At 43.0% G+C, this 115343-nt stretch carries 114 protein-coding genes, 3 tRNA genes, 6 pseudogenes and 1 riboswitch (1 of these 124 cut by a window edge); of the genes and pseudogenes, 48 read left to right on the top strand and 75 right to left on the bottom strand.

All coding sequences use genetic code 11. The features are described from left to right. Positions 1-1164, bottom strand: the 5' portion of a protein-coding gene (locus tag M5J74_RS13255; protein ID WP_015154561.1) for a response regulator. Its footprint begins 27 nt before the window's first position; 1164 of the gene's 1191 nt are visible here — the first part of the coding sequence; the start codon lies at positions 1162-1164; its stop codon lies beyond the left edge, outside the window. A gap of 224 nt (positions 1165-1388) precedes the next feature. Between M5J74_RS13255 and M5J74_RS13245 the strand changes: the two are divergent. From M5J74_RS13245 to M5J74_RS13230, 4 genes and pseudogenes are all read left to right on the top strand, one after another. After that, positions 1389-4426 (top strand): annotated as a pseudogene (locus M5J74_RS13245) (UPF0182 family protein). Between the two features lie 213 nt (positions 4427-4639). Then, the gene (locus M5J74_RS13240) at positions 4640-5389 is read left to right on the top strand and encodes a hypothetical protein (RefSeq protein ID WP_106219010.1); all 750 of its coding nucleotides are present in this window, start codon (positions 4640-4642) and stop codon (positions 5387-5389) included. After that, positions 5386-6093, top strand: coding sequence for an OmpA family protein (locus tag M5J74_RS13235; protein WP_250016929.1), 708 nt, complete (start codon positions 5386-5388; stop codon positions 6091-6093). The genes M5J74_RS13240 and M5J74_RS13235 overlap by 4 nt, the downstream gene beginning before the upstream one ends. A gap of 8 nt (positions 6094-6101) precedes the next feature. After that, positions 6102-6299 (top strand): hypothetical protein, encoded by a 198-nt coding sequence (locus tag M5J74_RS13230; RefSeq protein ID WP_250016928.1) that lies wholly within the window; start codon positions 6102-6104, stop codon positions 6297-6299. On the opposite strand, the gene moaC is transcribed toward M5J74_RS13230, so the two are convergent. Further along, entirely contained in the window at positions 6275-6781 is a 507-nt protein-coding gene (gene moaC, locus M5J74_RS13225; protein WP_250016927.1) for a cyclic pyranopterin monophosphate synthase MoaC, read from the bottom strand. The two genes, M5J74_RS13230 and moaC, sit on opposite strands and share 25 nt — an antisense overlap. A 36-nt stretch (positions 6782-6817) precedes the next feature. Between moaC and M5J74_RS13220 the strand changes: the two genes are divergently transcribed. Next, positions 6818-6891 (top strand) — tRNA-Arg (locus M5J74_RS13220). Positions 6892-6933: 42 nt separating this feature from the next. Here the strand turns inward: M5J74_RS13220 and M5J74_RS13215 are convergent. From M5J74_RS13215 to M5J74_RS13200, 4 genes are all read right to left on the bottom strand, one after another. Then, the gene (locus tag M5J74_RS13215; RefSeq protein ID WP_250016926.1) at positions 6934-8160 is read right to left on the bottom strand and encodes an MFS transporter; all 1227 of its coding nucleotides are present in this window, start codon (positions 8158-8160) and stop codon (positions 6934-6936) included. 76 nt (positions 8161-8236) lie between these two features. Next, positions 8237-9241, bottom strand: a complete 1005-nt coding sequence (locus M5J74_RS13210) for a glycosyltransferase family 2 protein (RefSeq protein WP_250016925.1) — start codon at positions 9239-9241, stop codon at positions 8237-8239. Positions 9242-9342: 101 nt separating this feature from the next. Next, a complete protein-coding gene (locus tag M5J74_RS13205; protein ID WP_015154554.1) occupies positions 9343-10053 on the bottom strand; it encodes a C40 family peptidase in 711 nt (236 codons plus the stop codon). 54 nt (positions 10054-10107) lie between these two features. Next, the gene (locus tag M5J74_RS13200) at positions 10108-10341 is read right to left on the bottom strand and encodes a hypothetical protein (protein WP_250016924.1); all 234 of its coding nucleotides are present in this window, start codon (positions 10339-10341) and stop codon (positions 10108-10110) included. Between M5J74_RS13200 and M5J74_RS13195 the strand changes: the two genes are divergently transcribed. The 3 genes from M5J74_RS13195 (at position 10322) to M5J74_RS32690 (ending at position 12122) form a co-directional block, all read left to right on the top strand. Next, on the top strand, positions 10322-11275 hold the full coding sequence (locus tag M5J74_RS13195; RefSeq protein ID WP_250016923.1) for a serine hydrolase: 954 nt from the start codon (positions 10322-10324) through the stop codon (positions 11273-11275). The two genes, M5J74_RS13200 and M5J74_RS13195, sit on opposite strands and share 20 nt — an antisense overlap. Positions 11276-11430: 155 nt before the next feature. Further along, positions 11431-11868: a hypothetical protein gene (locus M5J74_RS13190; RefSeq protein WP_250016922.1), complete on the top strand. Its 438-nt coding sequence runs from the start codon at positions 11431-11433 to the stop codon at positions 11866-11868. Between the two features lie 122 nt (positions 11869-11990). Beyond that, positions 11991-12122, top strand: a complete 132-nt coding sequence (locus tag M5J74_RS32690; RefSeq protein WP_256498784.1) for a hypothetical protein — start codon at positions 11991-11993, stop codon at positions 12120-12122. Between the two features lie 75 nt (positions 12123-12197). On the opposite strand, the gene M5J74_RS13185 is transcribed toward M5J74_RS32690, so the two are convergent. Further along, positions 12198-13532 (bottom strand): ABC transporter substrate-binding protein, encoded by a 1335-nt coding sequence (locus M5J74_RS13185; RefSeq protein WP_371934035.1) that lies wholly within the window; start codon positions 13530-13532, stop codon positions 12198-12200. A 113-nt stretch (positions 13533-13645) separates the two neighbouring features. Here M5J74_RS13185 and M5J74_RS13180 point away from each other — a divergent pair, with 113 nt between their 5' ends. Beyond that, positions 13646-13795 carry a hypothetical protein gene (locus tag M5J74_RS13180; RefSeq protein ID WP_181245551.1) on the top strand — a complete coding sequence of 50 codons (150 nt, stop codon included), beginning with the start codon at positions 13646-13648 and terminating at the stop codon, positions 13793-13795. A 10-nt stretch (positions 13796-13805) separates the two neighbouring features. On the opposite strand, the gene M5J74_RS13175 is transcribed toward M5J74_RS13180, so the two are convergent. Then, positions 13806-13897: transfer RNA gene (locus M5J74_RS13175), tRNA-Ser, on the bottom strand. A 59-nt stretch (positions 13898-13956) separates the two neighbouring features. Here M5J74_RS13175 and M5J74_RS13170 point away from each other — a divergent pair. The 3 genes from M5J74_RS13170 to M5J74_RS13160 all read left to right on the top strand — a co-directional run bounded on the left by M5J74_RS13170 (position 13957) and on the right by M5J74_RS13160 (position 16235). After that, the gene (locus tag M5J74_RS13170) at positions 13957-14394 is read left to right on the top strand and encodes an NUDIX hydrolase (RefSeq protein WP_015154550.1); all 438 of its coding nucleotides are present in this window, start codon (positions 13957-13959) and stop codon (positions 14392-14394) included. 155 nt (positions 14395-14549) lie between these two features. After that, a complete protein-coding gene (locus M5J74_RS13165) occupies positions 14550-14945 on the top strand; it encodes a RidA family protein (protein ID WP_250016920.1) in 396 nt (131 codons plus the stop codon). A 408-nt stretch (positions 14946-15353) separates the two neighbouring features. Further along, complete coding sequence (locus M5J74_RS13160) at positions 15354-16235, top strand: DUF2382 domain-containing protein (RefSeq protein WP_015154548.1); 882 nt, start codon at positions 15354-15356, stop codon at positions 16233-16235. 327 nt (positions 16236-16562) lie between these two features. On the opposite strand, the gene pqqE is transcribed toward M5J74_RS13160, so the two are convergent. From pqqE to pqqA, 3 genes are read right to left on the bottom strand one after another with little or no spacing between them, the layout of a single operon-like run. Beyond that, a complete protein-coding gene (gene pqqE, locus M5J74_RS13155; protein ID WP_015154547.1) occupies positions 16563-17699 on the bottom strand; it encodes a pyrroloquinoline quinone biosynthesis protein PqqE in 1137 nt (378 codons plus the stop codon). 27 nt (positions 17700-17726) lie between these two features. Further along, complete coding sequence (gene pqqD, locus M5J74_RS13150) at positions 17727-18005, bottom strand: pyrroloquinoline quinone biosynthesis peptide chaperone PqqD (RefSeq protein WP_015154546.1); 279 nt, start codon at positions 18003-18005, stop codon at positions 17727-17729. A 58-nt stretch (positions 18006-18063) separates the two neighbouring features. Further along, on the bottom strand, positions 18064-18270 hold the full coding sequence (pqqA, locus tag M5J74_RS13145; protein WP_015154545.1) for a pyrroloquinoline quinone precursor peptide PqqA: 207 nt from the start codon (positions 18268-18270) through the stop codon (positions 18064-18066). A 406-nt stretch (positions 18271-18676) separates the two neighbouring features. Between pqqA and M5J74_RS13140 the strand changes: the two are divergent. The 14 genes and pseudogenes from M5J74_RS13140 to M5J74_RS13085 all read left to right on the top strand — a co-directional run. Then, a pseudogene (locus tag M5J74_RS13140) lies at positions 18677-18895 on the top strand (IS1 family transposase); the annotation flags it as partial. A 56-nt stretch (positions 18896-18951) separates the two neighbouring features. Beyond that, a riboswitch (Fluoride riboswitch) is annotated at positions 18952-19034 on the top strand. A gap of 91 nt (positions 19035-19125) precedes the next feature. After that, a complete protein-coding gene (locus tag M5J74_RS13135; protein ID WP_015154544.1) occupies positions 19126-20757 on the top strand; it encodes a cation:proton antiporter in 1632 nt (543 codons plus the stop codon). Positions 20758-21459: 702 nt separating this feature from the next. Continuing rightward, on the top strand, positions 21460-22221 hold the full coding sequence (locus tag M5J74_RS13130) for a hypothetical protein (protein ID WP_250016919.1): 762 nt from the start codon (positions 21460-21462) through the stop codon (positions 22219-22221). Between the two features lie 73 nt (positions 22222-22294). Further along, positions 22295-22417: a hypothetical protein gene (locus M5J74_RS32685; RefSeq protein ID WP_256498783.1), complete on the top strand. Its 123-nt coding sequence runs from the start codon at positions 22295-22297 to the stop codon at positions 22415-22417. Between the two features lie 31 nt (positions 22418-22448). Continuing rightward, complete coding sequence (locus M5J74_RS32680; RefSeq protein WP_256498782.1) at positions 22449-22577, top strand: hypothetical protein; 129 nt, start codon at positions 22449-22451, stop codon at positions 22575-22577. A gap of 6 nt (positions 22578-22583) precedes the next feature. After that, positions 22584-23069, top strand: a pseudogene (locus M5J74_RS13125) (cyclopropane-fatty-acyl-phospholipid synthase family protein); the annotation flags it as partial. A gap of 46 nt (positions 23070-23115) precedes the next feature. Then, entirely contained in the window at positions 23116-23763 is a 648-nt protein-coding gene (locus M5J74_RS13120) for a fasciclin domain-containing protein (protein ID WP_106218396.1), read from the top strand. A gap of 586 nt (positions 23764-24349) precedes the next feature. Beyond that, positions 24350-24559 carry an NblA/ycf18 family protein gene (locus M5J74_RS13115; RefSeq protein ID WP_041463080.1) on the top strand — a complete coding sequence of 70 codons (210 nt, stop codon included), beginning with the start codon at positions 24350-24352 and terminating at the stop codon, positions 24557-24559. Between the two features lie 52 nt (positions 24560-24611). Beyond that, positions 24612-24791, top strand: coding sequence for a chlorophyll a/b-binding protein (locus M5J74_RS13110; protein WP_015154540.1), 180 nt, complete (start codon positions 24612-24614; stop codon positions 24789-24791). Positions 24792-25421: 630 nt separating this feature from the next. Next, positions 25422-25907 carry an allophycocyanin subunit alpha apoprotein gene (locus M5J74_RS13105; RefSeq protein WP_015154539.1) on the top strand — a complete coding sequence of 162 codons (486 nt, stop codon included), beginning with the start codon at positions 25422-25424 and terminating at the stop codon, positions 25905-25907. Positions 25908-26054: 147 nt separating this feature from the next. Further along, positions 26055-26360 (top strand): P-II family nitrogen regulator, encoded by a 306-nt coding sequence (locus tag M5J74_RS13100; RefSeq protein WP_015154538.1) that lies wholly within the window; start codon positions 26055-26057, stop codon positions 26358-26360. Between the two features lie 202 nt (positions 26361-26562). Next, on the top strand, positions 26563-26832 hold the full coding sequence (locus M5J74_RS13095) for an RNA-binding protein (protein WP_015154537.1): 270 nt from the start codon (positions 26563-26565) through the stop codon (positions 26830-26832). Between the two features lie 782 nt (positions 26833-27614). Continuing rightward, the gene (locus M5J74_RS13090; protein WP_250016917.1) at positions 27615-28457 is read left to right on the top strand and encodes a fatty acid desaturase; all 843 of its coding nucleotides are present in this window, start codon (positions 27615-27617) and stop codon (positions 28455-28457) included. Positions 28458-28709: 252 nt separating this feature from the next. Beyond that, positions 28710-30296 carry a B12-binding domain-containing radical SAM protein gene (locus M5J74_RS13085; RefSeq protein WP_250016916.1) on the top strand — a complete coding sequence of 529 codons (1587 nt, stop codon included), beginning with the start codon at positions 28710-28712 and terminating at the stop codon, positions 30294-30296. A gap of 12 nt (positions 30297-30308) precedes the next feature. Here M5J74_RS13085 and M5J74_RS13080 read toward each other — a convergent pair whose 3' ends face one another. The 3 genes from M5J74_RS13080 to M5J74_RS13070 form a co-directional block, all read right to left on the bottom strand. Further along, a complete protein-coding gene (locus M5J74_RS13080; RefSeq protein WP_181245506.1) occupies positions 30309-30734 on the bottom strand; it encodes a hypothetical protein in 426 nt (141 codons plus the stop codon). A gap of 24 nt (positions 30735-30758) precedes the next feature. Beyond that, positions 30759-30938 (bottom strand): NblA/ycf18 family protein, encoded by a 180-nt coding sequence (locus tag M5J74_RS13075; protein ID WP_015154532.1) that lies wholly within the window; start codon positions 30936-30938, stop codon positions 30759-30761. A 113-nt stretch (positions 30939-31051) separates the two neighbouring features. Beyond that, positions 31052-31231 (bottom strand): hypothetical protein, encoded by a 180-nt coding sequence (locus tag M5J74_RS13070; protein WP_015154531.1) that lies wholly within the window; start codon positions 31229-31231, stop codon positions 31052-31054. 425 nt (positions 31232-31656) lie between these two features. On the opposite strand from M5J74_RS13070, the gene M5J74_RS13065 reads away from it, so the two are divergent. Beyond that, complete coding sequence (locus M5J74_RS13065) at positions 31657-31953, top strand: RNA-binding protein (RefSeq protein WP_015154530.1); 297 nt, start codon at positions 31657-31659, stop codon at positions 31951-31953. Between the two features lie 130 nt (positions 31954-32083). Further along, positions 32084-32272, top strand: coding sequence for a 30S ribosomal protein S21 (gene rpsU, locus M5J74_RS13060; RefSeq protein WP_015154529.1), 189 nt, complete (start codon positions 32084-32086; stop codon positions 32270-32272). A gap of 264 nt (positions 32273-32536) precedes the next feature. Here rpsU and M5J74_RS13055 read toward each other — a convergent pair whose 3' ends face one another. The 6 genes from M5J74_RS13055 to M5J74_RS13030 form a co-directional block, all read right to left on the bottom strand. Then, positions 32537-33271 (bottom strand): DUF1269 domain-containing protein, encoded by a 735-nt coding sequence (locus M5J74_RS13055; RefSeq protein ID WP_250016915.1) that lies wholly within the window; start codon positions 33269-33271, stop codon positions 32537-32539. Between the two features lie 35 nt (positions 33272-33306). Next, a complete protein-coding gene (locus M5J74_RS13050) occupies positions 33307-36441 on the bottom strand; it encodes an MFS transporter (RefSeq protein ID WP_250016913.1) in 3135 nt (1044 codons plus the stop codon). 381 nt (positions 36442-36822) lie between these two features. After that, a complete protein-coding gene (locus M5J74_RS13045; protein WP_106217067.1) occupies positions 36823-37818 on the bottom strand; it encodes a hypothetical protein in 996 nt (331 codons plus the stop codon). 33 nt (positions 37819-37851) lie between these two features. Next, a complete protein-coding gene (locus tag M5J74_RS13040; RefSeq protein WP_015154525.1) occupies positions 37852-38370 on the bottom strand; it encodes a hypothetical protein in 519 nt (172 codons plus the stop codon). A 60-nt stretch (positions 38371-38430) separates the two neighbouring features. Then, positions 38431-38868 carry a hypothetical protein gene (locus tag M5J74_RS13035; RefSeq protein ID WP_015154524.1) on the bottom strand — a complete coding sequence of 146 codons (438 nt, stop codon included), beginning with the start codon at positions 38866-38868 and terminating at the stop codon, positions 38431-38433. 299 nt (positions 38869-39167) lie between these two features. Continuing rightward, positions 39168-40049: a DUF2382 domain-containing protein gene (locus tag M5J74_RS13030; RefSeq protein ID WP_250016912.1), complete on the bottom strand. Its 882-nt coding sequence runs from the start codon at positions 40047-40049 to the stop codon at positions 39168-39170. A gap of 900 nt (positions 40050-40949) precedes the next feature. On the opposite strand from M5J74_RS13030, the gene M5J74_RS13025 reads away from it, so the two are divergent. After that, complete coding sequence (locus tag M5J74_RS13025; RefSeq protein WP_250016911.1) at positions 40950-42425, top strand: helix-turn-helix transcriptional regulator; 1476 nt, start codon at positions 40950-40952, stop codon at positions 42423-42425. A 54-nt stretch (positions 42426-42479) separates the two neighbouring features. Here M5J74_RS13025 and M5J74_RS13020 read toward each other — a convergent pair whose 3' ends face one another. Further along, complete coding sequence (locus M5J74_RS13020; RefSeq protein WP_015154521.1) at positions 42480-42824, bottom strand: PadR family transcriptional regulator; 345 nt, start codon at positions 42822-42824, stop codon at positions 42480-42482. Positions 42825-43689: 865 nt separating this feature from the next. On the opposite strand from M5J74_RS13020, the gene M5J74_RS13015 reads away from it, so the two are divergent. The 3 genes from M5J74_RS13015 (at position 43690) to M5J74_RS13005 (ending at position 47911) form a co-directional block, all read left to right on the top strand. Beyond that, the gene (locus M5J74_RS13015; RefSeq protein ID WP_015154519.1) at positions 43690-44859 is read left to right on the top strand and encodes a glycosyltransferase; all 1170 of its coding nucleotides are present in this window, start codon (positions 43690-43692) and stop codon (positions 44857-44859) included. An 86-nt stretch (positions 44860-44945) separates the two neighbouring features. Continuing rightward, the gene (locus M5J74_RS13010; protein WP_250016910.1) at positions 44946-46250 is read left to right on the top strand and encodes a glycosyltransferase; all 1305 of its coding nucleotides are present in this window, start codon (positions 44946-44948) and stop codon (positions 46248-46250) included. A 380-nt stretch (positions 46251-46630) separates the two neighbouring features. Next, on the top strand, positions 46631-47911 hold the full coding sequence (locus M5J74_RS13005) for a tetratricopeptide repeat protein (RefSeq protein WP_250016908.1): 1281 nt from the start codon (positions 46631-46633) through the stop codon (positions 47909-47911). Between the two features lie 13 nt (positions 47912-47924). On the opposite strand, the gene M5J74_RS13000 is transcribed toward M5J74_RS13005, so the two are convergent. The 21 genes from M5J74_RS13000 to hepC form a co-directional block, all read right to left on the bottom strand. Beyond that, positions 47925-49004 (bottom strand): glycosyltransferase, encoded by a 1080-nt coding sequence (locus M5J74_RS13000; protein WP_250016907.1) that lies wholly within the window; start codon positions 49002-49004, stop codon positions 47925-47927. 7 nt (positions 49005-49011) lie between these two features. Next, positions 49012-49860, bottom strand: a complete 849-nt coding sequence (locus tag M5J74_RS12995) for a glycosyltransferase family 2 protein (RefSeq protein ID WP_015154515.1) — start codon at positions 49858-49860, stop codon at positions 49012-49014. Between the two features lie 76 nt (positions 49861-49936). Beyond that, the gene (locus tag M5J74_RS12990) at positions 49937-51088 is read right to left on the bottom strand and encodes a hypothetical protein (protein WP_015154514.1); all 1152 of its coding nucleotides are present in this window, start codon (positions 51086-51088) and stop codon (positions 49937-49939) included. An 80-nt stretch (positions 51089-51168) separates the two neighbouring features. Continuing rightward, positions 51169-52350, bottom strand: a complete 1182-nt coding sequence (locus M5J74_RS12985; protein ID WP_250016906.1) for a polysialyltransferase family glycosyltransferase — start codon at positions 52348-52350, stop codon at positions 51169-51171. Between the two features lie 35 nt (positions 52351-52385). After that, positions 52386-52919, bottom strand: a complete 534-nt coding sequence (locus tag M5J74_RS12980; protein WP_015154512.1) for an HAD family hydrolase — start codon at positions 52917-52919, stop codon at positions 52386-52388. Then, positions 52906-53757 carry a 3-deoxy-8-phosphooctulonate synthase gene (kdsA, locus tag M5J74_RS12975; protein ID WP_015154511.1) on the bottom strand — a complete coding sequence of 284 codons (852 nt, stop codon included), beginning with the start codon at positions 53755-53757 and terminating at the stop codon, positions 52906-52908. The genes M5J74_RS12980 and kdsA overlap by 14 nt, the downstream gene beginning before the upstream one ends. Before the next feature lie 391 nt (positions 53758-54148). Continuing rightward, positions 54149-55120 carry a glycosyltransferase family 8 protein gene (locus M5J74_RS12970; protein WP_015154510.1) on the bottom strand — a complete coding sequence of 324 codons (972 nt, stop codon included), beginning with the start codon at positions 55118-55120 and terminating at the stop codon, positions 54149-54151. A gap of 59 nt (positions 55121-55179) precedes the next feature. Next, complete coding sequence (locus tag M5J74_RS12965) at positions 55180-56670, bottom strand: glycosyltransferase (RefSeq protein ID WP_250016905.1); 1491 nt, start codon at positions 56668-56670, stop codon at positions 55180-55182. Between the two features lie 99 nt (positions 56671-56769). After that, positions 56770-57546, bottom strand: a complete 777-nt coding sequence (gene kdsB, locus M5J74_RS12960) for a 3-deoxy-manno-octulosonate cytidylyltransferase (RefSeq protein ID WP_015154508.1) — start codon at positions 57544-57546, stop codon at positions 56770-56772. 36 nt (positions 57547-57582) lie between these two features. Further along, positions 57583-58575, bottom strand: coding sequence for an SIS domain-containing protein (locus tag M5J74_RS12955; protein WP_015154507.1), 993 nt, complete (start codon positions 58573-58575; stop codon positions 57583-57585). Between the two features lie 66 nt (positions 58576-58641). Continuing rightward, positions 58642-59508 carry a glycosyltransferase gene (locus M5J74_RS12950; protein ID WP_250016904.1) on the bottom strand — a complete coding sequence of 289 codons (867 nt, stop codon included), beginning with the start codon at positions 59506-59508 and terminating at the stop codon, positions 58642-58644. A gap of 202 nt (positions 59509-59710) precedes the next feature. Next, positions 59711-60553, bottom strand: coding sequence for a hypothetical protein (locus tag M5J74_RS12945; protein ID WP_127023908.1), 843 nt, complete (start codon positions 60551-60553; stop codon positions 59711-59713). Between the two features lie 165 nt (positions 60554-60718). After that, positions 60719-61777: a bifunctional 2-polyprenyl-6-hydroxyphenol methylase/3-demethylubiquinol 3-O-methyltransferase UbiG gene (locus tag M5J74_RS12940; RefSeq protein ID WP_250016903.1), complete on the bottom strand. Its 1059-nt coding sequence runs from the start codon at positions 61775-61777 to the stop codon at positions 60719-60721. Continuing rightward, positions 61774-62790: a methylenetetrahydrofolate reductase gene (locus M5J74_RS12935; protein ID WP_250016901.1), complete on the bottom strand. Its 1017-nt coding sequence runs from the start codon at positions 62788-62790 to the stop codon at positions 61774-61776. The genes M5J74_RS12940 and M5J74_RS12935 overlap by 4 nt, the downstream gene beginning before the upstream one ends. After that, complete coding sequence (gene metK, locus M5J74_RS12930; RefSeq protein ID WP_106217078.1) at positions 62787-64028, bottom strand: methionine adenosyltransferase; 1242 nt, start codon at positions 64026-64028, stop codon at positions 62787-62789. The genes M5J74_RS12935 and metK overlap by 4 nt, the downstream gene beginning before the upstream one ends. A gap of 207 nt (positions 64029-64235) precedes the next feature. Continuing rightward, complete coding sequence (gene rfbB, locus M5J74_RS12925) at positions 64236-65372, bottom strand: dTDP-glucose 4,6-dehydratase (protein WP_250016899.1); 1137 nt, start codon at positions 65370-65372, stop codon at positions 64236-64238. Between the two features lie 85 nt (positions 65373-65457). Beyond that, positions 65458-66357 (bottom strand): glycosyltransferase, encoded by a 900-nt coding sequence (locus tag M5J74_RS12920; protein ID WP_015154500.1) that lies wholly within the window; start codon positions 66355-66357, stop codon positions 65458-65460. A 186-nt stretch (positions 66358-66543) separates the two neighbouring features. After that, positions 66544-68346, bottom strand: coding sequence for a heterocyst formation ABC transporter subunit HepA (hepA, locus tag M5J74_RS12915; protein ID WP_084739210.1), 1803 nt, complete (start codon positions 68344-68346; stop codon positions 66544-66546). Positions 68347-68728: 382 nt separating this feature from the next. Next, positions 68729-70003 carry a glycosyltransferase family 4 protein gene (locus M5J74_RS12910; RefSeq protein WP_250016898.1) on the bottom strand — a complete coding sequence of 425 codons (1275 nt, stop codon included), beginning with the start codon at positions 70001-70003 and terminating at the stop codon, positions 68729-68731. A gap of 251 nt (positions 70004-70254) precedes the next feature. Beyond that, positions 70255-70530, bottom strand: a complete 276-nt coding sequence (locus M5J74_RS12905) for a hypothetical protein (protein WP_015154497.1) — start codon at positions 70528-70530, stop codon at positions 70255-70257. Positions 70531-70781: 251 nt separating this feature from the next. Then, the gene (gene hepC, locus M5J74_RS12900) at positions 70782-71612 is read right to left on the bottom strand and encodes a heterocyst development glycosyltransferase HepC (protein ID WP_015154496.1); all 831 of its coding nucleotides are present in this window, start codon (positions 71610-71612) and stop codon (positions 70782-70784) included. Positions 71613-72735: 1123 nt separating this feature from the next. Between hepC and M5J74_RS12895 the strand changes: the two genes are divergently transcribed. Beyond that, a complete protein-coding gene (locus M5J74_RS12895; RefSeq protein ID WP_015154495.1) occupies positions 72736-73092 on the top strand; it encodes a PleD family two-component system response regulator in 357 nt (118 codons plus the stop codon). 74 nt (positions 73093-73166) lie between these two features. On the opposite strand, the gene M5J74_RS12890 is transcribed toward M5J74_RS12895, so the two are convergent. The 3 genes from M5J74_RS12890 to M5J74_RS12880 form a co-directional block, all read right to left on the bottom strand. Next, positions 73167-75047: a right-handed parallel beta-helix repeat-containing protein gene (locus M5J74_RS12890; protein WP_250016897.1), complete on the bottom strand. Its 1881-nt coding sequence runs from the start codon at positions 75045-75047 to the stop codon at positions 73167-73169. 461 nt (positions 75048-75508) lie between these two features. After that, a complete protein-coding gene (locus M5J74_RS12885) occupies positions 75509-76429 on the bottom strand; it encodes a hypothetical protein (RefSeq protein ID WP_127023917.1) in 921 nt (306 codons plus the stop codon). Between the two features lie 247 nt (positions 76430-76676). After that, a complete protein-coding gene (locus M5J74_RS12880) occupies positions 76677-77708 on the bottom strand; it encodes a GDP-mannose 4,6-dehydratase (RefSeq protein ID WP_015154492.1) in 1032 nt (343 codons plus the stop codon). Between the two features lie 526 nt (positions 77709-78234). On the opposite strand from M5J74_RS12880, the gene M5J74_RS12875 reads away from it, so the two are divergent. Beyond that, positions 78235-79476 carry a glycosyltransferase family 4 protein gene (locus tag M5J74_RS12875; protein ID WP_015154491.1) on the top strand — a complete coding sequence of 414 codons (1242 nt, stop codon included), beginning with the start codon at positions 78235-78237 and terminating at the stop codon, positions 79474-79476. A 58-nt stretch (positions 79477-79534) separates the two neighbouring features. On the opposite strand, the gene M5J74_RS12870 is transcribed toward M5J74_RS12875, so the two are convergent. From M5J74_RS12870 to M5J74_RS12855, 4 genes are read right to left on the bottom strand one after another with little or no spacing between them, the layout of a single operon-like run. Continuing rightward, complete coding sequence (locus M5J74_RS12870) at positions 79535-80383, bottom strand: hypothetical protein (RefSeq protein ID WP_250016896.1); 849 nt, start codon at positions 80381-80383, stop codon at positions 79535-79537. 14 nt (positions 80384-80397) lie between these two features. Continuing rightward, positions 80398-80919 carry an alpha-amylase family glycosyl hydrolase gene (locus M5J74_RS12865; RefSeq protein WP_250016895.1) on the bottom strand — a complete coding sequence of 174 codons (522 nt, stop codon included), beginning with the start codon at positions 80917-80919 and terminating at the stop codon, positions 80398-80400. 24 nt (positions 80920-80943) lie between these two features. After that, positions 80944-81264: a hypothetical protein gene (locus M5J74_RS12860; protein WP_250016893.1), complete on the bottom strand. Its 321-nt coding sequence runs from the start codon at positions 81262-81264 to the stop codon at positions 80944-80946. Next, positions 81261-81410 carry a hypothetical protein gene (locus tag M5J74_RS12855; protein ID WP_250016892.1) on the bottom strand — a complete coding sequence of 50 codons (150 nt, stop codon included), beginning with the start codon at positions 81408-81410 and terminating at the stop codon, positions 81261-81263. The genes M5J74_RS12860 and M5J74_RS12855 overlap by 4 nt, the downstream gene beginning before the upstream one ends. A 121-nt stretch (positions 81411-81531) precedes the next feature. On the opposite strand from M5J74_RS12855, the gene M5J74_RS12850 reads away from it, so the two are divergent. Beyond that, positions 81532-81705, top strand: coding sequence for a hypothetical protein (locus M5J74_RS12850; protein WP_250016891.1), 174 nt, complete (start codon positions 81532-81534; stop codon positions 81703-81705). Between the two features lie 245 nt (positions 81706-81950). Here M5J74_RS12850 and M5J74_RS12845 read toward each other — a convergent pair whose 3' ends face one another. Further along, positions 81951-83450 (bottom strand): S10 family peptidase, encoded by a 1500-nt coding sequence (locus M5J74_RS12845; protein ID WP_371934034.1) that lies wholly within the window; start codon positions 83448-83450, stop codon positions 81951-81953. 84 nt (positions 83451-83534) lie between these two features. Here M5J74_RS12845 and M5J74_RS12840 point away from each other — a divergent pair, with 84 nt between their 5' ends. Further along, a complete protein-coding gene (locus tag M5J74_RS12840) occupies positions 83535-84875 on the top strand; it encodes a cytochrome P450 (RefSeq protein WP_250016889.1) in 1341 nt (446 codons plus the stop codon). A 2-nt stretch (positions 84876-84877) separates the two neighbouring features. Here the strand turns inward: M5J74_RS12840 and M5J74_RS12835 are convergent, their stop codons facing one another. After that, positions 84878-85078 carry a hypothetical protein gene (locus tag M5J74_RS12835; protein ID WP_250016888.1) on the bottom strand — a complete coding sequence of 67 codons (201 nt, stop codon included), beginning with the start codon at positions 85076-85078 and terminating at the stop codon, positions 84878-84880. Positions 85079-85081: 3 nt separating this feature from the next. Here M5J74_RS12835 and M5J74_RS33425 point away from each other — a divergent pair. Then, positions 85082-85388, top strand: a pseudogene (locus M5J74_RS33425) (DUF1579 family protein); the annotation flags it as partial. A gap of 494 nt (positions 85389-85882) precedes the next feature. Here the strand turns inward: M5J74_RS33425 and M5J74_RS12825 are convergent. The 4 genes and pseudogenes from M5J74_RS12825 to M5J74_RS33420 form a co-directional block, all read right to left on the bottom strand. Then, a complete protein-coding gene (locus M5J74_RS12825; protein WP_250016885.1) occupies positions 85883-87010 on the bottom strand; it encodes a PepSY domain-containing protein in 1128 nt (375 codons plus the stop codon). 73 nt (positions 87011-87083) lie between these two features. Then, the gene (locus M5J74_RS12820) at positions 87084-89648 is read right to left on the bottom strand and encodes a TonB-dependent receptor domain-containing protein (protein WP_015154482.1); all 2565 of its coding nucleotides are present in this window, start codon (positions 89646-89648) and stop codon (positions 87084-87086) included. 144 nt (positions 89649-89792) lie between these two features. Next, positions 89793-90761, bottom strand: a complete 969-nt coding sequence (locus M5J74_RS12815; protein WP_250016884.1) for an AraC family transcriptional regulator — start codon at positions 90759-90761, stop codon at positions 89793-89795. Positions 90762-90906: 145 nt separating this feature from the next. Then, positions 90907-91275, bottom strand: a pseudogene (locus tag M5J74_RS33420) (ABC transporter ATP-binding protein); the annotation flags it as partial. A gap of 138 nt (positions 91276-91413) precedes the next feature. On the opposite strand from M5J74_RS33420, the gene M5J74_RS12800 reads away from it, so the two are divergent. After that, positions 91414-91614: a hypothetical protein gene (locus tag M5J74_RS12800; protein WP_051033224.1), complete on the top strand. Its 201-nt coding sequence runs from the start codon at positions 91414-91416 to the stop codon at positions 91612-91614. 784 nt (positions 91615-92398) lie between these two features. On the opposite strand, the gene M5J74_RS33415 is transcribed toward M5J74_RS12800, so the two are convergent. From M5J74_RS33415 to M5J74_RS12780, 5 genes are all read right to left on the bottom strand, one after another. Next, positions 92399-92872: an Arm DNA-binding domain-containing protein gene (locus M5J74_RS33415; RefSeq protein ID WP_181245374.1), complete on the bottom strand. Its 474-nt coding sequence runs from the start codon at positions 92870-92872 to the stop codon at positions 92399-92401. A 160-nt stretch (positions 92873-93032) separates the two neighbouring features. Then, a tRNA-Pro gene (locus M5J74_RS12795) sits at positions 93033-93106 on the bottom strand. A 46-nt stretch (positions 93107-93152) separates the two neighbouring features. Beyond that, the gene (locus tag M5J74_RS12790; protein ID WP_015154480.1) at positions 93153-93515 is read right to left on the bottom strand and encodes a DUF1818 family protein; all 363 of its coding nucleotides are present in this window, start codon (positions 93513-93515) and stop codon (positions 93153-93155) included. Between the two features lie 19 nt (positions 93516-93534). Beyond that, positions 93535-94059 carry a sterol desaturase family protein gene (locus M5J74_RS12785; RefSeq protein ID WP_199755567.1) on the bottom strand — a complete coding sequence of 175 codons (525 nt, stop codon included), beginning with the start codon at positions 94057-94059 and terminating at the stop codon, positions 93535-93537. 103 nt (positions 94060-94162) lie between these two features. Then, a complete protein-coding gene (locus M5J74_RS12780) occupies positions 94163-95164 on the bottom strand; it encodes an energy transducer TonB (RefSeq protein WP_250016882.1) in 1002 nt (333 codons plus the stop codon). Between M5J74_RS12780 and M5J74_RS32675 the strand changes: the two genes are divergently transcribed. Further along, positions 95163-95294 (top strand): hypothetical protein, encoded by a 132-nt coding sequence (locus M5J74_RS32675; RefSeq protein ID WP_256498781.1) that lies wholly within the window; start codon positions 95163-95165, stop codon positions 95292-95294. The genes M5J74_RS12780 and M5J74_RS32675 overlap by 2 nt on opposite strands. On the opposite strand, the gene M5J74_RS12775 is transcribed toward M5J74_RS32675, so the two are convergent. The 3 genes from M5J74_RS12775 to M5J74_RS12765 form a co-directional block, all read right to left on the bottom strand. Beyond that, positions 95276-96346 (bottom strand): LOG family protein, encoded by a 1071-nt coding sequence (locus M5J74_RS12775; RefSeq protein WP_106545717.1) that lies wholly within the window; start codon positions 96344-96346, stop codon positions 95276-95278. The two genes, M5J74_RS32675 and M5J74_RS12775, sit on opposite strands and share 19 nt — an antisense overlap. 190 nt (positions 96347-96536) lie before the next feature. After that, entirely contained in the window at positions 96537-96860 is a 324-nt protein-coding gene (gene trxA, locus M5J74_RS12770; RefSeq protein WP_015154477.1) for a thioredoxin, read from the bottom strand. A 387-nt stretch (positions 96861-97247) separates the two neighbouring features. Then, positions 97248-98411, bottom strand: coding sequence for a GuaB3 family IMP dehydrogenase-related protein (locus M5J74_RS12765; RefSeq protein ID WP_015154476.1), 1164 nt, complete (start codon positions 98409-98411; stop codon positions 97248-97250). 544 nt (positions 98412-98955) lie between these two features. Here M5J74_RS12765 and M5J74_RS12760 point away from each other — a divergent pair. Then, positions 98956-101520 carry an endonuclease MutS2 gene (locus M5J74_RS12760; protein ID WP_371934033.1) on the top strand — a complete coding sequence of 855 codons (2565 nt, stop codon included), beginning with the start codon at positions 98956-98958 and terminating at the stop codon, positions 101518-101520. A 159-nt stretch (positions 101521-101679) separates the two neighbouring features. After that, positions 101680-102279, top strand: coding sequence for a DUF3038 domain-containing protein (locus M5J74_RS12755; protein ID WP_015154474.1), 600 nt, complete (start codon positions 101680-101682; stop codon positions 102277-102279). 80 nt (positions 102280-102359) lie between these two features. Here the strand turns inward: M5J74_RS12755 and M5J74_RS32670 are convergent, their stop codons facing one another. Further along, a complete protein-coding gene (locus tag M5J74_RS32670; RefSeq protein WP_256498780.1) occupies positions 102360-102485 on the bottom strand; it encodes a hypothetical protein in 126 nt (41 codons plus the stop codon). Positions 102486-102529: 44 nt separating this feature from the next. On the opposite strand from M5J74_RS32670, the gene M5J74_RS12750 reads away from it, so the two are divergent. Continuing rightward, positions 102530-104047: a DUF4335 domain-containing protein gene (locus M5J74_RS12750; protein ID WP_250016880.1), complete on the top strand. Its 1518-nt coding sequence runs from the start codon at positions 102530-102532 to the stop codon at positions 104045-104047. Positions 104048-104168: 121 nt separating this feature from the next. Here M5J74_RS12750 and M5J74_RS12745 read toward each other — a convergent pair whose 3' ends face one another. Genes M5J74_RS12745 through M5J74_RS12735 form a run of 3 tightly spaced genes read right to left on the bottom strand, consistent with a single transcriptional unit; the run spans position 104169 to position 105278 of the window. Continuing rightward, positions 104169-104630, bottom strand: a complete 462-nt coding sequence (locus M5J74_RS12745; protein ID WP_106170474.1) for a ferredoxin — start codon at positions 104628-104630, stop codon at positions 104169-104171. Beyond that, complete coding sequence (locus M5J74_RS12740) at positions 104630-105016, bottom strand: DUF1257 domain-containing protein (RefSeq protein WP_015154470.1); 387 nt, start codon at positions 105014-105016, stop codon at positions 104630-104632. Before M5J74_RS12740 ends, M5J74_RS12745 begins: the two co-directional genes overlap by 1 nt. A gap of 52 nt (positions 105017-105068) precedes the next feature. Next, positions 105069-105278: a DUF2997 domain-containing protein gene (locus tag M5J74_RS12735; RefSeq protein ID WP_039716585.1), complete on the bottom strand. Its 210-nt coding sequence runs from the start codon at positions 105276-105278 to the stop codon at positions 105069-105071. Between the two features lie 420 nt (positions 105279-105698). On the opposite strand from M5J74_RS12735, the gene bioA reads away from it, so the two are divergent. The 3 genes from bioA to M5J74_RS12720 all read left to right on the top strand — a co-directional run bounded on the left by bioA (position 105699) and on the right by M5J74_RS12720 (position 108726). Continuing rightward, a complete protein-coding gene (gene bioA / locus M5J74_RS12730; protein ID WP_250016879.1) occupies positions 105699-106979 on the top strand; it encodes an adenosylmethionine--8-amino-7-oxononanoate transaminase in 1281 nt (426 codons plus the stop codon). 144 nt (positions 106980-107123) lie between these two features. After that, positions 107124-108110: a biotin synthase BioB gene (bioB, locus tag M5J74_RS12725; RefSeq protein ID WP_250016877.1), complete on the top strand. Its 987-nt coding sequence runs from the start codon at positions 107124-107126 to the stop codon at positions 108108-108110. A gap of 76 nt (positions 108111-108186) precedes the next feature. Beyond that, positions 108187-108726, top strand: a complete 540-nt coding sequence (locus tag M5J74_RS12720) for a GNAT family N-acetyltransferase (protein ID WP_250016876.1) — start codon at positions 108187-108189, stop codon at positions 108724-108726. Positions 108727-108781: 55 nt separating this feature from the next. On the opposite strand, the gene rppA is transcribed toward M5J74_RS12720, so the two are convergent. Next, entirely contained in the window at positions 108782-109471 is a 690-nt protein-coding gene (rppA, locus tag M5J74_RS12715) for a two-component system response regulator RppA (RefSeq protein WP_250016875.1), read from the bottom strand. Between the two features lie 197 nt (positions 109472-109668). Between rppA and hisG the strand changes: the two genes are divergently transcribed. Further along, on the top strand, positions 109669-110313 hold the full coding sequence (gene hisG, locus M5J74_RS12710; RefSeq protein WP_015154464.1) for an ATP phosphoribosyltransferase: 645 nt from the start codon (positions 109669-109671) through the stop codon (positions 110311-110313). Between the two features lie 73 nt (positions 110314-110386). On the opposite strand, the gene M5J74_RS12705 is transcribed toward hisG, so the two are convergent. The 5 genes from M5J74_RS12705 to M5J74_RS12685 form a co-directional block, all read right to left on the bottom strand. Beyond that, the gene (locus tag M5J74_RS12705; protein ID WP_015154463.1) at positions 110387-111079 is read right to left on the bottom strand and encodes an ABC transporter permease; all 693 of its coding nucleotides are present in this window, start codon (positions 111077-111079) and stop codon (positions 110387-110389) included. Then, entirely contained in the window at positions 111076-111858 is a 783-nt protein-coding gene (locus tag M5J74_RS12700) for an ATP-binding cassette domain-containing protein (protein ID WP_250016874.1), read from the bottom strand. Before M5J74_RS12700 ends, M5J74_RS12705 begins: the two co-directional genes overlap by 4 nt. 129 nt (positions 111859-111987) lie before the next feature. Then, positions 111988-112449 (bottom strand): TspO/MBR family protein, encoded by a 462-nt coding sequence (locus M5J74_RS12695; RefSeq protein WP_250016873.1) that lies wholly within the window; start codon positions 112447-112449, stop codon positions 111988-111990. Positions 112450-112540: 91 nt separating this feature from the next. Continuing rightward, positions 112541-113014 carry a TspO/MBR family protein gene (locus M5J74_RS12690; protein ID WP_106545708.1) on the bottom strand — a complete coding sequence of 158 codons (474 nt, stop codon included), beginning with the start codon at positions 113012-113014 and terminating at the stop codon, positions 112541-112543. 207 nt (positions 113015-113221) lie between these two features. Further along, entirely contained in the window at positions 113222-113956 is a 735-nt protein-coding gene (locus M5J74_RS12685) for a glutathione peroxidase (RefSeq protein ID WP_015154459.1), read from the bottom strand. A 158-nt stretch (positions 113957-114114) separates the two neighbouring features. Here M5J74_RS12685 and M5J74_RS33410 point away from each other — a divergent pair. Then, positions 114115-114270, top strand: a pseudogene (locus tag M5J74_RS33410) (SAM-dependent methyltransferase); the annotation flags it as partial. 65 nt (positions 114271-114335) lie between these two features. Here M5J74_RS33410 and M5J74_RS12675 read toward each other — a convergent pair. Then, positions 114336-114863: a GAF domain-containing protein gene (locus M5J74_RS12675; protein WP_106166397.1), complete on the bottom strand. Its 528-nt coding sequence runs from the start codon at positions 114861-114863 to the stop codon at positions 114336-114338. 82 nt (positions 114864-114945) lie between these two features. Here M5J74_RS12675 and M5J74_RS12670 point away from each other — a divergent pair, with 82 nt between their 5' ends. Then, entirely contained in the window at positions 114946-115161 is a 216-nt protein-coding gene (locus M5J74_RS12670; RefSeq protein ID WP_250016872.1) for a hypothetical protein, read from the top strand. Here the strand turns inward: M5J74_RS12670 and M5J74_RS12665 are convergent. Beyond that, positions 115149-115304: a hypothetical protein gene (locus M5J74_RS12665; protein ID WP_199755570.1), complete on the bottom strand. Its 156-nt coding sequence runs from the start codon at positions 115302-115304 to the stop codon at positions 115149-115151. The two genes, M5J74_RS12670 and M5J74_RS12665, sit on opposite strands and share 13 nt — an antisense overlap. Positions 115305-115343 lie beyond the last annotated feature (39 nt).

The following is a 115343-nucleotide window of genomic DNA, read 5'->3' as shown; positions in this document are numbered from 1 at the left end:
GGCTATTTCAAATAACATTTGCCGCAAATCTGTGCGAAATGTTGGGACTTCGGCAGGGGTACGGGGCTTAGCTAAAAACTTGCAATTTGCCCACTGCGCCCGCCATTGGTTGGAAACAGATTTTTCAGCTGTCAGTAACACCAGAGGCAGGGATGCTAGTTGGGGTTGTCGTCGGATTTGCTTAATCAGGTCGAATCCAGAAGCTCCTGGCATATTGATATCGAGAAAAATTGCTAAGGGTTGAGATTCCATCATTGTTTGCACCGCAGTCAGAGCATTGTTGGAATACTTCACTTGGTATCCCCAACCTTCTACGAGCTGACGAAATTGCTGGATTAGTAGAGGCGAGTCATCAACAATAAATATTTCTGCTGAAGATTGAGAATTGCCAGAAGTGTTAACGGACTTTTCTATTTCTACTAAGCCTCTTTCGATCAAACGGCTAAAGAATTTTGCGACTTCTAAAGGATCTTTTCCCATCGTGCGGGCGATCGCCGCTAAATTTTTACCTGGTTGGACTAAGTTTTGTAACTGCTGCTGTTGTGCTGTTGGCATAGAAGCAGCTGCTATTGCCTCCTGTTTCAATATCAAAGTGCTGTCGAGGGAAGGAATGTATTTTTGCAGTTGCTTCCATTGACTTTGGCGGTTCGAGGCTTCTACAAACAAACCACTCAATTCAAAGCCGCGAATTGGAGTATTGACAACGAGTTCGGGTTCGGAAAAAAACTGAGCTTGTCCGCCGTAGTCAAATAAATATGTATCTAAATCGATGAGAATTTTTTGCCGCAGTGCTTGCGTTACGTCGTCATGAGTGACCAATTTCATATTGACCATCTCGACGACAATTTTGCTTAAAGGGGTGGCTTCCTTACTAGATAATTCCTGTTGTAGCTGTCCGAATGCTTGTTGTGCTTGTGGTTGGCGCAGTTGAGGTATAGATTGATTTAAAGTTGCTAAAAAAGGCTTCCACGCTGCTAGTTTCTCAATTCCAGAGGAAATGACCCGCCCTTGCACGACTCCTAGATAGCGAGGCTGAGGAATACGAGAGCGCTCTCCTTTGCTTAATTGAATTTGCCAGTACCCTGTTAGGGTATCGTCAAAAACTTGCTTCAGTCGGTCGGTTAGTTCTGATGCCCCAAACGAAAAGCTTAAATTTGATTGCATACCAATTATCCGCGAAAGTCCCTATACTCTGGCAACCCTAGTTTTCTCGCTTTTATAGTTCCCTAAATTTTCAGATTGCTAACATCTTCGTCAAGAATTTAAGTGCAGGCGATCGCGGCAACAAAGGACAAAAGCTATCTATACTTTTTCTTAAGAGTCGCTAAGTAAGCGAGTTTTCTGCATTTAACGAACATAAAATTTTTTTAGATATTGACAGTAAGAAAGTGTTAAAAAAACCTATATTTTTGCAACGCTGTTTTCAACTTATCGCAATTGTCTTTGGCTTGTGGTTATTTTTCGATCTTGTCGCCCGTCTGGGGGCAGAGATTTTTTGGTTTCAAGAAGTCGGTCACTTGCCAGTATTGAGACTGCGACTATTGACCCAAGGTTTATTATGGGCGATTGGCTTTGGCATCACGGCTTTGTATTTGCTGGGTAATTTAGTGGTGGCTGAACGCTTGATAGAGAGCAGGGAGCAGGGAGTAGGGAGTAGGGAGGGACAAGGGGGACAAGGGGGACAAGGGAGACAAGGGGGACAAGGGAGCAACTACCAATTACCCACTACCAATTACCAACTACCAATTACCCATTACCAATTACCCATTACCAACTACCAACTACCCCCACACCTATTTCTCCCCTAGTCTTGCTATTAAGTCTGTTGGTGGGGCTGTTGTTGTGGCATTACGGTCAAATTGCTAGGCAGTACTGGCAAACTGACTTGAATTTACCGAATATATCGCCGCTGATTCCCAAGTTATTTAGACCAGCATCAGTTTTCTCTCTGGGCGAACGATTGTTCTCCCAAGTTTGGGCGCTGGGTGTGTTGGCAGGATTAGCGATCGCGCTATTATTCTATACGCGCTTTTTTCTGTGGGCGATCGCGATTGTGTTCAGTGGAATTTTTGGTTTAGTTCTGTCTGGGAATTGGGCAAGAATACTGAAATACCTCAATCCTACCACTTTTAATAGTGCCGAACCCGTTTTCAATCGCGATATTAGCTTTTATATCTTCACCCTCCCATTAGGAGAATTAATAGAATTTTGGTTGGTGGGAATGTTTTTATATGGTTTAACTGCTGTCGCCCTGACTTATCTTTTAGCTGGAGATAATTTAAGTCAAGGGCGATTTGCCAGGTTTAAGCGATCGCAGCAGCGACATCTAGAGGGATTAGGCGGCTGTTTCATGCTAGCGGTTGCTCTCAGTTATTGGTTGAACCGCTATGAATTACTTTATTCTCGCCGTGGTGTGTCCTTTGGCGCAGGTTATACGGATGTAACGGTACAGCTACCAGCTAATACCTTCTTAAGTTTATTGGCAGTGGCGATCGCTATTTTTTTGTTCTGGGGTGCAGTTTTTGGTTATCCCAAACAATTTAGACGCAAGTTTTTAATTGGAAGCGTTAGCACGTATTTACTGATTGCCTTGGGAACTGGTACGCTATTACCGTCAGCCGTGCAGCGTTTTGTCGTACTCCCAAATGAATTAGAACGAGAACGACCCTACATTCAGCGAAGTATTGGATTAACTCGTCAAGCTTTTAACTTGGGAATCGATAACCGTACCTTCGATCCACAAAATAATCTTACCTATAAGGATATTCAAGTCAACGACCTCACCATTCGCAATATTCGCCTGTGGGATCAACGTCCGTTATTAGAAACAAATCGCCAATTGCAACAGATCCGACTGTATTATCGGTTTCCCGATGCCGATATCGATCGCTATACCTTACTACAAGATACAGTTGCGCGCCGACCCAGTGCCGCACCACCATCTACAACCGAACAACAGCAAACTGGTGTAAATGCAGTTAACACGGAGACAAGGCAAACTCTGATTGCCGCAAGAGAGTTAGACTATAGCGCCGTACCCCAAGAAGCACAAACGTGGGTCAACCAACACTTAATTTACACGCATGGCTATGGTTTTACCCTCAGTCCTGTGAATACGGCGGCTGCTGGGGGACTACCGGAGTATTTTGTCAAAGATATCAGCGACACAACAACTGATGGCAGTACTCTGGCTGTCTCTAGCGAAGCAATCCGCGATAGTATTCCCATCGGACAACCGCGAATTTATTTTGGGGAAATTACAGATACCTACGTCATGACGGGTACGCAGACAAAAGAATTAGACTACCCAAGTGGCAATGATAATGTTTATAACGTTTATGACGGTCGAGGTGGAATTAATATCGGCTCGTTTTGGCAGCGGTTGCTATTTGCTAAGTACTTAAATGACTGGCAAATGTTGTTGACACAGGATTTTACACCCCAGACGAAGTTACTATTTCGGCGTAATATTAATCGCAGAATTCGGGCGATCGCTCCTTTTATCCGGTACGATCGCGACCCCTATTTGGTAGTTGCAGATGCAGGAGATCGACAAAGTTATCTTTACTGGATTGTCGATGGATACACGACGAGCGATCGCTATCCCTATGCCGAGCCTGGTAATGAGGGAATTAACTATATTCGTAACTCAGTTAAAGTTGTTATCGATGCCTATCACGGTACGGTCAATTTCTATGTTGCCGATCCTAACGATCCGATAATTAACACTTGGCAAAAAGTTTTTCCTGGTTTGTTTCAACCTTTAAAAAATTTACCAAAAACTTTGCGATCGCACATTCGTTATCCACAAGACTTGTTCAGCATCCAAGCAGAACGGTTGACGACATATCACATGACCGATCCGCAAGTATTTTATAACCGTGAAGACCAATGGCAAATTCCTACTGAAGTGTATGGTAATGAAGCAAAATTAGTCGAGCCTTATTATTTAATCACTAGTTTACCTACCGTACCGTTTGAAGAATTTATCCTTTTATTGCCTTACATTCCCAGTCAAAGGACAAATTTAATTGCTTGGTTGGCAGCACGATCGGACGGCGAGAACTACGGTAGATTATTACTGTACGAGTTTCCTAAACAACGACTGGTTTATGGTCCAGAACAAATCGAAGCGAGAATTAATCAAGATCCGGTGATCTCTCAACAAATTTCGTTATGGAATCGACAGGGTTCTAGAACGATTCAAGGAAATTTACTGATAATTCCCATAGAACAATCGCTGTTGTATGTCGAACCACTTTACTTAGAAGCAGCGCAAAATAGCTTGCCAACTTTAGTACGGGTCATCGTAGCTTACGAAAATAGAATTGTGATGGCAGAGACTTTAGAACAGGCATTACAAGCTATTTTTCAACAAAAGGAAACACCTGCAACACCGATTATTCGCCCGGTGGAGGAACAGTGACAAGTGACCAGTGACCAGTGACCAGTTACTAGTTACTAGTTAACTGTCAATTACAGATTACCAATTACCAATTACCAATTACCCCTTGTCAGCAAGTATTGACTTGCAAGAGCCTTTTTGGTATCTATTTTTAATAAAGTTAGGGTATAAAAAGAGTCTTGGTAGGATTGAGATTTAATTAAAAATTAAGCATTGAAAAAACATATTTGAGTTATGGCTAACTTCAAAAGTAACGATCGCGCCGAGTCAGAAACAGCAAATCACGCGAATGTCACCCGTGGGAATAGGACAGGAGAAGTTAGCGATCGCCCGCACGCGGAACCGACTGTTGGACGCAGCAACAATGGAATACTCGTGTTTTTGTTGGGCGTAGTTTCCACCCTACTACTAGTCGTTTTAGTCGGTGGCGGACTGTATATATTTACGCAACAGCGATTGACGCAATCGGCGACAAATCTAATACCATCAAATAACGAACCTCAACCAATCGCTGCGCCACCTCCAACTCAAGCTGAGACGAGTACGACAGCCGCGAGTTCTCCTGCTGCTACAACTGCGATCGATCCTTCGTTACCCGCGCCTCAAACTCTCAGCCTCCAAGTCAATCATGCTAACGGTACGACAGCGCGACTTACGGGAATTACCTTTTCTGACGACCACATCACCGCCGATCTTACCGTGACAAACGGTCATCGTAATGGGATTCGACTTAATAACAGTCACGATATGGTCATTGCAGATAATTTAGGGAATCAGTACAATCTGGTAGAACCACCGAACAACGAAGATATTAGAATTGACCCCAACACGACCCTTAAAGGAAAATTTGTTTTCAACGGTCGAATTGCCCCTGGTGCAACTACTTTGACCTTAACTACAAATAATAGATTTGGTGGCAATGAAAATTTTAGCAATAACCCGAAGATGACCTTTAATATCCCGCTTCAGGGTGAAGGAAAATGAGGGAAGAATTCGGAATTCGGAATTCGGAATACTCCTTCGGAAAAGCAAGCTACGGAATTGTGAATGTGCGGTGGTTCGCTGGATTGTTGTTAACATTAACTATTGCTTGTGACAGCCAGCAGGCTAGCAATCGTGGTGTTACAGAGACTCAACAGCAGTCCACCACAAATGTAATTACAACTTTAGAAGAACCACAGGCGATCGCTGTAACTCAATTAGAACAACCCCATCAATCCGGTGCTTCTGTCACCCAGCTAGAAGTTGTGCGATCGACTCAAACAACGCAAACAGTTATTCAAAAAGCTTTGACAGACTTAAAAGCCCAAGAAACGAGCGCGGGTATTCGGATTAATTTACCAGAAAATATTCTATTTGATTTTGATAAATCGAATATTCGTCCTAGTGCTAAACCAACGCTACAAAAACTGAGTTTACTACTGAAAAACTATGCCAAAGCACCCGTGACTATCAACGGATATACAGATAGTAAGGGTAGCGATGCTTACAATCAGGTGCTTTCTCAGAAGCGGGCGGAAGCCGTCAAAAACTATTTAGCGCAGAATTTCAGTATTAATAATAGCCAGATGACAGCTAAAGGCTGGGGTGAAAAACAGCCCATCGCCCCGAACGCAAAATCTAATGGTGCAGATAATCCCGAAGGAAGGCAGAAAAATCGGCGGGTAGAGGTGATTATTCGGAATTAACGCGGGAGTTGGGAGATAAGGGGGACAAGGGGGACAAGGGGGACAAGGGGGACAAGGGGGACAAGGGGGACAAGGGGGACAAGGGGGACAAGGGGGACAAGGGGGACAAGGGGGACAAGGGAGCTTCAGGTGCAGGGGAGCAAAGGAGCTTCAGGTGCAATTACCAACCACCAATTACCGATTACCCATTACCCATTACCGTATAATCTCCCGACTTCCCGCCTGTCTTACTAACCAAATGTATTGCTTCAATTTGCATCGATTTTTCTAGGGCTTTTGCCATGTCGTAAAGTGTCAAAGCAGCGACGGAAACGGCGGTGAGTGCTTCCATTTCTACGCCCGTCTCGGCTTTGGTTCTGACTGTAGCTGTAATTTGATAGCCAGGAAGTTCGGGATCGGGGGTAATTTGAACTTCGACTTTTTGTAGGGGTAAGGGATGGCACAGGGGAATGAGATTTGATGTTTGCTTGGCTGCCATAATTCCAGCTAGTCTTGCTGTTCCCAAGACATCGCCTTTAGGGGCGTTGCCAGCTTGAATCGCTGTTAAAGTCTCTGCTTGCATCCTCACTCTACCAGAGGCGATCGCTTCCCGAACTGTTGGCTGTTTGGCAGAAACATCTACCATCTGAGCTTGCCCTTGCCAATCGAGATGAGTCAAATTAGCAGCAGAAAAATTTTCTTGTGTCATTTAGTCAAAGTGTGTGTTACTATAAGTTTCTGGCAAGGGTGTGTAGCTCAGTGGACTAGAGCACGTGGCTACGGACCACGGTGTCGGGGGTTCGAATCCCTCCTCGCCCGTTTTTGATTTATCGGTTTGTAGGGGCGCACAGCTGTGCGCCCCTATTTTAATGCGTATGCATCCTGACCCCTGCCCAGGGCAAAACGTAAAGAGGCAGGAAAACTTTTGCTCGAATGGGTCAAAAAGATGAGTAAAGCGAGGAAAGTTAGCCCGCCAGCCGCACCAAACATCGCCCGATAACCGACTTGTTCGGCAATTAAACCTAAGAAGGGACCCGCGATCGCAATTCCGACATCAAACCCCACCATACACACACCAAAGATTCTCCCCCGTTCGTCTGGCTGGGCGCGGTCTACCAGTAGTGCGGCAATGGTAGGCAATAGCATTCCTGCCCCAGCCCCTTCGATAATTGCTGCCCATAAAAACATACTGGCATTGGTAGCTTGCCATAGCAGCAGCATCGATACCGAGTAGAGAATCAAGCTAATGGAAATAAATAAACCCCTGCCGTAACGGTCGGAAGCTCGTCCCGTAGTCAAGCGCACGACAAAACTCGCGATCGCGGCTGCGGTGTAAAATAATCCTGCGTTTAAATCTACTTGAGTCGATTTAATAAATAGAGGTGCGAAGGTACTTAAAGTACCGAAAGCCAAACCAACTAGTAATAAAACAATCGCGGGGATACGCAGTCGCGGACTGAATAATAAACTCCAAAACCGATCTGCTGAAGGACTTTCGGTTGTCACTTTCGCGATCGGTGGATTGTAGACTTGGGAAGTAAACAAGATGCCCAAAAATCCCAACCCTGCCGAGAGGAGAAAGAGGGGTGCATAGCCAGCCCCAGCTTGTAAAAAACCGCCGATGGCGGGTCCCACTGCCATACCAATCGCGGTCACTAAACTCATATAGCCGATAACTTCACCGCGATGTGGGGGGGGTGCAATATCGGCAACTAGGGCGCTGTAGCCCGTGGTAAAAGCGGCAATACTAATCCCGTGGAATGCCCGCAGCGCCATCAATAAAGGCAAAGATGTAATGACTAAATAACCTAAAGGGGCGATCGCGACTACAGCCGTGCCAATGTATAACACCAGTTTACGACTGCGGCGATCGGCAAGCTGTCCTAACCAAGGACGAAATAATAACAGTCCAATGGCAAAACAACCCATTACCATGCCAATTTGTTGCTTGTTCGCCCCCACATCCTCGATATAAAGAGGCAAAACGGGCAACAATGCTGTCAGACTAGACCAGAAACTCAGCCCAGCACAGAATAAAATCAGCAAATTTCGCCGCAAACTGCGATCGAATTTCAGAAAAACGTTCAAGGTTCAATTTTAGGGAGTAGGGATTATTCAGTGTAGAGACATTACATGTAACGCCTCTACATCAAATATTTTTACTTTACTTAACATTATGACCTACGACCTCTCGCACGCGATAGATTGGACGACCTTGAGATTCATGGTACGTCCGCATCAAAAGTTCTGCCAGTAGTCCGAAGCAAAACAACTGTACCCCAGTGATGAATAGCAAGACAGACAAAATCAATAAGGGACGATTGCCAATACTTTGACCCAAACCTAATTTTAAGAAAGTCAAATATAGCCCGATCGCCGTACCCAAGACTAGAGACAGCAGCCCAAACAGACCGAATACGTGCATGGGACGGGTGAGAAACTTCTTCATGAAGGAGATTGTCAGCAGATCCATCAAGACGCGAAACGTCCGCCACAACCCGTACTTACTGCGACCAAAACGTCGTGCGTGGTGTCTCACAGGCATTTCGCCAATTCTCGCCCCTTCAATAAAGGCTAAAGCGGGTAAAAAGCGGTGCAATTCTCCGTAGAGATTCATATCGGCTACGAGTTCCGACCGATAAGCCTTGAGAGAACAGCCGTAGTCGTGTAACTTGACACCTGTTGTCATGCCAATGAGTTTATTAGCAATTTTAGAAGGGAGTAAGCGAGTTAAAGCCGCATCTTGTCGTTGTTTGCGCCAACCGCTTACCAAATCATAGCCCGCATCGAGTTTGGCAAGTAAAGCAGGAATATCCGCCGGATCGTTTTGTAAATCTGCATCCAGAGTGACGATCGCTCTCCCTGTAGCATATTTAAATCCAGCCGCCATTGCTGCTGTTTGTCCGTAGTTGCGTCGTAATAAGACAGCTTTTAAATCGGTGCGTTCTGTTGCTTGTTGCTTGAGGAAATCCGCCGAACCGTCTTTGGAACCATCATCGACGCAAATAATATCGTATGTTAAACCACTGGCTTTCATGGTAGAAGCGATCGCCTCCAGCAAATGAGGTATGCTCTCCACCTCGTTGTAAACTGGTACGACCACCGAAACGTCTAGTTTATATGAGGCGATCGCCCCATTGGATTGAGTTAAGCTATCGGAAACGATCATGAGTAGTTAGTAGTGGCTAGTGGCTAGCGGTTAGTGGTTAGTGGTTAGTTAATTTTGACTTGTGACTTGTCTCCTGTCTCCTCATTTTTGACTTTTGACTTCTAACTTTTGACTTTTGAATTCCGAATTCCCTCAAAACACTTAACGACTCTGCCGTAGGAACGCAGTTGTTGAAAGTACGACCGACTAATTTCGTCTCCCTCTGCCGTTAAGCGATCGATCGCAATGCCGTTACGCCCCATTTTTTGCCCAGAACTATGTATATAAGATCCAGTGCCTAAATAAAGTCCCACATGGGTAGCTTTCTTATCCGTCCCAAAGAAGACTAAATCTCCTGGTGAGAGTTCCACTTCAGAAATTTTCTCTACAAAGGCTTCCTGTTGATATGCATCTCTAGGTAACCAAACACCCACTGAAACAAAAGCTGCTTGGATCAAGCCCGAACAGTCATAGTTTGGTCCTAACGTTCCACCCCATAAATAGTAATTGGGTTGCTGCATCGCTTGACACGCATAGTCAATAACTTTTGGCAAGCGGTGCTTAATTTCTGTAATAGAAAGAGCGATCGCTTGATAAGGAGACTTGGCTATAGCTAATTTTTGGATGTCAGATCCGAGCAGCCAACCTGGATAATCATCTTCACACAAACACACCTCAATTGCTGACGGGTTGTCAGGCATAGTCGTAACTTGTAAATGTCTTCCATCTGCTGCTTGAGTTGCCAAGCGATCGCACTGAGGAGAATCATATATATTTAGAGGACTGAGGCACTGATATTCAATGCCAATTTGTAATTGTTCTAAATTTGTCATTGGTCATTAGTCATTAGTCATTTGTTGCAAGATCTAAGAGGCGAGAAATTTACTTTATTGCGAATTGCGAATTAGTCTTGTCCTCCTTGTCCTCCTTGTCTCCCTTGTCCTCCTTGTCTCCCTTGTCTCCCTTGTCCTCCTTGTCTCCCTTGTCCTCCTTGTCTCCCTTGTCCTCCTTGTCTCCCTAGTCCTCCTTGTCTCCCTTGTCCTCCTTGTCTCCCTTGTCCTCCTTGTCTCCCTTGTCCTCCTTGTCTCCCTTGTCCTCGCTATGACATTTTTTTTCCGCAAAGACGAACAACTAGAAACTCTGGGCGATCGCGTTTTAGAAGCGACTTGGGCAGAATTTCCCACTTTGGCACGTAACCAAATTGCTCTGACGTGGATTGTCTACGATCCTCCAGTCTCCGTCAATACAGGTGGTGCTTTGAGTCCCCAAGCCTTCTGGAATTTTCCAGTGCGGGGGTATAGCTATCGCGGTGTGGAACGAATCTATCCTGCTAGTATCGTCAAACTATTTTATTTGGTGGCGATACAAGAATGGTTAGAAAAAGGCATGGTTGGGTCTTCGCCGGAGATCGAACGCGCCATGCGCGATGCGATCGCTGATTCTAGCAATGATGCAACTAGTTTAATCGTTGACGTTCTCAGCGGTACGACTAGCGGTCCCGAACTCCCAGCCGCGCCTTTTGAAACTTGGAAAACTCAACGCAACATCGTCAATCGCTACTATCAATCTCTCGGTTGGGAGGAGATGGCGACAATCAACGTCAATCAAAAAACTTGGTGTGATGGTCCCTATGGTCGCGAACGAGCGTTTGTGGGGGAGTTAATGGACAATCGCAATATGCTGACGACTAATGCCACAGCAAGATTGTTACACAGTATTGTAGGCGGGGTAGCGGTGTCTAGCGGGCGATCGCAGGCGATGATGAGTTTACTCAAGCGCAGCCTTAATCCTGCCGATTTAGCAACAGATAATGACGAAGACCAAATTACGGGTTTTCTAGGTGGCGGATTACCCCCAGAAGCACAATTGTGGGCAAAAGCTGGCTGGACGAGTCAAGTCCGGCACGATGCTGCTTATATAGAAATTCCTAATTTGCAACCATACTTATTAGTTGTATTTACCGAAGGTCGCCCTCACAGTAAAAATCGTCAGATCTTACCTTTCATTTCGCAGCAGTTCGCTGCCGCAGTCGCTACTTTGGGGAATCGGGAGTAGTTATCAGTGACCAGTGACCAGTGACCAGTTATCAGTAACAAATGACAAATGACAAACAAACATTGACAAAACATAAAAAGCTAGAGCTAATAACTAATAGATAGAGTGAATTATGCAAGTTTTCAGCATAAAATTTGCTAGGAGTGAACGCAAATATGCTTTTTTCTCGTCATTTGCCGTTGGTGTTCGGTGTTGCGAGCTTGACCGTACTTGGTTGGAGTTTATCTGCTCAAGCTCAGACGTACGATCGCGATCGCCCGCAGTTAAATCAACCTGCACAACCTCCAGATCGTGTCGTCCCGATGCCAGGAACGTCTGTGACTTCAGCTACGACTCTAACTACTGAGCCTGCTACAATTCCAGAGTTAGAAACGACAAAAATCGATAATTCCCAGATCGCCCAAGTCGATAGCGCCGATGTGGGACGCGCAGTCCTTGGTGGTTCTAGCTATGTTGGTATTGCCGCTAATATAGGTTTGGATGGGGACACGGATTTAGGCGACTCTAACTTTGCCGTGATTAGCAAAATTGGGCTGCCCGGTAACTTTTCAGTGCGTCCGTCTGCCGTCTTTGGGGAGATACGGTTTTTCTGATTCCCCTAACTTACGATATTTCTTTACCAGGAGTTGATGTCATAGATGCTGCGCTACCAATATCACCTTACATAGGTGGGGGAGTTGCGATCGCCTCTGGCGATGACAGTCAAACCGACTTCTTGCTTACTGGTGGGGTAGATTTTCCCCTGACTAATCAATTTACTGCTACGGCTGGGGTAAACGTTGCCTTTTTTGAGGAAACTTCTATCGGTCTATTACTAGGAGTCGGCTATAACTTCCCTGGCTTCTAAAAATAGTAGAGACATTACATGTAGAGACGTTACATGTAACGTCTCTACATCGGTCATCGTTAACCGATCTCTGAATTATTTCGGGCTAATTTTACCAATCGTACCGAGAGTACCGTCGTCTTTGACCGTCCAAACGTCATAGACTCCGACAACATCACCGTTAGCATCGACATCGACGTTACCGCTAGCGCCTTGATAATTGATATCTTGACCTTTGCGTAATAACTCTAAACCTTTGCATACGTCAGTAACTGCCGTCCCTGGAGCGTTAGAAACTTCTCGTAGTTTACTGGCAATTGCTTCGCCAGTATTTGCCTTGGCTGCTTGGGCGGCGAGGACGAGTAGTGCTGTCGCATCCCAAGCTTGAGGGACGTATTCCCCAACTGCCTGATTTTTCTTTTGTTTCCACAATTGGGTTAACGCTGTCAGTGCTTTGCCATCTGCACCTGGCACAGTCCCAATCGCCCCAGTGACAATATATTTACCGTCATCTTTCTTGCCAACTTTTCCAGGGAAGGTGGCGGATTTCACTCCGTCAGTGAGCATCACCTGTACTCCCTGCATTAATCCTTGCTCGTAGGCAGATTTCAGTAAGATGCTACCTGTTTCTTCGTACATCACGGCAATCACTGCCTGGGGTTTGCCAGCGAAAGCAGCAGCGGCTTCAGTTTCAAAGGTTGTTGCTTTGGGATCGTAACGAGTCGGTCTACCTTCGTTAACGACAGTTCCACCAAGTTTTTTAAAAGTTTGGACAAAAGCTTTTTCAAAACCTACACCGTAGTCGTTATTGATTACTACAGTCGAGACTTTATTAAAACCTCGTTTTTTCGCTAATTGAGCTAGGGCTTCGGCTTGGTAGGTATCGGGGGGAGCTGTCCGTGCCCAAAAGCCTTTAAATTCACCTTTTTTGGCTCTATCTGTAAAGACAGGGCTCGTACTACCAGGCGAGATCAGCATCACCTTGTTGCGCACGGCGATCGGTACAGCCGCGCTAGAAACGCTACTGGCAAAAGAACCAACTACACCTGCTACGCGATCGACGTTTGCTAGTTTCGTCATCGCTGCCGCACCCTTACGCGGATCGGTTTCGTCATCTTCTGCCACTAAGGAGACAGGAGCGCCATTAACACCACCGCAAGCATTGACTGTCTCGATGACTAAGGGAACAGCACCCGACATTTGTTGTCCGATGGGACCTAAATCGCCCGTGGCGGGGAGAAGAGAGCCAAGCTTTAGTGCTTGCGTGCTAGCTTGTACATCTGTTGCAACCGGAGTTGTTGCCGGAGCAGAATCGGCAGTTGTGGTTTGGGGCGTGCTGCTTGTTGTTGTGGTTTGTTGACAAGCCGCAGCCAAAAAACCGAGCGAGAGAGTAGCAGTAGCTAGGGCAAGAGTACCTGATAAGCGTTTCACCAAAACAGGATCGGTCGTTTTCATAGAGTTGTTTATCGTCTGTGCGATTGAAAATTAATGCAGATTATTCTTGCATAACTGGGTAGAAAACTGGATCTAATTACACCTACCCAATGGCGGAGATATTTTCTCCTGCAATAAAGTTCCGCGATCGCAATAATTTTTGCCAAATGATAGAGGAACGAGGCGATTGGCGATCGCCACAATTCTCTTTCAGCTATGGGTTGATGAGGTGCAATTCACCCACAGCAGAAATCTGGTAAATTCTTAAAACGGAGAGGGAGGGATTCGAACCCTCGGATGGGTCTTACGAGTCCATCAACAGATTAGCAATCTGCCGCTTTCGACCACTCAGCCACCTCTCCTGGTGACATGGCTTCATGATTATAACAAGCTTTGCACTAAGAAGCAAAACCAATTATTTATGGCTTACCGCAATCCCGTCCCGACAGTTGACATCATTATTGAATTAATTGACCGACCGCAGCGACCGATCGTCTTAATCGAGCGCCATAATCCTCCTTACGGTTGGGCGATCCCTGGCGGTTTTATCGATTATGGGGAGTTAGCAGAACTAGCCGCACGTCGAGAAGCTGAAGAAGAAATTGGCTTGCAGGTAGAATTAATCGAACAGTTCCACGTTTATTCCGATCCCAACCGCGATCCGCGCCAGCATACGTTAAGCGTAGTATTCATTGCTACGGCAACAGGCGAACCCAAAGCTGGAGATGATGCTAAGGGTGTTGGCATTTTTGAATCTTGGCAAGTCCCTACGAACTTATGCTTCGATCACGATCGCATCTTGCGCGATTATTGGCGTTACCGTCATTACAATATTCGTCCCTTGTTAACGAGTGAGTAGGGTTTACTTAACATAGTTGTTGTTCTACTGTGATATTTGGCGAACAAACTTCTACAAGTACAGCCAACCTTACGCCAATCTAGACTGTCATGCATTTAGCTGGCATCATCAGCCCCAGACATTTTGACTTTTAACTTTTGACTTTTGACTTACTTATGACTCGCAAAATCATCCGTACCGATGCTGCACCCGCACCCGTGGGACCATATAATCAAGCGATCGCGGCTAGCGGACAAATGATATTTGTCGCTGGGCAAATTCCCCTCGATCCTCAGAGTGGGGAAATTATCGGTACGGGGGATGTCACCGCCCAGACAAAGCAAGTGATGGCAAATTTAGAGGCAATTCTCGCCGCAGCAGGAGCAAAGTTTCAGGATGTGGTGAAGACAACCGTATTCTTAAAAGATATGAATGATTTTGCGGCGATGAATGCGGTTTATGCTCAACATTTTGATGAAACAAATGCCCCAGCGCGTGCTTGCGTGCAAGTATCGCGGTTGCCGAAAGATGTGTTGGTAGAGATTGAGTGTATTGCGGCGATCGCTGCTTAACTGAATTTTACATGGCGATAAGTCCGTAGAGTGTGTCAAGGGAAACCGATCGCTCGAAATCAGGCTGAACGATCTCCCGCGCCTGTGCGTGTAATTCCTCTGCTTTGAGTGGCGCGATCGCGTTCAGCTATTGCTTAGCAACGTCAAACCACTCGATTAATTTTCTGTATTACTAGAGCCTAGCTTTTATTTTTTTCTATCTTCAGTTTGAAACAATAAATTATATCCAATCGCAAATTGATAGCTATTTGGTTTATTAGTTAGCTTGTCATTTATTGGACGTAGCTACATCAAAAGGCAGATTAATTGTATCAGTGAAAACATTTTATCTCTATCGCTAGCAAGATACATTATCCAGATAAAGTTTTAGTCTGGTTAATAAGTTTAAATGAAATGGAAGGAATTAATATGGCTCTTCACAAACTTGAGGACTTTGATACTAATTATCGAGATTCTTTTGACGGCGACGATATCAAAGATTACGAGGTTTATTCAGACAGAGATAATGAAAAAGTCGGCACTGTCAAGAATATCTTGGTCGATGAAGATGGTCGTTTTCGTTATTTAGTTGTTGACACTGGTTTTTGGATTTTTGGTAAACAGGTATTGCTACCAGTGGGACGTTCTCGCATTGACCAAAACCAGCGACACGTTTATGCGGTCGGCTTTACCAAAGAGCAAGCGGAAAGCTTACCAGAGTTTAGCGACGATCTGAAAATTGATGACGCATACGAAGAACGGGTGCGGGGAGTTTATCGCGATCGCCCCCTAGAATCATCAGCAGCATTAGGTTCGACAGCTCCAGCAGCAAAAACAGTTGATTCCGATCGCAGCACTTACAACTATCAGCAAGAGCCAGATCTGTACGATATGAACCAGCCAGATCGTCAATCGCTCAAGCTGTATGAAGAAAGGCTGATTGCGAATAAAACCCGTCGTAAAGCCGGAGAAGTTTCCGTAGGCAAGCGCGTTGAAACTGAAACAGAAAGAGTTTCAGTTCCAGTAGAAAAAGAACGAGTCGTGGTCGAGCGCGTCACGCCAAATGACGCTGGTAGACCAGCAGCTCCAGGAGAAGCCAACTTCCGCGAAGGTGAAGCTGCACGTATGGAGATCTATGAAGAAACTCCCGACATTCGTAAGGAAGCTGTTTTACGCGAAGAAGTAAGAGTTAGAAAGGAAACCGATCGCGAAATGGTCAACGCCGAAGAAACGGTGCGGCGAGAAGAACTAGATTTGGATGCTTCAGATCGTCCGGTTGTAGATAAGAACGATCCTAACTACCACCGATAGAGCATTTCGGTTTGATTAGTGTCAATTTTGTGACTTTGCCCTTCACCTTGAGTGTGCGAGAAATTTACTATTAGATTATCATGCCTGGCTTGCGCACTCACTGAGAGAGTTTAATCACTACTTTATTGGAGACAACCAAATATTCTCCTCTTGAAGTTCTCAGGCTTTCTGGTGAACCTTGGAGTGTTGAACTAAATTTACGACATTTAAACACAACTTTGGGAATGGATATTTTGCGTTGTAAAACTCCCTCTATGGTACGTACAGAGCTTTCTGTTTATTGACTCGCTTACAATTTGCTATGCGCTTTGATGTGGGAGGCTGGTACTACTTATGGTACGCCTCCTTTACGCCGAGCGATGCAACCGACGAGCGATGTACCAAAGGCAGAGATTGTTCTAATGCCTCTTCTCTGGCTGTGACTACTAAGTCATGATGGGGTGATAAATGGCAGACTGGATCGGTTGCAGCAGCGTTATTTGTTAACAGTAGTGCTTGGCAACGGCAACCACCAAAGTCAATTTGGGCGCGATCGCAACTGCGACATGGTTCGCTCATCCAGTCGGTTCCCCGAAAGCGATTGAAAGCAGGCGATTCAAACCAAATCCAATCTAAATCGCGATCGCGGACGTTAGCAAATTCTATCTCAGGAATAGAACTGGCGGCTTGACAAGGCATGACATCCCCGTGGGGAGCCACAACCAAAGCCCGACGACCCCAACCACCCATACAGGGTTTGGGATAATCTTCGTAATAGTCGGGAATGACATATAAAATTCCCATCGGGCAAATGCGGCTTTTTTTAGCCACGGCTACAATCTGCGCTGCTCGTTCTAATTGTTGGGGTGTTGGCAGTAAAGCAGCACGATTATGCAATGCCCAACCGTAGTATTGAGTCTGTGCCAGTTCTACCCGATCTGCTTGTAATTGCTCGCATAACTCTAACATCTCCTCCAGGCGCTCGATGTTTTGCCGATGCAAGACAAAGTTCAGCGTCAGTGGTAAACCCAAATCTTTGACAATTCGTGCTGCAGCGAGTTTTTGCTCGAAACAACGAATGCCAGCAAGATAGTCAGACTGGGCAGCGCGACTATCTTGAATGCTAATTTGGATGTGGTTAAGTCCGGCATGACAAAGCTGCGTAGCTCGTTCTAATGTCAACAACGTACCAGCAGTAACCAAAGTCGTATAAAGTTCAACTTGGGCGGCTGCTTTGACTAAAACCTCTAAATCCTGTCTCAACAGTGGTTCGCCACCAGAAAAACCCAATTGCCATACACCCAAGTTTCGGGCTTGCCGGATCGTCCGCAGCCAATCATCAGTAGCAAGTTCCTGACGATAATGTTTATCGTGATAGTTGAGTGGATTAGAGCAGTAGGGACAACTCAGGGGACAGCGATAGGTTAACTCTGCAATCAGAGTCAAAGGTCTATCCGTCGTCTTGACTGGTAAGAATTCTGACATTAATTCTTCTCCTTGGCATCGACACGATTAATCGCGCTCGACTAATAGTCCCCGCGCGCTGAGCCGAATCAGCAAGCGGCGCACGTCATCTTCTAGTGTCTCGCCTCGATATTGTGTTTTTAACCGCTGCGCGATCGCCCCAATGGTACGCCTACCATCGCACAGCTCTAATACAGCCGCCGCCGTAGAATTTAACATCAGCGCGCCTTCTGGCATCAGAAGTAAATGTTGTTGTCTTAACTCGTCCCACTGCAAGCGTACACCTTGGGCTAAATGCGGTCGCGAGTGGTTTTTCATGTTAGACATGGAGGAGCGAAGACAAGGAGACAAGGGATTAGAGGAGTGTCAATCGACTTCTGACTTCTTACCCCAGCCCCGATCGTTGCCATTGGTAAATATATGTTGTGACTTCCATGCATAGATCGAGTTCGTCATAATCTGGTTGCTCCCAATCCGTCAGTGGCTTGCCGATGGGTGGATGGTAAGAACTTTCTCCAGGTGTACCTTGGGGGGCTTTAGAACTGTTGCTTTGCTCGTCTGGTGTAGAGCGATCTATTTTGTCCCAAACCATGATAGTTCTCCTTATGCGATCGTGTCATTAACCTAACTTTTGCTCAGGTCTTTCAGGGTGCGTTCTTTCTAGCTTTTTACGTAGGCGTTGAGTAATCGAGCGGCGATCGCTCTCTACTCTGGTAACGATACTAGCAATTGTCAATTACATATTATCTATTACTAGCCGTTAGATGTTTGTCATTTTTCAGTCACAATTGGCGGTCAGGCTAATCAACATACTTTAGTAGCAAATATTTTAACGCTTACTTAATTTTAATAAATAAGTCACTCTTTATACAGAGCGACTTCTTACCCAAGACAGTTATTTTTATTGTGATTTTCATGTTTATTAAAGTTTCTAAAAAAGACAGAAACTTATTTTTTTATCTTGTAAAAAAGCGGTAGTAAGCTGTAAAGTTATGCATAATGGTATCATCCGGCAGCAAACAGGGCGGTGGCATCGACGACAAAATAAGTTTGGGCAAATCTGGGAGCAGACGAAAGTTACTTTAAGGCTTGTCCTGAGCTATTTCAATTGGATTTGGGTACATTCCCGTAATGGTACTACTACTGCTCAAAGGGCAGACCTAACCTCAGAACCTTGGACTTGGGAAGATATTGCTGTTTATCCCACACTTGCTTGAGGCACAATCGTCTCGATATACTTATGGACGGCACGGATGGTTTTACAATTGTAAAAATAATCTGAGGTGATGGGGCTCGCCTTAACTGCCATCTGGAAATTGACATGACAACCAGAAGGCTGATGGCTCCTACTGTTCCGGCTTGCGGCGGAAGGGTAGGGCTATCGCTAGCCAATCTAACTTTCCAACGCGAGTTACGGTTCAACTGTTAACTAACCCGTAGTTGCGCGATGTTAGAGAGCTTTATCTGGATTTTGCTATTTGGCTTTTTTGGCGGTCAAATTGCTCGTCGCTTGAAAATTCCGGCGCTGGTAGGCATGGTGCTGGTGGGGATTTTCTTAGGTCCACAGGTGGCAAATGCAATTAGCCCTAGCGTTCTGGAGGCAGCTGGCACTCTGCGAACGATCGCTGTGATGGCGATTTTGATGAAGGCAGGGCTAGGGCTGGATCGGGAAAAGCTAGCCCGACAGGGATCTGTAGCACTGCGATTGGGATTTTTACCAGCGGCGTGTGAGGCAATAGCTGTTGCTTTGGCTGCAATGACAATTTTTCAGTTTGACTTTCTCACTGGATTAATGCTGGGTTGCATCATTGGGGCAGAGTCTCCGGCTGTCATCGTGCCAGGAATGTTGCGATTGAAAAGCCTTGGTTGGGGCGTAAACAAAGGAATTCCCGATGCGATTTTGACGGGTAGCGCTCTGTCAGATGTTTTGCTGCTATTAGTATTTAGCCTGTTATTGACATTCCTTTCCCAAGGGAGTGCAGCAGGTGTAAAGTTACCGGGAGGTTTAACTTTAAGCGCGCTGCATCTGCTGCCGTTACAAATTATTTTCCAAATTGTGCTGGGAGTTGTACTAGGGCTGCTGACGGCGCGGCTTTTGGTATCTCTGCTAACAAAGCAAAACTGGACGCAGAATGCGGTACAAGATACGTTGGTAGCGGCAAGTTTGGCTCTGTTGCTCGTGGTAGCGGCAGAGAAATTGCCAATTTTCTCTGGCTACTTGGCTGTGATGGCAATCGGATTTTTTGCGATCGCATTCGATCCGCCTTTAGCGCGACGATTGCGGAGTGGGTTTGATAGTTTATGGGTGGTAGCGGAAATTGTCTTGTTTGTCTTGCTAGGGGCAAGCATTCAATTGCAAGTGTTAGGAAAAATTTTACTTCCAGGGCTACTGATTCTGATAATTGGAACCCTAATCGGACGGGCGATTGGCTGGTACTTGTCTACCTTGGGTAGCAACTGGAACTGGCGGGAGCGATTATTTCTCTTACCTGGTAATTCTGCTAAGGCAACCGTTCAGGCAGCAATCGGCGCACTACCGTTAGCATCTGGGATCGAAGGAGGAGAAACAATTCTGGCGATCGCGGCGCTGTCAATTTTGGTCACTGCGCCTCTAGGAGCTTGGGCAATTCCGACATTTGCGCCGAAACTACTGGAGCGTGGTGAGGTTGACCCGACAAAGGTAGCAGTGACTCGCCGCATTATTATCTTAGCAGTCGTGGATACCTCCCCCTTAGCCGCTCAAGTGCTAACAAAAGCCGCAGAACTTGCCCGTCGGAGCGATAGTGAAGCGATCGTGTTGCACGTCATCCGCAGGCAAGATTCTCAAAAAGTGGCATTGCTCAAAGAAAAAGCCCAACGTCTTTTAGCAGATATCCGCCATCAATTCATCACCCTAGAAGGCTCGGTTCCAGAGACTATTGTTCGAGTGGCGCGAGAATATGGAGTGGCTGAGATTGTCATCGGTAAACGGGGACATCGAGCTTGGGATGAAGTTTTAGTCGGTTCGGTTTCCCAAGCAGTACTAGAATCGAGTCCGATTCCGGTAATTGTCGTTGAAGATAACCAATTCGTTGGTTAATTCGTCGGAATCCTGAAATATGCTCAAAGATCCCGTACTTCGCACTTCTCTTGCGATCGCACCAAGAGCAATCGCGCTTTGCGCTTAGCCGCTATTACCTCGGTGCGTGGTTCGTACAACTGTTTGGCACTGCAATTCCCTACGGTACGCTCTTCAGCAACGTCAGTGGGTGTTTCCTGCTGAGATTCTTTGCTACGCTGTCATGGCAATACCGAACAAAGGTTTTAGTTTCATATTCGTTCTCTTCAAGTCTTTTACTTGTATACTACTAGACTCAATTCCGAGCCGCTTACCACAATCTTTAGACAGAAATCGAAACTTAAATTTTTCTATATCTTTATCTTGAGAAAGGGAGTTTTAAAACCCGTTCTAAAGAATTATCTTGAATATTACTGTGGTCGAATCTGAGCGAGAAGTAAACATAAATTACCCTCGCGTCTCTAAAGACATATATCTGGTGTTAGAGATTTTTTCTGGCGAAGACAAGTCAAAACTTAAAAATAAGATTAGAGCTTCACACTCCTCATTTCATGGCTCATCAAATATTCTAAAAACTGAAATCTTTATCATTTGTTGTCATTTTCTCATCATTTTTGTTCGTGATGCTAAAGATAGCTAAACAAAAAGTCAGGTAATTTTCAAATCAGTTGCCATAGTTAATGGCACTGTTAGCTACTTCTGGAAACATTTGAGGGACCGCTCGTGAACACCAAACCTATTCAGCAGATTTCTACTATCATCGCGATCGCCACCGTAGCTGTATTGGCAGGCGGACTGTCAGCTCAAGCTCAGACTGCTAGTAACAACGCAGAAAATACGAAAGTTTCAACTTCAGCGGCTGCACTGAGACATGAACCTACAAATTCTGTAGTAGCTCAAGTTGACCCTACTTATCCTACGACTCAACCCACAACTCCTACTACTGAGCCGACATATCCCAGCACTCAACCGACTACCCCAACTACACAACCACCTGCAACTACACCAACTCAGACTACACCAACTCAGCCCACTCCAGGTGCAATTGAACCAGGTAGAGCTACTCGTGGTGGTTCCAGCTATGTTGGAGTTGGCGGTAACATCGGTCTGGGCGGTGGCGACACGGCTTTGGGTATCGGTAACTTTACAGTTATCAGCAAAATTGGATTCACCGAAGCTGTCTCTGCCCGTCCTGCTGTCGTATTTGGGGACAATACTACCTTTCTGATTCCAATTACTTATGACTTTACCGTGCAACCTACAGGAGCAGCGACAGAAGCAATCTCTAGTTTCGCACCTTACGTAGGAGGTGGTTTAGCGATCGCCACAGGAGACAACAGCGATGTAGGACCAATGCTCACTGCTGGTGCTGACGTACCAATTGGCGATCGACTGACAGCCAATGCTGGTGTGAATGTCGGCTTCTTTGACAGTACTAGTGTAGGACTGACGATCGGTGTTGGTTACAACTTTGAAGGATTGTAAGAACTGTCGAGTTGTCATATTGTCATCATTTTTGTTTTCAAAACTAGAAGCAGGATATTGAAAGCAAGCAACTATGAAGCAAGGAGCATTCTTCAGTTTAGCCTTAACTGCAATTCTGGGCGCGATCGCGCTACGTCTCCTGCACAGGTACGTTCACCTGTACCCCCTGCCAAACCGTAAAGTTCTTCTGTTGTAGTAAATCGATTGCGCTAGGAGGAAAATCAACTATGCAGCAACGACAGATGCTACGGCTACTCGCCATCAGTATCAGTATTGGTAGCTTATTATTTGTCGGATGCAAGCAACAGCGTCGATTTGGTACAGAACCCCAAACAGAGTTCAATCCTGGCGTTTGAGTTCTACAACGGCAACTGGATGTCCCTTACGTACCAACACCTCAGCCTGTTGTAGATGCAATGCTGAAACTGGCAAATGTCGGTAAGAATGACGTGATTTACGACCTTGGTAGCGGAGATGGAGGAATTCCCATAACTGCTGCTCAAAGATACGGAGCCAGGGGAATTGGTATAGAGATCGACCCTCAACTGGTTCAAGAGGCAGAGCGGAATGCAAAAACAGTAGGAGTCAGCGATCGCATCCAGTTTAGCCAGCAAGACTTGTTTCAAACGGACATGAGCGAAGCAACAGTCGTGACGCTTTATTTATTGACAGAGAACAATCTCAAACTGCGTCCCAAGTTGTTGCAAGAACTAAAGCCAGGAACTCGCATTGTTTCTCATAACTATGGCATGGGTGACTGGAAACCCGAAAGAGTCGAGCAGATAGACGGCAGAACGATTTACTTGTGGACTGTACCAGAAAAAATTCCAGAGAATTTGCGCTCTTAATTTAACATTCGGAAAAATTTAATTTCAAAAACAGAGGATAGAGCGGATGAAGGTTCAAAATCGTACTCACACGATGAAAAAATTAGCAGGACTCGCGGCAGGTTTGATGATTCTCCCAGTCATCGCTGCTTGCGAACCACAACAAACAGCACAGAACCCTCCGACCGCGACTGAGCCATCTCCAGGTGCTACAACATCCCCAATTGAGCCAACACCAGGCACGACACCAAGAACTACAACCCCTCCTGCTGGGCAAGCAGAGGCAGATGATAATCATGTCGTTGATGTAGTGCAAGCAAATCCTTCACTAAAAACCCTTGCTTCTGTCATTGATGAAACAGATGCTAACGAAGTCTTAGAACTTCAGGGTCCATATACGGTGTTCGCACCCTCGGATGCTGCCTTCAATGCCCTTCCCGCAGAAACTCGACAACGCCTGCTACAACCAGAAAATCGCCAACAGCTTGCCCAGATTCTTTTTTACCATGTCGTCTCTGGTCAAGTGAGTGCCAATCAACTGCAATCGGGAGACGTGAAAACGGTAGAAGGTGCAAATGTTAACGTTCAAGTTGACCAAACTGCTAACTCTGTGAAAGTCAATGATGCTACCGTAACCCAAGCAGATATTCCGGCTAGCAATGGTGTGGTTCACATTGTCGATCGCGTTATCTTACCGCCCAACTTTAATATCTAGTTCGGCTGAGAGACGCAAAATTTTGCGTCTCTACCGGAAGATAACATATTGTTTCTGGGAATTGTACGAGCCGAGCCGCTACTTGGCAAGGGTCGATCGACATTATAAAATCCCATTCCGAATGCTGGAACCGATTGAGCTGCGAAATGTTCTCAATCGGGAGTAATCCTTATAATGGCAGGGTGTAACGTACTTCTACGCGATCGATGCAGAGTTGTTGGTAAAGGTAGAAGCAACATCACAATCAGCTCTAAGTATCTAAATATGTAAATAGTATGTTACATTGATTGTGCGAGGTGAAAAGTAGGAGAAATAGCTCTGTGTGCCTCTAATCGCCAAGGTACGTGCGATATCTATCCGATTAAAGAGTCGATTTTCTATCTGAGTATCCCATATCTGGAGAGTAATGTTGTAATGCTTTCCAAGATGTCTTTACTGTTGCGATCGCTACGTCAATTCCGTTAACTGCCTTTGCTTTTGGCAAGTCGTTAACATTAGGAGTCGATTGATTTCAGATTTAGATTTCTAGCTCCTAATGCAACATTGGCTGACAGTTTTCACCCTAAATTGGGTACGGGAGGCAGCGATGGATCGAACTAGCGAATTAACTTTAGAGCAGGAATTTAGCTTCAGAAGTTTCGCCGACCGAGTAAGGCAAATGTCTCGCGAACAAGCTCAAGAGTTATCGATTTTGCAGTACAAGCACATGATAATTCAGAACATGATATACAAAGGAATTCTGAAAAAGGATTGGCAAATAGAGCAAGATTTTGGTTTGCTGAAAACCAAGAAATAGTAATGACTTTACATCACCGAGCAAATCGCTAACAAAAATTGGAGTATTAACTATGTCTGCTAACACAAATCTTACTTCTTCTTCGCTTAAAGATCGCAATGCTTGGCTTTGGGGATTTACCCCCCAATCTGAAATTTGGAACGGTCGTTTAGCAATGATTGGTTTTTTGTCTGTCATCTTAATTGAAGTATTTTCTAGTCAAGGCTTTCTTCACTTCTGGAATCTTCTATAAGTTAGCAGTTACCCTGTAATGATGCTGACCGCGATCGCGCCTTTGCCGTTGGCTAGGTCAGCTTCACTGACAAATAAGCTGTCATGAACCTTTCGAGCTTAACAAATTAATACACAGTTAAATTTAACTAATTCTTGGAGCTATTTCTAATCTCAAGACATCACTACAAAATAAAATTCGAGACAATCTGCATTGGTGGCTCGGCAGCGATATTCTATATGAACATCAATAGATAGAGCTGATATCCTCATATACACTCTTGGACTGACTTAAAGGACTACCCAGATCGGGATATCAAGCCGAAGGGATTCATACTTCGTTTTTCGCGAGGGTGAGAAACTACACGACTTGCTGAGTCAGGTTCAAGCTGTCATCCTTATGTGGTTAGTACTTCAGGGCAGCCATACCGCGTTCTGAAGCCTGCAACTCCTTACTAGAGATTTTTCGCTCCTTGGTGTAAACCGAATTTAGTCAGATATTCAGATTTCAAAATAGGAAATAAAATGCACTGAATAGAAAGAAGCGATCGCCCTATTAGGTTTAAGTCAACAAAAAGTATAGACCTAATATTTACATTGAATCGTGATGGTTTGAATAAATTCGCTCTCATTTCTTTAAAGGAATCCATTCATGAGTATTGTCAAGAAGTTGATTGTTAACGCAGACGCAGAAACTCGCTATCCTACCCCTGGCGAATTGGAGCAGATTAAGATCTTAGCCCAGAGTGGCGATCGCCGGCTGCGCCTTGCTCAAGCGCTGACAGCTAATCGAGAAGGCATTATCAAACAAGCTGGAAGTCAACTGTTCCAAAGGCGACCGGACATCGTTTCTCCTGGGGGAAATGCTTACGGTCGGGAAATGACTGCAACCTGCTTGCGGGACATGGATTACTATCTACGTTTGATTACATACGCTATTGTGGCTGGTGATGCTACGCCAATTGAAGAAATTGGGGTGATTGGTGTCCGCCAAATGTACAGATCTCTGGGGACTCCTATCGAAGCTGTCGTCGAGAGCGTCCGAGCCATGAAGAATGTCACTAGCACGATGATGTCTGGAGAAGACGCTGGCGAAGTTGGTGCTTATTTCGACTACTTAATCGGTGCTATGCAGTAGAGCAAGGGCTATCGATTTAAGTATTTTAGGTCTATGTAACATAACTCCGATCGAATTCTGCCGAGCAATTTAAGCTTTGGTCGGTCTGGTCGGATAAAATTGGTTAAATGACCCAGAGTAGAACCTAATACTAAAGTGGAGTTTTATATGTCACCCGAAGCCACCCCAACCCAATCTGCCGTCCTAGTTACTATTATCGGTGAAACAGTACTCAAAGATAGCATTGTCCAATTACTGAAAAGCCACAATGTTAGTGGCTACACTATTATTCAAGTGCAGGGTGAGGGTGGTCACGGCAGACGCTTGGGAGACATGGCAGGCTACAACACTAATATTGAAATCAAGACAATTGTGTCGCCAGAAGTCTCAGATACTATTTTCTTGGCACTTAAAGAGCATCATGGCAAGCACGCTTTAATTGCCTTTCGACAAAAGGTAGAAGCTTTGTATTGATTGTTAAACGCGAGGTTGAGGAAGTTAAAAAGCTACTGAAAAAGCTGCTCAAGAATTAGTTCTTTAAGCGCGATCGAGCATTTTATGCTAAGATTAAATTAACGAGAATTATTTTCGGCTACGTGACTAAGCATTAGACACTCTGCCATAGACATCTTCCCGAATCTAAAGCTCTACACCTAATAGGTTTGGGGGTTATTGCATGTCAATTTATATAGAAAATCTATCTTCTGAGGTTGAAGAAGACGACCTCAAGCGGATATTTTTAGAGTATGGAACTGTGAAACAGGTTCATATACCTACAAATCATAAAACTGGCAAGAACAGAGGATTTGCTGTAGTAGAAATGGAAACATGTGCCGAAGAAATATCGGCAGTTCAGATGCTGAGAGGCATTGAATGGATGGGTCGTATCCTCACAGTGAATAGAGCTAGGATTGAGTTAAAAGACGTTTCGTTGAGCCGCTTGTAGAAAAGATTTCCAGCGGGAAGCAATTGCTTTTTGGTTTCTCTAGCTGCTTAATCTACAAGAACGCAGCAGTGCAGAAAAAAATGGGACATGCGTACTGTTGCGAGTAGGTTTCTACTACCGCGAGATTCAAACGATCTTTATTTTAATTCCTCCTAATTGTCTCATCTGACTTTGCCCGCTTTGTTGCTTCAGAATTGCGATCGCAGTCACTTCCGAAAAAAGAGATAGTTAAGGGCTTAATTGAGAGATTTTAAACTAGAAGTGCAGATAAGAGCTATGGATTCAGCTGTAGATTGCTGCGATCCCAGATAAAAATTAAATCGAATATTAACAAACATAGGTTAGAAAAATGCAAGTTTTATTAAATAAGTCTCTTCAATCACTGACTCCTTATACAACTGAAAACAGTCGAAAGAATCTAGCCGTGTATGCTGGGCAATCTAGATTGAGGAAGTCTACATGCCCTTGTTGTTCATACATTTTGCTCCGTCATATAGATTTGGCAGGAATTTACTGGCGTTGTAGTCACTGTTACCAAAAAATGCCAGTTTATCAACCACTGTATAGCGATCGCAATGACCAACCAGCTCAAGCTCTGAGACCTGCTATAGTTATTGCCAAGCTCAACAGCTTGAAGTTGTGAAGATAGTTTGTATTCGACTTAACCCTCCAATAATTTGTAGTTCTCTACTTTAGCAGTACAGCTACTTCAAACTCTAGGCGGATACGAGCGATAAAACACTTGGCTAGGATGAGAAACATAAGTAATAAGTAAGGTTTTCATGACGAATATGGTTGGAACTGACCGCGAGAACGGTCAGCCGCTCGTACCGAATTGGACGAGCATAACGTTTTTTGCGGCAGTTCATGCTATAGCTTTATTAGCACCCTGGTTTTTCTCCTGGTCGGCTCTGGGAGTAGCAATCTTCCTCCATTGGTTATTTGGCAGTATTGGCATTTGCTTGGGGTATCATCGATTACTGACTCATCGTAGTTTGCAAGTGCCGAAGGGATTGGAATACGCGATCGCCCTGATCGGTTCGCTAGCGTTGCAAGGTGGTCCGCTCTTTTGGGTCGCAGGACATCGCAGACATCACGCATACACCGAAGATATTGACAAAGATCCCTACTCTGCAAAACGGGGTTTCTGGTGGAGCCATATGGGTTGGCTACTGTACAAACGTCCAGAATTTTTTGAGTATGAATCCAACCGGAAATTTGCACCGGATTTAGCAAAAGATGGGTTCTACCGTTGGCTCGATCGCTACTATCTGTTGCTGCAAATCCCACTCGGAGTTGGACTATACCTGCTTGGGGGTTGGTCATTCGTTATCTATGGACTATTCGTAAGAGCAGTCTTGCTCTGGCACAGTACTTGGCTGATCAACTCTGCAAGTCATATCACTGGCTACCGCAGCCATGACTCCGATGATAATTCTCGTAACCTGTGGTGGGCAGCAATTCTCACCTACGGGGAAGGCTGGCACAACAACCATCATGCCTATCCCAACGTGGCAAAAGCGGGTTGGAAGTGGTGGGAAATCGATCTGACCTGGTGGACAATTCTGCTTTTGAAGCAAATGGGGTTAGCTCGGAGAATTATCCTACCACCGACAGCCTCATAACGCGCACTCGAATCTTAGCTTGTTGCAGAGGCTAATGCTATGTTGCCTGCCGAACTCGGGCTTGATTTCAGTAAAATGCTAAGTGTAGCAGGTAGAAGTTGCACTGACGTTAATCTAAAGCAAGTATCTGAAACCATTATTGATTGTAGTGTCAAAGGCTTTCCTATTCCCATCAGAATCAGAAGTAGAAATCACTGATGCGATCGCGCTTCTTCAAACTTAAAATCCAGTCCATACAAGGAAACTTCGTATATGAAGGCACTCTTGCTCTACCCTTGTTTTCCCCAGTCTTTCTGGTCTTACGATCGCTGTATGGAAATGGCTGGACTCAAAGCAGTCATTCCGCCATTGGGAATTATTACAGTTGCAGCAATGCTGCCAAAGGATTGGGAAATTAGGTTTTATGACCGTAATGTAAACCAGGAAACAGATGGCGATTGGCAGTGGTGCGACATGGTTATTCTTTCTGCCATGCTGGTTCAGAAACCGGACTTCCACGCCCTGATTCAAAAAGCTGTACGGTTGGGCAAGAAGGTGGCAGTGGGGGGACCATATCCAACTTCAGTTCCTCAAGATGCCCTCGCCTCTGGAGCGCATTATTTGGTACTGGATGAAGGCGAGCTAACTATCCCGCAATTTCTAGAAGCACTTTCCCAAGGTCAACAACAAGGAATATTTCGCGCTACCGAGAAGCCTGACGTTACCACTAGCCCGATTCCCCGCTTCGATCTGCTCCAGCGAGATGCCTACTTCATGATGGCAATTCAGTTTTCTCGCGGCTGCCCCTTCAACTGCGAATTCTGTGACATTATCACGCTTTATGGTCGTAAACCGCGCACTAAGGAACCAAGTCAGACCTTAGCAGAGTTGCAAAATCTCTACGACTTAGGCTGGCGGGGGTCGCTTTTCATCGTTGACGACAATTTTATTGGGAATCAGCGCAATGTCAAACGGTTCCTACGAGAATTGATTCCTTGGATGAAGGAACGCAGCTATCCCTTCACATTCATCACTGAAGCCTCGGTTAACCTAGCAGAGGATGATGAACTGCTACAACTCATGCAAGAAGCAGGGTTCTACGCCGTCTTTCTTGGTATCGAAACTCCAGATACTGATAGCCTGCAAACCACTCGCAAGTTGCAAAATACCCGTAACCCGCTAATAGAAGCCTGTCGCAAGATTAATCAGGCAGGATTATTGATTTACGCAGGTTTTATCCTGGGCTTTGACGGAGAACGCTCGGGCGCTGGAGAACGAATTCAAGCATTTGTGGAACAAACTAGTATTCCTCAACCGATGCTGGGAATTTTGCAAGCCTTGCCTAATACTGCCCTTTGGAATCGGCTGAAAGCAGAACAGCGTTTATTAGAGGGCATCGGTATCACCCCAGTCGGGGATCAAAACACGTTGATGAATTTCATCCCCACTCGACCAGTTGCTGAAATTGCTAGAGAGTATGTAGAAGGCTTCTGGACGTTGTACGAACCCGCAAACTATCTCAAGCGCTGTTTTGAGCAATGCCTTAACATTGTTCCCCCTACTGGAAGAAGACAGAGTATGTACTTTGCTCCAGGCAAAGGGCTGCGGCTATTAGCACGGTTGATCTGGCATCAGGGCTGGCGACGAGCTGAAATTCGGGCGCAATTTTGGCGACAGTTGTGGGTAATCGTGCGTACCAAACCTCAAGTTCTGAATATGTATCTGGGGCTGTGTGCGGCTGGAGAGCATTTCTGGGAATACCGCACTTTAGCAAGAGAGCGAATTACCCAGCAACTAGGCTACGACCCACTGACAGAAGCGACGCTACCAGTTAAAGCACTCATGCATGTCAGCACGTGATTTACTAGCAAACTAGGAGTTGGCGGGGATGCGCTCAATTTGGGCGTAGCCGCTGAAAATCAACAGTTTTTCTTGGGTTTCCAATTGGTTGAGTCGGAGCGTGATGCCATCGAGATCGAAGCGATCCAAATCGACCATGCGATCTAAAATTTCTACCAATATGATGCTTAGGGTTTGAGAGATTTCTCGTCGAGATTCTGGTACGCTATCTGCTTCAAACTTCGGTTCGCAAAAAGCAAGGCGGCATCGTCGCTCGATGGTTATGGTTACACTCAGACTAATCGGCACGAGTTCGCCGTTGCTTAGATTGGCATTAGCCCAAATCTGTACCCGATTGTTGGCTAATAGCTGTAGCCGCACAGCTTCAAAAGAGATTGAATTACCACCAGATATATTGGATAAAGCAGGTAGATAGAGGTTTTGGAGGCGCTTTCTCACCAGCTCTGCCCCAAAAGCGCGATCCTAGTCCAGATGCCACTCATGCTTCAGAAATTCCTGGTACATTGTTTTCTGAATTATCATCTGCTTATGCAGCACAATCAAAAATTCCTGGGCTTGTTCGCGGGACATCTGCTGCACTTGGTCGGCAAAGCTTCTGAGGCTAAATTCTTGCTCTATAGATAATTTAATGGGCTGATTCATCGCTGACTCCTGCCCCACTGGGGCGAAAACTAGAAGATAGAGTCTAGCTAGATATCTTTGTCTGAGGTTAGATACCTAGTTCGCTCGCTATTGTCATACTGAGCTAATCGCCACTACAAAGATTTGCTAACTACTGCTTTCTTCGGTCTCTTTCCGGCTTTGAGATCTCCGTTTTGGTTGAAATGCATTTCCAGTGGTTCGCAGGTATAAACGTCAGGCTCCATCAAGAAGCTATCGGCAGTCATACATTCATTCAGGTTGAGGGTATTCCCTTCTTTATCGGTGTAGCGCATGGATGCCCTCGTGTAAGCGTATGTAAATTATTATAACAAAATATTTCTGTCGATCTGCTTGAATATTTCAACGACTAGTCTTGACCGCACTCAATCGGAGTTATCTATCTTTTGACTAGATCCCAACTAGATAAATCAAGAGCAAAGTTCCACAAAACAAAGCATCAAAGGCTTTTGAGCGCATACATCTAGCGATGCCGGAGGGAGCGTCTACACAGCTTGTTAAAATATGGCGAAGGTCTTTTATCACTAACTAAAATGTATTCAATACACCCATTCCAACGCGATCGCTCTCGTGCGAGAGTTCAATAGTGCGCTAGTATAGTGGGTGAGACTAAAATTCGGTTATATCGTTTGTTTTTAACATTAACAGGCTTCTCTCCGAAATCTAAATCTCTACACCTTTTGATTTTGGAGACAATCATATGTCTATATATGTCGGCAATTTATCATACGAGGTAACGCAAGAAGACCTCAGTGCTGCTTTTGCAGAGTACGGTTCTGTAAAGCGGGTGCAACTCCCAACCGATCGCGAAACTGGTCGGATGCGCGGCTTTGCTTTTGTGGAAATGGATACAGATACTGAAGAAACAGCTGCCATTGATGCTCTTGATGGTGCTGAATGGATGGGGCGCAACCTGAAGGTTAATAAGGCAAAGCCTAGAGAAGACAGAAGCTCATTCGGTGGTAATCGCAGAGGTAATTTCTCTAGTCGCTACTAACCTTTAAGACAGATAATTTAACTCTAAGGTTTAAGGGTAGATCGGGAGTCTACCCTTTTTTGCTAACAACTTAATTTCAGGATAAATTGCCCAAATTCTATCCTAACTTACTCAATTGAGAGGAGAATAGATGGCACAAATTATTTTGGGTGAAAATGAAGGAATTGAGTCAGCCTTGCGTCGATTTAAGCGCGAAGTTTCTAAAGCAGGGATTTTTTTAGACATCAAGAAACATCGTCACTTTGAAACGCCAATTGAAAAACATAAACGTAAGGAACTCGCTAAGCATAAGCAGCGGAAAAGACGTTCCCGCTACTAAGCTAGCTGTCTGAAATTTCAGTTTTGATTCATGAACGTGGAGCAGGCTTCTAGCCTGCCGCAGGCTAAAAGCCTACTTTACAAATCATTTAGAACTGCTATAGTTTCCGAGCGAGATATAGCCTTTTTCAATTCGATGAAATACAAGATCTGTAGGGGCGCACAGCTGTGCGCCCCTACGAATGTATCGCCTCATAACGAGAATCGCTATAGTATCGCACTGACAGTATGTCCTTCCACCCATTAGTCAATACTATGCTGGTTCTCAGTGAGTCTCGTCCCGACGATCGACAATAATGACTTCAGGAGCGTCGTCAACACTACTTTCAGTGCGGTAGGTGGGGTTAGCTGTATTGACGTTATCGACAATGCCTTCGGTGCGGTAAGCCGGTCTAGTCGAATTCATCCGCGCTACATCAGTCACAACATCGGTACGGGTAGTGGTCGCATTTGGGTTGTTATATACACCCCATTCTTGAATCCCGCCACCGCCAAGAATTCTGGCTGCGTGGGCGATTTCGTCGTCAGTGCCATCCACAATAACTAAATAATGTCCTCTAGAAACGCGATCGCTGTAAACTTTGGCTCTTTCCTCGGGAATCCCCAAGCCAATTAGTGCGCCTAGCAAACCGCCCGCAGCCGCACCAATCGCACCACCAGCCGCAGTTGTAGCCAGGGCTGTAGCAACTTCGCCCGCTAGCATCACTGGACCAACACCAGGAATTGCTAAAGTGCCTAGTCCGACCAATAAACCAGTCAGTCCGCCTAAAACTCCGCCTGTCACCGCTCCAGTAGCAGCACCTTCATCGGCTTTGTTCCCGACGCGATCGCGATCTTCTACATCTACACCAGCAATATCAGGTTTGCTGTCTGCATCTTGGGCGATGATGGAAACCCGACCCATCCCAAAACCAGAATGCTTTAATTCATTCAGGGCGCGTTCCGCATCTTTACGCCGCTCAAATGTGCCTACTGCTCGTCTGTGGTAGCCTAAAGTCATTTTTTTGCTCCAATTTCAAAATTCCAGTGGAAACTTTAAAACAATCCACCGATCCCGTTCACGGCTAACGCTCCGGCGATCGCAGATGCGACAAGAGAAGTCAAAGCCGTACCAAACAACCACCAAGCTGCACCAGATGCGGCTTTTTTGGTTTCTACTGCTGTTGCCTGTGCTTGTTGTTTCAAAGCTTCCAGCCGTTTTTGCGTTTCTTGCTGAATGCGTTCGGCTTGATGCAGCACTCGATCGCGCGTACCTTCAATTTGACCCACAATCCGCTCGGCATCGGCTGGGGAAATATCTTCGCGAGAACTCAACACGGCGATTAGTGTGTCGCGATCGAATTGGCTCAAGCGATTGCGTAGAGCATCAAATCCCGCTTGCGGATCGTCAAACAAGGTGGTGAAGTCTTGCTGAATTCCCTCGTAGTTGAGTTCGGGACGCTCTAGCGAGTTGAGGTAGCTGCGAATGCGATCGAAAACTGAGTCGATAACAGACTGTACGCTACGCTGAATTTTCTCAATTTGCTCGGCAACAGAGTTACGTACAGTCAGGATGCGATCGACAATTTGATTTGCTTCTTCTTCCGAAATATCTTCTCTTTGAGACAGTAAAGCCACAATCGTCGAACGATCGAAGTGCGAGAGGCGATCGCCCAAACTACCCAATCCAGCACGAGGATCGTTAAGCAATAGTTGCAAGTCGCGCTTAATGCTATCGGGATTGAGTTCTTCTTTATTCGTATTCCGCAAGTAACCTTCTAAAGTTGTCTCAAAATCGATCGCCTGCTGTTGGACGCGGCTTGCCAAACGGCGTGGTGCTTGCACAATGCTGTTAATTGCTTCTTCTACAGAGTCGATTGCTCGATTGACTTGTTCTTCACTCAAGTCTTGCCGTTGCGACAGTAGTTTCACCAAGGTTTCCCGATCGACGTGAGACAAGCGATCGCGTAATGCTATGGCTCCCTCTTGAGGATCTTCCAATACTTTACGTAAATCCTGCTGGATGCCTTCAGGATTGAGTTCTTCTAGGTTGGTGTTACGCAGATATTCAGAAATCGCCGTTGTCGTTTTGTCGTATTGCTCTTTGGCCTTGCCTGTGAGCTGTTGCGGTGCTTGTAAGATATTATCGCGGACTGATTCTAAGCGATCGAGAGTTTGATTTATTTGCTCCTCGCTCAAATCTTGACGTTGCGATAGTAATGCTACTAACGTTTCGCGATCGAACTGCGATAATCTTGAGCGTAATACAGAAATTCCCACTTGCGGATCTTCTAGCAAGGTGCGGAAATCGCGCTCGATGCCTTCAGGGTTGAGTTCTTCTTTATTAGTATTGCGAAGATACTCTTCTACTTTCTGCCTTACTTCTGCTGCTTTAGCTTGCGCCTGTTCTTGCAATTCTTTGGCTTTGTTGACAACGCGATCGCGAGTGCTTTCGAGTTGACCGACAATATTATTTGCTTCCTCTTCGCTAATATCCTGGCGTTGTTTGAGCAGTTGAGTCAAAGTATCGCGGTCAAATTGCGATAGGCGATCGCTGAGTGTTTCCACACCCGCTTCTGGATCTTCTAGAAGAGTTTGGAAGTCGCGCTCAATCCCTTCGGGATTTAGTTCTTCCTTACCAGTCGAACGCAGATAATTTTCTACACGGCTACGCAGGTCTTGTGATTGCGCTTGTGACGCACCAGCAGAAACCGTAGCTAAAATCTCGGTGCGGATCTCTTCTAATTGCTGGGCAACTTCTTGGACTTTGTTCTCAAGTAGATCGCCGCGTTGATTCAGTTTTTGTGTGAAATAATCTTTATCTAGCTGCTCTAGCTCTTGTTTAACTTTACCTGGATCTGCTTGCGCATCGTAGATAACGTCTCTAAATTCTTGCTTAATCGTTTCGCGGTTGAGATGCCACGGGTAAGATTTCAGCAGATAATCATCTACATCGCTGCGGATGGCGCTGTTTGGCTGTGCTGGTAGTTTTTGCGCTTGCTGTTGCACCTGCTGTTTAAATTGCTGTAACTGACCGGAAATCTTGTCTCGGTCTACTTCTGGCAACTTATCGATGAATTTTTGCAGTTGACCAGAAATATTTTCCACATCAATTCCAGCCAGATTGGTTCTTTCGAGTACTGCGGTGGTGAGGGCGCTGACACCTAGTTGCACAGCTCGATTCCCCCAACCGTTGCTTTGCTTTTCATTCGATTGGGTGCTTTGTACCAATTGTTCCAGTTGTTCGCTGAGTTCGCTGGAATTGAGTTGTTCGGGAGAAGCTTCTTTAATAAATTGACTTAATTGAGCTTGCGGATCTACTTCGCCTGTACCGATCGTTTGCTGCCAAACGCCTTGCAACTGGTCTACAATCCGATTCACATCTTGTTTGGATAAATCCGTGCGATCGCTGACTAAATCTGCAAATGTCTCGCGGTTAATGTTACGTAATACGTCGCTATCAGCCACAGATTTTAGATCGGAGTTTTTGAGGATATTTTCAAACTGACCGCGAATTTCGTCTAAATTCAGTTGCGGTAGTTGTAAATTTCCCAAAGACTTTTGTAGAGTCTTACCGATCGCGTCTGGGTCGAGTCCTGTAGTGAATTCTTGCCGAACTGCGGCGGCGATCGCTTCAGCTGTATCCACAGCTTGATTCTTGGCTACATTAGCGCCTAAAGCTGCGGTTGCTGTCCCTACCAGTCCTTGAAAGCCAGAGGTAGCAGTGCTAACTAAAGAACCGATCAGCGAACCAACTGTAGTTGAGCCTAACCACAACAGGATAGAAAAATAGGTAGACCAAATAACTACCCCAATAATTGCCCCTAATACCGCACTGCTGACTAAACTAAGTTTCACAGCTAAAAAACTGGCAACGAATAGAGCCACGCCGCCAGTTGTTAAAGCCAAAAGACCTACTGCGGTCGAGATTTTACGGACTGTGCTACCTAAATTATCTGTATCGTCGGCATCTCCCCCGCCTAACGCGGAAATACCTAAAGCGACTGTAAAGTTAGTTAACAGGAGTTGGAAAGCAAATGCCATCACTACACCCGCAAACAATGCCACTAAGAATTGTGGACCCGAAAAGACTGCGGCAGCTTCTTCGGGAGTGAGAATTTCTTCTGTGATAATTTGTGCTAGCCAATAGTTATTGAAACCATGCCCTGCTATTTCTGCAATTTCCCACATATGACTACCTCGTTTGAATTCGGCGCACGCTCATACTGCTACATCTGAGGCAATATATTTCCCAAGCTAACTGATAGCTTATTTAGCCGTTTATACCGCAAGTTATGTATTTTTGACTTCTCTCGTTGTGTATCTAAACTGATAGAAATATTTTCAGAAATATTTTCCTGAAATCAGATATAGCAGTTCTAAATGATTTGTACAGTAGGCTTCTAGCCTGCGGCGGGCTAGGAGCCTGCTCCACGTTCATGAATCAAATAGGATTGCTATATTACAGCAGCAGAAGAATTGTTAAATCTCTGATGATTTCTGGTCGATTGTTCAGAATTTATCGGAATGCTATGCGAGCTTTCCTATCCAATCATCAGCAAGCAGAACCGATTAGAAGTGGTAGGAAATGCCAATAGTCAGCACGGGATAGATCTTGAAGTCGCTCAAATCGTCTTCGATATCGTCTTCTTCCTGTTCGATCGCATCTTCTAATAACGAACCTACAACTGGTAGTTGTAACGCTGGTCCTGCTATTGGTCCTGATGCAATCAGATCGACTTCTGGCGCACCCCCGAATAAAACGCCTAAATCAATCGAAAAACTGAAGGCGCGATCGCGTTTGACTGGATTACCGTAACCAATGCCAACGTAAGGAGAAATTGTGTTAGGAAATGTCAGTTCTCCTTCTAGCTGACCCACGGCTGAAGCAGGAAACTCTACACCTCCAATATCCAAAGTTGCAGTTGAGCGGGCGGTTGCGTCAACTTTGTTGTTGTTGTAGAATAAACCGCCTGTAATCCTAAAGTCACTTCTTTTCGACGGATACCAGTCTAAAAGTGCCGAAACACTGAATAGCTGCACGTCAGCATCGTAGTCAATATCGCTTTGCTCGGTGTCAATCCCAAAATCAAAGTAATTCACTCCCAAGCGACCGTTAAAATTAGGAGAAATAGCCCCAACTCCTTCTAACCCAAATCCTAAAGTACCAGCTTTACCTGTGAGTGCAAAGCCACTTCGCGGCTGCTTTTCGGTTAAAGTTTCTCTCAGCTTCTCTTTTGGCTTCTGACGTTGCTCCGGTGGCTGGTAATCAGCACAACGAGAATTGTAGGGATACGAGCGACAGAAAGTATCGATGTCAACTTCTCGCTGCGCCAGTCGTAGCTCCTGGGTAGATTCGTCCTGCGGTTGCAGATCGGCGGCAGCGTAAGATATGTCTTCGTTTTGAGCCGTGCTACTCGTTAGGGCTACCGCCTCTTTCTCGGTTGAATCCTTAAGCCTCTGTTCCTCAGCCAGAAGTTGTTGGGGTAGCACCCCCACACCAAAAAAAGCGATCGCTACACCCAAACTCAACTGGCTGAATTTGGATAAATCTGCACTCCCGGACATACTTCACTCCTTCACACCTAAACACTTTTTCTCTTACTTACGACCACCCAACCATTTAGCCGCGATCGCACCCAATGCAGCACCGACCATTGGATTGCTGAGGAATTTCACGAACGCAGGTTGTTCCGCTAATACCTCTTGAAAAATATCGGGATGGTTGTGATAAGCAAATGCAGCTAATTTACTTACATCGTCGGCATTCATCCGGCTGGCGTGATGAGTTGATAGCCCCAATTGCTTTTCTAAATCGCGATCGTGCAGTCCTCTTTTACCTAAGTGCTTGAAGAAAGCCCGCGCCACATCATCTCTTTCATTTGGTTTAATCTGGGCGATCGCTTTTTGCAATTCCGGTTCCATCTGATTTGTGGGAATTCGGTCTGGGTGGAAAGAGCGACCGAATAAGCGGCGACGTTCTTCGTGAGATGAGCGTTGAGCAAAATCGTCAAAATTTTCGTAATCTTGCTCTAAATTTGTGGGAGCGTCAAGGTTTTCTACATTACCTTGAGCGAGATCGTTCATGACTTCTTTTCTGTATTTGTCGCTACTACTCATTTTTTTCTCCTTGTTACAACCGCCATTTGCATTCATAGTCAATGACAAATGACCAACGACCTACTTGTATTCAATCTGGTTAGTTTGAGTGTCGTACTTAGCTGTCAAAATTAGCTTTTTATCCGGTGCGTACATCAACACAGTCAAATCTTGGTTGGGGAAATTGCGGCGAAAACCTTGAGCTAGAGATTTTGCTAATGGCTTAACTTCGTTTGGGCGAACTTCAGGTGAGATGACAACACCTAATTTATTGTTGTCGCGCACATAGGCATCTTTAACCATTCCCCTAGCCGTTTGCACGACCCAACTACCAAAATCTTGTCCGGCTTGAGTATTTCCTCTTGCTATTTGCGAGTAATCTGCACTCCGGCTAGCTGTTGGTAGCATTGTTGTTGGCTGTTTGGCTTGAACTGCACTGCTACAGGCTGTAGTTGTAGTCACAAATAATACTAAGAGCAGCACAGTCGCAATTTTCCGAAACTTTTTAATCAAACTCATTTCTACCTCCTACAATTTACAAATGAATAGAACAGTTATCAGTTGTCAGTAGACCTCCTGCGTGAATACTTGAATTGTCATCCACACGCGAAGCGAAACATCTGGGAGATTCTTCACTACACTGCGTTGCGTACCCTTCGGGAAGGCTTCGCCAACAGAATGACATCCATGATTTTTTGATTCATGCAGGAGGTCTAGTAAAAAGCAGTCAGGAATCAGAAGTTAGAATTAACCGATCGCTAGTCACTGATAACTGGTCACTGATAACTGGTCACTGATAACTGGTCACTGATAACTGGTTACTGGTCACTGATAACTGGACGACCATCAGTATCGATATCTAATTCTTCCCTGCGAATCGTTTCTTGTGCTTCCACAGTTTCCTGTTCTACGACCTTCTTGACTCTGATTTCTTCTCTAACGAAGGCTTCTTTATGAATATCTGGAACTTCTTCATACACTTCTACACGGGCAACTTCACCCTCATGGAAGTCAACTTCACCAGGTGCAACAGCCCTACCTGCATCGGGTGGGGTAATTCTTTCAATCACGACCCGCTCTTTTTCTATTGGAACTGAAACTCGTTCTGTCTCAGTTTCAACGTGCTTGCCGATCGCAACTTCTCCAGTTTTGCGGCGCTGTTTGCTGGCAATCAACCGCTCTTCATAAAGTTTAATGGTGCGATCGCTATGAGTGCTTGTATCGTATAAATCTCTGTCATGCTCGTAAGTGTAAGTATCGCGGTTATAGCTAGTTGGCGTAGCAGTACCCATCATCGCAGCAGTAGATGCCGAGTCTAGAGGTGCTGATGCATCTAAAGAAGCTTCTGTACGATAAACTTCTCTTACCCGTTCTTCGTAATCGTAGTCTGCTGTCATGCCTTCTGTATATTCGGGTAAGCGATCCGCTTGCTCTCTAGTCAAACCGTTGGCATAGACGCGATGAGCGTTGCGATCGATCCGAGCGCGACCAACTGGCAGTAGTACTTTTTTACCAAAAATCCAGAATCCTACGTCGATAACAAAATACCGAAAATTACCTTGTTCGTCTACTAAAATATCTTTTACTGTACCAAACTTTTCCCCATCTCCTTCACCGTAAACATCCATACCTTTGATGTCGTTTCCTTCAAAGGTACGCTGATAATCTGTATCGAAATCGCTAATGCTTAGTAATGGCATAATTTTCTTCTCCGCTTAGAAATAATTCATGATTAACAGTCACCCAATATTAAGCCATCAAAATTACATTCTTTTCACCTATCCACAGAATCAAAGTTTGAACTTTTCACTACTCATACAGATAGATGTTTGACTTTTTTATGGCGAGTAATCTCTGTTTTAATTGAGTAACATTCCTTAAAGTTTACTGGCTGCAAGGTTTTTTATTACTTCATTTCCAATGATTTTACTTTGAAGCTATCTCTAAAACCGTAGATTTAGAAAAATATCTTATTCGCTCGATTCAATAGCCCTTACATTTTTAGCTCAAGCTAAAAATGTAAGATTTTAATGTAAGTATTTTAAATCTAAGCCCTATAACGAAAAAGTGTGACTTGTTTCTAGCAAAAGTGTGACTTGTTTCTAGCAAAAGTGTGACTAAGTGCTATAGCAACCCTATTTGATTCATAAACGTGGAGCAGGCTAGAAGCCTACTTTACAAATCATTTAGCACTGCTATGGTAGTAAATGTAAAGTTGTAAGATTCTTGCTCACTAAGATTTTGATGCTGTTTAAAGCAAATTGATTCAACCTGTTTTGGAAAAAGTGAGACGATACTAGTACTTTAGAACTACACTAAATCCAATCGGCTCAAATCTGCTGATGAAGACGGCACTTATGCGATCGCCTACTTTTAGTAGTACTACTTTTAGAATATGCCTTTTGATAGATCGGATTTACTCGTACACTTCCCTTAGTTAGCATTCCTGTCATTAATACTTCAATAAACTCCGCAAGGTCTACCAAATTAGGTAGGAAAATATCGTTGAATCCGAGATATGTTTGTATGGAGATGCGATAATTCGCGTTTTCAGCAAGAGCAAAAAATACGATAAATGCGATCGGTATACCAAGCAAGAAATGAAATTACCAGAATTACTGCGTAATCGGCTTGGAAGTCTGCTTCAACTGGCAGTACAAACAGTTATTCTTCGGCGAAATGACACAAGCAAGACCGAAGTAGACCGCGAAGAAACGATCGCTACAGAATCAACTACCACATCACCTCAGACAAGTAAATTGGGGACTGTCAAAAAGATTCTTCTGAAGTCTAGGCAGCTGAAATCTCCAACCAAACCATTCAAGAAAGCTTCTCTGTTTCCAGATGGCAAGACGAATCTTGCCGCTTTGTCACTCTTGTTGCATGGCGTGGCAGAAGTGTTATCTCAAAAGCGCGATCTACCCTGGAAGACCGAAACCCAAAACAATTTGAGCTATGAAAAAGCAACTGATGCCAATAAAGGCACGATCTCTTACTATGTCACTGACAATTTAGAAAACTTGTCTCCTGACACCATATCTGAGTCAGCAGCTTTAGCTGTCATAGATCGATTCGATCCTAGAGCAGGCGCTATTCATCTAATTTATTGCGCCGCTGCTGCAAATCTGCATAATCCGTGGCAAAGTGAGTTTCTATTAGATGATAAACAACTGCTGGAATACAGCGGATTAATCAAACGTAGAGATTTATGCAGACATGAGCAACTGACAATTCTGTATGACCTGGTACGACAGCCGGCACAGATATTAGCTCACGTAGTTTGGGAAAAACAAGGCAAGGTAGGAGCCTTTACCGTAGCCGATTTAAAAATCTGGAATGTCAATGTTGCAAGAGATTTTGAGACAGATAAGGCAGGCAATCCGAAGCTGACAGGTTTAAAAGTCATCGTTCAACCTGGATTGTGGGCGAAGTACTTTTTAAATAAGTCTGAGTACTATTACTATACGGGAGTTATTACCAAGAAAACAGTACAAACGCTGTTTAGCATTGGTAAGCAAAATGCTGGTGCAGCTCGAATGCTAATTTGGCTGATTTTTCAAGTCAAGCCAGGATGCCGCGATGTCTTTTCCGGCAAATCTCTGATGCAAATTGCGTATGGTATGGCTAAAATTGCGCTAGCAGAGCAAGATCGGCAACTACGACGGCAACTAGCTGATGATTTGGCGACTGACTTGAAAGTAATTGAAGCGGCTGGATGGCGAGTCGAGGTAGAAACTGGTCCTGCGTGGTTGTTAAATAACGATGGTGCGAAAAGACCAATTGGCTTCTGGAGCCAGCTTTTAGATACTACATGGCGATTCGATTTACCAGAAGCAGCGTTGACAGAGATTGCCAAATCGCCAAACCAGCTTAGAGGCGTGGAACGTCCCAAACAACAGCCGCCATCTGGTGCTGCGATTAGAGAAGCTAGAAAAGCTAAAGGCTGGTCGAGGGCTTTCTTTGCCGCAACAATGGGGAAAAGTATATCTTGGGTTGATGCGATCGAAACCGAGCATCGCCAAGTATCTCAAAAGGATCTGCCTAAATTACTCGAAAAATTGGAGATGAAATCGTAGAAGCGATCGCCCAGCTATCCCGCGGCAGAGGCGTTCTGCTCCTAAAAGGCTGACTTATTTATATTTGGTGATGCTATCGCTCCATAATTTTGCTAGCTTTCGTGCTTCATCTTGCCATTGGTGATTGAGCCGAAACATTCGTCGGGGACGACCGCGACCCTCTAGTTTTTGCCAGTACCCCGCGATCGCTCCTTCATCTTCGAGAAATTTCAGCGCTGCATACAACACGGTATCGGAGAGGCGATAGCGAGACTCTTCACGTTCGAGCTTTTGAATCAATCCAGAGCCATAAGATTCACCCTCAAGCAAGACCGACAGGATATAACAAACTGCTTGCTCTTGGCAAAGATAAATCTCTGGAGGATTGGCAAAATATTGATAAATATCTTCAAGCTGCATTAAAGGTTAAGGAATTGTAATAAAACAAGATTGACAATTGGGTGCGAGCATCCATTTTGATTTGAAGCCGCAAAGTTTCAAGCACTAACAACGGTGCTAGTCACAAAAATTCCACTGAATTTAGCAAGCGCATGGGGACGAGTATCTCTAGGAGATCGAGCAGTGCTAGCACCAGTAAACCGTAGTTCACAAAGCGGAATAGTAAGATGGAGCCTATTCCTTGTCTTGTGTTTGATGTTTGCGTTTTGCATATTTGTAAAGACAATTTCGCTCCTTGTCCTGAACTTTTCTGTAACTTTTATGTATTGACAAAAACTGACTTATAACTGAACATGATGATAAAGCAGAAATATAATTATTAAATTTATGGTATTAAAAAACATTATTCGGTAGGGTTTCGTTTGACTAATTTAACTATCAAGACTAAATTATTAATACAAGTAAAGTAGCGCTATGGGCGTTATAGATCGTGGCGTTATGGATTGTGAGAGAAGACACTAAGAGTGCACTTAAGCAACACCAGTCAGAGTCTGAAATATTTATCGTGCAAAAAAGTACATACTGTTAGTTAAGTCGGAAGTTTCATTAGACAGTATGAAAGCCTGGATAATATGTTGCAATTTACAAAGTAGCAATTCGAGTTTTTCATGATATTTAATTTCTATTAAGCTACGTCTTTCATCCCTGCATAGATGCAATTGTTGAAATACAGCTTGCACTAACAAAATTATTACAAAAGTTGGCTCATTTTTTTCACTATTTAAAGTGAGACATTTCAACGTTTCAAGCAAAAATAAAACACGGTACTTAAAAAATAGTTTCATGTATTTTCGCCAATAGTTCAATTCTCAAAAATATTACTTCAATGCTAGCACCCATCAATCAAGCCAAGGTTTTGCTCTGTGGCAATATTTCTCGCGTAGATCGTCGTTCTCAAGCTCTCATCGAGTTTCTATCTAGTTCCAAAAATTATTTTGTTTCTCAATTATGTCCTAGTTTTTATTATATAAACTTAAGTATGCAAAGCTCGTTAATTGAAAAAGTATTAACTAAGTTTTACTGGATTGAACTTTTAATAAAAGCTGCGTTTACGGATGTAATTTACTTATTACCAATGAATACTATTTTCATCAAAAGTACCATCTTTGCAGCAAAGCTTTTTAGGAAAAAAGTCATAGTTGAAATGTATATCTCGCTTTACGATACTGAAGTGAGGGACAGAAAAAGAGTTGGTGATGGAAGCAAACTCGCTAAATCATATATTGAAAAAGATATACTAGCGTTAAAGAAATCAGACTATCTCATCCATAGCTCTAATCAAGAGTTAACTTACTGGGAACAGATTCTGAATACTGATATTGACAGAAAAAAAGTTTATATAGCTCCTCTGTGTAATGTTTCTTGTTTGCTCCCCAACAGAAGCTGGATGCAAGATGGTAAATTAAATATTTGTTGGTGGGGAACATTTATTCCTTTACATGGATTGGATAACATATTACAAGCAATAAGAATTTTGCGAGAAAGAAACTTGCATTTTACTTGTAACTTCTTTGGTATAGACAATAAAGCTTTTTACGATTATGTAGAAAAAGTTCGGTCATATCATCTTGAATCTATAGTTTTTCTAAGGAAAGACTTAAACTTTATTAATGGTTCCTTACCTCAATATCTAGTTAATTATTGCGATCTAGCATTAGGTATTTTTGGTAATACAGATAAGGCGTATCATGCTCTTCCTAATAAGTTGATTGAAGCCCTCTCATTAGGATTACCTACATTAACCATGAATTCTCCGGCTTTGAGAGAGTTTTTTAATCCAGAAACAGAGCTATGGACCTGCGAAAACACACCTGAGTCGATTGCTGAATCAATTTTGTCGATCGCTAGCGGTTCGGCTTATTCTGTAGACTGGAAGCAAACTCGTGAAAAAGTATTGGAGACATTCAGTCTTGCTCGATACACAGAGGTTGTGTCTGAAGTTTTAGCAAAAGCAACTAACAATCTTCCAAAAAAAGAAGTGACTCGATTTAACTAGTGTTTTTGCGATCGCAAATATTATATATACTAGTGCTATCAAAGCGAAAGGTTAAGCATGAAAATACGAGTAATAGTATATGGGTTTTGCATGTACTAATCATTGGCATCATCAAAAAACTACCTATCAAAAAAAGTAAAATGGAAACGCTAAAATCTCTAATTTATGTATCTAAAGGAAACCTACCATCAAAAATGGCTCACTCAATTCAAACTACTAAAATGGCGCAGGCTTTTTCTCAAAAAGTTGAAAATTTTGAATTGGTTACTAGCGGAGATATTTTTTCAGTTTTAAAAGGCATAGACTCAGAATTTCAAGCTTGGTATGGTTTGCATCATAAATTTAAACTAGTTCGCCTACCGCTGCATATTAAGATCGAGTATCCTTTTCCCCAAAATTATGAAAATTTTATCTTTTATAAACTAGCTATTTTATACACTTGTTTTAAAGCTCCTTGCTTAATTTATACTCGTTCGTTTCCTGTGGTTGAAATTTTGCTAAGAATGTGTATACCTGTGCTTTGGGAATGGCACGAACCAGTTTCAGAAAAACTTAGTTATACATGCAAAAAGTTATTCAATAACAAGAACTTACTTGGTGTTGTTACCACATTACCTCAACTTGCAGAGAACTATTTAAATCATGGTTTGCTTCCTGAAAAAACATTGGTAGCTCCTAATGCCGTAGACATTAAAAATTTTCTTCCTTATCAAACTAAATCTTTAGCCCGCCAAAAGTTATCTTTACAACAAGACAGTCAAATTATCTTATATTCAGGGCATTTGTACGATTATAAAGGAATACCAACAATTTTGAAAACTGCTAGTCTGATGCCAGAATGTGAATTTGTTTTAGTAGGAGGATGGATTGATGATATCAACCGGGTAAAAGCAACTTGTCAACAGATGAATTTACAAAACATACAATTTTTCGGTCACGTACCACAATCTGAGCTAGCATTATATCTATATGCCGCAGACATTCTAATTCTTCCTACCAGTAAGTATTGGGAACTGGCTGAAGCTACTTGTCCGTTGAAGTTATTTGATTATATGGTTGCTAAGAGACCAATTGTCGCTTCAGCTTTACCGACTATAGCAACAGTATTGCGACATAGAGAAAATGCACTATTGGCAGAACCTGACGAACCACTCTCATTCAAATTAGCAATAGAGACTCTATTGAATAATCCTTTATTAGCTAAGACTATTGCTGACTGTGCTTTTCAAGAAGTACATAATTTTACTTGGGATGGACGAGCGGAGCGAGTTTTGCAGTTTGCAACTGAAAGGCTACAGAAAGCTAATAAAAGTGATATTAGTTACATGAGAAATGTACTTAAATACATCACGTTGCAGACTATTTCACCTCATAAGTTAGTAAAGCTATAACTTTTGCCACTTACAGGATTAAGCTTTGCTGCGATCGCATAGCTAATAGGAATTTGACAGACTTATCCAATATACCACTACAAACGAAACTGAAACAAACGTCTTTTATTTTCTAAGATTGTTAGAGCGCACTCTGAGTGACTTCTCTTAACAACTTGTAGATTGTGTAGTGCTAAATCACCTCTATATAATAGAAATTTGACACTTAGATTTGTGTCATACCAATATGTTCTCTTGATAGATAAAGTTTGTCTATACAGAAAAGTTCAGGAATACTATCATTTCCGTCGGATGTAATACATATATTGTTCTTAGAAAAAGACAACTCCGATCTATGAGTCAAAGTATTCACACATCCAGTCGAAGTATCCAAGTAAATTATGGTAAAAAAAATTCAAGCTTGGCAGTACAAGCAATATGGTTTACATGCGTTATTTGAAGGTAATGTTAAAACAGCACTTTTATATTTTAACAAAGCTCTTAAGCTCGATCCGACTTTAGTAGAAGTTATATACAATCGAGGCAACCTTTATAGTATTTTAAAAATGTCAGATAAAGCAATCTCTGACTACGATCTAGCGATAAAACTCGATCCGCAACACTATAAAGCTTATATTTGCCGAGGAATAACTTACCTAGAGCAAAAGCAGAATGCTGAAGCTGCTATTGCTGATTTTACTAAAGCAATTGAGGTTGACTCAAATAAAATTCAAGCGCATGTTAATCGAGCAAATGCTTATAGCTACTTAAATGATTATAGTGCGGCACTAAAAGACCTTTCTACGGCTATTCATATTGCACCCGATCGCAGTGATAGCTATTTGAATCGAGGCTATATATGGGTGAGAACTGGAGATTATCATGCTGCGGTGGCTGATTTCTCTCAAGCGATCGCGCTTAACCCTAATTTTGCTATTGCTTATTTGAATCGAGGTAATGCTCGCAAAAAATTAGCTCAAACGCAAGCAGCATTAGATGATTATGCAGCCGTAATTCATCTCGATAAAACTAATTCTAAAAATGTTGTTACTGCCTATGTATATCGCGGAGAGATTTTAGAATCTCTTGGAGAATTAGCCGCAGCTTTTTCTGAATACGATCGCGCCATCGAGTTGTGTCCTGACGAGCATTTTCTGCAACATAAGCGCGGGGCGTTGCTATGTCAATTCGGACAACTATCATCTGCTTTAGAACATTATAATATAGCGATATCACTAGATCGCAAGTGCATGTACTGTTATGCAGATAGAGCTTGGGTGAGAAAAAATCTAGGTGATATTTCAGGAGCGATCGCTGATTGGAGTCAGGTAATTGAACAAAATCCAGAAAATGTTTTGGCTTATATAGAAAGAGGAGAACTTTACTTTCAAAGTCATCAGTTGAAAGCAGCAAAAGCTGATTACACAAAAGCAATTATTCTCGAACCTGACGAACCACACTTTTATGTTGTAAGAGCTGAAGTGAATTTATCATTAAATTATCTAGTAGCAGCGTTGAAAGATTGCGATCGCGCTATAGAAATTGCTCCCGATTTTGCCCGAGCCAACTTTATTAGAACTTTAGTTAAGCTACGTTCTAAGAAAATGGGAACTGCTGTCAGCAATGCCAATCGCTCTGCTACCTTATTAAAAACAGAAGGCGATTTAGAAAAATTAAAGTAAAGCTAAAAAAGCTTTACCTTATCATTATGCGGATCAAATCGAACCATTCTTCAAAATTGTCACTCACCACTAATTTTTTCCTCCGATCTACAATTCCTTCAGCACCTACAGCAGTAGCAATAACTGGCAAGCCAGCTTCTAGCATTTCTAGGGTTTTTAGTTTAATCCCACCTCCCTTAAATAGAGGAACTATTCCAATTTCAGCTTTTTCAAAAAACTCAGTTGGATCTTCAACAAATCCTGTAACTATAATCTGTTTACAAGCAAGTGCCAAAACTTTTTGAGAGGGACTAGAGCCAACTATGTAAAGTTTGAAATCTCGATCGTGTTGAACCAACTTCTTAAAACACTGCTCGACAAAGGTAAGAATTGCTTGTTCGTTCTCTGGTCTTCCTATAGCTCCCCAGAACAAGAGACTTTTTTTCTCTATCTTTTCTAAGCAACGCTGCACTCGATACACAAAACAACTAGCTTGGTGAGGCTTGATAGTAATCCTTTCACTGGGTATAGAAAATAAAGAAGTTAAAAGGTCGCGATCTTTGGTAGATGATACCCATAACTCACCGACACGCGAGTATAGTTGCCGTTCGTAATGGAAAGTTCTAGCTACTTCAATACCATAGAAAAAATTACTGACAGACTGTCTCAAAAAAACTTGAGTCCACACATCTCTTAAACTAATTACAGTTTTCGTTTTAGTATGATTAATATACTTCTCAATTGCTTCAAAGTATATAGCAGCATGAGAACATTCAAAATGAATTGTATCATAAATATTAGTTGCGAGAAGTTTTTGAATTTTTCTCTCAACTGTATTAATAAGACGAGAAGCAAACTTCACGGGAACTTGATAATGAGTTAAGCAACTAGCAATTTTGTCGAACTGATGGAGAGGATATGTATAGAGGTTACTACCAAATTTTGCAACTAAATCTTTGGCAGCGTCCACCTCAACTTTGTTAGCTATAACCACTATATCAACGACTTCATTAGCAACAGCATATTCTGAAAGATGCGTAAAGGCAATCCTTTGTCCAGCTTGTGGATATTGGTTAGTGGGAGCCTGGGCAGAAATAAACAAAATTCTTGACATAGAAAAACTACCATTTACCATAAGTATCCGACACTGGCTTTCCAAGATATCTACTTAGAAAAGACTTCAGCTTTCTAGCTAGTGGAGGCTTAAGAAAATACCTAGTTGGGAGTGCAAATAACTCATTGAAAACCCAGGCTCCATATACTTTCCATCGCTGAAGCTCCATCTCTCTAGAAAATTGGTTAGAATGGCTACAGCTAATCTTCCAGCACTCCCGAATTAATTTAAGTCTATCAAAGGGTATGGCAGAAGAACTCATTCCACTTAATGAATAAGAGGCAAGTGGCGTACTCACATAATGAAAATTTACGCCAGATACAAATAAGCGAAGAATCAAATCGTAATCTGCGGCGATCGGGTATTCTAAGTTATATAAGCCTACAAGGTTATATGCTGACTTTGTAATAAAGCAAGATGGATGGTTGAGCGTAAATCTAAATAAAAGTTTATCTAGATCGCCAGGAACAAAAGTAGCAACATATTCTCCTTTATAGTAATTTGTTATAGGTGAATAGAGGACAGAAATGTTGTGATTTTGACAAAATTCTTGCTCGACTGTTGCGATCGCATTATCGTGATACCAATCATCAGAGTTAATTATGCCTATAACATCACCTGTTGAATGGTTTATTCCCTTATTCATGGCATCATAAGGACCACGATCTGGTTCTGAAATAAACAAATTTATCTGGTCTGCATACTTGTTTATGATTTGAATAGTACCATCAGTCGAACCACCATCAATTACAATATATTCTAAGGGAAAGTTTCTTTTTTGAGAAATCACACTCAGAATCGTTTTTTCAATTGTTGTTACAGAATTGAAAACTGGAGTAACAATAGATATTTTCATACAAGTGCTATGTTGAGATAGCTAAACTCGAAGCATATATGCAAATAGCTCAATTTCATTAATAAATTTTAGATTGCTAATATGGGTGTAATCTCTTACTTTTTGAAGGCAAACTTAAAATCAAGATAAAAAGCGTGAGTGTTGCTCCTTGTAAAGAGCTATGTAAAAATAAAGTAAAAGTCAAATATGAATAAATATATTTAAAATTATCTTTATGATAAAATCGCATGACGACTCTTACAAAACCGAAAAAATATAAGCAACTAAAGGGAACCCCAGTATATGCAAAAACTTCAAGAAATGATTGATGTATTAATAAACGAAGTGGTTGAAACACGCTTGCATAAGTATCTCTATAACCCTGAAAAGCTAGTATTGGATTGTTCAAATAAGATTGAATTAAAAAAACGTTGGCTTCAAATCTATCTAAATTAGAACTATCATTAAAAGAACTAAAAGAAAATAGACGACTAGCTCCACTATCGTATAATAAACTAGAAGTTTCTACGTTTGTAATCCAATAATAGCTGAGTAATATTACTAGAAAATTAACAGTTATAAAAATATAAGCAAAGTGAATTTTGCTGAGTATTTTTGAAAATGGAGCTTCAAATAACAAAATCAAAAAGAAGACGCATATACTAATAAAATAGTTCCGACTAAGGAATAAACCTACACAAAGAAGCGATAAAACTATGCCAATCCTAAATTTATTTTTATAACAAAAGAAGAAAAATAACAACATAAATAATCCCGATATGTTGTGATCCCCAACACTTAAGGTAATCCTTGCTACACCATCAAAAAACTGGTTTCTATACACAACTAGTTGATAAAGAATTGAAGGCAAACAAATCCAATATAATATAGTAAGATAGTTTCTTTTAAGTAATGTAGGTTTATTATCATTAAAACCAATCAGAATAAAGCATATAGGTAGCGTGTATCTAAACAAAACCAAAGATGACACTGGTAATGAAGAAGCTATTAAAATCAAACACACAATTATAGTGTCTATAAGCTTTATCTTGGTCTTATAAACAATAAGTTGTAAAATTAAAATAAAAGCAATTATTGGTAAAAATAGTTTGGCATGTGGAAAAAAAGATCTAAATGGAATTACAAATATAACTACCAAGCAGTATAAAATCAAAGCATATCGAAAGTAATTCAATTGTTCGCGTATACCACCTGCTTTTGTCGAGTTAATTCTTTTGCTTATTTCCATAGTCTTTTAGAATGATAGAAGAAGTCTTGAAGAATACAATAGATTGCATGACTAATCTTAAACTTAATGGGGCGATCGCCCTATATCTGTTGAAGTAAGTAATTAAGCTCTAATTCATGCTGTATTCTTTTATTGACTTGTTCGTCATAGAATGATTGATGTGTAATCTCACTGCCAAAACCGATAATGCAAGGAAGATTAAAAAGAAATTTTAAAGATAAACAAGCAGAACTAAATGCAAATATTTTTATATCGCAATGAGGGACTAAGTTTCGATCCAAAAATACTTCCATCAAAAAGAGTTCAAAAGGGAGAAAAAACCAACTTAGCTCAGAAATTACTATCACTTCTGAAAAGAGTCTATTTAGGCTATATTGTAATTTTTCTATTTTAACTGCGCTATCTCTTGGATGTGGCTTGATTATCAAAATTGTATTATCTTCTCGTTTATGAATTTTAAGGAAATTTTGATATGCACTAATTTCATTTTCCTCAGACATTCTAGTTGCCTCAGAAAAATTTGAGGTCAGTAAAATGGATACAGAGTTGTTTACAAGCTTTGTATGCAGGTTATTAATGTAATCTGAGTCTACGACCTTTCCGACAACTCCTCTTAATCTTTGGAAAATATTAAGGGTAACTGCTTTGTTTACCGTAACCACTTTCATAGGAGGAGACGCGCTCAAAGTATTAAAATTAGATATTGTGAAATAACCAACATCAAAATTTATTTCGTCGATCGAGTTTTTGGTAGATATAAATGATTTTAATAATCGCTTTAATTTATAATTTAAACTTCTTGGTTCAACTTGAAGAACAGTAGAAGAAGCTGAAAGATATAATCCAATACTATCTCCATAGCAGATTTTTTTAGCCGATTCATAAACATTTAGCAAAAGTCGATCCCAGATATCGTAGTTTTTACTCAGATAAATTTCATCTGCTGATGAAATACCGGTTAATTTATGAACTAAAGAGAAGACTTGCTGAATATTTGAAAGATTTAGCCTCACAAGATTTAGTTTTGCCTGGAGTGCCTGCATTTGCTCGGGCTGGATATACACAATTTTCTGCCAAGTGCAGACTTCTTCTGCCATCTTTTTGATGAAATTAGCAAATGTATTACTCTGATTTTCAGGAGTTCTAAGGTCGTAAATCACTAAGTAGTTATCATATTCAACGTTCGTACCTTGTTGCTCTTTCTCTCGGCAAGTCAGCGCTGATAGAGCCGTGATGAGTTGAATGCTACCCTGGCAAGCCACAAGTCGCTTTAGCTTTGTTGGAGTGTACATCTTCTTCAAGCACAAATAAACTGATTTTTGAAGTTTAAACGAGAGTTTATCAAAAGGTCGCAGATTTCTCTAACTGCACCTTGCCCACCAGACTTTCTAGTAACGTATATAGCGCGAGCTTTGTTCTCAGGCATGGCATCAGCAACTGTAAAAGGACACCCTACCGCTTGTAATACTGGAAGGTCGTTGTCATCATCCCCAACATAAGCAACTTCAGACAAAGATATGCTTAGTTGTAAGCACAAATCTTTGAGGACAGACAACTTATCTTCTACATTAATAAAACTATGAGTAATTCCTAATTTTTGAGTTCGATGGAGTGTTGACTTTGAAGAGTTAGCCGAGATTATAGCTACTTCTACACCAAATTGCATCAATTTCTTCAATCCTTGACCATCTTTGATGTTGAACTTCTTGAGTTCTTCTCCACTCTCTGTGTAATAAAGACCACCATCTGTCAACACGCCATCTACATCTAGTGCTAGAAGCTTAATCTTTAATAGACGCGATTGCAGCTCAGGCTCACTAATTTTTAGCATTGAATTCAGGTTGGCTAGCAACTTCTAAACCGGCACGGACACATAGTATTTGTTTAAGAATATGTTCGAGATTTACTAAAGGGATCATGTTTGGTCCATCGCTAGGCGCTAAGTCAGGGTTGGCATGAATTTCCATAAACAGTGCATCGATACCAACAGCCGCTGCTGCTCTCGCTAAGTAGGGAATGAATTGCCTTTGCCCTCCTGATTTGCTACCTTGTCCTCCTGGTAATTGCACGCTATGGGTGGCATCGAAGACAACAGGATAATTAAAACTCCGCAATTGAGGCAAGGAGCGAAAATCTACCACTAGACTGTTGTAACCAAAGCTCGTACCTCGCTCGGTTAATAGAATACGCTTTGTCCCACCAGCTTCTAGTTTGCTAATGACATGTTTCATATCCCAAGGAGCGAGAAACTGACCTTTTTTGACATTAATAGCTCGACCCGTAGCAGCTGCTGCAAGTAACAAATCCGTTTGACGGCAGAGAAAAGCCGGAATTTGCAACACGTCAACAACCTCAGCTACAGTTGCCGCTTGATAACTTTCGTGAATGTCTGTCAAAGTCGGCACTCCGATTCTATCTTTGACCAGTTGCAAAATTTCTAGCCCTGCCTCTAGAGAATGACCTCGAAATGAGTCTAACGATGTACGATTTGCTTTATCAAAAGAAGATTTAAATACAAAAGAAATACCCAAGCGATCGCATATTTGGCGAATTTTTTCTGCCATTTTTAAGGTAAAATATTCTGATTCAATAACGCAAGGACCACCAATTAGAGTTAATGGATAGCCGTCACCAATTGAAAGGTTGTCTGTAATTTGTGTACAAACCATAAACTGCTCTCTTTTTTTAGATAGCGATTAGACAAATTTTTTAGGTGATAGCCATCCTTCGTTTCAAAAGGTAACACCTTAAAAAAATTAATATTTGTGTTTGTTTTAAAATGACTAAATAGCAATTTAAGCGTAACTATTACATACAGTTTAAATTCATGCTTACAACCAAAGTTTAACCTAAACGAATTGATTTTTAAACTAAAAGAAGCCGCCAAAAACGAACAACTGCAATATCTATATGCTGATTTAATAGCAGAAGTTTGTCGATATGGAAAAGTTCAGTTTTTTTATCCGAACATTAAAAATACTTCTCAAGCGCTCGAATCTGAACATAGACAATAACTTGATGTACTCGCTTGAGCTAATTTGATGCGCGTAAGGTTTCTAATTACCGTGAAAGAGATAGATGCCATGCAAAACTCTTGAGCAGAGATTTTATGTTTTCTCTAAATCGTCGTAAGCCTAACCTTATTATGTACTTCAATGGTTTTTTAGGTCGCCAACCCGACCAAGATGTCATATCGAGATACTGAAAGAACAAATCTTTAGCTGGATGTTCGCAGTAGTAATGCCAAGGCTTGATAGCGGTTGCAAAATGAACAATATAAGGCTGTTGAATCACAGATTTATACATCTCTTCAGTAAAAGGACTGTCTTTCCACGATCGATATTTATACACGCTAGGAGTTTGATTCCACCGTGGATCGAGTTCTCTCCATTTACCTGCAAGAACTGCATTTACTCCATCTTGATCCCAGTTTAAAACATGTTCTTTATTCTGCTCAAGATATTCAATGGCTTGAGTGCTGATATTTTCTGTTCGCCACTTTTCCAAGTTAAATACCATCACCCCAGCGTTTAAATACTTGGAATGAGGAGGAATTCCTAATTCTTGATAGTTATGAAGTCCACCGCGAGGATTTGATACTTCACGTATTCCCATATCTTGAACTGCTAGTAGATAGCTGTTGTCAATCTCTATAGCCCATAATTTTTGTAAATCTTCGTTGACAACTAAGTCACAGTCTAAATAAATAACCTTCTCGATATGCTGCGGTAATAGATCGGGAATAAGTAACCGATAGTAAGTTGCAACCGTCACATGACCTGAAACTTTCACTTTACTGAGAATAGCGTCAGTAGGCTGCAACCATTCAATCATAATTTGTTGTGAGTCCAGCGATTTTAATATTTTCTGTTTATTAACTTCTTGAATACCACCATCAATTACAAAACAAGTTATTCTTTGTGAAGTTTTAAGATTTACAAGTATAGATTTGAGCGTTACAGATAAGGGAATTACATAATTATTATCAGCAGCACATACGACTACAATAGATTCTGTATCTGAAGAAATCATTGTATTATCCTTAATAGTTAATTTTCTGACGATCGCGTAGGTGTATGTACTTCACTCATTTAGCCTTTCCTCATATTAATTGTATGAACTAAATTTTTAACTAATTGCTTGATCCCACCTGAACTGTTGTTCAGAGGATTATTATAGTCTTCTATATCAGAATAGCGGAACAATTCTAAGTTAAGCTTTTTCGTTCGGGATAAAGTTTGATTTTCTTCAAACTGCCGTTGATAAGCTAGGTAAGTGCGGTTGTCTCTTTCGACAAATTGAGTAGGTACTAATCCTTTAGATTTGAGCAACGAATTCAATTTTTTTTGTTTTATACTAGAAGAACTACCTAAAGCTAGAAATAAACTACAGCCAGATAGGCATGGGTTGAGTTGCTCGATCAGATGCTCTAAATCTGAAACTTCATTAGGTAGGTCTATTATGATTACTTCAAAATCTTTTGTAGTATTAGCAAGCTCTTGTGATGAATCGACCGACGTAATCTGAAATTTAGGCAAGTCGGATAAATCTGCAATTAGCAATTCATTTTTACCTCTATAATAAAGCAGATCGATTTCAAAGTTTAATCTGTGGACTTCCTGTAGTAATTCATAAATTTTTAATCTTGAATATAGATTATTTGTATTAATTGTTCTGTTAAAAATATTAGTGACTCTTACATCATCTTGAGCTGAAAAAATAGATGGAATACTTTTGCCATCAAAAACGATTTGATTAAATTTTTCTACAAGAATTTCAGGATGATATTTTGCCATAAATAGTTCATGCCCTTGTCGGGCAATCTCTGCTGCCGCATCAGGATGACTGAGGTAGTATTTTATCTTGTCGAGTAGTTCTTGCTTGGAGCCGTAACACTCTAAATGTACTCCTTCTTGAAATAGCAAAGGAAGACCAGATTGTAGAGCGAGGCGATCGGTTAGTAAAAAACCTCCTACCATGAGTACTTCATAAACCCGTCGATTCAGATCTCCATTTAAACTACAATTCAGCACGATTTTGGACTGAACGTATATATCTAAACATTCTGCATAAGGACTTCCACTAAAATCTACATTTATTTCGGCTTCCTGTAAAAACTTTAAGAATTCACGACGATGGTAGTGGTTACTATCGACAGCACCTCGAAAGATTACATCGTAAGTTTTGTCTTTCACCGATTCTGGTACATAAGGAGGAATTGAGATCGCTCCTGGCATCCAAAATACATTCGGTAAACCAGCTTCAACAAAAAAATGAATGTGATGGCGAGTATAGCCCGTCCAATGATATTGACAGCCCACCAACTTAGCGTACTCAATCAAGTTTTGAATTGGGCGAGGCATATGATGGCTATCAATTAGCTTCATCACTGATGGACAAGTTAAGCTAGGAATTCCCACAGGGATCGGTGGATTCTGTACCAGCATTAGAGTCGAACTGATGGAAACTAGATCGGGCCACCACCCAGACGGTAACTGTTTTAAAATTAGATCGATCTTAAACTTACCATGAGGTAGAGCGATCGCCTTCCCTGCTTCAATAGCTTCAACAGGTGGGTCCATGCAAGCATAAATGTTGCTTTGGTTCTCGGGTATAAAACCATTGTCACGAGGATAGTACTTTGACAGTGTCAGAACTTTAATTGTTTTACTAGAACTCATTTATTCAGCCTCTAAAATTTTGGCTTTGATTGCATCGGTCTGAACTGGAATGGCTTTTTTAGCTAGCAATACCTGAACCTGTAACAGATCCTCTGGCGTATTGATTTCAGTTGTAGATGTTTGAGTGTGGCAGACAGTAATTCGATAACCATGCTCTAAAACACGTAGTTGCTCTAACCCTTCACAATCTTCTAGTGGTGTAGGCGCTAATTTGGTATACTTTGCTAAAAAATCACGCCTGAAAGCATAGAGTCCCAGATGATGAAAGACGGGTGCTGGTTTATGGTTGCGATAGTAAGGTATTGGCGCACGAGAGAAATAAAGAGCGCGATCGCGACGATCGCATAGTACCTTAACCGCGTTAGGATCGCCGTAGTCTTTCTCTGCTAGAGGACAAGCTAGAGTGGTCATGTCTGGCGATTCACCGCGCAAATAAGGTTTGACTAGCTGTGTTAGCATTTGCGGAGTGACGAACGGTTGATCGCCCTGAACGTTAGCGATCGCAGTCATCTCAGGATAACGTTCCGCTACCTCCGCCACTCGGTCTGTCCCTGTAGCATGGTCAGTACGAGTCATCTCCACAACACCGCCAAAACTCCAGACGCACTCTGCTATATCTGCATTATCCGTAGCTACCACAACTTGACTAAATGAAGGACAACTGATTGCCGCTTCATAAACCCATTGCAGCATGGGGCGATCGCCAATCTTTACCAAGGGTTTACCAGGAAAGCGCTGTGAGTTGTAACGAGCTGGAATCACTGCCAAAATTTTCATTTCAACTATTCCCAGAAGCGAAACATCAAGCAGTTTTTAGAGACCGCTACGCACAATATCATGCAGCCTCAGCAGACCAAGGCATTGCTGTTCTCGATCGACCACTGGTAACACGGAAAGCTGGTGAGGTCGATTTTCCATTAGTTGCAGTGCGTCATAAGCAAGGAGATCGGCAGAAACTACCGTTGGATTGCTTGTCATCATCGTCCCTGCGCTTAGCGTCTCTATATTAGTAAGGCTGACCTTCTGCAACCAACGCCGTAAGTCTCCATCTGTGATAATGCCGACTAGATATCCTGTACCATCAACGACATTCACCGCGCCAAGACCACCTTCACTAATCGCACGCAGCACTTCAAACCAAGATGCTTGTGGTACGACTTTGGGATTATCCGAACCACCATGCATCAGATCGCAAACTCTTAAAGTTAGACGTTTACCTAAGCGTCCTGCGGGATGATTGAAAGCAAAATCTTGTGAAGTGAAACCCTTAACTTGGATCAGTGTCATTGCCAATGCATCCCCAAGTGCTAAGGAAACTGTAGTACTCGTTGTCGGTGCTAAGTTGAAAGGACAAGCCTCTTTGTCAACAGATGTATCCAATGCAACATCGGCACTACGAGCGAGGGTTGACTTGAGATTGCCAACCAAGGCAATGAAAGGGATCTGTCGATATTTAAGATATGGTAGTATGTCTAGTATCTCGTCTGTCTCTCCACTGTTACTCAGAATTATAGCGACATCCCCAGCAGAAACAATTCCTATATCTCCATGCAGAGCATCAGACGGGTGCAAGTAAACTGCTAGTATCCCCGTGCTAGTGAGGGTAGCTGCAATTTTTCGTGCCACAATTCCTGACTTGCCAACACCGATCGCCACGACTTTGCCTTGACAATTAGCCAATAGCTGTACTGCTTGTTCGACCTGTTCCGACTGAAGCCGATGCGCCACACGAGCGATCGCTTCCGCTTCTAATTTCAGGAGTTCGGTAACTTGTTTGAGGTAAGGCTGACTCAATATTTGTTGCATCATTAACCTGCGGCTATAAAAAGCCCATATGAGATTTGAGAGAGTACAAGTTTGAGAGAGGACAAGTTAAGCTGGCTGATTAAAAACGCCAAGTCGTCTCCGATTTTCTGCAAGCAGTGGCTTCATGAAGTGAAAAGCTTTTTTGAGAAAATTTACCGAACTTCCTACCGCTGAGAAGTTACCTTTTAATAAATTGCGTCTGACATAGCCTCTATCTATACTCAATTTGATATCCTTTACAGTAATGTAGCCAGATTCCAGAGCTTCTTTAAAATAGTCAAACCATAACTCACCGTAAGGATGATTTTGATACTTCCACGGTTGAGTGTGGAGATTTGTATAGTGGATCAGATGAGTGCGTCGATCCCAATAGTCGAAAACATTCCAGTGAGGATCGAGTGTAGCAATTCTATAGGAATGACGCTCTAGAAAAGCCTGACTCATACCTGTAAAATCTGTCATAGAATAGAAGCCGCGATCGATTTCATCTAGAATTAATTCAAGATCGAATCGGCACTTATCGCAGTTAATTAGCATAACGCTAAGTCCCCAGAGATCGGTTCCAGCATAAGCATCTTTTTTTGCTAGAAAATCGTAATCTGATACAGGAGTTTCAAAGAGTGTCCCAATATCTGTAAGACAAATAGTATCCGAATCGAGATAAATTGCCTTACCTTGAAAATTACAAATTTCTGGAATTAAATAGCGGTAAAGACTAAATTCAGTTATATTTTGATATTTAACCTTTAAAGACATTGGAGCTAGAAAAGGCTCTCCGTCATTTAATTCAATTGAGTTATGCGTCCCATTAAAAACATAAACATCAAGAGGTTTTTGGGTGTTTTTACGAAGAGAATGAATCAGGGTTCTACGCTCCAAAAGACTTGCTTCACCAGAGCCAACAAAAACTCTTACTCGCTCATCTTGTGTCATAATAGACTCTCTTTACTAGAGCTTGAATAAATTGAGTTTGAAAAAACCATGCAATGCTTAATAAATCTATAGTGACCTAAAAATCGTAAAGATTTATTCTAGATTGATAGTAATTTATGCTTTAACAATTTATTAGATTGAAATACATGTTTTCTAAAATTTGTTTTTTATATTCTTTATATAATGCTTTGAAAGCAAAAAATTATAAGAGTGCTTGAAACAAAGAAGACCATTGTGATATAACTCTATCTTTATTGTACTTCATGCTAATGTATTTTTGTGCTTGAGCAATGTGTTGATGCCGTAACTCTTTATTTGTTGCATAAGTGTATAAACTATTCTGCCAGTCAGAAAATAAAATAAAATCGCGAAACTCTTCATAGCTAGGAATCTTATCTGCAATAACAGGAACCCCTAACAGAAGAGACAAAATCAGACGATTGTTTGATTTACAAATTGTAAAAGGATTAATATTAATTGGGATGATACATACGTCATGTTGTTTGAACAAATATTGGAATGTAGCTTTTTTCCAGTTATAATATTTTACGGGGAATGAAACTCCATTCACATATTTCTTAAAAAGAGTTTCAGAGCTACTGATTACAGTTAAGCTTACTGGTAATGTAGAGTGTAACTCATTTAGAAATGGTAACACGCTAGGTAGATCGACTATGCCGTAGGGAGGATTTTCTAATCCTGCACTACCATACCAAACTACTTTAAATTGCTTCTCAGTAGAATTTCTAAAATAGTTCTTACGTTTAAAACAAAAATTAATCAGAGAATTTATTTGAGGTTCATCAATAGCATCATCAATAACTCGCGTCTTTTTACTATGAATTAACTTTTCAACTTCTGGAGTTGAAACGGATACTGCATCTACAGCATCAATCATGCTTTGGAGTAATTTTTCTCTTTGTCTATCTGCGGTATCAGGATAAACAAACAAGTTATCACATAAGTCAAATACGGTTTTTATACCTCTAGTTTTTAAGGACTTTGCAAGTGCTATATTTTCCTCATCATATGTTTTTTGAAACACAACTAATTGATAGCGGTCGATCTTTTTAGAGTTAAATAGTTCGCAAGACCACCCTCTATTCCTTAAATACTGGCATGGTAAAAAGCATCGAAGTCTTGAACTAGGTGTATTAATGTGTCCGACTGGTTTCCAAGCAATTGTAGGTGAAAGCATAAAGTCGTGCGATTACTTTTTTGCAAAGATATGGAATCGATCGGCTGCTTTACAGATTGCTGCAATTTTCATAGGAATGTAGAGTTGAGCAGATAGAAACTTGCGTTGCATCATAGTTTCAACTTCGTTAGAAGATATGCGACCGCGATCGCAGAGAAAATAACCTAAGCTTCTAGCAAAGTCTTTTGTAATCGATTCATGAAAAACCTTAAAATTGGAAAAATCGAGTTGAATGAGAAAATCTTTTAAGACTGGGGGAGAGTAGAGCATTATATGTCTTGGACATTCTAAGCCCCACCATTGGGAACGAAAAATTTGAGATGAAATTCCATGTGGATTTGGCACTGCAATATGTAGTATAGCCCCTGGTTTCATCTTTCGTCCGATCGCCGTTAAGACTTGTTTTGGATGATAAAGATGCTCTAGGACGTGGTTCATTCTTACAAAATCCAAGGATTCATCCTCTATTTCATTCCATACTGTTGGAGATACCTGCAAGGCTTTATGTCCATTTCGGCTAGCTTGTTCTACAGCTTGCTCTGAAAAGTCCATACCAAGAGTATCCCACCCTTGCTTGCGAGCTTCATTCAGAAATTGAGCTGAACCACAACCAAAGTCAAGTAGTTTTGCAGCTTCTCCTGTGGGTTGATAAAATTCTTGAATCTCCCTTATGAAATCCTTAAAAGGTAGAGCTTTTAAACTAGCTTTAGAAGTATTGAATGAGGCTTTGAGAATTTTACGAACATATTGATATTTTTGCCGATCGCCAAGCGATCGCTCGTTTGATAAATTTGTATCTTGTTGTAGCCGCTGATTTAGTGTTCCTTGGTATGGACCGTAATTCTCAGGGTAAAATTTATAAACTTCTGTTTCTACTGGTCTGACTGATAAGAAGACTAAATTACACTCTTTACATCTAGAATATATAAATTCTTGCTGACTACTTTTGTGCTGTCTATCGTAAGCCCTACACCAAAGTTCTAGCTTTTTGCTACTACAATTAGGACAGGCAGATATTTCCTCTGTCTCTACCAAATTTGTAGGAAAAATTAATGTTGTAGGTGCATTCATAACGTTGTCTGAAAATTATTTGTGTTGTGGCTATTTATGCGTAGTAGTGGCTCTGCTAAAGCTATCCTAGTAGTTGCTACATTCTGCACGGATTGACCTTGAGGTGAAATTTCAGCCATTTCAAGAATCTGAGGAATTAAATCTTCTCGTTTAACCGCCATGATATGAACGCCTTGGCATACTTGACGAGCTAATCGTACTTGTTCTGCTGCAATGACTATGCCTTCATGTAATGGATCGGTAGCTTGTTCCAACCGCGCAATTATTGCCTGGGGAATATTCACGCCTGGAACGTATTGATTAATGAATTGAGCATTTTTTGCAGATTTCAGTAAAAAAATTCCAGCTAAAATTGGTTTGTTAAACTTAGCCGCAATTTGACTCATAAACTTCTCTAAGCGGCTAAAGTCAACAATCATTTGGCTTTGAAAAAACTGCGCTCCTGCTGCAACCTTACGCTCAAAACGTCGTTGTAATCCCGACCAACTAGCAAGTTGTGGATCGACTGCTGCGCCTGGAAATATTTGTGTTGCTCCGTCACACAAACCTTTTCCGTTATAATCAAATCCTTGATTGAGTTTCGTAATAGTTTGTAAGAGCCTTACAGCTTCTAGATCGAAGACGCTTCGAGCTTGGGCATGATCTCCCGCTTTTACCGGATCGCCCGTGAGAGCCAAGATATTGTTAATGCCAAGAGCATTCGCCCCCATCAAATCGGCTTGAATCGCAATCAAATTGCGATCGCGGCACGTCATTTGACAGATGGGTTCAATTCCGTGCTGCAACAGAATCGTTGCCGCAGCTAAAGGACTCATTCTTAAAACTGCGCGACTACCATCTGTTACGTTAACTGCGTGAACCCAATTTTTCAGAATTGATGCCACTTCTATCATCCGAGTCGGATCGCTTCCTTTGGGAGGAGTGACCTCGGCAGTGATTAAAAACTTCCCCGATTTAACTGCTGTACGGAAGCTGTTGCGACTGTCGCGATCGGTGATATATTGCTCGGTCATGCTGACATCTGAACTGTAATAGCTTCCTGTAACTGTGGAACTTTGTCCAAGCGTTCCCAGGGTAGATCCAAATCCATTCGACCAAAGTGACCGTAGGCAGCTACATCTTGATAGAAACGACCGTTGCGTTCTTGAGGTAAACCTTGCATGTTGAAGGTATGAATTAAACCAGCAGGTCGTAGATCGAAGTGTTGATTGACCAAATTAAGCAAGTCTTCTTCGGGTAGTTTGCCCGTTCCAAAGGTATCAATCAAAATGCTCACTGGTTTGCTCATGCCGATCGCATAACTGAGCTGTACTTCACATTTATCGGCTAAGCCAGCAGCCACAATATTTTTGGCTACATAACGACAAGCATAACTTGCCGATCGATCCACTTTAGTAGGATCTTTACCCGAAAAAGCACCACCTCCGTGCCGCGAGTAGCCGCCGTAAGTATCGACAATAATTTTGCGTCCAGTGAGTCCAGAATCTCCCTGAGGTCCACCAATGACAAACTTGCCTGTAGGATTGACTAAAAAACGAGTGGAATTATCGATCTGAATATCAAGATCGGCAAATACAGGTTCGACGACTTCTAGTAGCAACCCTTGATAAATCTCTCCTAAGGTTGTTGCTTCTGAATGTTGAGTAGAAATTAGAATCGTATCTATGCCTACGGGACGACCATTCTCGTAAACAACTGTCACTTGAGTTTTACCATCAGGGCGCAAGTAAGAGAGCTTGCCAATTTTCCGTACCTTTGCCAACTGCCGAGCAAGGCGATGAGCTAAACTAATCGGCAGTGGCATCAACTCAGGAGTTTCTTTGCAAGCATAGCCAAACATGATTCCTTGATCGCCAGCGCCAATAGCACTCCAATCATCTTCGCTATCACCTTGCTCGTACTCCTGCGCTTTGTTGACCCCTTGAGCAATGTCTGGTGACTGTTCGTCTAGAGCAACTAATATCGAACAGCTATTCGCAGAAAAACCATTATTTGCGTCAGTGTAACCAATCTCAGCAATTTTTTGTCGGACTAGTTTGACGTAATCCACTTTTGCTTTTGAGGAGATTTCACCTGTTACTAGTACTAAGCCAGTATTGACGACTACCTCTGCTGCCACGCGACTAGTGGGATCTTGACTTAAGTGAGCATCCAGAATTGCATCCGAAATCTGATCGCAAATTTTGTCAGGATGCCCCTCTGTTACAGACTCTGATGTGAACAAATATCTGCTCAAATTGCACGCCTCCATGTTTATACAAGTCCAATTTATGCAAGTCCAGTATTTTCATCTTGTCAGTACTCGATCGTTTCAAATCTACGAGTATTGCATACAAGAAGTACAGTTATTTTTAACTACCGTTCGACTTAAAAATAATGTATTGTTTTGATTATGGACGGGCAATTAAAACTTGTCGATACAGAAAAGTTCGGTTGGCTTACGTTCGTGTTGCGATCGCTACACAGATAAGTAGTTAGCTGTTCTATCGGTGTAATTTTGCTCGATCCAGCTTTGATAAGCTCCAGTGCGGATCTGCTCTACCCACTGAGGATGATTAATATACCACTGCACTGTTTTTAGTAAACCACTGTCAAAACTCTCGGTTGGTTTCCAGCCTAGCTCTCGATTCATTTTGGTACAGTCGATCGCATATCGGCGATCGTGTCCTGGTCGATCTTTAACAAAAGTAATTAAGGAAGAGTGAGAAAAATTAGGTTTGCCAGGTAACAATTCGTCCAAAATCGTACAAATTTTTTCCACAACCATTAAGTTTGTTTGTTCGTTCTGACCTCCAATACAGTAGGTTTCACCTACTTTTCCCTGTTGTAGAACGAGATGAAGGGCTTCACAGTGGTCGGATACGTACAGCCAGTCTCTAATGTTCTGCCCGTCACCGTATATCGGCAAAAGCTGTCCTTCCATAGCATTGAGAATCGTCAAAGGAATCAGCTTTTCGGGAAACTGGCGAGGACCGTAATTATTCGAGCAATTGGTGATTAGGGTAGGTAAACCATACGTATGGTAGTATGCCCGCACGAAGTGATCGGCTCCCGCTTTAGACGCTGCGTAGGGACTATTAGGTTCGTAAGGATTGTTTTCGCAAAAGGGTAAGTCTGTTTTACCCAACGAGCCATAAACTTCATCAGTAGACACTTGCAAAAAGCGAAATCTCTCGTGTTTGTGGAGTGGTAATTTTTGCCAATAGGCTCGGCAAGTTTCTAGTAGCTGAAGCGTACCCGTTACATTAGTCAGAGCAAAGGATAAGGGATTTAAGATTGAGCGATCGACATGGCTTTCGGCAGCAAAGTTAATGACTGCATCAGGTTGATATTGCTCTAACAAATGACTTACCAACTCTGGATCGCCAATATCACCTCTAACAAAACGGTATCCAGAATCGTTTTCTAAAGCTGTCAAATTTTGTAAATTACTGGCATAGGTCAGCTTATCTAGATTAACTACGTTATACCATTGCGCTCCTCTAGCTTGGAGGATGAAGTTTGCACCAATAAAACCAGCGCCACCTGTTACCAATACAGTTTGTGGTGTTTCCTCACTGCATCCGTGTCTTTCAGATTTAAAGAGATCGTTCATAATGCCTCTACAAAGGAGATACGTAATTCTGGGATGTCATCACTCAAAGCGATCGCTAATCTTACTAGCTATTGATATCATTTAGTTAACTCCAACGTCTTGTTAATAGTAGAAATCTAAAAGGAGACTTCAAACTCAAATTTAACTCAAGTAAATGAGTTAGTAATTGCCACCTCTTCTTATATGGTCTGTACTTTGCAAAGAAGCGCAATGCTGAAACTGTGTGTAGTAACTTCATGTAATTGAATTTTGAACTCGTACTTACCCGCTGGTACATGTGTAGCGCGTGAACTTGAGGTTGAAAGATTACCCTAAATCCATTTAGCCATGCATCCACGCACAAACTCACATCTTCAAAGTAAAGAAAAAACCTTTCATCAAATAAACCATATCTATCTACATAATCTTGTGAAACAACCATAAAAGCACCAATAGCCCAGTTAACCTCAACGGCGCTGTCTAAAGTTGGTGCTATATCGTAGTAGTACTTGAATGGATAAAAACGCTGCTGTAATCTTTCACCTAGTAAATTCCTTAGTAAAAAATAAGTAAAGGAAGGGAATTTTCGGATCGAAGGCTGAATAGATTTATCTAGGTAAAGAAGTTTAGGACAGACGATTGCAATATCATTTGCTGAATTTAATGTCGCAGTTAAGGTATTAACGATCTCGGGTTCAAATACAACGTCGGGATTGATTAAAAAGTATGTCTTACTAGGAGAAAGTTGAACGGCTTTATTGTTAGCCTTACCAAATCCTATGTTTTCATTGCTTTTAATACCTATAAAGATAGATGGATATTTATTAGCAAAGTTATCAATAATTTGAGGGCAATTATCAGAAGAAGCATTGTCATAAACTACAACTGCTCCAGTGTTTGCATAGTATTTTTGAACAGATGCAAGACAGGAATTAATTGATGCTTCCAATGTTTTATCTGAATTGTAGGAAACAATGATAAATGTTACATCACGTCTACTAGACATCAGCTATGTTCCTTTGTTCAGTCAAGTGTAGTTGCTTTCTCTCAGAAGCTGTTACCTATTCTTTTTGAGTCAAGACTCAAGTTTTTATTGCTCATTATTTAATAAAAATAGCCTTGCTACTCTACCTACTCAAACACTAGATTTGATTTTGTATGAGTTTAACTGTGTGAGTTTAACTGTATGAGTTCAATTCGTCTGATGTTGCATCTGATGATACTTCCAAAGCTTACCGCGTCGTTCTAATAACTCTTTATATGTTCCCTGCTCTACAATTTGTCCCTGCTCTAGCACGACCACCTTATCAGCACGGACAATTGTAGAGAGTCGATGAGCGATCGCAATTACTGTTCGACCTACAGCAAGTTGTTCTATAGACTCCTGAATTAATCGCTCAGCTTCGGAGTCTAGCGCACTCGTCGCTTCATCCAAGATCAGAATTTCTGGGTTGCGCAGTAAGGCACGAGCAATTGCAATCCGCTGCCGTTGACCTCCAGAGAGCCTAACTCCTCGATCTCCTAACTGTGTATCGAAACCTTCAGGCAGGTTTTGGATAAACTCTAGTGCATTAGCAAGTTGAGCCGCTTTTTGAATCGCAGCTTCATCAACATCTTCCATAGCGTAAGCAATATTGTTACGGACAGATGTATTAAAAATAAACGTATCTTGACTTACCATAGCTATCTTACGCCGCAACGTATTGATGTCGAAATCTTGCAAATCGACTCCATCAATCAGAATCTTGCCTCTTGTAGGATCGTAAAAACGGGGAAGAAGATCCGCTATGGTGGACTTACCCGCACCAGAAGCACCAACTAATGCTGTCATCTGTCCTCGCTTCATTGTTAAAGTGATATCTTTTAGCACTAGTTGATGAGGATTGTAGGCAAAATCTACAGCAACAAATTCAATGCATTGCTTTAATCCTAAAAATTGAATTGTCCCATTTTGTAAATAAGGTTTGTCATCAGTTTTCAAGAGCTGCTTAATACTATTTAATGAGCCTTGAAAGCTATTAACATGCGCCCAAGCTGCATTGATCTGTGCCACCACTGGTGCAGTCCGTAATAAAACAAATAAAAATGCTAGTAGTGAGGCTATTTCTAACCTATCACTTGCCACAAAAACTGCAACTGCTGCAATTAGCATAACTAGAAGAATAGTACTAGCTACAGCTTCAGTAATCGGTTGTACTAGTGCTGAGGCAGCTGCGGATTTAGCATGAGTACGCATCAATTCCGTAGTCGCTTTGTTAAACCGCTGAAACTCAAAATCATAAGCCGCAAACACCTGAACAGTACGAACGCCGGTAATATATTCCATTACCATTGACATGAAGTAGTGAGTAGATGTTACAGCCTCAAAACTAGCTTCTCTTACCCGTTTGACTAGTGTAGCTAAACCTGTTGCTAGTAGAACAAACATCAGAATCGAAATAACTGTCAGTTGCCAAGACAGCCAAAACATCGATAGCGTATACACTAATAAAGTAAAGCCTTTAGAAATTAAGGCAGAAGCCACACCAACAGCTAATCTAAGTTGGTTAGCTTCGCCGTAAATGTTATTAATTAACTCGCCTGCACGCTTTTTCAGAAAAAAACTCAAACTTAGCTTTTGGAACTGATCGAAAATCCGTTTCCGTATACAATTTGCTAGATGTAGTTCGGCAAGCGTAGTTGTGAAGTTACCTAGATATACAAAGCTGAAACGCAGCCAAACAGTGAGAAAAATTAAGATAGCTACTCGATAAAGGCGGCTGGAAGCTGATGAGTTTATCCCTAAAACCCAAAGATCAAACCAATCAACTCCTATTTTAATTGGTGAAGCATCAGGAGTAGTAAACGTTTGCAGAAAAAGCGTGATAAAACCAATCGTAATTCCTTCAAAGACTGCTGCAAATAACGAAAAGATTATTGCTGATATAGCAATTTTACGAAAGTGCTTGAATTCTCGTAAGATAAAGTAGTTATTTCGCCATAAGCTTGTTCTCATCAAAATTGTAGAAATCGGAGTAGGTAATTTAAGATCCACGTGCTTTCTCGTTTAAGTTTCAAACTATTTCTCTATCTACCTCAATCATTCATTGAGCGAACTGTACCAATTAATTTTTCTTGGTAGTTTTAAAAGTAGTACTAGACTTTCAAGCTCTAAGTTATGTCAAGTTATCTAGCCTTTCTTTTTGAATTACAAACATCTCATTATTGTTGCCAATAACCAATCTTTTACGACTCCTATACATAGATTGTTCTACAAAAATACAATTAAAATTACAAACTCCTGAAAAGTACGAAACTTCAGCCATCAGCTATCAACAATTTGTTAAATTAAAATATTTGGAAAACAGTATTTAACTATCTATGTTTAGATTTCAGCTTTATCCAATTGCAATCCGATCGCGAATATTTTCATCAATAACTTTTGCAAAAAGTTCTATATAACGACGTGCTTGTATTTCTAAAGAAAACTCTTGTTCTGCTTTTGTACGAGCAGATTGACGTAAATTTTGGTAGCGATCTCTATCTTCCAGTATCCAAGAAATACCCCGAGCCAAACTTTCGACTTCCAATTTTTGAGCTAAGTAACCATTTTTTTGGTGATCGATCAGATCGGGCATACCACCAATATTAAAAGCTACGCATGGAGTACCACAGGCAATCGCTTCCATTATAGTATTTGGTAAGTTGTCTTGAATTGATGGAGCCACAAAAACATCTGCTGCTGCATAAATTAGTGCGAGTGAAAGGTCGTCACTAAAATTTCCTAAATAGTGAGACTTGAAACCCAATTCAACTGAATTTTCAGGTTGAGAAGAACCAAAAACAACTAGCTCTACTGTATCTTGCCATCCAGATTGACTCAGTTTTTGTAGAGCAGCTTGAAGTAGATGAAAACCCTTTCTAGGTTCGCTAGTCGATTCTACCGCACCAAAGAGAATAAGTTGCTTGTCTTGTGGCAGGTTGAGTATTTCTCGTGCTACGCCTCGCTCGACTGGTTTGTACTTTTGAGTATCTAAGCTATTAGGAATTACTTCTATTCGCAGATCTTTAAACAAAGAGCTTGATTTAGCACATTTAGCTAACCAAATACTGGGAGCAACAATGGTTAAGTCTAATTCCTTCCATGCTTTTGCTTTACGTTGCCATATCCAATGAGAGAGATCGTGCGGATTATTGCTGTGAAGTTGGAAGCAAGATCCACAAGAACTAGTATAGCGATCGCAGCCTTGACTATAATGACAACCTCCAGTAAACGCCCACATATCGTGGATAGTCCAGACTAAAGGTAATTTGAATTTAGCAAGGCTCTCAATACTTAAATAGCCACCACAATTCCAATGAAGATTAATTACGTCAAGGCAGAGATGCTTTAATTTTGATTCGAGCGCGTCTGGAAGCCACTGACAAGAAAAGATGTTGCAGTTACGCTTGGGGTAAAATTGCAATGGTAGACCATCCAGATTCGGTCTCAATCTGTTAACCCACTTCCCAAACTTATTTGAAGGTTCGAGAACTGTTTTATCATTACTAGACTTATACTGTACCATCATTTTAGAGTTCAAGCCACCACTTTGCAAACCTAAATGTAAGCGATAAGCAGCGCGAGCAGCTCCACCATTAAGATCGAAAGTACTGAGAACTAGAGTGTTCATTAGATTTTATAAGTAAATATCTATTACATACTGACGGGTTGTGCTGATATGAATTTTCTTAAATATCCGAACACTTTGATTTGCTGACACGCATCAACTCATACTATTCGTCGATCGGCAATTACAACAAAAATCTAACTTATACAACACTCTCGCAATCAATCCAATTAGGAGCTATTGTTATCTATTTTGCAATAGGTCGCTTTATAGACATAAATAGTGTAGCTCCTTGAATTATCATCTATTATCACTTATCTAGGTATAAGTCGAAAATTTTCTTTCAAAAAACTTAGCATGTCGTACACGCGCATAACTAGGGATACATTATCGAAATCTTCGCAAAATGACTCTTCAGTGAAATTGTTATAGAGGCAGTAATAACATTCATCGCCGTAAGCTACAGTCATTGTCCAAACATCGATAGTGAAGGTATAAACGACTGCACCTGCATCCTCATTATACTCGCTGTAGACAAAATGGTTGTTCACCAGAAACTGTTTTAGAGCAGCTACTTGTAAGGGGTTCATCCCTAATGTACCTTCCTCGAAAATATAATTTTCTGTTCTACATCTTTAGGTTGCAACACCTTCTGGTTAAGACTAAATCCCTATCCTTTTTTCAGGAAGTGAGAGACTCTTCAAGATTTTGCTATTCTTAACCGGAATATATTGCTTTAGCTCGGGCAATTCGCTTTGCTAGATAATACTCAATTCGTTTGAAGGAGTAATAACATACCAAATAGCTCCTCAACCAATTCCCTACCACTATCTTTTATTCCTTATTTTTTCGCCCACAAGTTAAAATTCAGATGGGAAAGAGCGATTATCCCTGGTAGTGCATTCAGTTGCCTCTGGCTATCAGGAGCAAGTCTTATAGCATCCTTTAAACCGTAAGCTGATGAACCTACAAAGCTCATGTCACCTCGTACCACATTTAGTAGTTGTGGCAGCTTATTCAAGCTATATTTACGCATCCAACAACCTAGTCTTGTAACATGCAAATCATTACACTTATCTGGATCTTGCCGATCGTTTGTGGTTTGATGGTGTTGCGTTGTCAAATTTGAAGCCGTTGTACGGAATTCGATCCTCTGAAACAGCTTGCCCCTTTCTCCAACACACCATTGATAGGAAAAAATTCGCCCTGGTGAGTCAAAATAAATGAGTAGGGAAAGCCCTAAAAAGACTGGACTAAGAGTTAGTAATAATACAATAGCAATAACGCGATCGACTATTCGTTTTACCCACCAGCTAAACCGATGTTGATGTTTGCGAAGTCCCTGTGCGGGAGGAATTCGTAAAAAAGTCACCTTCTCTGTTTGCTTGCAGACATCTGCCCAAAGTTGGATCGCGATCGCACCTAAAGCTGGATCTATGCGAACTAAACGCGCGGGACAATATTGCAGCCACTCAGTCAAAAACTGTCGATCCCGAGATGAAAGTAGACTACTACGATCTTGACTGGAAGCAAGCTTTACTAAAAGCTGTCCCTGCCGAAGTTTCACCTCATAGTTGGGACTTATACTCTCTATTTGCCCGTACTTCAGAGGAGAGGCACTAGAATAGCCATCTAAAACTCTTAGAGCGAGGTTCAATTCAGAATTTTGCATAGTGAGGTATCGATAAAGGCTATGAAAACTGTTGCTCAAAAGCGGTGTTGATTTATCATCTGTTGCGCTAATCTTTCCGCGATTACTACTTTGCTATCTTCAGACTTAGCAAAATGACTTTATTGTGAAGCTTTCGTCAATTCTGAGTAGCGTTCGCTGCACAATTTAAATACATGTTGCGATCTATTTTCATTAGAGTGCGCTCGCTCGAACTCAGCACGTAGAGTCTATTCTCTTGGTCCGGTATAGTGCACTCTAAGTGTCTTCTCTAACAGACTAGATGTCGAGCTTTCTTACAAGCTCCGAACCTCTTTTAAGTTTTCGATTTGTCTACCTATTGGCTTACAAAAAATAGTTTATCGTTGAGTCACAACTGAATTTCTTATAAACTATTATTTTTAAAATAAGAACTGCCAAAACTTTAATTATTTATATTCTATCAATTTATTACTAGCTTGGCAAGACTACTCTTCAAATACTATAATATCCCTGAACTTTTCCTCATAGACAGTAGTAAATAGACTCCGCATAGTTAAAGCTAGTAGTATTTTTGTATGAAAAATTGTCTGTTAACTATAAATAATATTGCTACTTTGTAGTAATTTCAACAACCTTTATATTTTTTAATCACTCTCAACAAGAGAGCGATTGCTAATGCAGCACACCTCCGAAAACATTATTTATATTGGGTAAACCTTGAAAATAGCTATGGCGGTTTTCAATTGGATGCAATACACGTCTGGTAGGGGCGCTTTCTCTGTGCGCCCCTACAAATGTCATCCATACAATCGAGAATTGCTATAAATCACAGCAAGAATGCCAGCGTGTTCAAAAGTGGCTCAAAGATGAATTTAACTAGATTGTTTCTACTTCAACTAAATTAATCTAGGTCAGCCAATAGTCTAAATGTGTAAATTTTACACATTTAGACTTGCTAATTTTGCTTTTACTGTTATAGCTACTTCCTTGCTATCTGATGTAGCTCGTTAGGTAAATCTCCGCCGCGCTAGTTTAGGAAAGCAAAATTCATCTTTATTAACAGCAAGTTTTCCGTAACAGTTTTTGTTACGTATTTGTAAGATTTACTTTTTATCTTTGTCACCTCATATTCAAAAGAGCTGTAATGGAGATTTTAGTAATCGACTATGATGAATATTCTCTACTATTAATTGACGATTTTCTTACCTTGAATAATTTTCAAGTTCTGACTGCAAATAATGCTCGAACAGGTTTACAAATAGCTAGAGAACAACAGCCAGACTTAATTATTTGCGAACTCAATCTACCGAGGCTAAGTGGATACGAAGTTTTAAGAATATTGCGCAGCGAACCATCTACAGCTGGTATACCGTTTTGGTTTCTTTCATTTGAGGCAGACATGGCAACTCGTCGCCGTGCTTTACAACAAGGAGCTGACGGTTATTTTACTAAACCTATAAACTTAAACGAATTACTCTCGGCAATTCGAGATCGGTTTTGACTGCGATCGCCGAGTCGCCGAGACATTTTACGAAAAGCGATTGTATGCTGGTGAGAGTAGCTTTGTATGAAGAGTCATCTTTCTAGAAAGGTGTCTTGTGGATCGCCTTGAATAGAGGAACCTGCAACCAATCCAACAGCACCATATTCGTAAGCCCCCACATCTGGCTTTCCATCAGGTATAGGCATGTTTATGCCTAACAAGGGAACCGCAGCGTCGATCGAAGGAGAATGACTGCGCAGGCGAAAGTCCCCTGTTCTCGGATTTACAAATTCCGAAGATACAACCCCTCCCCGATTATTCGAGATTGCAGCGCCACCACTCTTGTCGTAATATGTCGTTCCTGGCAACTGTGCAATATTGTTCGATATCCGGCTATTCTTCGTGCCACCACCCTTACCATTCCAGTTTCCGGCGAAAAAGACAGCCTTATCGTCATAACCCCAGAGGGTATTGTTATCTACAAAAACGTCCTTGATAGCGTGACCGTTATAGTGAATGAATATTGCCCAATTAATTCGCCCACCAGTATTAGTAACATTGTGATGGATGTATGCACCATGCGTTCCATCATCTAGATAAATTGCCATACCTTTTCCATTGTCAACAAAAGAAGTGTTGACTAAGCCAATGTAATTGTATGCAATGACACCACCCTCAAGAGTTCTCTTATCTGTCGGGCGATCGCAGAAATTGCAAATATAAATTCCCGATTGTCCGCTGTCAAGCAGTAGCCGCCCCGTGTCGGAGATGGAGTTATACACGATCTGGGAACGACGTATGCTTCCGGCATGAATCCCCGTGCCAGCACTCTTTCGTACCGTATTTCTGAAGATCCTATTGTCATTACCACTGACAATAATTGGAGCGCCCTGGCTGCCCCAAGCTAAGTCCTCAACAAAATTATTCTCAATGGTTGTGCGACTGCCTGATATTGAGATTCCCGCACCCCATCCGTGTCCGATATACGAATTCTTAACGGTATTATCGGAACCCGAGACAGAAATTCCTGGAAATGCCACATAGCCGTGACCGTTGTAATTTGCTTGAAAGGGAGAATGGTAGCGAAAGATCGAGCGATCGATCGTGCAGTTGACTGCATTCTCCATCCGCACGGAAGCACCTCGAAAGACGATGCCTTTGATTGTCACATTTTTGCGCTGACTCAGATCGAATCCCCACAGTCTTACTTGAGCTTCAACAAGCTTTGATGTCAGCATCTCTTTATTTGGTGGATAGATGTAAAGGGTTGAATTTCCCCAATACCATTCACCTGGCGCATCAAGTGCATTTAAGTGGTTGATGATAAAGCCTCTACCGCTGCCCTCAAATTCATGCCACGCAGGGTTAGAGATCGTCTCGGTAATTTCTGTTAGAGCGAGTTTGTTGCCACTAGAAGAAGCGATCTTGCCTATGTTGGGAGCATAAAAGTTATCTCCATTGAGTCCGAGGAAGTAGCCTCCATTCCAAAAGCCGCTAAATACGTTCATGCCGTTCAAAAACTGGACGTTTGCCCTTCCTCTACCATTGTTATTGACTTGTGTAGCGCCCCATGTTCTCGAATCGAGGTAATCGTTACCTACATTAGGATATCGGGCAAGAGAAAGATAGTTGCCTTGAACAAATACGGCATACACCTTTTTGGGCAGTGAAGTACGGAAGACATTATCTGAATGACGAAACCAATTGCTGACAAGATCTGTACCTGTCACTACAACCCGCTCTCCAGGCGCAGCCACAAAGGTTTGTCCGTCTTTCGGTATGACCGTTTCTCTATACACTCCTTGCCTAATAATGCACGTATCATCTGTCCCCATCGATTCGGCAGCTTTCTGAAGTGTTTTCCAGGGTCTTGCCATCGAGCCATTTCCTAATAAATCATTCCCTGACTTTGCATCGACATAGAAAGTAGTGATAGAGGCACTTTTATATGTGGATAATGTCAACATCAGCATAACAAGACCACAGAATAGTACGAGCTTAGAAACTATTTTCGATCTCATATAACTCCAGTTTTTGATATTTTAAAATCTGCTCGATTTTATCGTTAAGTTACATTTTTAGAGAAACTAGTTATATAGGGAGAATGCTTTGTTGAATTTTTGACATTTAGGTAGGCATTATTATGAAGAATAGACAGAATTATTAATGGCAAGTTCAAACCAGTTAATATTAAGGCAAAATCCATTAGAACAAATACAACAATATCCCAGAGATTGCTCCAGAAAACTTGACAATACTCTGGGATTATTTTCTAAGTAAATTAGCAGTTGTAGAATCTTTCTAAAAATAGATTTTCAGGCGATTTTCATACGTCAAAATCTATCTCTAGAGAATGCGGCTTCGCTCTAAATTTATGTTGAAAATAAGTATTAGAACCTAGCAACTTATCCTTTTTCCTAACATAATTGAAGCTTTAAGAAAAACTATAATTATTTAAAACAAACTTGATTTGAAGGATGAGTCTATCTTTCTTAGTAGGAATATTTGCTCGGTGAAAACAAAACTGATCTTCAGCAAATCCCGACCCCGCTTCTCCACAAATATTGACAATTCTCTCACTACCGTAATAATTAATTAAATCTCGTTCAGATTTATCTCTATCTATGGACAACTGATATTGTAGCTTTTTCTGACTATGACTACCTTTTACATAAGCATGGGGACCGCTGTACAAATCTACATCTGTTAGATAAAACAGAAATTGCAAGCAGCGGTAATCATCCAGATCGTAATGAAATAATCCTTGAGCGAATCGCAAGCGCTCATCTAACTGTTCTACAGGAGTAGCAAAACTCCACCAGAGCATGGTACTTTTAAGAATAGGCTCGCCCACTAAATATTTTGCAGCAATTTGCCGTAACTTAGGGTCATCTCCTAACTTTTTAATTGCCGTACAAGATCGGGAAGGCTTATAATGATAGCCAAATAAGAACGGCTTTCCATATTTAGCCTCTTCTTCTTCTTTATTGCTGAGAGTGAAAGGAAGTTCAAATCTACCATTGCCCAAATAATAGGTTTGATTAGTAAATTCTAAAATTTCGCTTAATACGTAATTTGGCAAATGAATTCCTAAGCAAACCCCATCTCGTCTTAGATTTTCCACAACGGAATCAACATCAATTTCCGTAAATAAGGAAGAGTCTGCCGTGGGAATAATAAGCTCTGGTTTACTAGCTAATAAAATCATGAGCGAACGAATAATATGTATACGCCCAAAAATAAACATGAGTAGCCATTGAGGATTTTTGAATCCATGATCGGTATACTCACCTAGCCTTCGTTTAAACTTAAAATATAGCTTGTACCAGTAAGAATAAGAAATAGTTATGCTCATAGCGGATTCGAAGTCTTTGCTACTTTGACTTAACTAGGAAAAATACAGTTGTCAATGAATATAGAAAACTTTCTTTTGAGATGCTACTGCAAATTACGAAAGTAAGCGATACAGAAAAAGTCAGAAAAGTTCAGTCCTTGTCGTTTCGATCGGTTTTAGTTAAGCTTTATTGAAAACCGCGATCGCAATGTTCGGAATTATTTCGTAATTTCGCTGGGCTTTCCAGCTAGTAATGCTGAAAGTCATTCTAAAAAGCTGTAGCTAGACCTAAATATTTATCTCTTTCCTTATTGTAGGCTGCTGTCTTCCTACCATTCACAAGCTCAGCTTGTGCTTGAAGCATCATTTGTACAACAGCATTATCGTTGAGTTTATAATGCGCTTGCCATCCCAGCTTTTTTCTGGCTTTAGCGGGATTACCTTTGCTAACAGCAATTTCTGTTGGTCTGAATAAACTTGTATCTATTACAACACGATCGCGCCAGTCTAAGCCTACACAGGCAAAGGCTGCTGCTACAAAATCTTCTAATTTGCAACTTTCTCCGGTTGCAATGACGTAATCATCTGGCTGCCCTTGTTGTAGCATTAACCACATTGCTTTAACGTACTCTGGAGCCCATCCCCAGTCACGCTGAATAGAAATATCACCTAAATAAAGCTTTTCCTTACTACCTTTAGCAATTCGGTTAGCTGCGGATACAATCTTTTGAGTGACGAATCTCTCCGGTCGCAAAGGAGATTCGTGGTTGAATAGAATACCAGAACAAGCAAACAAATCGTAGGCTTTGCGGTAGTTAGCAACTTGCCAAAAAGCGGATGCCTTAGCTACGGCATAAGGGCTTTTAGGACGGAATGGCGTAGTTTCATCTGCTGCTTTGCCTTCAGTATCTCCAAAACACTCACTCGACGCAGCATTATAAAACTTAATGGGGCGATCGATAAAGCGTAGGGCTTCTAATACATTTAAAGTACCAAGTGAGATACTTTCAAAGGTTTCAACTGGTTGATCGAAAGAGAGGCTGACTGAACTTTGTCCTGATAAATTGTATACTTCATCTGGCTGAAATTTATTCAAAATTTGTAAAACACTACGAAAGTCATTTAGGGCAACGGACTCTAATTTCAATTGTTCGCGGATTCCCAGGCGTATTAAATTTTGGAAAGAAGAAACTTGTGCGTCTCGTGATGTTCCACAAACAGCATAACCCTTATCGATTAACAACTGAGCTAGATACGCCCCATCTTGACCTGATACTCCAAAAATTAATGCTTTTTTCATAAGAAAATTCACTATTTTCCCCTGGAAAACTCAATCGCAAACTATATTTCAAAAAAAATTATGAGTAGTCGCAAGAATTAAACAATTAACAGCGATCGCAAATTTTTATGCCTTAACGTCCAAAGATTTATAAAAACCTGTTTTCTAAGGTCGTTTTGTACAAGTTTTTACATTTTAATTGATTGCTATCAGCTTTAAAAGTCTCTAACATATTCCTCTATAAATTTGCCTTAATCAATACGGATAAGTTCAGGTATTTCATAGCTAAATAAATCGAACCAAGACAATCGGAATAGAAAAAGCAAAAAGATACGTTTTTTGATGCAATTTGAGAATAGTTATATAACTGGCGATCGCATTAACTTTTCTATAACTTTTAAACATGAGATTTCATAGTCGTGCTAAACGCTACAGCGTCCTGATATCTTGGTATCTACAATAGCTCTAGTCAGACAATATTACTGAACTTTTCTAGAATGACAAAATTTGACTATTGAAGGAATATGTTGAAAAAGCGTAATTGTATATGAAAATTGCTATCTGGCATAACTTACCAAGTGGTGGTGGAAAGAGAGCCTTATATCATCACGTAAAAGGCTTATTGGAGCGCGGTCATACTTTAGAATCTTGGTGTCCTCCAACGGCAGACCAATCTTATCTTCCTTTAAATGAATTAATCAAAGAAAATATAGTACCACTTGCTCAGTCACCTATGAAAAGAAGGAGTAAGTTTATAAAACAGCCATTTTCACCTTATTTTCATGCGTTGAATAGCATCCAAGCGATGGATACACATTGTCAACAATGTGCTGCTGAAATTAACTGTGGTGGCTTCGATGTACTTTTCGCCAATGCCTGTACTTTTTTTCGCACGACTGCAATTGGTCGATATGTCAAAGTACCAACAGCTATTTATCTTCAAGAACCTAATCGGGAGCTATACGAAGCGATACCAAGCTTGCCTTGGGCAGCTATACCACCTCCGGCAAAGGCTTGGTGGTCGAATAGTTATGTCTCAGCATTTCTCAAAAATCTGATTCAGGTACAAGGGTATAGGCTTCAAGTTCGAGAAGAATTACAGAATGCGCGAGCGTTCGATGTAGTTTTAGTTAATTCCCTTTTTAGTCGAGAAAGTGTTTTAAGAGCTTATGGATTAGATGCTAAAGTTTGTTATCTAGGAATTGATACCGAACTCTTTAAGCCATCACAAGTTCCTCGCAAGAAAATTGTCGTTGGTCTTGGAAGTATTTATTCTGGCAAAGGACTTGAGCGTGCAGTTCGCGCTATCAGCACAATACAGAAAGAAAAAAGACCAGATTTAATATGGATCGGAAATTTTTCTGTCAATAATTATCAGCAGAAAGTTGCGCAGCTTGCTAGATCTTTAGAAGTTAACTTCATACCCAAGGTGCGGATCGCTGATGCTGAGATCGTCAAACTTTTGAGCCAAGCTTCAGTTATGATTTATACTCCTGTTTTAGAGCCATTTGGTTTTGCGCCTCTTGAAGCAAATGCTTGTGAAACTCCGGTTGTGGCGATCGCTGAAGGAGGAGTTAGAGAAAGTATCAAAGATGGAATTAATGGTTTTTTAATTAATGGTGACGATCCAATTTTGATTGGTAAAGCTATCTCATCTCTTTTAGATAATCCTGATATAGTAGAAAAAATGGGCGAACGAGCTAGAAAATACGTACTAGAAAATTGGAGTTGGAAGCAAGCAAATGACTGTTTAGAGAATTATTTATTCAGCTTAATAGTTAAACATTAGAAACCGCTCGGGAGGCGCTCGGTTCAGCGGTTGCCTCGATCGCGCCAAGAATGACAAACTATCTGCCTGTCTGACACTGTTGCCAAGGTTCGCGAATGAAGTAAAGGGCATCGCGTCCTTGGACTTCCATACCACCTCGATTCTGCGTTCCCCAGCGAGTGACAAATTTCTTGCCATTTTGACGACGTTCGACAGCAACTGTAAAGTTATTTCGTAATTCTCGATAACATCCTTCTATATTCGTCAGAGTTAAATCCAGCATCGGAATATCGAATTTACCTACCGCTTTATTCACCACAAAAAATCCTTCATTGCCTCGTTCCATCAACAAGACAGTTGAACTATTGACGGCAGCTAAAACATTTTCTTTGACGTTGCCACCTGCTTTACCCCGTTGGCGCATAATTTGACGAAACTTCACACCAGTTTTGATGTATGGCGCATCAGCATTATCCCAGTTGAGTATTAAGGGAGTGCCACTTTCTCTAGCTAGTACGTAAGCTGTTGCCAGGTAAGAGTCAGAAGCATCGTCGTAGGGGTTAATTGCATCAGCATTAATCTCCCGAATCGTATCGTGGTTTCTGCCAAAGGTGATGCTGCGCGAGTCATCTATGGCTGTTGGCACTCGCAGCGATCGCAAATCTCCACTGCTAGTAAATGCTGCTTTCATCGAGTTGTAAAGGATAAAGTCTGTCACAGCAGCAATCCATTTGTAATCGTCCGCACGGGTGTCGCTATCTGTAATTACCTCCAGATAATTCCAGGTCTTGCCTTGACTTTCGCGATTAATATAATCGACGTACTCTTTAACAACATTTGCTGGCATGTGCTTGGCAGCGTCAAATCGAAATCCATCAATTCCCAGGTCAAGCAGTTTCTTTAAATGAGCCTTTTGAATTTTTTTCACATTGGCAGTATATTTTAGATCGGGAAGTCCCCCAACCAACAATTCAGCTCCGAGTTTCTGTTTCCATCGCTATAATTGATATCACAGGGTTTCTTGCCAGGATTGCCTGGAGCAGAATGAAAATCATTTTGAGTCAGACCTGGAAATTTAGTTAAATCTTCAAAATTATCGCCACCACCTAAGTTAGCTGTATGGTTGAAAACAACATCAGCAATGACTTTAATTTGACATTTATGAGCTTGAGCGATTAACTGTTGTAAATCTGCTTGAGAACCTTTTCCTTCAATAACGTCATAATCTACGGGTTGATATCGCGCCCACCATTCTTGACTCGAATTAGATTTTTGGGCTGGAGGAATTTGGATGTGAGAGTATCCTCGATCGGCAAGTTGACAGACAAATTTTCTGACATCATTATAGTTTTGATTAAAAGCATGAAAAATCGCCACTGGTTGTTCTGCTACTTGTGCCAAACCAGGTAAGTTAAAAGCTATGACTAGGGAAATCGCCAAGACAACAAATTTCTGGCAACGCATAAATTTCTAGAAAGCTAAATTTATTTAATTTCCACAGGTCAAAATCCCTTCTTTAGTGCCGTCGGCTTTCGCTTGTACCTCCACCTTGGGTTGCTGTCCTGGGTAGCATCGGACTAAAACTTTATCGCTACTACGAGTCAAGTACAAAACATAAACGGCTTGACCTTTTAACTTGGCTGGAACGAGTTGCGGCGGGGTAGGTGCAGTGGCGATCGCGGGTACTAAACTGGCAATGCCAAGAAATATAATTATTGCTCCGGCGATCGCTCCCGAACAATGGCTGATAGATTGCAACATCGGTCTATCACCTTGACTAACAGTTTTGACTAAAGCCTTTTCATTCACTTTTTCGCTCTAAAAAACAGTAATTCATCCAGAAGTATACGATGCAAAATTAGCCAGCGATCGTATTCTTCATTAACAAACTTGGTGAAGACAAGATCGTCAACTGGCGCGATCGCTCCCGATATCTTGCTAAAATCTGACCACATAGCGATCGCTTTTTGGGAGTCAAAATGAAAAGCGTAGGTATACGCGAATTTAGGGACAAAGCTTCTTAGCTATTTAGCAAGTGATGAAGCGAATGCACAGAGCGCACGCTTCGCAAACGCGGTGAAACGTCACGGCAAGATCGTCGGATTTTATCTTCCAGTCAGGGAATCAGATGACGCAGAAGTTCAAGCAGCATTGATGCGACTTTCCCGAACAGTGGAATCTGCTTTGATTCAAAGCGATCGGGATGAAGAAAAACTCGCTCAGGCTTTAGATTTTTCTGTGTCCGAGTAGTATGCGCTTAGTTGTTGATGCGAATATTCTGGTAGCCGAGCCGATCCGCAAGCGGGGACGAGATTTAATCATTCATCCAGAGGTAGAACTATACATGGCACAGATGGCTTAGGAAGAGACTTGTCACGAGTTGGGTAAGCGGGTGGAGAGGATGGTACGAAAGGGAGTGTTTTCCCAGAAGATCGGGCAAAATCTATTAACTGAGGCGATCGCTTTAGCTGATTCTACTTTTGGTTAGCAATTATTCATGCTATGGCATTTTGATAGAACTCCCGCATCTGAGCAAACCATTGCTGGCGTGATTCAGCCCAGGTATAAAACATATGTCCCCCTGGATAATGTTTCAACGTCAGATTGCTACGAATTTCAGAATTGAGTTTCATCTGACTGACTAAATGGTTGGAGGCAAAATAAGGCGTAACCAAGTCAAATATTCCATGCGAGATCGACACCTGCATATATGGATTGAGCGTCATTCCCACCCGCAGGTCGTCCACCGATCCTTGAAATCCTTGTTTCCAATCACCTTTGAAATCAAATTGCCAAGCTTTGAGCGTTTCTAAATTCAGCAGACGGTAGGTTAAATCAGTTTCCACACCTAAAGTCTGCCGCAAATGACTGTTAATTGCTCCTGTAAACAGTCGATCTAAGCCATCTAGCGTTGGGTCAGTGCCTTCGTAGGTCATGCGATCGGGAAACGGATCGATCGCCGTAATTGAAGCATCGTACAACCCGACGATTCTCTGGCGATCGCGCAACAGTTCCCTCGCAAAGACTTCGATTCTAATTCGTCCACCCAGCCGTTCGACAACCGACAGTGGTATTCCAGTTAATCCAGCCAACTGCTGATAAATCGCCTGACGCTCATCTTCAGGAAACGCCTCTCCCATTGCTAGCATTGGGATTAGACTTTGACGGGCAAATTGTTCGGCAGCAGCCATATGAGCTGGCAAATCTCCTCTTTGCCCAGCCCATTGCGCGCGATCGTGATGCGCTGCGGCGGCTGCTAGCGAGGGTAATACTGTTGCCCAAGTCGTCAGGTTGTAATCGTTTGCTTCTAGCAAGCTAAATTCTAAAGCTGGCGAGATCAAAATCGCACCAGAAAGACCAACGCCAAATTCTTGTTGCAGCTGACGAGCTAACTTAGCCACGCGAAAACCGCCATAACTCTCGCCTGCAATGAAGATAGGAGACAGCCAGCGGTGGTGGCGCGACAGAAACCGCACGATAAACTCGCCGATCGCTTTCAAGTCTCGCTCGACTCCCCAAAATTGAGTTTCCTGGGATGAGTCTGGCTCGTTAGAGTTAGATTTCTCATTCTTCTGCTCTGGAGTTTCTTTCTCTGGTGGCAAAACGCGGCTGAAGCCCGTACCGATCGGATCGATAAAGACTAAATCCGTAAAGCTCAACCAACTTTCAGTATTTTCTACCACTCGCACGGGTGGCTTTGGCAAACTACCGCGATCGCTAAAAGAGAGGCGTTTGGGACCTAGCGCCCCCATGTGCAAATAAGCAGAAGCAGCTCCAGGTCCACCGTTGAAAACAAAAGTTAGCGGTCGTGGCGAGGCGGCATCAGTCTTCACGAGATACGCCACATGAAACATTTGGGCGATCGGTTTTTCTCGCTCGAATAACGTTTGCCACTGAGCCAAAGCTGTGTAGCTTATCTGTTGCGATGGCAGCGATAGTGTATGCTCGGTCTGACTGGATTGATGATTTACTGGTAGGTTAGATGTGTCGGACATATCAGGTGGCGATCGCATTGCACACATCACATGGTAGGCGATCGCGCGATCGTGAGTGAAAGATTTATCAGATGGAGAACGATCGTGTTGGCTCAATTACCGAATCCCATTACTAGTCCTGCTTGGTGGCAACTGATGAATTGGATTGCCGACCCAATTGGGTTTCAGGACAAATGCAGTCAAAAATATGGAGACATATTTACCATGCATCTGAGCGGCATCGGCTCTTATGTAGTCATTGGTAATCCGCAAGCAATTGGGGAAATCTTCAACCAAGATGCCAAATTTGATGTCGGTCGTGGCAATGCAATTGCAGAACCTTTAGTCGGGCGCAATTCACTCATGTTAGTCGATGGCGATCGTCATCGACGAGAACGAAAATTGTTAATGCCTCCTTTTCATGGCGAAAGACTACAAACTTACGCCAAACAAATCTGTCTGATTACCGAACAGATTGCTAGCTCCTGGCAAGTCGGTCAATCTTTTGTAGCTCGGACTACCATGCAAAAGATCAGCCTAGAGGTAATTCTACAAGTCGTTTTTGGCTTGAGTGAAGGAGAACGCTATCAACAACTAAAGCCCCTACTCACAGAATGGCTGGACATGACTGATTCTCCCCTCAAATCCAGCATGTTATTTTTACAGTTTTTACAAAAAGATTGGGGTGCATGGAGTCCTTGGGGGCAGATGAAACAGCGACAACATCACGTTCGCGCTTTGCTGCAAGCAGAAATTGAGGAGAGAAGAGCCAAAGATATCAAAGGGCGTGATGTCCTCAGTCTGATGATGGCAGCACGAGATGAAAACGGACAAGCAATGACCGATGAGGAATTAAAAGACGAACTACTGACGATTTTATTTGCTGGGCATGAAACCACAGCAACAACGCTGGCTTGGGCTTTATATCAAATTCATCAACACCCAGATGTCCGCGATCGGTTGCTGCACGAACTAGATAGTTTAGGGGAATTTGCCCCAATGAAAATTGCTCAACTGCCTTACCTAAGTGCAGTTTGTCAAGAAACACTGCGGATGTATCCGGTGATTCCCGTCATTTTTCCCCGCATTACTAAATCGCCAACGAAAATTGCCGGATATTTATTTGAAGCCCAAACAGCCTTAATGCCAAGTATTTATTTAGTGCATTATCGGGAAGACTTGTATCCCAACGCTAAACAATTTCAGCCAGAGCGGTTTCTAGAGCGCCAGTATTCTCCTTCGGAATATCTTCCTTTTGGTGGTGGCAGTCGGCGATGTTTGGGATACGCTTTAGCTGGGTTAGAAATGAAATTGGTCTTGGCGACGATTTTATCCAAGTATCAACTTGCCTTAGTAGAAGATAAACCCGTGCAAATACAACGTCGTGGGTTTACGCTTGCTCCTCAAGGTGGGGTAAGTATGGTAGTGAGTGCAAAATCTATTTAGAGTCACGGATAAGCATTGATGGTATCCCGCAGGCTTTTGTCTTGTAAGTTGACTCCAATACCTTCAAGTGCTGTAATGTGCTGGGCAAACAACTCTAGCTTAGATTCATCTAAATATACGTCAGGTAGCAGTGAATCTCGAATTTCCTCTCCTCGTGACTTGGGATGGTAGACTTGCCGAACAGCGCGAGAGATTTCTTTCATTAAAAACTCGTCGGTGAGTGGACGTATGAGGTTGAGGTCAAGATGGGAGCGGATCGACCTGTCGAAAGATCGACGGGAACTGAAAGCGTGCGATCGCGCTCGCAGACTCTAGGTTTTGGCTGAAGGAGAGGGCGAGATGCCTGGCTGCGGTCGCACTACCACTCTGATGACGCTCGGCTACGACCCGCAGAAGCAGCGGTACGTGAGGACGTGGATCGGGTCGATGATGACATACCTCTGGGTGTACGACGGTGGCGAACTGGACTTGGCTGAGACGGTGCTAAGGCTCAATTCTGAGGAACCTGCTATAGACAACCGTTGCGGCTCGATTGCTTCCATTTCGGCTAACAAACGAGTGGCAGCACCGACAGAGTGTTTGAGAAGATGACAGTGAGTATCCATACTCGCTTGTTGATATTCAACACTGCGAGGATGCACGGCTAATGCAACTTTACTTAGATACTGCGTCGCGTGGTAAAAATCTAATACCTGGCTGTGGGTGAGTGGCACAAGACACGTCCAATTCTCTGGTGCGCCATCGGCTAACCCTTGATAATGAGCATGGAGATATAATCGCTTTACCTGTTCGACTTCTCGTTGCATCCGTAAAAAAAATGTCTCTCGCCCATGTTCCGGTGCGGCAGCCATATAGGTGGTGTGTTGACGTTCTCCTAAAGCATGGAAATTTTCATAACCTAGCCAACTGCCAAAGATAGTCATTCCTAATAACCCAGACCCAGCCAGCCAAGGAATTGCTTTTTGATAGCGATTTTGTTCTTTTGGCACGGTTTTAGCGAATATAAGCTATGGGGGTGAATTATCGAGCGCACGTTCGGCTGGCACAATAGTTCGCTTTGACTTGTCGCGTTTTCGCAAGCGCCACATGAGAAAACCCGTAACTAATAGGATGGTAGGAGATAAACCAACGAACAGATAGAGAATACGAGAGGGTAAACCGGCAAAAGTGCCAAAGTGTATGGGTACGAATGAGTCAAATATTCGATCTGCCAAAGATTTTTCCGTTGGTACGTCTACCTTCACGATCTCACCACTAAAGCGATCTATAGAAGCAGACATCACAACCTGGTTTGGTAACTCTTTTGCTATGCGAATTACGCCTTCAGGTTTGGTGGGAAAATAAATTGAGCTAATTTCACCAGGGGGCAGCGCGGCACTAGCTTTTTGTAGTAGTGCTTCTGTAAGCTGTATGGGGGCTTTACCTGCGGCTTTAGAGACGAGTTCTACTTCTTTGGGTGGCTGTGGACTGAAGGTGAGTGCATAAATGACTGGATTCATCCATGTAGCAAAGTTCCAGATAAACCCTGTCAACATTGCCATTGCCAGAAAGATAGCTGCAATAATGCCAACAACTTTGTGTAAATCGTAATTTAGCCTTTTGGTGGTGGCATTCCACTTAATTTTGAATCCAGTTGCCAATTTGCGCCAACCAGACCAAAGCACAATCCCTGTCACGCAAAGAATTGTCGCCAGTAACCCAACAATGCCAGCCACATAAGCACCCCACTCACCACCTAGCAGGTTGATGTGGATACTGTACAAGAAATCGTTATAATCATTGTCCTGCGGACTGCCGATAATTGCTCCGGTATAGGGATGAATGCGGGCAGTCGTCCATTTATCTCCTGCTGCCCACCACCATGCCGTGACGGGTTGAGTGAGTTCTTTGGGTATTGTCAGGCTTTCGAGAGTCAGTTGGGGAAACATAGCTTGCGCTTTAGTCACGAGGGTGGCGATCGCCAGACGTTCTTGATCTGGGGCGATCGCTACTTGTCCTGCAAGCAGAGAAGTTTGCCACTCATCCAAAATCAACAAACTACCAGTCATGCCGATCGCCGCTGCTAGAATACCGATTGCTAACCCAATGTAACGGTGGGCGGTAAATACAACATCTCGAATTCGTTTTGTTTTCATTCCCAAATTCTCCGCCTTCAAGCTAAACAAGCTCACCTATTTCGGTTAAATGCCTTACTGATTCATGCTCCACTTACCAACTAATTGAGTAAGTCAAACTAACTCGCCTACCCCTTTCTAAGGCTATATCTTCATCAGGAGCTGTCAGAGATTGAGTTGGGAACGCAGAATACTCTTCATTTAATAAATTCTCCACACTTAAAGACAACGTTCCCTCACCTAAACTTAAAGTGCTAATCAAATCGAGAGTCGCATAATCATCTACAGAGCCTTGGTCTAACCCCGATTCAAAACCGCGATCGCGATCGCCAGAATAGAGAATTTGTAACCGATTGCGCCAGTTTGGTGTTGTCTGATGTTCCACGTATGCAGTTAGCTTCCAAGGATTTACACTAATCGAATCAGCAGCAATAAATTCGCCATTTTCATCTTCAAATTCTCCCTCAGTCCAATTTCCACCAACACCAAGTTTCCATGTCTCTGCTACTTGCCAATCTACTGCTGCTTCTATACCGTAGCGGCGTTCTGGAGCGCGGATCGTTTCAAATACATCTTCAGCAACTTCTTGAAAAAACGAACCTAACTCGGAAGAAGAATAAAAAGCTGCTAAATAAGCTTGTAAATTTTGCCATTGTCCGCGTACGCCAATTTCGTAGCTATCAACAATTTGAGGTTGAATGTCTTCAAGCGAACGATCGACCGAGCTACCATCAGGTAAATTATTCAGCACAAAAAATCCAGGAATAGAAAAACCTTGGGAAAAGTTGGCAAACAGACTAATATTATCAGTCGCTTTGAAATTTGCACCAATGTTAAAAACAGTCGCATCAAAACTCGGATTACCACCTTGGATATTATTACCTTCAAAGGTTGTGTAATCACCAACGTTTAATTGAGCAAATTCTTGACGAATACCGCCCAGAACCGAAAAATTATCTGTCACATCCCACTTGATTTGAGCAAACAAACCAAGCTGGCTGAGGTCAAAAGAAGGTTCGGCAAATTCATCGCTAACTTGGAGAATATTTCCGCCACTTGCGTCATATACTTCAGAATTAAAAAATAAGTATGAAGAACGATTATCTTCATGCTTATAATCTGCCCCTACCAGCAACTTTGCGCTTTGAAACAAGGATGTTTCTAGTTGTAAATTACTGTTGAATACTTCTCCTTCAGTCATAAATCTAGCTACTCTTTCAAAGAAAGCATCTTCAGCTCCTCGATCGTCAAACGCAAGCGTATTTTCTCTAATTTTTAGATAAGAAAACTGAGCTTGTAACCTGTTGTTTCCTAAAAAAGCTCTATTGTCGTAAGCTACGCTAGCAATAGTATTTTGATTGCCAGGATCTCTAGAGTCAACGTAATCTTGATTGACTCTCAATGCCTGAATTTTTTGTCTACCTGGAATCTCTCTAGTAGTCGGATCGGTAATGTAATTAATTTCTCGGCGATCGCTGGCATGATTAACAGAGAACTGTAAACGTTGTTCTTCTCCTAAAGCGATCCCCAACTTACCTAAAAGATTCAGACGTTCTGAACCTGCAAAAGTAGAATTTTCTTGGCGAATAATATCGCCTTGTGGGTCGTAAAATTGATTGTTAAATTGGGTTGCCAAATTCAAGTTGTAGTCAAAAATACCTTCTGTGCCAGCAATGCCATAACCCAACTCGTAAGCAAAGCTATCTCCTTCTAAATTTCCTAAAGCAGCAGAAACACCTAATCTAGCTGTCGATTTAAATCCTTCGATTGGTTGGCGAGTAATAATATTCACGACACCGCCACTACCACCAGCACCATAAATTCCCGTCGCACCATTGACCACTTCAATTCGTTCGACAGTGTTAGGATCGATGCTGGTCAATCCTGTGATGTTAGAAACATTAGAACCTAGAGGCACTCCATCCACTAAAATCTGCGGAGTTCGACCTCTTAAATTAGCATTAAATCGATCTGTATAATCAGGTGCGCCGTACCCTGGAACGGTATAGTTGAGGATGTCCTGTAAACTGTTATTTCCTGTAGCTTGTGCTTCAATCTCTTCTCGGTTAATTACTGTTACTGTACGCGGTAAATCTTCAACTCGTTCTTCCGTGCGAGTAGCAGTAACGACAACTTCCATTTCTGATTCTTCGGTTTGAGCAGTTGCTTGTGGAGTAACGCTCAACACCAAATCTTGCTGACTAGGGACTACCTCGGCATTTGGTGCTTGTTTGCTTCCTGTGATGGTTACTCGAATGCTACTAGCATTCAAAGGTTTGACTGTTACTTGTGCAATCTCTGCGGTGGGATTAGTTGCGGTGAATTCTTGTCGATCTGGTAGAGCCAAGACTGCATTTGGTATGTCAAGCGCTAAATTATTTTCAGATTGCGAAATTAATGGTTGCAATTTTTGCCCTGAAGGGGTGACGAGAATAACTTGTAACCCTTGTGTAGTGGGATTGAGTTTCACTCCTGTAACTTGAGTTATCGTACTATTTTCTTGCTCTTGAGCCAAAAGTTCCTTGGCACTGAAAGAAACAGGTGGTAATTCTTCAATCGTTTTTACTTGAGCAAAAACAGGTTCTATCCATAACGGCATCACAGCAGCTAAACCAACCCAAAAAGCGATCGCTTTCCATCCCACCTTCACACTCCTCATTGACACACTCCAACCAGGGCTTATAGAGAAATCTTGGCAATTATTTCAAGTGGAGATAGTCTACGTGAATTTCGAGGGTTAGTCTATCCATAGAGGAGCAATTTCGATCCCTACAGGAGGAGTTTTGCACTCCTTAGGCGATCGCTACAAAATAATCTGCTTTCCCAGACGGCACTCTGTAGGCGTAATCCCAAACTTGTCTTGAAAGGCTCTGGCAAAATGCCCCAGATGAGAGTAACCGACTTCGTTGGCGATCGCTGCTATGCTTAATTTGCCTTCTTGCAACAACAATCGTGCTTGTTCTAAGCGATACATACGCAAGTAAGCAAAGGGAGTTGTGCCGAAACAGGCGCGAAAACCTCGCTTCAACTTCATATGCTCTAGTCCCACCTGCTGGGCTAAATCTACTACAGATGGAGGGTTAGCACAGTTTTGCTGTAAGATATCTCTAGCTTGATAAACTCGCTCTACAGTGTTGCGGTTGAGCGGACGATCTCGAACTACTGCTCGTTCGAGTCGTAGCGGTTCGATCCCAAGTGCCAATAGCTCCAGCACTTTCCCTTGCAGATATATCTGCTTTGTCAGTCCTTGATAAGGGCAAGCTTGGATCTGCCGCACAATGGCGTGCATGACAGGAGCGAGCGGGCGATCGCGCCAACACTGTTGCCAATCGTTCGATGTTATTAGCATTTGTAGTTCTGGTGGTAGCTCGCCGGAACTATTGCTGTACATTCGCTTGAGCAAATCTGGCTCAAAGCCAATAGAGAGAAATATTCCTTCCCGATCGGCAGGAGATTTCCAGACTTCCTTGGGTGCAATGCCACTGCCGAAGAAGGTGTAATGGCTATTCTGACGACGGGTGGGAATCCACAGAGTAATTTCTACTTCATGCTGCCGTTCTTCACAGGCAATAGTACAGACGTTGGGGTTTGTCCAAGTACTGATTCCCAGCCAGATCCCCTCACACAAATCGATCTCCCAGAAGTGTCCGTCGCCCAACAATTGGGGAGCTTTGCCCTTCACTTCGTAAAAATCGGCAGCAAGTTCTGTCTCAACAAAATCAGTGGTTTCGTACAGTTCCCAGATATCCGCTTGGCTGAGAGTCATGGTCATAGAATTTTCGATCTATGGCAGAAGGCAGAAGGAAAAAGCCTTGCAGACAAAGGTGACACGCTGCTTTGGTGTCCTTATCTTTGGGCATTTTGCTGTGTCATTAAGAACAATACAGTAATTGCTAATCAATATCAACTAGCTGAAATTATACATTCGGGGCTAGCGGGCAGATTTGCAGACCGACAGGAGTTTCAATAATTGCTACGTGTACTCCAAAAACTTCCTCAAGATGTGCCGGAGTTAACACTTGAGTGGGAGTACCAATGGACTGAAGCTTGCCTTGTTTGAGTAAAGCAATGCGCGAGCTGTAACGAGCGGCTAAGTTGATATCGTGCAAAACGACGATGAGAGTTAATCCGTGCTGCTAGTTCAACTGCTTGAGTAGTTCGAGTAACTCCAGTTGATAGCGGATATCTAGATAGGTTGTCGGTTCGTCTAGCAGCAAAATCCGTGCATCTTGAGCTTGAAGTGGAACCGAAAAACTGGACAGGGGGTTAAGCTCTGAACCACTCAAAACATGCTAGGAGTAGTTCATGAGTAATAAACGCTCTTCAGTATAGTCCGCAATTCAAAGCAAAAGCCGCGCTCTTATGCCGTTCGAGGCGAGAAGACTGTCTCGGAATTAGCAAGCCAGTACGAAGTGCATCCCACTATGATTAACAACTGGAAACGGCAGTTGTTGGATGAAGCCAGTAGCCTTTTTGAAAAGGGGAGTGAGACGAGTAAAGCCAACGAGAGCCAACAAGCCCAGATCGATGAGTTGTATCGTCAGATTGGACAGTTGAAGGTGGAGAGGGATTTTTTAGCCAACTCTTCAGCACAGTTAGGATTGAAGAGCGAAAAACCCTGGTAGTGACTGACCATCCTCAATTGAGCATCGTAAGACAATATCAATTACTAGGAATTGCACGTTCGAGCTTCTACTATCAGCCGCAGACACCGTCAGAGCAGGAGTTAACTTACTGCGATTGATTGACCAACAGTACCTAGAAACGCCGTTCTATGGCATTCGCCTTGCTATTCGTGTATCTGGAGAGATTTCTATTCCAATTGAATCTACAAAGTGACTCATCTGTGGCTTCTGCTCATTCTGCTTTCAGGATAGATCGTCAACCGTTAGAGCAATAGAGGTAATTTGTCTATTTCTAGATCTAATTCTAGAGTGCGATCGCGCTCGTTGCTCGTTACCTACGGTTATTGCTGTGCGCTGCTTTTATCCTCATAATAACCCGATCGATTCGGTGTGAATTTCGGTGTCGATAAAACCACTTGATTGCAAAATCTTTGCCTTAAAGGAATTACCGAATTTTGCTTATCGGACTGAAAATCCTCGTATCACCTTAATTCTGTCTTCTGCCATCGTTATTCAGCTCCTAAAATGGAATTACAATTCAGGGAAAATTCTATTCAGCTTGTACCGAATATTGTCAACCATTGCTTCTCCCTTGGGAGATGGAAACACTAACTCGTCAGGGTTTGGGTTCTGAGGTCGTCTAGCCAATAACATTGCTTGCAACCTCGCTGTGAGCGAAAGACTTCTGGCGCGGTTGGTTTTAGTTGATTTTCTCACACCACGCGATAGAGTTTCGCCAATCCAGACTGTAGCGCAATTATCACTTAGATGTTTTTGTACTTAACTATTTCGCAAACTGCTCGGCACAGCTTGCACTAATAGTATCTGCTAGTTTGTCCTTAAAATATTGAGTTAGGTAATTTAGTGTAGTTTCATACTTTTCCAAGCTTCTAGCGTACAAGCCTTTGGCTCTCTCCTGTGTAAATTGTTGGAATATACATACTACAGATTTACGCTCGCGCTCTAGCTGACTGTCAAATTTGTACTTTTTTAGCGTGGAGTCAAAGTTTTCCGTGGCTATGTCACCCTCGATTTGCCTGGCTTTTCGTTCAGCAACCCCTCTGTTAACTTTGCTATCGGGCAACCCAATGTAGAGAAAGTATCGCTTACTCCCATAACTCCAACACAACCGCAGTCTGTCCTTAAACACTTGGACTACAACTGTCCCTTTAAGAGCTTTTTTTCGAGATTGAGATATAGATTGAGACGATCGGTTAAGCTCATTCACTTGAGCTGTAGCGACTCTATTGCTTGCCATAAGCGACTTATGTTGAAAAACCATATCTCAAACCTATCTCAATTTTTGGTGAAAACTGCCCCAAACATACCCAAACTGCACCCTTTATTGAGAATAGATAGAGAAAGAGTTCCAGCTTTTAAAACGCCAGAACTCTTTCTGTATAAAGGATTTGATTAAATCGGAGCGGCGGGATTCGAACCCACGACCTCCACTACCCCAAAGTGGCGCGCTACCAAGCTGCGCTACGCCCCGTTTCACAGCTTAGATATCATAGCATAAGAAATTGCGATCGCGCTATTTAGAAAACAAACAGCATTTGAGCCGCTCGGATGAGATCGGGAACTGCATCCGCCGCCCAACTCACCTCAACTCGCCTACCTGTATTTAGAATCAGTCGCAAGCTATAAGCGTGGGGATAGCCTTCTACTTCCATCCAGATAAAATTACTTTCGGCTTCACAGGCGATCGCTTCCTCATCCATCAATTCGCGCTCCATCTGGCTCATAGTATTTGATAGTTGCATAGACAATCGGCAAAAATCTTCTAATTCTGCCTGCGTCAGTTCGATCGCCCAGTCCTCAGCACCTACTAAACCTTTAAATTCCTTTGCCTCTGGATCGAATCCAATCCGCCAACCTGCGCCACTCTTAACTATGCGCATAAAGTTTTACATCGTCATATCACCACCAGCGTAGTTGTAAATAGCCGCGTTCTGGTTGACTAGTTTCTTCTTCCGTGAGCCATTCTACGGGTTTGTAAGTGCCAAACACCCGATCCCACCAATCTACAGCTAAACCAAAATTGTGATGCCACATCCCGTATTTGTGATGGACGTAATGCACGGGCATTTTCATCCAAAAGCACTTGGTTGGATTTTCGTGCTGTAACTGGTGGGCATAAGCAGAAAAAGCAGCATAAGCTAAACTGCCCAGAAACCAACCTATCCCAGCTTCGAGGGAGACAAAGAACATTGCAAACATAGCAATGCAGCTACCCTGAACGTAATCCCGAAATTCCCATACTACACCTTGTCCTTCATTCCGGCGGTGGTGATCGCGATGTCTTTCACCAATGCGAGGCGAAACGTGCATCAAACGATGCAACCAGTATTCGACTAGACTCGCTAGGATAAATGCCAAGACAAAGCAAACTCCTCCAACTGCTAGCTTTGTTAAATCGAGCATCACTCCTCCTGAATTGGTCATTGGTCATTCGTCATTTGTCATTCATGGTGGCAGCTAGTGGCTTGACTCCTTTCTATTCACCAGCCACGAGTCGCTAGTCACTAATAACTGATAACTTTTTACGTCATCTTACCCATAGATCTAAACCACCAGAGACGTTGATATTAAATGTAAAACTAATTTTGAGGGAATTGTAAGCAAATCCAGAAGGTAAAGGTGCGAAGGGTGCGGCGCGTCTAATGGCACTCAGAGCGGCGGTGTCGGTAGTGTTGGAGCCAGAAGGTCGAACGATCCGTAGGTTGGTGACTTGACCCGATCGCGTGACTGTGAAAAACACGACAGTTGAACGAGAATTCTGCGTCATCCCTGGTATCCACTGCTGCCTGACTTGTCGCTGAAGTTGCTGCAAGTAAGAACCCATATCGACATCCTGACGAGCATCAATGCTTGGCGCAGCACGATTAGAACGGTTGGGATTAGCGGCTAGGTCGCGGCTGGAAAGCGTCAGCGGACCACCTAACTTGCTCGCTGCTGAAGATCGCGGCTGAGTTCTGGCTGTCGTTCTAGCAGGCGATCGCTCGGTTGCGGGACTAGGACGATTTGCTGGTTTTTGCTCTGGGTTAGGAGTCTTCGGAACTGGTTTGGAGCGATTGGGAGCAGTGGCAATCGGAGGTTGGGCTTGAGGAGGTTGGATTTGGGGTTTTGGTGTCTCTGGAGCCTCCCTGCGGCTGCTAGGTGGCTGCTGGCGACGAGGTTGAGCCGGTGGCGGGGCAGCGCGGGAACTGGTTCTAGGCACGGTTGAGTTATTCGGTCGCGTTGCTAGCGGTCGTTTGCGGTTGGCTTTACCACCGGCAACGGAATCGTTTGCTGCCCGACGTTTGGTTTCTGGGGGCGGTTTTTTTGGTTGGGGAGGAACTTCAACAAACTCAAGTGGAATTGGTTCGGCGCGAGATTGCTGTTTTGGTTTTGGTAGGATGCGAATCCAATAATCGTAGCTGAGGAAAAAAATAACGTGTACGAGAAGTGAGATAACGATACCGAACCAAAGAGCATCAGTATTGCTTCTCCTTCTACCGTCACGCCAGAATTCTTGTTCCGATTGCTGGAATTCTTTTTGCAACACCATGCCGCGATCGCCTCATAACAGCCGTGCCGACAGTTCGTATACCAGTGTATGTCGATCGGGGCAAAAATGGGCAAGGGGCGATCGCACTTCTGAATTGTTGCCTTGCTTGCCTTACTTCCTTTCTGGATGAGAAGCAGTTTCTTCTGAAGGTTGTCCCATCTGATTGATCCTAGCAATCATCTGATACAAACGCCCCAAGTCTCTTTGATTAAAATAAAGTACGATCCGGGGCAAATCTATAGTTTCATCCTGAGTTTCTTGAGGTAAAGCCGCGCTTTTTTCAATCTTGCCTTTCACCAAAATATCGCTGAAATTGTCATTCAACTCTTCAACTTCAGCATCAGATAATTCTGCATCAAGGCGAATTACCAATAAATCGCGCACGTAGCGGCTAGAGTGATAAACCCGATAAAATTGCGTGATCGCGTTACAAGCAACATCTAAGTTATCTGTAATCGTATAAAGACTGGGATCTTCAGGACTAACCAAACCTTTTTGAATCAAATGCTCTTGAATATATTCGCTCCAAGCTTCCCAATAGTCTCCCCCTGGGTGGTCGATGAGTACCATCGGCACGGGACCGAACTTTCCAGTTTGGCTCAAAGTCATGCATTCAAATGCTTCGTCCTGCGTGCCAAACCCGCCAGGAAATAGCGCCACTGCATCGCTTTCCCTGAGTAAAAACAGCTTGCGGGTAAAGAAATATTTGAAGTGGATTAATTTCGCGTCACCAACAATGTAAGGATTTGCTTCTTGCTCGAATGGTAGTTGAATATTCAACCCAAAAGAATTTTCCCTTCCCGCACCCTCATTTCCCGCCTGCATGATTCCGCCACCACCACCAGTCATCACCATAAACCCTAACTGAGTGACGCAACGGGCGAAGTCTACTGCCATTTTATACGCCGGACTATCTACTGGAGTACGTGCCGAACCAAAAATTGTTACCTTCCGAACGTGACGATAGGTATGAAATAATTCTAACCCTCGCTCCATATCAGCCAGAGAAGCCGCTAAAATTTTCCAGTCGAGACGGTCGATCTCGCTGTGTGCTAACCGAATAATAGTGGCGATCGCCTGCTGGATCAATTGCCGATGTTGCAAATCTGGCAAATGCTCTAACAGGGTAGCTAAGTCCGATTTAAGCGTGTCTATGGTGTCTAATGAACGGGATGAAGTCATGAGTGCTGCTGCACGGGTCGGCACTCTATTTTAGCGAGATTTGGGACATCTGTTGAGAGGAAATTACAGAGACGCAAAATTTCACGTCTTACAATCAGCAGAATTGCTCCCCTGATGAATGTACAGACCAAAAAGCGCCATATAGCCAAAACCTCAGGCGCTTGCAAGTCTTTTTCGTGCTAACCCAGCTCTACAAATACTTTTCTAAAGTATTCGACAGTGTTGTTTTTGGTACTGCACCTACTACCATGTCAACTTTTTGACCCCCTTTGAAAATCATCAGAGTGGGGATACTGCGGATACCGTACTGACTGGCAATATTGGGGTTTTCGTCGGTGTTGAGCTTCACTACCTTGACTTGCCCGTCGTACTGCTGTGCAATTTCATCGACAACAGGGGCGACCATGCGGCAAGGACCGCACCAAGGAGCCCAAAAATCCACTAACACTGGGATTTCACTATCTAGTACTTCTTGCTTAAAAGAAGAATCTGTAACTTGCGCGGCTGCTGACATGCCTGAAAATCCTTGGCTATATTGTTGCTTACTTTGCTGAAAATTTTATCACAGTAAAACCAAGCATTTTTACCTCCTGAGTATCTGTAATTAGATAGATCCTCTGTGGCGATCGCTGTGCGATTGTAGTTGATGTGAAAAGTAAGGATTACTCTACGAGAATTCCCAGACATAAGGAACCGCCCGAACAGTAGTCCGGGCGGAGTGTGGTGTGAGGAGTGAACGGAAACATGCGTCTCCGCTTCCTCTATTGTAGGCGACTGTTTTATTTTTTCCAGTACTCTTTGCAAGATTATGGAAATTTTTAAGTCGACTGTTTTTGTTTGAGTAAAGTTACTTATGCGTGAAGTCAGAAGTCTCCAAGTCAATACTCAAAACGATTGTCACCTACTTACCCATACCGAGTTGCTGAGCCTTCTGATAGACTTTGCCTTCTGTGAGCAATGAAGGAGCTATTACGACTTCGACTTGTTGCATCTCGCGAATGTCTTTTGCCCCCAAAGTTCCCATGCTCGTTTTTAAAGCGCCCAAGAAATTGTGCGTCCCGTCATCGAGTTGAGCGGGTCCGCGTAAAATTTGTTCGCAAGTGCCAGTTGTCCCGACACGAATTCGAGTTCCACGGGGTAGCACGGGGCTAGGGGTTGCCATGCCCCAGTGAAAGCCTTTACCTGGTGCTTCAGCGGCTCTAGCAAAGGGAGAACCGATCATCACGCCATCTGCACCGCAGGCGATACACTTACAGATATCTCCACCTGTAATCAAGCCACCATCGGCAATTACTGGTACGTAATTTCCGGTTTCCTGATAATAATCTTCTCTTGCTGCGGCACAATCTGCGATCGCCGTGGCTTGAGGTACACCCACACCTAAAACACCGCGAGAAGTACAAGCCGCCCCAGGACCAATCCCAACTAAAACTGCTGCTGCTCCTGCCTTCATTAAACTTAAAGTCACTTCGTAAGTGACGCAGTTGCCCAACACGACGGGCATGGGCATTTCTTGACAAAATTTCGCCAAGTCAAGGTTGGTAAACTCAGATGGGGCTATGTGAGCTGTGGAAACAACAGTAGCTTGAATAAAAAATAAATCTGCCCCAGCCTTTGCCACAACGCTACCGTATTTACTCGCTCCAGCAGGAGTCGCGCTAACAGCAGCAATACCACCTTGCTGTTTAATTTCCCTAATTCGTTGCTCGATTAATTCTGGTTTGACTGGTTCGGCATACAATTCTTGCATCAGCGGCACGAATTCATGTGTTCCTACTGAGGCAATCCGTTGTAAAATTGGCTCTGGGTCGGCGTAGCGAGTTTGAATACCTTCTAAGTTGAGTACGCCCAAAGCTCCTAACTGGGAAAGCAGTACAGCCATCTGCACATCGACAACTCCATCCATCGCACTGGCAATAATGGGAATTTCTCGCTCGATCGCGCCAATCTGCCAGCTGGTATCCGCTAAACTGGGGTCTATAGTGCGTTGCCCCGGAGCCAGTGCAATTTCATCAATGCCGTATGCGCGGCGTGCGGTTTTGCCACGTCCAATTTGAATATTCACGTTTCTTTACCCGTTCCCAAACTATTTCGCTAGAGTACCAAATTCGCGAGGGGTTTGGTTAGAGGTTGGGGAATTTTGTTAGTGAGGAGTGCGTGGCTAGTGACTAGTGGATAGTGGAACCAGTGGCTAGTAATTGCGACTTGCGACTTGATGAATGCTCCCTCAGCAACCAGGTACTCTCTCCCTGCTCAGTAAAAGAGGGATAGTACTACAAATAGGTAGGGAAATTCAGGCTTTAGTACGATTGAGACTGACTGAGAGCGTACTACAATGGAATTAAAGTCAAAATGTATTGTTCGCTCAAATGTATTCAACACTAAGCTAAAGCGAAAAAATTCGCGATCGCACGCACAGAACCCGGTCAAAAAAGCTATAGCTTTCAGCTTTTGCTTGAATTTAACGTAGATTTGATATCTAAAAGCCTTTTATTTTAATTTCTGCGCTCTAAAAGTTTTAAATCAAAGACAGAATAATTACTTGAGATAAATTCTGTCCTCTAATCCCTGCTCCCTGCTCCCTTTTAATAAAATTGAAACACCAAGCTTTGATTCAATCAGAAACGTTAGAACTATTAGAATGGTCGCGCTTGTGTCAGCACTTGGCAACTTTTACGGCGACTAAACTAGGAGCGATCGCCGCTCGGAATTTGGTCGTTCCCGACACGCAGGCAAAAAGTCAGGAATTGTTGAACCAAACCAAAGAAGTCTACGAGTTAGATAGTCGTCTGAGTGCTGGGTTGTCGTTTGCCGGAATTCAAGATATTGGCGAATCTTTAGAACGAGCAGAATTACAAGGTATATTAACCGCAGAGCAGTTACTCGCGATCGCCACAACTCTCACCGGAACGAGACAGTTACGACGCAGCATCGACCAACAGCAAGATTTGCCAGTTTTACAGGAATTAGTCTCTACTGTCAAAACCGATCCTGAATTAGAACAGGATATTTTATACTGTATTGACGAACAGGGTAAGGTAGCAGACCGCGCTAGCCCTAAATTAGCAGAGATTCGCGATCGCGTGCGGCAATTGCGCCAACGAATTACCCAAACCCTACAAGGAATCTTGCAGCGCCAAGCCAACGCCGTACAGGAACAACTTATCACCCAAAGAGGCGATCGCTTCGTTATTCCCGTCAAAGCACCGCAAAAAGACGCAATTCCCGGTATCGTCCACGATGCATCCATGAGCGGAGCAACTTTGTATGTAGAGCCAAACGCGATCGTGGCTTTAGGCAATCAACTGCGACAATACATTGCCAGAGAGCAAGCAGAAGAAGAGGCGATTCGCAGACGGCTGACTGAGCAAGTCGCAGCCGTCAAGCCAGATTTAGAAAATTTGCTAGCGGTTGTAACGATAATAGACCTTGCCAGCGCCCGCGCTCGTTATAGCTACTGGTTGCAAGCCAATCCACCCCGCTTTTGCGATCGCTCCCAAGGGGAAAATACAACATTACGTCAATTGCGCCATCCCCTGCTCGTATGGCAAAACCAGCACGAACAAGGGCAGCCAGTCATTCCTGTAGATATTATCGTTCAGCCCCACATTCGCGTCATTACGATCACCGGACCCAACACTGGAGGGAAAACGGTAACGCTGAAAACTCTTGGTTTAGCAGCTTTGATGGCAAAAGTCGGGTTATTTATTCCTGCCAAAGAACCTGTAGAAATTCCTTGGTTTGACATGGTGTTGGCAGATATCGGCGACGAACAGTCATTACAGCAGAGTTTGTCTACTTTTTCCGGTCATATTCGGCGAATTAGCCGGATATTAGAGGCGATTGGTGAAGTAGGGAGCAGGGACGAGCTGGGAGCAGGGAGTAGGGGAGAAGGGGACAAGGAAGACAAGGGAGACAAGGGAGACAAGGGAGACAAGGGAGACAAGGAAGATAAGGGAGACAAGGGAGAAATTCTAGCCACTAGTCACCAGCCACCAGCCACTAGCTACTCACTTGTTCTACTCGACGAAGTCGGCGCGGGAACCGATCCAGTCGAGGGCAGTGCTTTGGCGATCGCCCTTTTGCGTCACCTTGCCGATAATGCCGAGCTGAGTATGGCGACAACTCACTTTGGCGAATTGAAAGCGTTGAAATATCAAGACGAGCGGTTTGAAAATGCCTCGGTGGAATTTAATGAGGAAACTTTATCGCCTACTTATCGCTTGTTGTGGGGGATTCCAGGTCGCTCTAATGCTTTAGCGATCGCTGCTCGTTTGGGATTAAAACTAGAGGTGATCGAGCAAGCAAAACATCAGGTAGGAGAAGCAACGGAAGATGTGAACCAGGTCATTGCCGGACTTGAAGCCCAACGGCGACAACAAGAAACGAAAGCCGCTCAAGCCCAACAGTTATTACAACAAACAGAGCGATTGTATCGTCAACTCTCGGAACGGACTGCTCAGCTAGACGCGCGAGAACGAGAATTACGTGCCTCTCAAGAACAAGCAATTCAACAGGCGATCGCCCAAGCTAAAGCGGAAATTGCTCAGGTGATTCGCAAGTTGCAGCAAGGAACTCCTACAGCTCAAGCCGCACAGCAAGCGACGGTGGCGATCGATCGGTTTGCCCAACAACATACTCCTCCCACACCCAAGCCCAAAGCCGAATTTCGTCCCCAAGCAGGCGATCGCATTCGCATTCCCCGTTTAGGGCAAACCGCAGAAGTTTTGAACGAACCTAACGATGACGGCGAATTAATCGTCCGCTTCGGACTGATGAAAATGACCGTCAAGTTAGAAGACATTGAATCGCTGGATGGGAAAAAAGCCAATTTTCAAGAGAGGAAACAAGGGGGACAAGGAAGACAAGGGGGACAAGGAAGCCATTCTAGCCACCAGCCACCAGCCACTAGCCACTCACCCGACTCCCCCACAATCAGGACTTCTCAAAATACCTTCGATATTCGAGGTAGTCGGGTGGCTGATGCAGAGATCGTGCTAGATAAGGCGATCTCCGAAGCGTCTGGAACAATATGGATTATCCACGGTCACGGTACGGGGAAACTGAGACAAGGAGTTCACAATTTTTTGCAACAGCATCCTATGGTAAGTCGCTTCGAGGCTGCGGCTCCTGAAGATGGTGGCTCTGGGGTGACAGTAGCTTTTTTGCGGTAGCGTCAACGTGTAGGATGTGGTAAAAATTGACTGAGCAAAATTTCAGAACCTGAGCTGCTTGAGCGGCAAATTTGTTGCTAGCTGGAGAAAACAAGCCAAAACCAAAGAAACACGGTTTCAAATTGGGTAACAGCTCAGTGTATCTTAGTCGTACCACCTATGCTGAAGACTATGCACTCTAGCGCCCAATCTCCCAATCAAAGTACTAAGTGGAACGATCTCACTCGCGCCGAGCCTGCACCCGTGCAGCTCAACAATATCAAAGCTCAACTCGATCTGATATTGTTGGCGCTAGAAGCTTTAGTAGGTATTGGTTCTGAGGCAATGTTATCGGCAGCAGAAGAATTAAATTTGGCAACAAAAATCCCCGATCGGGTGGCGTTATGGCGCTTGAGGCAATCAAATCCTTTACGTAAAGGTGATGGGGGTAGGAAAAAATTAGATATAGAAGAAGCGCGATCGCTAGTTTTAATTATTTGTCACCTAGCCAAACAATATCAGACTCAAATTCGCCGCGCCGTCATGTTATTAGAGCAGGCGATCGCCAATCGAGAAGTTCCTCATAAAATCGGCGTGTTGGGCGACTACATCGATAGTTTTAGCAATCTCTATCAAGAGCGCATGGAAGATGCCGAACATTTATCAACCAATTGGCTAAGTCAATTAGGCTTCAAGCTCTTAGTCGATCTGTTATTTTATAGCGGTGCTGTCGGTCATCGGCACTTATGGCTTACCTTGCTCGATCGTTCGCAATTGTAACTAGGGAGTCGGGGAGAAGAGTGGTGCGTGTTGATAGGGTGTGGTGTGTGACTAATTTCTCCCTTGTTCCCCTTTGCCCCCTAATCCCCACTCCCTTCGGTCGTGGGATCCCCCTTGTCCCCCTTGTCCCCCTTGTCCCCCTTGTCCCCCTTGTCCCCCTTGTCCCCTTGTCCGCCTTGTCCGCCTTGTCCCCCTTGTCCCCTCACTCCCTGCTCCCTACTCCCTACTCCCTACTCCCTCATTTTCGCTTATGTCTCTGTCAGAACCGATTATCAAAAAGTATACGCAAGCTTCTTGTACGTTACAGGTTACCGAGCGCACGCCAGGATCGGATCGGGGTGCTAAATCAATGAATGCACCAATTCAGTTCGAGGTGCGCTTTCATGACTCCCAACTACCAGAAGCAGAGCAAATTCGCATTCAGGGCGATCGCCATTCTCTCGTAGAATTGCATGAAGTTGTCAAAAACTACGTGCAGAGAGTTCTCGCTTCATCGCCAGACCGATTCAATGCTTTGTTGGTAGAAGATGCAGCCAATACGCCCACCCTACCGGCAGAATTAGATTCCTCTAGCACGCCTGCACCAGCTCCAGCAGGAGGAATATACATTCAACCTGGTGAAGGATTATCCCATAATTTGTTTTTAGGAGCTTTAGCAACTCCTAGTACGGGGCAATTCATTCCTTTGAGCATGACGCAACTATTCGATCTAGCAAACGCTTTAGATGAATATGCTGCTGACGTTTTAGCTGTCCCAGTCAACTTTAATAGCCCGACTCGTTTTGCTACTACTCCTTCTACAGCTTGGGCGGGGATAGCAGCCGTACTGCTGGTAGGAGTAGGTTTAACCGCAGGACTCGTACATCTGCTCAACCGTTCTGACGAGCCACAAACAGCCAGTCGTCCGCCACAACAGCCTTCTCCCTCGCCCACCCTATCTCCAGAGGCTGTACCGTCTGTGCCACCCACAAGCGATCTCCCATCGCCGACGACAAGCCCAACTTTAGGAAATTTACCAAATACGCCAACTGTGGGGAGTTCGCCAATTCCCTCACCTCTGTCAGACACTCCCCTGCCTACCGCGCCAACCACGCCACCCTTTACAACCACTGCCCCACCTGCACCGCCTAACGCTGGAGTTAGCCCCCTACCTGGCATTGCTCAAGCACCATCTGGTTCTACTCAAACACCCAAGTCATCGGCTAATCAACCAGCTAATCAGCCTGCCGTGCAACCAGGTAGCATTGCTACCTTACCAGGAATTACTACCAACAATAACCTTCCCAGTCCTCCCAGCCCCGATCGCTCGGCTCAGACTCCACCAACAATCGATGTTCCTGCCGCACCACCCAGCAATCCAGCTCCGCCGCCATCAGTGGAAGGCTTGACACCCAGAGAAAGGATCAGAGCAGCTTTAGAAGGTAAGCCAGTTGAGGAGCCGCCAGCTAAACCGTCACGACAAGCACCCCAAGCGGCAGCTTTTGCCCCTACGCCGCAAGTTAATGAAGTCAGAGAATACTTCCAACAGCGTTGGCAGCCCCCTTCTGGACTCAGCGAACCGTTAGAATACAGTATTGTCCTAGATGTAGACGGCTCGGTGCAGCGGATCGAACCTTTAGGCAAAGCAGCTAGAAACTACATCGAGAGTTCTGGTTTACCTTTAATCGGCGAACCCTTTGTCTCCGCTAACCCCCAAGGCGAAACACCTAGAGTTAGAGTCATACTCGGCGCTGACGGGAAAGTTCAGTCTTTTCTGGAGCAAAACTAAATCAGTAGTTAGTTATCAGTTATTTAGTGTAGGGACGTTACATGTAACGCCTCTACAGAGATAAAAACAAGGAGACTGTGCAATCCAGTCTCCTTAAAAGGCGATCGCCTGTTTGGATATATTAATACTTGGCTTTTTTGCGGGTTAACTGTTGCTTGCGACGGCGCTTTTGGGCAGCAGCCACAGCCCCCTCGACGGGATATCCTACAACTGGGGGAATGACTTGATATTGTCTGTCTTGTTCTAGCCGCTTTAACTCAGTGTAATCGACCCAGTGGATGCAATCTACCGGACAAGTATCGATCGCCTCTTGGATCAGTTCCTCCACGTCACCATCTTGACGGACGACGCGAGAGCGACCGTAATCTGGTTCGATGTAAAAGGTGTTGCGAGCGACGTGAGCGCAGTGCTTGCACCCAATACAAGTGATTTCGTCAACGTATACACCCTTTTGCCGGGTAACACCGCCCAATTCTGGCTCTAGTCCAGAACGATTGGCAGTATCACGCAGATTCCCTCCCAACTCGGGTTCTAGGTGCGATCGCCCCGTGTCGGAATGATTCGATGTGCCAAGATCGTCCATCAGCCACTCCAGCGCTGTACTAACAGTCTGATCGAGCCATCTGAGTTTTTCTGTTGTTCGGTGACTTGAAAGCCTTGTCTTGCTGTTTCGTTAACTACGGTGTGGTACGCATAACGCTGCGTCACCTGGCGCAAGAAACCTTCTACGGATAAAGGTTGCTGCCAATATTGCATATCGGCGACGAGTTCGTACTCTTTGCCATTCCAACTAAACCCTACATCGTAACCGTTATCTTGCTCGATTGTCACTTCGGCATTCCGCGTTTGTCCCTGATAGCCTCGGACTTGCCGAGATCCAGATTTCCAATCAACTCCCATATCGGTGAGAGCTGCTTGCAAGGATGTTAAATTGCGGATTTGAGTTTTGATTTGGCTAAAGTGTGACATAGTGTTTCTAGATCGTCGTAAATTAACTAAGGTCAATAACTAAATAAAAAAGCTACCATTCGCTAAACGATGCTTGAGCGATTGAGACATCAGCTTGTGTATTAACTTGATTAAAATATTCTGATGTTGGCTGCTGGCTAATGGTTTGCCCTAGTTCTGCTTCCAGCGCTGCCGTAACTTCCGTACAGGAGGAACCGACGATCCCCGTAACTTTTTCCTGTACGCGACCATCGGGATAGATGACAAATTCTAAGGTTTCCATGCTTCTAGCCAACACAACAGGTTTTAAGGTTATCTGACACTTATATCCAGCATTTGGGCAGGATAGCTTGCTTTGAGCGACGCGATCCCCTATCTTAATATCCCTACTGCTACATAATGTTTCATCCATCGAATTATATAGATGAAAAAGTTAACAAAATTTAGCAATAGAGTGAACTCGCACAGTAATTATTTGTCAGTTTCGCTTAACTTTCAACAGCAGTCAAGCAGAAAATTAGAGAGCAGGGAGTAGGGAGCAGGGAGCAGGGAGCAGGGAGCAGGGAGACAAGGGGGACAAGGAAGCTGAGGGAGCTGAGGGAGCGATCGGGAGCTGAGGAGATAAAATAACTAACTGGTCACTGGTCAGGAGTCACTGTCACCCCACACCCTACACCCCACACCCTACACCCATCTCCTACTTATGAGTAACAGTGCAATTTGGCATCCTTTTACGCAGATGAAAACGGCTCCTCCTCCTTTGAAAGTCAAAAGGGGAGAGGGGGTGATGTTGGAATTGGAGGATGGAAGGCAGATTCTTGATTGTATTTCGAGTTGGTGGGTGACGATCCACGGACACAGCCACCCCGTACTAGCTGAGGCTCTTTACCAACAAGCAAAACAACTAGAACAAGTGATTTTTGCTGGGTTTACCCACGAGCCAGCAGAAAAATTAGCCACTGGGCTATTGAAACATCTACCTAAATCTCTAACACGGGTATTTTTCTCCGATAACGGCTCTACAGCGATCGAAGTTGCGCTGAAAATGGCATACCAGTATTGGTTTAACCAAGGGGAAAAACAACGAACTCGATTCATTAGCTTTGAAGGCGGCTATCACGGCGACACTGTAGGAGCAATGTCAGTTGGTAGTAGTTCTCCTTGGTGGCAAACTTTCAAAACTTTGATGTTTGCAACAGATATCGTGCCTTTTCCCGCAACTTTTGACGAAGATTCCAACGTCGCTACCCACGAAGCACAGGCTTTGGATTGTCTGGCAGAATTATTGCAAAAAAATTCACACAGTTACGCAGGCATATTTATCGAGCCTTTAGTACAGGGAGCCGCAGGGATGCGTCTGTGTCGTCCCCAATTTTTGCAGGAACTTGCCAAACTCGCCCGCACGCATGGGGTGCTGCTAATCTATGACGAGGTTATGACGGGCTTTGGTAGAACAGGAGAATTATTTGCTTGTTTAAAGTCAAGTACTTGTCCCGATATACTTTGCTTATCTAAAGGTTTATCAGGTGGCTGTTTACCTCTATCTGTGACTGTAGCAACAGAGGAAATTTACCAAGCCTTTTACAGCGATGACATCGATCGCGCCTTCTTCCACAGTCATTCTTACACGGGAAATCCCTTAGCTTGCGCCACAGGCAACGCCTCGCTGGAATTATTAACTCAAAATCCAGATGTATTTAGGGGAATGGAAGCCTTACACCGTCGCTATATGGAAACATGGTTGAGCGGGCATCCAAAAATCGAACGTACCCGCATCTGCGGTACAATAGCAGCCCTGGATCTGAAAGCTGAAAGCGAAAGCTACTTAAACGCCACAGGTTCAAAACTGCGATCGCGCTTTCTCGAATTAGGCTTCCTCTTACGTCCTCTCGGTAATACCATTTACCTCATGCCACCCTACTGCATCACCCCGACTCAACTCGAATCGATTTACGAAGTGATTCGTCGGGTTGTGGATGAGTGAGTCAAAAGTCAAAAGTCAAAAGTCAAAAGTCAAAAGTCAAAAGTCAAAAGTCAAAAGTCAAAAGTCAAAAGTCAAAAGTCAAAAGTCAAAAAATTAGCAACAACCAACAACTGCCGATCGCCAACTACCAACTACCAACTACCAATGCCCCAAACCATCACCTTACCAAATTGGAATCAACTTGCCGATCGCTCCTTAGCAGGAGATCTTATCAGCCGTGAAGAAGCTTTAGCCGTACTCAGCGCCCCTAATGAAGTGTTACTCGAACAGCTAGCAGCAGCTTATAAAGTTCGCAAACATTATTGGGGTAATCGCGTTCGACTACACTTTTTGCTCAATGCCCAAAGTGGACTTTGCCCTGAAGATTGCCATTATTGTTCTCAGTCGAAAATCTCGACAGCAGAAATTGAGAAATATCCGTTGATGGCACAAGAAAAAATTTTAGCTGCCGCAGCACGGGCGGCTAGTTTAAAAGCAGGTACATTCTGCATGGTACTGTCTGGGCGATCGCCTAACGAAACAACTTTTGCCAAATTTTTAGCAGCCGTGCGAGAAGTCAAGGCAAATTACGATTTGAAAATTTGTGCTTGTTTGGGGTTATTGAGTGAGTCACAAACGCAGCGTTTAGCAGCAGCCGGAGTCGATAGAGTCAACCACAATCTCAATACAGCAGAGTCGCACCACGAACAAATTTGTACGACTCATACTTTTAGCGATCGCGTGGCGACGGTGGAGAATGTTAAAGCTGCTGGAATTACGACTTGTTCGGGCGGAATAATCGGGATGGGTGAGTCAGATGACGATATTATCGATTTAGCTCTGTCACTGCGACAATTAGAAGTAACAAGCGTACCAATTAACTTTTTGATCCCAATACCAGGTACACCACTAGCAGGGTTGCAACAACTCAATCCGCAACGCTGCCTGCGAATATTATGTCTATTTAGATTCTTGCTACCATCACAAGAAATTCGGATTGCCGGAGGTAGAGAAGTCCATTTGCGATCGCTCCAACCGTTAGGATTATATCCCGCCAACTCCATCTTCATTGGCGACTATCTCACCACCCCAGGACAAGCAACACAAATGGACTTAGACATGATTCGCGACGCTGGCTTTGTTTTGGAGTAGTGAGGAGCAAGGAGCGACTATTCTTTGTGTTCTTCTTAGCGTCTTAGCGTCTAACGCTACGCTTCGCCTACGACTGATGCGTGACATAAAAATGGATTTACTTAGCACGGAGATATTAACAAATCGCCTCAGATTAAAACCTGTATCGATGGCGTATAAAGAAGAAATCTTTTCAGAATTTACTGAAGATATTACTAAATATATGTGTCCGCGATCGCCCCAACATATTGCTGAAATAGAAGCATTTATTGAGAATGCAATTCTAGATTTAAAAAAGGGTAGCGATCTCAGGCTGGTTATCTTAAAAAAGGATTCGCAAGAATTCTTAGGCTGTGCAGGTCTTCATGGTATGCTTGGCAAAACTCCAGAATTTGGCATTTGGTTAAAAAAAACAGCCCACGGTCGTAAGTATGGGCTAGAAGCAATTAGAGGTATCAAAAATTGGGCTGAGCAAAATCTAGATTATGAATATTTTCTTTATCCTGTAGATCGCGCCAACATTGCCAGTCGTAAAATTCCAGAAACATTGGGCGGAAAAGTTGTGAGAGAATACGAACACAAAAAGACAAATGAAAATATTTTATATTTATTAGAATATCGCATTGAGAGAGCGTAGCATCTGTAGGAGCGAGTTTACCAAACATTTGATACTTTCTATTACCATTTACCAATTACCCATGACCATCTCCAAACCGATAACCCTTACCATAAACAGTATGAACTAACACTATTTCTCCCTTCGCTTCAATTTTGCGTCTTAATAACCGAACTAAAGCAGCTAAAACATTACTGCTCGGTTGTTCCTCTTCAGTCCATAAATATTGATGAATTTGGTCGTGAGTTAAAACTTGTCCGACATGACGCATAAAAAATTCTAAAAGCTTAGTCTCTTTCTCTGACAACTCAATCGTGCGTCCTTGACGATAAGCTAAGCGATTTTCCACATCTAATTCTAAATCTGCAACTTGTAAACGTTGAGTTGCAGCTAGATTTAAATCTACAGCGCCTCGCCGTAACAAAGCGCGGACTCTTGCAAGTAATTCGCGTAATTCAAAAGGCTTAACAATATAATCATCTGCACCCGCATCTAAACCTTGCACGCGATCGTCTATCGTATCTTTAGCAGTCAGGAAGAGGACAGGTGTATTTTTACCACTGCGGCGTAATTGCTGACAAATATCTAACCCCGATTGGTGGGGGAGCATCCAATCGAGGATCAGTAAGTCATAAGTCTTCTGAGTAGCCAAATTGCTACCTTTGTTCCCATCATATGCCACATCAACCTCGTATCCTTCACGGCTGAGGAGGCGACTAAGAGGATCGGTTAGTTCAACTTCATCGTCAACTAACAAGATTTTCATATCAATCTTGGCTGCACGGATAGATTACGCGATATTTCTATTCTTACACTGGCTGCAATCTGGCAGTGTCTCACTAATATAGAAAATCAGAATTATACAATCGCGATCGTTCTAGTTTCAGGGCATAATAGTTTTTTGTGAGAATCAGGACTTGTCTTCTGTTTCTTCCCCTATTCCCTACTCCCTACTCCCTAGCCATGATTACCGTAGCACTACCCAAAGGCGCACTTTTAAAAGATAGTATCCGTTTGTTGCAATCTGTCGGTTTAGATTTTAGTGCATTTCTCGATTCCAGCAATCGTCAATTACAGATTCAAGACTCGAATAATATTGCCAAAGCTTTATTAGTACGGGCGCAAGATGTACCCGTTTACGTAGAATACGGACAGGCACAATTAGGAATTGTTGGCTATGATGTATTACGCGAGAAAAAACCGAAAGTTGCCAATCTAGCCGATTTAAAATTCGGTTCTTGTCGGCTCTCTGTGGCTGTCAAAGCTTCTAGTCCTTATCGTTCGGCTTTAGAATTACCAGCTCACGGAAGAGTTGCTTCTAAGTTTGTTAATTGCGCCCGCGAGTATTTTGAAAATTTAGATTTACCAGTAGAAATTATTACTTTATACGGTTCTGTAGAATTGGGACCAATTACGGGTATGTCTGAGGCAATTGTTGACTTAGTTTCTACTGGTAGAACGCTACAAGAAAATGGATTAATCGAGATTGAAACATTGTTTGAAAGTACGGCAAGACTGATCGCTCATCCCTTAAGCTATCGGCTTAACAGCGGGAATTTTTATCAGTATATCGAACAAATTCGCACGGCAATTGTGTCACCTGTTTAGTTGAGTAAAATCTACATTTCAATCCTATGCTTGAAAGCATAGGTTCCCTGCTCGATCGCTCGTGCGCTCTCTGCTAAGACTGCACCAATCTCCCCTGCTCCTCTGCTCCCCTGCTCCCCCGCTCCCAAGTACCTCGGCGCGTTAAACGGCGTTCCAAAGTAGCGATCGCCCAATCTGCTAAAATTGCTAACACCGCCGCCGGAACTGCTCCTGCCAGAATCAACTGATTGTTGACCATTGCAATTCCCCGAAATACAAACACGCCCAAGCCGCCAGCGCCAATTGCTGCTGCGATCGTGGCAACCCCGATCGCAATCACCGTAGCTACCCTTACCCCTGCTAAAATCACCCCTAGCGCCAACGGAACCTCGACTTGCAAGAGTAACTGGCGATCGGTCATGCCCATCCCCTTTCCTGCCTCACGAATTGCCGGATCGACGTTAATAATTCCTGTATAGGTATTGCGAATAATTGGTAGGAGAGAATAGAGGGTTAGAGCAATAATCGCCGTCCGCGCCCCAATTCCGCCAATTAGCGGCACGGAAATCAAAAATCCAAATAGTGCCAAACTAGGAATTGTTTGCAACACGTTAGCAATTCCCAAGATTGGCTGACGCAGGCTGGGTTTACGGGTGATGCAGATCCCTAGCGGAATACCTACCAAAGTCGCAACACCAATTGAAATTCCTACCAAGAGGATATGGGTAGCAGTTTCCTGTAAAATCTCCGGCGCGTACTTCACCAGAAAAAATTCACTCAAGTTCATTTTCCGTTCTTCTCACCAGAATTATAAATCTGAGCAAATGGTGGTAACCCTTTGATAAAAGCACGCGCCTCTGGCTTGGGAGATTTTAAAAACTCTTCTGGCGTACTTAACACCAGCATCCGTCCTGCTTGCATGAGACCAATTCGAGAAGCCAAAATAAAAGCTTCCTGAATATCGTGCGTTACGAAAATTACGGTTTTGCCTAACTGCTGTTGCAAGCGGCGAAACTGCTGTTGAATTTCTAGACGAGTGACTGGATCGAGCGCGCCGAAAGGTTCGTCCATCAATAACACGGGCGGATCGGCAGCTAGCGCCCTAGCGACTCCTACACGCTGTCGTTGTCCTCCAGAAAGTTCGCGGGGGTAACGATGAGCGAATTGCTCCGGTTCCAAACCAACTAAGTTTAACAGTTCGTAAACTCGTGCCTTAATTTGTTTGGGTTTCCAACTTTCTAAAGCTGGCACTAAGCCCACATTTCGTTCGATCGTGAAATGCGGAAACAAACCTGTCTCCTGAATCACGTATCCCATCTGACGGCGTAATTTGATTTCATCCCACTTGGTTGTAGGAATGCCTTCAAACAGAATCTCACCGTGAGAAGGGACGAACAGACGATTGATCAACTTCATGGTCGTAGTTTTGCCACTACCACTGCGTCCCAATAAGACTAAAACTTCACCTCGCCCGATGGTGAAATTGAGATTTGATACCAGCGCCCGTCCGTTCTGAATGAACGTGACATCGTGAAATTCGATTGCAATTGGATTATCCTGCGGCATAAACGACTCCCGAAAGGGGTTGCCTCAGGTAACATTATGTGCTGATTTACCCGCGATCGAAGTAATGGTTGAGCTTTTAGTGTATCAACTTACATGCAAACAGGGGTAGAAGCAAGCTATAACTTATCGTTAGACATCCTGGGGATTCAATTTTGCCATTTCCCAAGTCGTGTAAGTGCCAATCGGACTCCAAATTAGATATGGTAGGAGTAAAGCCGCCGCCCAAGGGGAAACGCTGAGGACAGTTAAGGCTAATAATAGACCAGCGATCGCACCCGTACCACCAATAATCGTCCCAATTTTGAGGCTGCGAGTCCTAAACATCACAGGCGTGTAGGAAACGATTAGAATTTCTACCAACAGGTAAAACCCCATCAGCAACCAGCTACCCGTATTTTCCCACACGATATAAGCCGACCAAGCACCGCAAATAAATACGACCGTCCAAATGACGGGAATTAACGCTTCAAACGTCAACCAGTTAGGGCGGCGCAAGCGCTTAAACCATTTGCGATCGCTTGGTGTAAAGAAATTTGAACCAAGTGCCACCAACAGCGTCACAGCCCCGATTACCATCCAAGATTTCATCATGATTAAGTGAGTAGTAAGTACTGAGTGGCTAGTGGCTAGATTCTTTATTGGTCTAGTCACTAGTCACTAGTCACTGATAACTGACAACTGTTCACTGCTCTGTAGGATTGAGGCGAATCATTTCCCAAGTTGTAAACGTGCCGATGGGGCTCCAAATGGTATAAGGTATGAGCAAAGCTGCTGCCCATCCAGAGATTTGCAAGACAGCTAGTAACAACAATACGCTCAAGAGTACGCCTGAGAAACCAACAAACGTACCGATCGCCAAACTACGTAGTTGTAGCGTCACTGGTAAATAAGCAACGGTAATTAATTCTAAAACTAGGTATAAGCCCATTAATAACCAGGTCTTGAGGCTACCTGGTTCTGCTTCCCAAACAATATAAGCTGAAATTGCCCCACATGTAAAAATCACCATCCATATTACTGGAATTAATGGCTCAAAAGTTAACCAATGTGGGCGTTCCAGTTGAACTGCCCATTTCAAATCGCGAGGCTTAAAGAAAAAGCCACCGAAGGCGACGAGAAATGTTATTCCTCCAATCGCTAACCAAGACGGAATCATTCTTGTTTATCCTTTCCTCAGTCTTCTATCGCGATTGTGACAGTTTAGGGCAGTGTGAGTACTCAGTCATTGGAGAGAAGTCAAAACCCGCCCCTACTATTCCTAACTTTTGACTTTTGTACGGGCGGGTTTAGCAATTAGATTGACATCTGAACCAAGAATCTTCGCTCAAAACCCGCCCCTACGAATGCTTGACTCTTGACTTACCTAGTTTGTACTCAAATAGGCTTCTAATGCTTCCGAACCACCGATAAGCCTTCCATCGATAAAGACTTGCGGTACTGTCATTGCTCCCGTCATTGCCCGTAGAGAACGGGTTGTCGCATCTTGCCCTAAAACGATTTCTTCGTATTCAATTCCGCGTCCTTGCAGCATTTCTTTCGCACGGGTGCAGAACGGACAACCAACTTTGGCGAACAAAGAGACGCACTTCGGTTTTGCCGCTTCTGGGTTAATGTAATTGAGCATGGTTTCGGCATCGGATACTTTAAAGGGATCGCCTGGTTCCTCTGGCTCGATAAACATCTTTTCTACTACACCATCTTTCACCAGCATGGAATAGCGCCAAGAACGCTTGCCAAATCCTAACTCCGATTTGTCTACCAACATTCCCATCCCGTCAGTAAACTCGCCGTTGCCATCGGGAAGAAAAGTTACCTTATCTGCACCTTGATCCTTTGCCCATTCGCTCATGACAAAGGCATCATTGACAGAAATACAAACAATCTCGTCAACACCATTCTCTTTAAAGGCTGGTGCTAAATCGTTGTAACCTGGAACGTGAGTTGACGAGCAAGTTGGTGTATATGCCCCCGGCAAAGAGAAAACTACAACTGTCTTGCCGTTAAATATCTCGTCGCTAGACACATCCAACCATCCGTTATTCTGGCGAGTCCGAAATTTAACACTGGGTACTTTTTGTCCTTCGCGGTTAGACAGCACGGTATCTCCTTCACTTCACAAATCTACATACAGATAGAGCGTACTCGTTATGAGTTCACTTGTCAACTCTTTCGCTCGCGTTGATATACTACTATATGTACATGTGGATACTACAATTTATCCTGAAGCCCGGGAAACTAGCAGACGAAGATAAAAATATGCCAGAAAATGCTTGGAATACATCCCTCTACGAGAGTAAACATGCGTTTGTGTGGCAGTACGGCGAATCACTGCTAGAGTTGCTGTCACCGCTGCCAGGAGAAAGAATTTTAGATCTCGGTTGCGGCACGGGACAATTATCAGAAAAAATTGCGATCGCGAGGGATTCACAATTAAATTATTTTATATATAGATAGGTGGGCATTGCCCACTCTACTATTTAATTCTGGGTAGATGTAACATAATTAACGACTATAGGCGTAAGCTTGTCTATTACATCTGAAATTATTTCACGATCTGTTTCAGTCCAAACTCTCGGTTGATCGAATACACAGGGTTGTAAAATACCCCATAATTGATTTTTGTCGCATAAATGAGCGTGAATTAAAGCTCGGTGTCCGAAATTTTTACGCTCAAAATCTTTATTGACCACTTTTGGATCTGCTGTCTCTACATCTTCCACAAAAATTGATGGTTCGGCACGCAAAGCGGCTGCAAATAAAGGGTCTTCGTTGTTTATTAAATCGGTGGGTTCTGCTTTCCAGTCTGAATCAGTTACATCAGGATATTCAGGACTGCGACACCAACAACTGACAACTTTACCAATATTAGTTTGAGGATGGCGTAAATAGAGAAAACAGCGATCGCATTGTAATAGATCTCCTAATACTGGTAGTAGAGTTGAAAAAATTGCTTCTGGCGGACGATGTTCGGAGAGAATCTTGCTTAAAATAGTCGAATCTTGCATAGAAATCTTAGCCTTTTGATAGGGTCGATCTGCGATCGCTCTGTCTAATCTAAAAGTATATAGAAAATGCGAGGAAAAGATCATGCCTAGCGGTCATGCAAATCATAAAGGCACAAGCGATAAACCTAATACAAATGCAGCGGGTCAAATGGATATTGCCGCTGACAAATCAACTGATGCCGCCGAAGATGTCTTACCAGAAGGAGCTACAACTAATACAACTAGAACCGATGAATTTGTTGATTATCCTCCTGCATATCAGCGTCCAGAAGAATCAGAATCTAGTCAGGATAAATAAGTGAGTTTATGGCGATTGCAAACTGTTAATTCGTGCAAGATTAACTCAAATTCTTGCCAACTGACGTTGGGAATAGTCACTACACTACCAGGAGCCAGCTGCATTTGGCTAACAGGTTTGACAACAGGAATCGTGGTCGTCATAGGGAAATTGACAGCAGATCGATCGGGGCGAGTTTAGAT

The sequence above is a fragment of the Chroococcidiopsis sp. CCNUC1 genome, assembly GCF_023546805.1.
In the GTDB taxonomy this organism is placed as follows: domain Bacteria; phylum Cyanobacteriota; class Cyanobacteriia; order Cyanobacteriales; family Chroococcidiopsidaceae; genus Chroococcidiopsis; species Chroococcidiopsis thermalis.
Note: the sequence above shows the minus strand (reverse complement) of the source record. Positions and strands in the feature narration are given on the sequence as shown.

Bases quoted from the DNA above. Each gene is read 5' to 3' on its own strand.
- M5J74_RS13240 (WP_106219010.1), top strand. From the start codon at position 4,640: ATGGCTAACTTCAAAAGTAACGATCGCGCCGAGTCAGAAACAGCAAAT.
- M5J74_RS13235 (WP_250016929.1), top strand. From the start codon at position 5,386: ATGAGGGAAGAATTCGGAATTCGGAATTCGGAATACTCCTTCGGAAAA.
- moaC (WP_250016927.1), bottom strand. From the start codon at position 6,781: ATGACACAAGAAAATTTTTCTGCTGCTAATTTGACTCATCTCGATTGG.
- M5J74_RS13210 (WP_250016925.1), bottom strand. From the start codon at position 9,241: ATGATCGTTTCCGATAGCTTAACTCAATCCAATGGGGCGATCGCCTCA.
- M5J74_RS13205 (WP_015154554.1), bottom strand. From the start codon at position 10,053: ATGACAAATTTAGAACAATTACAAATTGGCATTGAATATCAGTGCCTC.
- M5J74_RS13195 (WP_250016923.1), top strand. From the start codon at position 10,322: ATGACATTTTTTTTCCGCAAAGACGAACAACTAGAAACTCTGGGCGAT.
- M5J74_RS13190 (WP_250016922.1), top strand. From the start codon at position 11,431: ATGCTTTTTTCTCGTCATTTGCCGTTGGTGTTCGGTGTTGCGAGCTTG.
- M5J74_RS13180 (WP_181245551.1), top strand. From the start codon at position 13,646: ATGGCGGAGATATTTTCTCCTGCAATAAAGTTCCGCGATCGCAATAAT.
- M5J74_RS13170 (WP_015154550.1), top strand. From the start codon at position 13,957: ATGGCTTACCGCAATCCCGTCCCGACAGTTGACATCATTATTGAATTA.
- M5J74_RS13165 (WP_250016920.1), top strand. From the start codon at position 14,550: ATGACTCGCAAAATCATCCGTACCGATGCTGCACCCGCACCCGTGGGA.
- M5J74_RS13160 (WP_015154548.1), top strand. From the start codon at position 15,354: ATGGCTCTTCACAAACTTGAGGACTTTGATACTAATTATCGAGATTCT.
- pqqE (WP_015154547.1), bottom strand. From the start codon at position 17,699: ATGTCAGAATTCTTACCAGTCAAGACGACGGATAGACCTTTGACTCTG.
- pqqD (WP_015154546.1), bottom strand. From the start codon at position 18,005: ATGTCTAACATGAAAAACCACTCGCGACCGCATTTAGCCCAAGGTGTA.
- pqqA (WP_015154545.1), bottom strand. From the start codon at position 18,270: ATGGTTTGGGACAAAATAGATCGCTCTACACCAGACGAGCAAAGCAAC.
- M5J74_RS13135 (WP_015154544.1), top strand. From the start codon at position 19,126: ATGTTAGAGAGCTTTATCTGGATTTTGCTATTTGGCTTTTTTGGCGGT.
- M5J74_RS32685 (WP_256498783.1), top strand. From the start codon at position 22,295: ATGAAGCAAGGAGCATTCTTCAGTTTAGCCTTAACTGCAATTCTGGGC.
- M5J74_RS32680 (WP_256498782.1), top strand. From the start codon at position 22,449: ATGCAGCAACGACAGATGCTACGGCTACTCGCCATCAGTATCAGTATT.
- M5J74_RS13120 (WP_106218396.1), top strand. From the start codon at position 23,116: ATGAAGGTTCAAAATCGTACTCACACGATGAAAAAATTAGCAGGACTC.
- M5J74_RS13115 (WP_041463080.1), top strand. From the start codon at position 24,350: ATGGATCGAACTAGCGAATTAACTTTAGAGCAGGAATTTAGCTTCAGA.
- M5J74_RS13110 (WP_015154540.1), top strand. From the start codon at position 24,612: ATGTCTGCTAACACAAATCTTACTTCTTCTTCGCTTAAAGATCGCAAT.
- M5J74_RS13105 (WP_015154539.1), top strand. From the start codon at position 25,422: ATGAGTATTGTCAAGAAGTTGATTGTTAACGCAGACGCAGAAACTCGC.
- M5J74_RS13100 (WP_015154538.1), top strand. From the start codon at position 26,055: ATGTCACCCGAAGCCACCCCAACCCAATCTGCCGTCCTAGTTACTATT.
- M5J74_RS13095 (WP_015154537.1), top strand. From the start codon at position 26,563: ATGTCAATTTATATAGAAAATCTATCTTCTGAGGTTGAAGAAGACGAC.
- M5J74_RS13090 (WP_250016917.1), top strand. From the start codon at position 27,615: ATGACGAATATGGTTGGAACTGACCGCGAGAACGGTCAGCCGCTCGTA.
- M5J74_RS13085 (WP_250016916.1), top strand. From the start codon at position 28,710: ATGAAGGCACTCTTGCTCTACCCTTGTTTTCCCCAGTCTTTCTGGTCT.
- M5J74_RS13075 (WP_015154532.1), bottom strand. From the start codon at position 30,938: ATGAATCAGCCCATTAAATTATCTATAGAGCAAGAATTTAGCCTCAGA.
- M5J74_RS13070 (WP_015154531.1), bottom strand. From the start codon at position 31,231: ATGCGCTACACCGATAAAGAAGGGAATACCCTCAACCTGAATGAATGT.
- M5J74_RS13065 (WP_015154530.1), top strand. From the start codon at position 31,657: ATGTCTATATATGTCGGCAATTTATCATACGAGGTAACGCAAGAAGAC.
- rpsU (WP_015154529.1), top strand. From the start codon at position 32,084: ATGGCACAAATTATTTTGGGTGAAAATGAAGGAATTGAGTCAGCCTTG.
- M5J74_RS13055 (WP_250016915.1), bottom strand. From the start codon at position 33,271: ATGACTTTAGGCTACCACAGACGAGCAGTAGGCACATTTGAGCGGCGT.
- M5J74_RS13050 (WP_250016913.1), bottom strand. From the start codon at position 36,441: ATGTGGGAAATTGCAGAAATAGCAGGGCATGGTTTCAATAACTATTGG.
- M5J74_RS13045 (WP_106217067.1), bottom strand. From the start codon at position 37,818: ATGTCCGGGAGTGCAGATTTATCCAAATTCAGCCAGTTGAGTTTGGGT.
- M5J74_RS13040 (WP_015154525.1), bottom strand. From the start codon at position 38,370: ATGAGTAGTAGCGACAAATACAGAAAAGAAGTCATGAACGATCTCGCT.
- M5J74_RS13035 (WP_015154524.1), bottom strand. From the start codon at position 38,868: ATGAGTTTGATTAAAAAGTTTCGGAAAATTGCGACTGTGCTGCTCTTA.
- M5J74_RS13030 (WP_250016912.1), bottom strand. From the start codon at position 40,049: ATGCCATTACTAAGCATTAGCGATTTCGATACAGATTATCAGCGTACC.
- M5J74_RS13025 (WP_250016911.1), top strand. From the start codon at position 40,950: ATGAAATTACCAGAATTACTGCGTAATCGGCTTGGAAGTCTGCTTCAA.
- M5J74_RS13020 (WP_015154521.1), bottom strand. From the start codon at position 42,824: ATGCAGCTTGAAGATATTTATCAATATTTTGCCAATCCTCCAGAGATT.
- M5J74_RS13015 (WP_015154519.1), top strand. From the start codon at position 43,690: ATGCTAGCACCCATCAATCAAGCCAAGGTTTTGCTCTGTGGCAATATT.
- M5J74_RS13005 (WP_250016908.1), top strand. From the start codon at position 46,631: ATGGTAAAAAAAATTCAAGCTTGGCAGTACAAGCAATATGGTTTACAT.
- M5J74_RS13000 (WP_250016907.1), bottom strand. From the start codon at position 49,004: ATGTCAAGAATTTTGTTTATTTCTGCCCAGGCTCCCACTAACCAATAT.
- M5J74_RS12995 (WP_015154515.1), bottom strand. From the start codon at position 49,860: ATGAAAATATCTATTGTTACTCCAGTTTTCAATTCTGTAACAACAATT.
- M5J74_RS12990 (WP_015154514.1), bottom strand. From the start codon at position 51,088: ATGGAAATAAGCAAAAGAATTAACTCGACAAAAGCAGGTGGTATACGC.
- M5J74_RS12980 (WP_015154512.1), bottom strand. From the start codon at position 52,919: ATGCTAAAAATTAGTGAGCCTGAGCTGCAATCGCGTCTATTAAAGATT.
- kdsA (WP_015154511.1), bottom strand. From the start codon at position 53,757: ATGGTTTGTACACAAATTACAGACAACCTTTCAATTGGTGACGGCTAT.
- M5J74_RS12970 (WP_015154510.1), bottom strand. From the start codon at position 55,120: ATGATTTCTTCAGATACAGAATCTATTGTAGTCGTATGTGCTGCTGAT.
- M5J74_RS12965 (WP_250016905.1), bottom strand. From the start codon at position 56,670: ATGGACCCACCTGTTGAAGCTATTGAAGCAGGGAAGGCGATCGCTCTA.
- kdsB (WP_015154508.1), bottom strand. From the start codon at position 57,546: ATGAAAATTTTGGCAGTGATTCCAGCTCGTTACAACTCACAGCGCTTT.
- M5J74_RS12955 (WP_015154507.1), bottom strand. From the start codon at position 58,575: ATGCAACAAATATTGAGTCAGCCTTACCTCAAACAAGTTACCGAACTC.
- M5J74_RS12950 (WP_250016904.1), bottom strand. From the start codon at position 59,508: ATGACACAAGATGAGCGAGTAAGAGTTTTTGTTGGCTCTGGTGAAGCA.
- M5J74_RS12940 (WP_250016903.1), bottom strand. From the start codon at position 61,777: ATGAATGCACCTACAACATTAATTTTTCCTACAAATTTGGTAGAGACA.
- M5J74_RS12935 (WP_250016901.1), bottom strand. From the start codon at position 62,790: ATGACCGAGCAATATATCACCGATCGCGACAGTCGCAACAGCTTCCGT.
- metK (WP_106217078.1), bottom strand. From the start codon at position 64,028: ATGGAGGCGTGCAATTTGAGCAGATATTTGTTCACATCAGAGTCTGTA.
- rfbB (WP_250016899.1), bottom strand. From the start codon at position 65,372: ATGAACGATCTCTTTAAATCTGAAAGACACGGATGCAGTGAGGAAACA.
- M5J74_RS12920 (WP_015154500.1), bottom strand. From the start codon at position 66,357: ATGTCTAGTAGACGTGATGTAACATTTATCATTGTTTCCTACAATTCA.
- hepA (WP_084739210.1), bottom strand. From the start codon at position 68,346: ATGAGAACAAGCTTATGGCGAAATAACTACTTTATCTTACGAGAATTC.
- M5J74_RS12910 (WP_250016898.1), bottom strand. From the start codon at position 70,003: ATGAACACTCTAGTTCTCAGTACTTTCGATCTTAATGGTGGAGCTGCT.
- M5J74_RS12905 (WP_015154497.1), bottom strand. From the start codon at position 70,530: ATGAACCCCTTACAAGTAGCTGCTCTAAAACAGTTTCTGGTGAACAAC.
- hepC (WP_015154496.1), bottom strand. From the start codon at position 71,612: ATGCAAAATTCTGAATTGAACCTCGCTCTAAGAGTTTTAGATGGCTAT.
- M5J74_RS12895 (WP_015154495.1), top strand. From the start codon at position 72,736: ATGGAGATTTTAGTAATCGACTATGATGAATATTCTCTACTATTAATT.
- M5J74_RS12890 (WP_250016897.1), bottom strand. From the start codon at position 75,047: ATGCTGATGTTGACATTATCCACATATAAAAGTGCCTCTATCACTACT.
- M5J74_RS12885 (WP_127023917.1), bottom strand. From the start codon at position 76,429: ATGAGCATAACTATTTCTTATTCTTACTGGTACAAGCTATATTTTAAG.
- M5J74_RS12880 (WP_015154492.1), bottom strand. From the start codon at position 77,708: ATGAAAAAAGCATTAATTTTTGGAGTATCAGGTCAAGATGGGGCGTAT.
- M5J74_RS12875 (WP_015154491.1), top strand. From the start codon at position 78,235: ATGAAAATTGCTATCTGGCATAACTTACCAAGTGGTGGTGGAAAGAGA.
- M5J74_RS12865 (WP_250016895.1), bottom strand. From the start codon at position 80,919: ATGCGTTGCCAGAAATTTGTTGTCTTGGCGATTTCCCTAGTCATAGCT.
- M5J74_RS12855 (WP_250016892.1), bottom strand. From the start codon at position 81,410: ATGTGGTCAGATTTTAGCAAGATATCGGGAGCGATCGCGCCAGTTGAC.
- M5J74_RS12845 (WP_371934034.1), bottom strand. From the start codon at position 83,450: ATGTCCGACACATCTAACCTACCAGTAAATCATCAATCCAGTCAGACC.
- M5J74_RS12835 (WP_250016888.1), bottom strand. From the start codon at position 85,078: ATGAAAGAAATCTCTCGCGCTGTTCGGCAAGTCTACCATCCCAAGTCA.
- M5J74_RS12825 (WP_250016885.1), bottom strand. From the start codon at position 87,010: ATGAAAACAAAACGAATTCGAGATGTTGTATTTACCGCCCACCGTTAC.
- M5J74_RS12820 (WP_015154482.1), bottom strand. From the start codon at position 89,648: ATGAGGAGTGTGAAGGTGGGATGGAAAGCGATCGCTTTTTGGGTTGGT.
- M5J74_RS12815 (WP_250016884.1), bottom strand. From the start codon at position 90,761: ATGACCATGACTCTCAGCCAAGCGGATATCTGGGAACTGTACGAAACC.
- M5J74_RS12800 (WP_051033224.1), top strand. From the start codon at position 91,414: ATGATTAACAACTGGAAACGGCAGTTGTTGGATGAAGCCAGTAGCCTT.
- M5J74_RS33415 (WP_181245374.1), bottom strand. From the start codon at position 92,872: ATGGCAAGCAATAGAGTCGCTACAGCTCAAGTGAATGAGCTTAACCGA.
- M5J74_RS12790 (WP_015154480.1), bottom strand. From the start codon at position 93,515: ATGCGCATAGTTAAGAGTGGCGCAGGTTGGCGGATTGGATTCGATCCA.
- M5J74_RS12785 (WP_199755567.1), bottom strand. From the start codon at position 94,059: ATGACCAATTCAGGAGGAGTGATGCTCGATTTAACAAAGCTAGCAGTT.
- M5J74_RS32675 (WP_256498781.1), top strand. From the start codon at position 95,163: ATGCCGCGATCGCCTCATAACAGCCGTGCCGACAGTTCGTATACCAGT.
- M5J74_RS12780 (WP_250016882.1), bottom strand. From the start codon at position 95,164: ATGGTGTTGCAAAAAGAATTCCAGCAATCGGAACAAGAATTCTGGCGT.
- M5J74_RS12775 (WP_106545717.1), bottom strand. From the start codon at position 96,346: ATGACTTCATCCCGTTCATTAGACACCATAGACACGCTTAAATCGGAC.
- trxA (WP_015154477.1), bottom strand. From the start codon at position 96,860: ATGTCAGCAGCCGCGCAAGTTACAGATTCTTCTTTTAAGCAAGAAGTA.
- M5J74_RS12755 (WP_015154474.1), top strand. From the start codon at position 101,680: ATGCTGAAGACTATGCACTCTAGCGCCCAATCTCCCAATCAAAGTACT.
- M5J74_RS12750 (WP_250016880.1), top strand. From the start codon at position 102,530: ATGTCTCTGTCAGAACCGATTATCAAAAAGTATACGCAAGCTTCTTGT.
- M5J74_RS12745 (WP_106170474.1), bottom strand. From the start codon at position 104,630: ATGGACGATCTTGGCACATCGAATCATTCCGACACGGGGCGATCGCAC.
- M5J74_RS12740 (WP_015154470.1), bottom strand. From the start codon at position 105,016: ATGTCACACTTTAGCCAAATCAAAACTCAAATCCGCAATTTAACATCC.
- M5J74_RS12735 (WP_039716585.1), bottom strand. From the start codon at position 105,278: ATGGAAACCTTAGAATTTGTCATCTATCCCGATGGTCGCGTACAGGAA.
- bioA (WP_250016879.1), top strand. From the start codon at position 105,699: ATGAGTAACAGTGCAATTTGGCATCCTTTTACGCAGATGAAAACGGCT.
- bioB (WP_250016877.1), top strand. From the start codon at position 107,124: ATGCCCCAAACCATCACCTTACCAAATTGGAATCAACTTGCCGATCGC.
- M5J74_RS12720 (WP_250016876.1), top strand. From the start codon at position 108,187: ATGCGTGACATAAAAATGGATTTACTTAGCACGGAGATATTAACAAAT.
- rppA (WP_250016875.1), bottom strand. From the start codon at position 109,471: ATGAAAATCTTGTTAGTTGACGATGAAGTTGAACTAACCGATCCTCTT.
- hisG (WP_015154464.1), top strand. From the start codon at position 109,669: ATGATTACCGTAGCACTACCCAAAGGCGCACTTTTAAAAGATAGTATC.
- M5J74_RS12705 (WP_015154463.1), bottom strand. From the start codon at position 111,079: ATGAACTTGAGTGAATTTTTTCTGGTGAAGTACGCGCCGGAGATTTTA.
- M5J74_RS12700 (WP_250016874.1), bottom strand. From the start codon at position 111,858: ATGCCGCAGGATAATCCAATTGCAATCGAATTTCACGATGTCACGTTC.
- M5J74_RS12695 (WP_250016873.1), bottom strand. From the start codon at position 112,449: ATGATGAAATCTTGGATGGTAATCGGGGCTGTGACGCTGTTGGTGGCA.
- M5J74_RS12690 (WP_106545708.1), bottom strand. From the start codon at position 113,014: ATGATTCCGTCTTGGTTAGCGATTGGAGGAATAACATTTCTCGTCGCC.
- M5J74_RS12675 (WP_106166397.1), bottom strand. From the start codon at position 114,863: ATGCAAGATTCGACTATTTTAAGCAAGATTCTCTCCGAACATCGTCCG.
- M5J74_RS12670 (WP_250016872.1), top strand. From the start codon at position 114,946: ATGCCTAGCGGTCATGCAAATCATAAAGGCACAAGCGATAAACCTAAT.
- M5J74_RS12665 (WP_199755570.1), bottom strand. From the start codon at position 115,304: ATGACGACCACGATTCCTGTTGTCAAACCTGTTAGCCAAATGCAGCTG.